The organism is Asaia platycodi JCM 25414 (assembly GCF_000614545.1).
GTDB lineage: Bacteria > Pseudomonadota > Alphaproteobacteria > Acetobacterales > Acetobacteraceae > Asaia > Asaia platycodi.
Window position 1 is genome coordinate 1 of the sequence record NZ_BAKW01000009.1, and the last position, 112648, is coordinate 112648.

108 protein-coding genes, 1 tRNA gene, 11 pseudogenes and 1 riboswitch are annotated in these 112648 nt (G+C 58.2%); of the genes and pseudogenes, 52 read left to right on the forward strand and 68 right to left on the reverse strand.

What is annotated here, in order from left to right; translation table 11 throughout:
• Nucleotides 1-625: 625 nt before the first annotated feature.
• Nucleotides 626-1841: pseudogene (locus JCM25414_RS18520) on the reverse strand (cation:proton antiporter).
• A gap of 324 nt (nt 1842-2165) precedes the next feature.
• Between JCM25414_RS18520 and JCM25414_RS08310 the strand changes: the two are divergent.
• Nucleotides 2166-2888, forward strand: a complete 723-nt coding sequence (locus JCM25414_RS08310) for a M48 family metallopeptidase (protein ID WP_159101729.1) — start codon at nt 2166-2168, stop codon at nt 2886-2888.
• A 107-nt stretch (nt 2889-2995) separates the two neighbouring features.
• On the opposite strand, the gene JCM25414_RS08315 is transcribed toward JCM25414_RS08310, so the two are convergent.
• From JCM25414_RS08315 to JCM25414_RS08345, 7 genes are all read right to left on the reverse strand, one after another.
• On the reverse strand, nt 2996-5215 hold the full coding sequence (locus tag JCM25414_RS08315) for a TonB-dependent receptor (RefSeq protein WP_081775847.1): 2220 nt from the start codon (nt 5213-5215) through the stop codon (nt 2996-2998).
• A 79-nt stretch (nt 5216-5294) separates the two neighbouring features.
• Nucleotides 5295-5496, reverse strand: a riboswitch (cobalamin riboswitch).
• A gap of 83 nt (nt 5497-5579) precedes the next feature.
• Entirely contained in the window at nt 5580-6146 is a 567-nt protein-coding gene (locus JCM25414_RS26580) for a phospholipase domain-containing protein (RefSeq protein ID WP_369346033.1), read from the reverse strand.
• Nucleotides 6056-7597, reverse strand: a complete 1542-nt coding sequence (locus JCM25414_RS18525; RefSeq protein WP_369346035.1) for a phosphocholine-specific phospholipase C — start codon at nt 7595-7597, stop codon at nt 6056-6058. The genes JCM25414_RS26580 and JCM25414_RS18525 overlap by 91 nt, the downstream gene beginning before the upstream one ends.
• Before the next feature lie 17 nt (nt 7598-7614).
• Nucleotides 7615-10011 carry a TonB-dependent receptor gene (locus tag JCM25414_RS08330; protein WP_025841326.1) on the reverse strand — a complete coding sequence of 799 codons (2397 nt, stop codon included), beginning with the start codon at nt 10009-10011 and terminating at the stop codon, nt 7615-7617.
• A gap of 190 nt (nt 10012-10201) precedes the next feature.
• Nucleotides 10202-10612 (reverse strand): ribosomal maturation YjgA family protein, encoded by a 411-nt coding sequence (locus JCM25414_RS18530; protein WP_025841327.1) that lies wholly within the window; start codon nt 10610-10612, stop codon nt 10202-10204.
• Complete coding sequence (locus JCM25414_RS08340) at nt 10609-11460, reverse strand: DUF817 domain-containing protein (protein WP_025841328.1); 852 nt, start codon at nt 11458-11460, stop codon at nt 10609-10611. The genes JCM25414_RS18530 and JCM25414_RS08340 overlap by 4 nt, the downstream gene beginning before the upstream one ends.
• Nucleotides 11461-11540: 80 nt before the next feature.
• Entirely contained in the window at nt 11541-13760 is a 2220-nt protein-coding gene (locus tag JCM25414_RS08345) for a TonB-dependent receptor domain-containing protein (protein WP_025841329.1), read from the reverse strand.
• A gap of 280 nt (nt 13761-14040) precedes the next feature.
• Here JCM25414_RS08345 and JCM25414_RS25935 point away from each other — a divergent pair, with 280 nt between their 5' ends.
• From JCM25414_RS25935 to JCM25414_RS08365, 5 genes are read left to right on the forward strand one after another with little or no spacing between them, the layout of a single operon-like run.
• A complete protein-coding gene (locus JCM25414_RS25935) occupies nt 14041-14376 on the forward strand; it encodes an ABC transporter substrate-binding protein (RefSeq protein ID WP_051535782.1) in 336 nt (111 codons plus the stop codon).
• Nucleotides 14370-14852, forward strand: a complete 483-nt coding sequence (locus JCM25414_RS25940; protein WP_051535783.1) for an ABC transporter substrate-binding protein — start codon at nt 14370-14372, stop codon at nt 14850-14852. The genes JCM25414_RS25935 and JCM25414_RS25940 overlap by 7 nt, the downstream gene beginning before the upstream one ends.
• Nucleotides 14849-15865, forward strand: coding sequence for a FecCD family ABC transporter permease (locus tag JCM25414_RS08355; protein ID WP_025841330.1), 1017 nt, complete (start codon nt 14849-14851; stop codon nt 15863-15865). Before JCM25414_RS25940 ends, JCM25414_RS08355 begins: the two co-directional genes overlap by 4 nt.
• Nucleotides 15862-16665: an ATP-binding cassette domain-containing protein gene (locus JCM25414_RS08360; RefSeq protein WP_025841331.1), complete on the forward strand. Its 804-nt coding sequence runs from the start codon at nt 15862-15864 to the stop codon at nt 16663-16665. The genes JCM25414_RS08355 and JCM25414_RS08360 overlap by 4 nt, the downstream gene beginning before the upstream one ends.
• A 19-nt stretch (nt 16666-16684) precedes the next feature.
• Nucleotides 16685-16999, forward strand: coding sequence for an antibiotic biosynthesis monooxygenase family protein (locus JCM25414_RS08365; RefSeq protein WP_025841332.1), 315 nt, complete (start codon nt 16685-16687; stop codon nt 16997-16999).
• A 54-nt stretch (nt 17000-17053) separates the two neighbouring features.
• Here JCM25414_RS08365 and JCM25414_RS08370 read toward each other — a convergent pair whose 3' ends face one another.
• The 4 genes from JCM25414_RS08370 to JCM25414_RS08380 all read right to left on the reverse strand — a co-directional run bounded on the left by JCM25414_RS08370 (nt 17054) and on the right by JCM25414_RS08380 (nt 20086).
• Nucleotides 17054-17560, reverse strand: coding sequence for a CinA family protein (locus JCM25414_RS08370; protein ID WP_025841333.1), 507 nt, complete (start codon nt 17558-17560; stop codon nt 17054-17056).
• A gap of 114 nt (nt 17561-17674) precedes the next feature.
• Entirely contained in the window at nt 17675-18031 is a 357-nt protein-coding gene (locus JCM25414_RS23340; RefSeq protein ID WP_369346036.1) for a lytic transglycosylase domain-containing protein, read from the reverse strand.
• Entirely contained in the window at nt 17917-19503 is a 1587-nt protein-coding gene (locus JCM25414_RS23345; RefSeq protein ID WP_051535785.1) for a hypothetical protein, read from the reverse strand. Before JCM25414_RS23345 ends, JCM25414_RS23340 begins: the two co-directional genes overlap by 115 nt.
• Nucleotides 19490-20086 carry a TerC family protein gene (locus tag JCM25414_RS08380; RefSeq protein ID WP_025841334.1) on the reverse strand — a complete coding sequence of 199 codons (597 nt, stop codon included), beginning with the start codon at nt 20084-20086 and terminating at the stop codon, nt 19490-19492. Before JCM25414_RS08380 ends, JCM25414_RS23345 begins: the two co-directional genes overlap by 14 nt.
• Before the next feature lie 184 nt (nt 20087-20270).
• Between JCM25414_RS08380 and purB the strand changes: the two genes are divergently transcribed.
• The 10 genes and pseudogenes from purB to JCM25414_RS21680 all read left to right on the forward strand — a co-directional run bounded on the left by purB (nt 20271) and on the right by JCM25414_RS21680 (nt 28608).
• A complete protein-coding gene (gene purB, locus JCM25414_RS08385; RefSeq protein ID WP_025841335.1) occupies nt 20271-21602 on the forward strand; it encodes an adenylosuccinate lyase in 1332 nt (443 codons plus the stop codon).
• A gap of 99 nt (nt 21603-21701) precedes the next feature.
• Nucleotides 21702-23090 carry a sugar porter family MFS transporter gene (locus tag JCM25414_RS08390; protein WP_025841336.1) on the forward strand — a complete coding sequence of 463 codons (1389 nt, stop codon included), beginning with the start codon at nt 21702-21704 and terminating at the stop codon, nt 23088-23090.
• 110 nt (nt 23091-23200) lie between these two features.
• Nucleotides 23201-23965 (forward strand): phosphoribosylaminoimidazolesuccinocarboxamide synthase, encoded by a 765-nt coding sequence (gene purC / locus JCM25414_RS08395; protein WP_025841337.1) that lies wholly within the window; start codon nt 23201-23203, stop codon nt 23963-23965.
• Entirely contained in the window at nt 23962-24204 is a 243-nt protein-coding gene (purS, locus tag JCM25414_RS08400; protein WP_025841338.1) for a phosphoribosylformylglycinamidine synthase subunit PurS, read from the forward strand. The genes purC and purS overlap by 4 nt, the downstream gene beginning before the upstream one ends.
• Nucleotides 24201-24602 carry a Rap1a/Tai family immunity protein gene (locus JCM25414_RS08405; protein WP_025841339.1) on the forward strand — a complete coding sequence of 134 codons (402 nt, stop codon included), beginning with the start codon at nt 24201-24203 and terminating at the stop codon, nt 24600-24602. Before purS ends, JCM25414_RS08405 begins: the two co-directional genes overlap by 4 nt.
• The gene (gene purQ / locus JCM25414_RS08410; protein WP_025841340.1) at nt 24599-25300 is read left to right on the forward strand and encodes a phosphoribosylformylglycinamidine synthase subunit PurQ; all 702 of its coding nucleotides are present in this window, start codon (nt 24599-24601) and stop codon (nt 25298-25300) included. Before JCM25414_RS08405 ends, purQ begins: the two co-directional genes overlap by 4 nt.
• Nucleotides 25297-27494 (forward strand): annotated as a pseudogene (gene purL, locus JCM25414_RS18545) (phosphoribosylformylglycinamidine synthase subunit PurL). Before purQ ends, purL begins: the two are co-directional and overlap by 4 nt.
• A gap of 3 nt (nt 27495-27497) precedes the next feature.
• Nucleotides 27498-27728: a BolA family protein gene (locus tag JCM25414_RS08420; RefSeq protein ID WP_025841341.1), complete on the forward strand. Its 231-nt coding sequence runs from the start codon at nt 27498-27500 to the stop codon at nt 27726-27728.
• A gap of 69 nt (nt 27729-27797) precedes the next feature.
• A complete protein-coding gene (gene grxD, locus JCM25414_RS08425; protein WP_025841342.1) occupies nt 27798-28133 on the forward strand; it encodes a Grx4 family monothiol glutaredoxin in 336 nt (111 codons plus the stop codon).
• A 166-nt stretch (nt 28134-28299) separates the two neighbouring features.
• On the forward strand, nt 28300-28608 hold the full coding sequence (locus tag JCM25414_RS21680) for a hypothetical protein (protein WP_025841343.1): 309 nt from the start codon (nt 28300-28302) through the stop codon (nt 28606-28608).
• A gap of 138 nt (nt 28609-28746) precedes the next feature.
• Here the strand turns inward: JCM25414_RS21680 and JCM25414_RS26585 are convergent, their stop codons facing one another.
• From JCM25414_RS26585 to JCM25414_RS18555, 3 genes and pseudogenes are all read right to left on the reverse strand, one after another.
• Nucleotides 28747-29160 (reverse strand): YraN family protein, encoded by a 414-nt coding sequence (locus JCM25414_RS26585; protein ID WP_081775858.1) that lies wholly within the window; start codon nt 29158-29160, stop codon nt 28747-28749.
• A complete protein-coding gene (gene hemB / locus JCM25414_RS08440; RefSeq protein WP_025841345.1) occupies nt 29117-30115 on the reverse strand; it encodes a porphobilinogen synthase in 999 nt (332 codons plus the stop codon). The genes JCM25414_RS26585 and hemB overlap by 44 nt, the downstream gene beginning before the upstream one ends.
• Nucleotides 30112-31573: pseudogene (locus JCM25414_RS18555) on the reverse strand (APC family permease). The gene hemB and the pseudogene JCM25414_RS18555 overlap by 4 nt, the downstream one beginning before the upstream one ends.
• A gap of 141 nt (nt 31574-31714) precedes the next feature.
• Here JCM25414_RS18555 and glyA point away from each other — a divergent pair.
• Nucleotides 31715-33003: pseudogene (glyA, locus tag JCM25414_RS18560) on the forward strand (serine hydroxymethyltransferase).
• A 39-nt stretch (nt 33004-33042) separates the two neighbouring features.
• Here the strand turns inward: glyA and JCM25414_RS18565 are convergent.
• The 3 genes from JCM25414_RS18565 to JCM25414_RS08465 all read right to left on the reverse strand — a co-directional run bounded on the left by JCM25414_RS18565 (nt 33043) and on the right by JCM25414_RS08465 (nt 36414).
• Nucleotides 33043-33939, reverse strand: a complete 897-nt coding sequence (locus JCM25414_RS18565) for a M14 family metallopeptidase (protein ID WP_148301003.1) — start codon at nt 33937-33939, stop codon at nt 33043-33045.
• 127 nt (nt 33940-34066) lie between these two features.
• Nucleotides 34067-35218, reverse strand: a complete 1152-nt coding sequence (gene argE / locus JCM25414_RS08460; protein WP_035442970.1) for an acetylornithine deacetylase — start codon at nt 35216-35218, stop codon at nt 34067-34069.
• Nucleotides 35219-35289: 71 nt separating this feature from the next.
• Nucleotides 35290-36414 (reverse strand): DEAD/DEAH box helicase, encoded by a 1125-nt coding sequence (locus JCM25414_RS08465; protein ID WP_025841347.1) that lies wholly within the window; start codon nt 36412-36414, stop codon nt 35290-35292.
• 81 nt (nt 36415-36495) lie between these two features.
• Between JCM25414_RS08465 and JCM25414_RS18570 the strand changes: the two are divergent.
• From JCM25414_RS18570 to JCM25414_RS08485, 3 genes and pseudogenes are all read left to right on the forward strand, one after another.
• Nucleotides 36496-37388, forward strand: a pseudogene (locus JCM25414_RS18570) (mitochondrial fission ELM1 family protein).
• Between the two features lie 44 nt (nt 37389-37432).
• Nucleotides 37433-39317 (forward strand): annotated as a pseudogene (locus tag JCM25414_RS18575) (hypothetical protein).
• Nucleotides 39318-39384: 67 nt separating this feature from the next.
• Nucleotides 39385-39459, forward strand: a tRNA-Val gene (locus tag JCM25414_RS08485).
• 1845 nt (nt 39460-41304) lie between these two features.
• Here the strand turns inward: JCM25414_RS08485 and JCM25414_RS08500 are convergent.
• From JCM25414_RS08500 to JCM25414_RS08530, 7 genes are read right to left on the reverse strand one after another with little or no spacing between them, the layout of a single operon-like run.
• Nucleotides 41305-41493 carry a hypothetical protein gene (locus tag JCM25414_RS08500; RefSeq protein ID WP_025841352.1) on the reverse strand — a complete coding sequence of 63 codons (189 nt, stop codon included), beginning with the start codon at nt 41491-41493 and terminating at the stop codon, nt 41305-41307.
• On the reverse strand, nt 41490-41822 hold the full coding sequence (locus JCM25414_RS08505) for a hypothetical protein (RefSeq protein ID WP_025841353.1): 333 nt from the start codon (nt 41820-41822) through the stop codon (nt 41490-41492). The genes JCM25414_RS08500 and JCM25414_RS08505 overlap by 4 nt, the downstream gene beginning before the upstream one ends.
• On the reverse strand, nt 41815-42078 hold the full coding sequence (locus JCM25414_RS08510) for a hypothetical protein (protein ID WP_025841354.1): 264 nt from the start codon (nt 42076-42078) through the stop codon (nt 41815-41817). Before JCM25414_RS08510 ends, JCM25414_RS08505 begins: the two co-directional genes overlap by 8 nt.
• A 57-nt stretch (nt 42079-42135) precedes the next feature.
• Nucleotides 42136-42366, reverse strand: coding sequence for a hypothetical protein (locus tag JCM25414_RS18580; protein ID WP_051535788.1), 231 nt, complete (start codon nt 42364-42366; stop codon nt 42136-42138).
• Nucleotides 42363-42854 (reverse strand): lysozyme, encoded by a 492-nt coding sequence (locus JCM25414_RS08520; RefSeq protein WP_025841356.1) that lies wholly within the window; start codon nt 42852-42854, stop codon nt 42363-42365. The genes JCM25414_RS18580 and JCM25414_RS08520 overlap by 4 nt, the downstream gene beginning before the upstream one ends.
• Nucleotides 42851-43084, reverse strand: coding sequence for a hypothetical protein (locus JCM25414_RS08525; RefSeq protein ID WP_025841357.1), 234 nt, complete (start codon nt 43082-43084; stop codon nt 42851-42853). The genes JCM25414_RS08520 and JCM25414_RS08525 overlap by 4 nt, the downstream gene beginning before the upstream one ends.
• Entirely contained in the window at nt 43084-43509 is a 426-nt protein-coding gene (locus JCM25414_RS08530) for a hypothetical protein (protein ID WP_148301004.1), read from the reverse strand. The genes JCM25414_RS08525 and JCM25414_RS08530 overlap by 1 nt, the downstream gene beginning before the upstream one ends.
• Before the next feature lie 337 nt (nt 43510-43846).
• On the opposite strand from JCM25414_RS08530, the gene JCM25414_RS08535 reads away from it, so the two are divergent.
• Both JCM25414_RS08535 and JCM25414_RS22975 read left to right on the forward strand, forming a co-directional pair.
• On the forward strand, nt 43847-44431 hold the full coding sequence (locus tag JCM25414_RS08535; RefSeq protein WP_025841359.1) for a hypothetical protein: 585 nt from the start codon (nt 43847-43849) through the stop codon (nt 44429-44431).
• The gene (locus tag JCM25414_RS22975; RefSeq protein ID WP_148301006.1) at nt 44428-44703 is read left to right on the forward strand and encodes a hypothetical protein; all 276 of its coding nucleotides are present in this window, start codon (nt 44428-44430) and stop codon (nt 44701-44703) included. Before JCM25414_RS08535 ends, JCM25414_RS22975 begins: the two co-directional genes overlap by 4 nt.
• Here the strand turns inward: JCM25414_RS22975 and JCM25414_RS21685 are convergent.
• Together JCM25414_RS21685 and JCM25414_RS08545 are read right to left on the reverse strand one after the other, a co-directional pair.
• Nucleotides 44678-47032: a lytic transglycosylase domain-containing protein gene (locus JCM25414_RS21685; protein WP_025841360.1), complete on the reverse strand. Its 2355-nt coding sequence runs from the start codon at nt 47030-47032 to the stop codon at nt 44678-44680. The two genes, JCM25414_RS22975 and JCM25414_RS21685, sit on opposite strands and share 26 nt — an antisense overlap.
• Nucleotides 47022-48077: a hypothetical protein gene (locus JCM25414_RS08545; protein ID WP_025841361.1), complete on the reverse strand. Its 1056-nt coding sequence runs from the start codon at nt 48075-48077 to the stop codon at nt 47022-47024. The genes JCM25414_RS21685 and JCM25414_RS08545 overlap by 11 nt, the downstream gene beginning before the upstream one ends.
• An 80-nt stretch (nt 48078-48157) precedes the next feature.
• On the opposite strand from JCM25414_RS08545, the gene JCM25414_RS08550 reads away from it, so the two are divergent.
• Nucleotides 48158-48367, forward strand: coding sequence for a hypothetical protein (locus tag JCM25414_RS08550; protein ID WP_025841362.1), 210 nt, complete (start codon nt 48158-48160; stop codon nt 48365-48367).
• Nucleotides 48368-48466: 99 nt separating this feature from the next.
• On the opposite strand, the gene JCM25414_RS08555 is transcribed toward JCM25414_RS08550, so the two are convergent.
• The 6 genes from JCM25414_RS08555 to JCM25414_RS08580 all read right to left on the reverse strand — a co-directional run bounded on the left by JCM25414_RS08555 (nt 48467) and on the right by JCM25414_RS08580 (nt 53420).
• Nucleotides 48467-49255, reverse strand: coding sequence for a hypothetical protein (locus JCM25414_RS08555; protein ID WP_025841363.1), 789 nt, complete (start codon nt 49253-49255; stop codon nt 48467-48469).
• Nucleotides 49256-49601: 346 nt separating this feature from the next.
• Nucleotides 49602-49913, reverse strand: coding sequence for a hypothetical protein (locus JCM25414_RS08560; protein ID WP_025841364.1), 312 nt, complete (start codon nt 49911-49913; stop codon nt 49602-49604).
• Between the two features lie 48 nt (nt 49914-49961).
• The gene (locus JCM25414_RS08565; protein WP_148301007.1) at nt 49962-50426 is read right to left on the reverse strand and encodes a hypothetical protein; all 465 of its coding nucleotides are present in this window, start codon (nt 50424-50426) and stop codon (nt 49962-49964) included.
• Nucleotides 50423-51661, reverse strand: a complete 1239-nt coding sequence (locus JCM25414_RS08570) for a hypothetical protein (protein WP_025841366.1) — start codon at nt 51659-51661, stop codon at nt 50423-50425. The genes JCM25414_RS08565 and JCM25414_RS08570 overlap by 4 nt, the downstream gene beginning before the upstream one ends.
• Nucleotides 51662-51879: 218 nt before the next feature.
• Nucleotides 51880-52713: a hypothetical protein gene (locus tag JCM25414_RS08575; protein WP_206777954.1), complete on the reverse strand. Its 834-nt coding sequence runs from the start codon at nt 52711-52713 to the stop codon at nt 51880-51882.
• Nucleotides 52714-52856: 143 nt separating this feature from the next.
• On the reverse strand, nt 52857-53420 hold the full coding sequence (locus JCM25414_RS08580; RefSeq protein WP_025841368.1) for a hypothetical protein: 564 nt from the start codon (nt 53418-53420) through the stop codon (nt 52857-52859).
• A 725-nt stretch (nt 53421-54145) separates the two neighbouring features.
• Between JCM25414_RS08580 and JCM25414_RS23350 the strand changes: the two genes are divergently transcribed.
• Complete coding sequence (locus JCM25414_RS23350; RefSeq protein WP_159101732.1) at nt 54146-54301, forward strand: hypothetical protein; 156 nt, start codon at nt 54146-54148, stop codon at nt 54299-54301.
• A 2-nt stretch (nt 54302-54303) separates the two neighbouring features.
• On the opposite strand, the gene JCM25414_RS08595 is transcribed toward JCM25414_RS23350, so the two are convergent.
• The 12 genes from JCM25414_RS08595 to JCM25414_RS22980 form a co-directional block, all read right to left on the reverse strand.
• Entirely contained in the window at nt 54304-54618 is a 315-nt protein-coding gene (locus tag JCM25414_RS08595; protein ID WP_025841371.1) for a hypothetical protein, read from the reverse strand.
• Nucleotides 54618-54809, reverse strand: a complete 192-nt coding sequence (locus tag JCM25414_RS08600; protein ID WP_025841372.1) for a hypothetical protein — start codon at nt 54807-54809, stop codon at nt 54618-54620. Before JCM25414_RS08600 ends, JCM25414_RS08595 begins: the two co-directional genes overlap by 1 nt.
• Before the next feature lie 12 nt (nt 54810-54821).
• A complete protein-coding gene (locus tag JCM25414_RS08605; protein ID WP_025841373.1) occupies nt 54822-56093 on the reverse strand; it encodes a P22 phage major capsid protein family protein in 1272 nt (423 codons plus the stop codon).
• A gap of 174 nt (nt 56094-56267) precedes the next feature.
• Nucleotides 56268-57080: a hypothetical protein gene (locus tag JCM25414_RS08610; RefSeq protein ID WP_025841374.1), complete on the reverse strand. Its 813-nt coding sequence runs from the start codon at nt 57078-57080 to the stop codon at nt 56268-56270.
• Nucleotides 57077-58186 (reverse strand): portal protein, encoded by a 1110-nt coding sequence (locus JCM25414_RS08615; protein WP_025841375.1) that lies wholly within the window; start codon nt 58184-58186, stop codon nt 57077-57079. Before JCM25414_RS08615 ends, JCM25414_RS08610 begins: the two co-directional genes overlap by 4 nt.
• Nucleotides 58150-59289, reverse strand: coding sequence for a portal protein (locus JCM25414_RS08620; RefSeq protein ID WP_025841376.1), 1140 nt, complete (start codon nt 59287-59289; stop codon nt 58150-58152). The genes JCM25414_RS08615 and JCM25414_RS08620 overlap by 37 nt, the downstream gene beginning before the upstream one ends.
• A gap of 50 nt (nt 59290-59339) precedes the next feature.
• On the reverse strand, nt 59340-59978 hold the full coding sequence (locus JCM25414_RS08625; protein WP_025841377.1) for a hypothetical protein: 639 nt from the start codon (nt 59976-59978) through the stop codon (nt 59340-59342).
• Nucleotides 59971-60759: a terminase family protein gene (locus JCM25414_RS08630; protein ID WP_025841378.1), complete on the reverse strand. Its 789-nt coding sequence runs from the start codon at nt 60757-60759 to the stop codon at nt 59971-59973. Before JCM25414_RS08630 ends, JCM25414_RS08625 begins: the two co-directional genes overlap by 8 nt.
• On the reverse strand, nt 60756-61085 hold the full coding sequence (locus JCM25414_RS18590; protein ID WP_148301009.1) for a DUF5681 domain-containing protein: 330 nt from the start codon (nt 61083-61085) through the stop codon (nt 60756-60758). The genes JCM25414_RS08630 and JCM25414_RS18590 overlap by 4 nt, the downstream gene beginning before the upstream one ends.
• An 831-nt stretch (nt 61086-61916) precedes the next feature.
• Nucleotides 61917-62375, reverse strand: a complete 459-nt coding sequence (locus tag JCM25414_RS25945; RefSeq protein WP_025841382.1) for a DnaB-like helicase C-terminal domain-containing protein — start codon at nt 62373-62375, stop codon at nt 61917-61919.
• A complete protein-coding gene (locus tag JCM25414_RS25950; protein ID WP_025841383.1) occupies nt 62372-62818 on the reverse strand; it encodes a DnaB-like helicase C-terminal domain-containing protein in 447 nt (148 codons plus the stop codon). The genes JCM25414_RS25945 and JCM25414_RS25950 overlap by 4 nt, the downstream gene beginning before the upstream one ends.
• Nucleotides 62815-63051 (reverse strand): hypothetical protein, encoded by a 237-nt coding sequence (locus tag JCM25414_RS22980; RefSeq protein WP_148301010.1) that lies wholly within the window; start codon nt 63049-63051, stop codon nt 62815-62817. Before JCM25414_RS22980 ends, JCM25414_RS25950 begins: the two co-directional genes overlap by 4 nt.
• A gap of 435 nt (nt 63052-63486) precedes the next feature.
• Here JCM25414_RS22980 and JCM25414_RS08665 point away from each other — a divergent pair, with 435 nt between their 5' ends.
• Entirely contained in the window at nt 63487-64365 is an 879-nt protein-coding gene (locus tag JCM25414_RS08665) for an SDR family oxidoreductase (protein WP_025841385.1), read from the forward strand.
• 1639 nt (nt 64366-66004) lie between these two features.
• Here JCM25414_RS08665 and JCM25414_RS08670 read toward each other — a convergent pair.
• The 9 genes and pseudogenes from JCM25414_RS08670 to JCM25414_RS18605 form a co-directional block, all read right to left on the reverse strand.
• Entirely contained in the window at nt 66005-66184 is a 180-nt protein-coding gene (locus tag JCM25414_RS08670; RefSeq protein ID WP_025841386.1) for a hypothetical protein, read from the reverse strand.
• A 424-nt stretch (nt 66185-66608) separates the two neighbouring features.
• On the reverse strand, nt 66609-69110 hold the full coding sequence (locus JCM25414_RS08675; RefSeq protein WP_025841387.1) for a TonB-dependent receptor: 2502 nt from the start codon (nt 69108-69110) through the stop codon (nt 66609-66611).
• Nucleotides 69111-69408: 298 nt separating this feature from the next.
• Nucleotides 69409-69675 carry an NAD-binding protein gene (locus JCM25414_RS25955; RefSeq protein ID WP_277911164.1) on the reverse strand — a complete coding sequence of 89 codons (267 nt, stop codon included), beginning with the start codon at nt 69673-69675 and terminating at the stop codon, nt 69409-69411.
• Complete coding sequence (locus tag JCM25414_RS25960; RefSeq protein ID WP_277911165.1) at nt 69575-70255, reverse strand: cation:proton antiporter domain-containing protein; 681 nt, start codon at nt 70253-70255, stop codon at nt 69575-69577. The genes JCM25414_RS25955 and JCM25414_RS25960 overlap by 101 nt, the downstream gene beginning before the upstream one ends.
• The gene (locus JCM25414_RS25965; RefSeq protein WP_277911166.1) at nt 70249-71151 is read right to left on the reverse strand and encodes a cation:proton antiporter domain-containing protein; all 903 of its coding nucleotides are present in this window, start codon (nt 71149-71151) and stop codon (nt 70249-70251) included. Before JCM25414_RS25965 ends, JCM25414_RS25960 begins: the two co-directional genes overlap by 7 nt.
• Before the next feature lie 753 nt (nt 71152-71904).
• A complete protein-coding gene (locus JCM25414_RS26590) occupies nt 71905-72228 on the reverse strand; it encodes an FkbM family methyltransferase (protein WP_081775853.1) in 324 nt (107 codons plus the stop codon).
• Nucleotides 72229-72233: 5 nt separating this feature from the next.
• Nucleotides 72234-72683, reverse strand: coding sequence for an FkbM family methyltransferase (locus tag JCM25414_RS25970; RefSeq protein ID WP_051535790.1), 450 nt, complete (start codon nt 72681-72683; stop codon nt 72234-72236).
• 578 nt (nt 72684-73261) lie between these two features.
• Nucleotides 73262-73759 carry a nucleoside deaminase gene (locus JCM25414_RS08695; RefSeq protein ID WP_242403454.1) on the reverse strand — a complete coding sequence of 166 codons (498 nt, stop codon included), beginning with the start codon at nt 73757-73759 and terminating at the stop codon, nt 73262-73264.
• Nucleotides 73756-74666 (reverse strand): annotated as a pseudogene (locus JCM25414_RS18605) (aromatic ring-hydroxylating dioxygenase subunit alpha). Before JCM25414_RS18605 ends, JCM25414_RS08695 begins: the two are co-directional and overlap by 4 nt.
• 116 nt (nt 74667-74782) lie before the next feature.
• Between JCM25414_RS18605 and JCM25414_RS08705 the strand changes: the two are divergent.
• From JCM25414_RS08705 to JCM25414_RS08735, 9 genes are all read left to right on the forward strand, one after another.
• A complete protein-coding gene (locus JCM25414_RS08705; protein ID WP_025841390.1) occupies nt 74783-75019 on the forward strand; it encodes a hypothetical protein in 237 nt (78 codons plus the stop codon).
• The gene (locus JCM25414_RS08710; protein WP_025841391.1) at nt 75016-75612 is read left to right on the forward strand and encodes a Rieske (2Fe-2S) protein; all 597 of its coding nucleotides are present in this window, start codon (nt 75016-75018) and stop codon (nt 75610-75612) included. The genes JCM25414_RS08705 and JCM25414_RS08710 overlap by 4 nt, the downstream gene beginning before the upstream one ends.
• Complete coding sequence (locus JCM25414_RS08715) at nt 75606-76169, forward strand: glutathione S-transferase family protein (RefSeq protein WP_051535791.1); 564 nt, start codon at nt 75606-75608, stop codon at nt 76167-76169. The genes JCM25414_RS08710 and JCM25414_RS08715 overlap by 7 nt, the downstream gene beginning before the upstream one ends.
• Nucleotides 76160-77257, forward strand: a complete 1098-nt coding sequence (locus JCM25414_RS08720; RefSeq protein ID WP_025841393.1) for a BMP family ABC transporter substrate-binding protein — start codon at nt 76160-76162, stop codon at nt 77255-77257. The genes JCM25414_RS08715 and JCM25414_RS08720 overlap by 10 nt, the downstream gene beginning before the upstream one ends.
• Nucleotides 77250-77492 (forward strand): ATP-binding cassette domain-containing protein, encoded by a 243-nt coding sequence (locus tag JCM25414_RS27015; protein WP_242403455.1) that lies wholly within the window; start codon nt 77250-77252, stop codon nt 77490-77492. The genes JCM25414_RS08720 and JCM25414_RS27015 overlap by 8 nt, the downstream gene beginning before the upstream one ends.
• Nucleotides 77493-77645: 153 nt before the next feature.
• Nucleotides 77646-78623, forward strand: a complete 978-nt coding sequence (locus JCM25414_RS27020; protein ID WP_242403456.1) for an ATP-binding cassette domain-containing protein — start codon at nt 77646-77648, stop codon at nt 78621-78623.
• Nucleotides 78623-78826 carry a hypothetical protein gene (locus JCM25414_RS24900; RefSeq protein WP_242403457.1) on the forward strand — a complete coding sequence of 68 codons (204 nt, stop codon included), beginning with the start codon at nt 78623-78625 and terminating at the stop codon, nt 78824-78826. The genes JCM25414_RS27020 and JCM25414_RS24900 overlap by 1 nt, the downstream gene beginning before the upstream one ends.
• Complete coding sequence (locus JCM25414_RS08730) at nt 78823-79863, forward strand: ABC transporter permease (RefSeq protein ID WP_025841394.1); 1041 nt, start codon at nt 78823-78825, stop codon at nt 79861-79863. Before JCM25414_RS24900 ends, JCM25414_RS08730 begins: the two co-directional genes overlap by 4 nt.
• Nucleotides 79860-80792 carry an ABC transporter permease gene (locus JCM25414_RS08735; protein ID WP_025841395.1) on the forward strand — a complete coding sequence of 311 codons (933 nt, stop codon included), beginning with the start codon at nt 79860-79862 and terminating at the stop codon, nt 80790-80792. The genes JCM25414_RS08730 and JCM25414_RS08735 overlap by 4 nt, the downstream gene beginning before the upstream one ends.
• 159 nt (nt 80793-80951) lie before the next feature.
• Here the strand turns inward: JCM25414_RS08735 and eat are convergent, their stop codons facing one another.
• Genes eat through JCM25414_RS08750 form a run of 3 tightly spaced genes read right to left on the reverse strand, consistent with a single transcriptional unit; the run spans nt 80952 to nt 84498 of the window.
• Entirely contained in the window at nt 80952-82295 is a 1344-nt protein-coding gene (gene eat / locus JCM25414_RS08740; RefSeq protein WP_025841396.1) for an ethanolamine permease, read from the reverse strand.
• A complete protein-coding gene (gene eutC / locus JCM25414_RS08745; RefSeq protein WP_025841397.1) occupies nt 82292-83110 on the reverse strand; it encodes an ethanolamine ammonia-lyase subunit EutC in 819 nt (272 codons plus the stop codon). Before eutC ends, eat begins: the two co-directional genes overlap by 4 nt.
• Entirely contained in the window at nt 83107-84498 is a 1392-nt protein-coding gene (locus JCM25414_RS08750; protein WP_025841398.1) for an ethanolamine ammonia-lyase subunit EutB, read from the reverse strand. The genes eutC and JCM25414_RS08750 overlap by 4 nt, the downstream gene beginning before the upstream one ends.
• Before the next feature lie 522 nt (nt 84499-85020).
• Between JCM25414_RS08750 and JCM25414_RS08755 the strand changes: the two genes are divergently transcribed.
• A complete protein-coding gene (locus JCM25414_RS08755) occupies nt 85021-85800 on the forward strand; it encodes an SDR family oxidoreductase (protein WP_277911167.1) in 780 nt (259 codons plus the stop codon).
• A gap of 47 nt (nt 85801-85847) precedes the next feature.
• Here the strand turns inward: JCM25414_RS08755 and JCM25414_RS08760 are convergent, their stop codons facing one another.
• The gene (locus JCM25414_RS08760) at nt 85848-86978 is read right to left on the reverse strand and encodes a serine hydrolase domain-containing protein (protein ID WP_025841400.1); all 1131 of its coding nucleotides are present in this window, start codon (nt 86976-86978) and stop codon (nt 85848-85850) included.
• 323 nt (nt 86979-87301) lie between these two features.
• Between JCM25414_RS08760 and JCM25414_RS22985 the strand changes: the two genes are divergently transcribed.
• Together JCM25414_RS22985 and JCM25414_RS22990 are read left to right on the forward strand one after the other, a co-directional pair.
• Nucleotides 87302-88057: a hypothetical protein gene (locus JCM25414_RS22985; protein ID WP_148301012.1), complete on the forward strand. Its 756-nt coding sequence runs from the start codon at nt 87302-87304 to the stop codon at nt 88055-88057.
• Entirely contained in the window at nt 88024-89073 is a 1050-nt protein-coding gene (locus JCM25414_RS22990) for a hypothetical protein (RefSeq protein ID WP_148301013.1), read from the forward strand. The genes JCM25414_RS22985 and JCM25414_RS22990 overlap by 34 nt, the downstream gene beginning before the upstream one ends.
• A gap of 60 nt (nt 89074-89133) precedes the next feature.
• Here JCM25414_RS22990 and JCM25414_RS18620 read toward each other — a convergent pair.
• The 4 genes and pseudogenes from JCM25414_RS18620 to JCM25414_RS24905 all read right to left on the reverse strand — a co-directional run.
• A pseudogene (locus JCM25414_RS18620) lies at nt 89134-91681 on the reverse strand (TonB-dependent receptor plug domain-containing protein).
• A gap of 341 nt (nt 91682-92022) precedes the next feature.
• Complete coding sequence (locus tag JCM25414_RS21700; RefSeq protein ID WP_051535792.1) at nt 92023-93207, reverse strand: TonB-dependent receptor; 1185 nt, start codon at nt 93205-93207, stop codon at nt 92023-92025.
• On the reverse strand, nt 93204-93626 hold the full coding sequence (locus JCM25414_RS23360) for a hypothetical protein (RefSeq protein WP_242403464.1): 423 nt from the start codon (nt 93624-93626) through the stop codon (nt 93204-93206). Before JCM25414_RS23360 ends, JCM25414_RS21700 begins: the two co-directional genes overlap by 4 nt.
• Nucleotides 93627-93873: 247 nt before the next feature.
• A pseudogene (locus tag JCM25414_RS24905) lies at nt 93874-94173 on the reverse strand (TonB-dependent receptor plug domain-containing protein); the annotation flags it as partial.
• Between the two features lie 916 nt (nt 94174-95089).
• Between JCM25414_RS24905 and JCM25414_RS27025 the strand changes: the two are divergent.
• From JCM25414_RS27025 to JCM25414_RS24910, 4 genes are read left to right on the forward strand one after another with little or no spacing between them, the layout of a single operon-like run.
• A complete protein-coding gene (locus JCM25414_RS27025; protein WP_408734883.1) occupies nt 95090-95785 on the forward strand; it encodes a carbohydrate porin in 696 nt (231 codons plus the stop codon).
• Entirely contained in the window at nt 95785-96219 is a 435-nt protein-coding gene (locus JCM25414_RS27030; RefSeq protein ID WP_277911169.1) for a carbohydrate porin, read from the forward strand. The genes JCM25414_RS27025 and JCM25414_RS27030 overlap by 1 nt, the downstream gene beginning before the upstream one ends.
• Nucleotides 96220-96227: 8 nt before the next feature.
• A complete protein-coding gene (locus JCM25414_RS18635; RefSeq protein ID WP_242403458.1) occupies nt 96228-97154 on the forward strand; it encodes a hypothetical protein in 927 nt (308 codons plus the stop codon).
• The gene (locus JCM25414_RS24910) at nt 97151-97381 is read left to right on the forward strand and encodes a hypothetical protein (protein WP_242403459.1); all 231 of its coding nucleotides are present in this window, start codon (nt 97151-97153) and stop codon (nt 97379-97381) included. Before JCM25414_RS18635 ends, JCM25414_RS24910 begins: the two co-directional genes overlap by 4 nt.
• Here the strand turns inward: JCM25414_RS24910 and JCM25414_RS25985 are convergent.
• The gene (locus tag JCM25414_RS25985; RefSeq protein ID WP_277911170.1) at nt 97372-97500 is read right to left on the reverse strand and encodes a hypothetical protein; all 129 of its coding nucleotides are present in this window, start codon (nt 97498-97500) and stop codon (nt 97372-97374) included. The genes JCM25414_RS24910 and JCM25414_RS25985 overlap by 10 nt on opposite strands.
• 53 nt (nt 97501-97553) lie before the next feature.
• Here JCM25414_RS25985 and JCM25414_RS26610 point away from each other — a divergent pair.
• From JCM25414_RS26610 to JCM25414_RS08815, 7 genes and pseudogenes are all read left to right on the forward strand, one after another.
• A pseudogene (locus tag JCM25414_RS26610) lies at nt 97554-97888 on the forward strand (Dyp-type peroxidase); the annotation flags it as partial.
• A gap of 99 nt (nt 97889-97987) precedes the next feature.
• Nucleotides 97988-98188: a hypothetical protein gene (locus JCM25414_RS26615; protein ID WP_369346039.1), complete on the forward strand. Its 201-nt coding sequence runs from the start codon at nt 97988-97990 to the stop codon at nt 98186-98188.
• Nucleotides 98101-98358 carry a hypothetical protein gene (locus JCM25414_RS25995; protein WP_369346037.1) on the forward strand — a complete coding sequence of 86 codons (258 nt, stop codon included), beginning with the start codon at nt 98101-98103 and terminating at the stop codon, nt 98356-98358. The genes JCM25414_RS26615 and JCM25414_RS25995 overlap by 88 nt, the downstream gene beginning before the upstream one ends.
• Nucleotides 98268-98588: a Dyp-type peroxidase gene (locus tag JCM25414_RS26000; RefSeq protein WP_277911172.1), complete on the forward strand. Its 321-nt coding sequence runs from the start codon at nt 98268-98270 to the stop codon at nt 98586-98588. Before JCM25414_RS25995 ends, JCM25414_RS26000 begins: the two co-directional genes overlap by 91 nt.
• 297 nt (nt 98589-98885) lie before the next feature.
• Nucleotides 98886-99320: a DUF2946 domain-containing protein gene (locus JCM25414_RS08805; RefSeq protein ID WP_025841404.1), complete on the forward strand. Its 435-nt coding sequence runs from the start codon at nt 98886-98888 to the stop codon at nt 99318-99320.
• A gap of 92 nt (nt 99321-99412) precedes the next feature.
• Complete coding sequence (locus tag JCM25414_RS08810) at nt 99413-101551, forward strand: TonB-dependent receptor (protein ID WP_025841405.1); 2139 nt, start codon at nt 99413-99415, stop codon at nt 101549-101551.
• Nucleotides 101552-101872: 321 nt separating this feature from the next.
• A complete protein-coding gene (locus tag JCM25414_RS08815) occupies nt 101873-103060 on the forward strand; it encodes an MFS transporter (RefSeq protein ID WP_025841406.1) in 1188 nt (395 codons plus the stop codon).
• Nucleotides 103061-103078: 18 nt separating this feature from the next.
• On the opposite strand, the gene JCM25414_RS26005 is transcribed toward JCM25414_RS08815, so the two are convergent.
• Nucleotides 103079-103204 (reverse strand): hypothetical protein, encoded by a 126-nt coding sequence (locus tag JCM25414_RS26005; protein ID WP_277911173.1) that lies wholly within the window; start codon nt 103202-103204, stop codon nt 103079-103081.
• A gap of 547 nt (nt 103205-103751) precedes the next feature.
• Here JCM25414_RS26005 and JCM25414_RS08825 point away from each other — a divergent pair.
• The 4 genes from JCM25414_RS08825 (at nt 103752) to JCM25414_RS18645 (ending at nt 107842) form a co-directional block, all read left to right on the forward strand.
• Nucleotides 103752-106094 (forward strand): TonB-dependent receptor, encoded by a 2343-nt coding sequence (locus tag JCM25414_RS08825; RefSeq protein ID WP_035443005.1) that lies wholly within the window; start codon nt 103752-103754, stop codon nt 106092-106094.
• Between the two features lie 10 nt (nt 106095-106104).
• Nucleotides 106105-107187: a sensor histidine kinase gene (locus tag JCM25414_RS08830; RefSeq protein ID WP_025841408.1), complete on the forward strand. Its 1083-nt coding sequence runs from the start codon at nt 106105-106107 to the stop codon at nt 107185-107187.
• 89 nt (nt 107188-107276) lie between these two features.
• Nucleotides 107277-107489 carry a response regulator transcription factor gene (locus JCM25414_RS24915; RefSeq protein WP_242403463.1) on the forward strand — a complete coding sequence of 71 codons (213 nt, stop codon included), beginning with the start codon at nt 107277-107279 and terminating at the stop codon, nt 107487-107489.
• Nucleotides 107471-107842 (forward strand): response regulator transcription factor, encoded by a 372-nt coding sequence (locus tag JCM25414_RS18645; protein WP_242403460.1) that lies wholly within the window; start codon nt 107471-107473, stop codon nt 107840-107842. The genes JCM25414_RS24915 and JCM25414_RS18645 overlap by 19 nt, the downstream gene beginning before the upstream one ends.
• 90 nt (nt 107843-107932) lie before the next feature.
• Here the strand turns inward: JCM25414_RS18645 and pstS are convergent, their stop codons facing one another.
• The 4 genes and pseudogenes from pstS to JCM25414_RS08855 form a co-directional block, all read right to left on the reverse strand.
• Complete coding sequence (gene pstS, locus JCM25414_RS08840; protein ID WP_025841409.1) at nt 107933-108940, reverse strand: phosphate ABC transporter substrate-binding protein PstS; 1008 nt, start codon at nt 108938-108940, stop codon at nt 107933-107935.
• Between the two features lie 218 nt (nt 108941-109158).
• Nucleotides 109159-110736, reverse strand: a complete 1578-nt coding sequence (locus JCM25414_RS08845; protein ID WP_408734882.1) for a carbohydrate porin — start codon at nt 110734-110736, stop codon at nt 109159-109161.
• Nucleotides 110737-111269: 533 nt separating this feature from the next.
• A pseudogene (locus JCM25414_RS18650) lies at nt 111270-111985 on the reverse strand (copper resistance protein B).
• A 47-nt stretch (nt 111986-112032) separates the two neighbouring features.
• Nucleotides 112033-112648: multicopper oxidase domain-containing protein (locus JCM25414_RS08855; RefSeq protein WP_025841411.1), on the reverse strand; the 616-nt coding region annotated here is incomplete at its 5' end.

Below are 112648 nucleotides of genomic sequence, written 5' to 3' on the forward strand. Positions count from 1 at the left end.
TCTTTGGATCAGCCATAATCTGCTAATCGTCAGCCCGAAATCAGGCCGTGTAACCCACGCTCAGTAGTAGAGTTGCGATTTCGGCCTCCAGCAAAGGCACTGATACCTGTGTGTCTTTGAGGAAAAAAACCAGCTCGCTATTTTAGCGTTTCGAGCTTGGCCATGTCCTCATTTCATCGAGGCATTGAACATGTCGTCAGCAATGGCATCCATTGTTGAGTTGATCCCGTGCTGTCGGACGAGTGGACTTCTGGCAGACCTAAGGATCCCCCCACTTCTTGGCCCAACACGCCTGGAACACAATCCATGAGGCGGTCGCCGCGTGTTTGAAGCAAAAATACGCTTCACGACTGGATGGTAATGAGCAATCGCGTTGCCTTAAAGGCAACGTAGTTGGACGTATGAGGATCGTCGGAATTCCTGAACTCGATTCCACACATGCAGGTAAACTGCGCTCGCGGCTGATCGAGATGCCGGATATCGTCAAGCTTGCAGTCTATTTGACGAGCGGAAAGCGCTACATGCCTGCGGTCCTTGTGGGGTACCATTCCAGAGCGTTTGTGTCGGCATAGAGATGTATGACGTACCGACGGGGCAGAGGAGCCATCGTTCTCCTCGGGGCCGGTCAGGCCGCGAGAGACCTTCTTGGCTTGAAGAGATGAAAGAGCGGGCCTGTCAGCAGGGTCGAGATCACGGCAAGAACCATGAGCGACGCAAACGCGAACTCGGACAGCATACCCTGTTCATGGAGGATGGTCGCAGCGACAATTTCCATAAGCCCTTTGCATTGCAGCAAGGCGCCAAGGCCCAGTGTCTGGCGCCGTGACAGGCCCGTTGTCGGTGGGAAGACATAGATCGAGCCGATCTTGACCACGATCGAGATGGCGACGAGCGAGAGAGAGGCAAGAACAGACGGCCAGGTCAGCGCATCGCCGTTGATACGCATTCCGCTATGACCGAAGAAGAGAGGGGCGACCCAGACCAGCGCAAAGGTCGAGATTGTCTCAAAGGGGAGGCGCCTGACCCATGAGGCGGCATAAACGCACCGGCGAAATAGGCGCCGATCAATTCATGCAGACCAAGTGTCATGCTCGCCCAGGAGCCAAGGCTCAGATAGAGCGGTACTACGGCCCAGATCAGCAAACGCGGTGGATTGCGGAAATGGCGCGAGGCCAATGATCCTCCTACCCCCAGGACGATGAGCAAGAGTGCGGCGCCTCCCTCCCTCAAGCCCCAGCTATGCATCGCAGTTTGCCGCTCAGCGGCAAATTGCAACAGAGCAAGGCCGATCCAGAGTGTCGCGTCATCGATCACGGCCAGTTTGAGCGCGAGTTGACCGATTGGCCTGTCTGCGATCGGCAGCTCTCGTACAATACCGATCAGGACCGGCAGGGCGCTGACCGCTATACAGAGCCCAATGGAGGCCGCAGCAATGACCGGCGTGACCGATGGAGCATGCCAACCCGGCAGAGGCAGAAAGAAGAAATAGACGAGAACCGAGCCGATCAGAAAAGGCCCGCCGAGCGCGATGCCGGCTCCGCCGAGCAGGCGGGGAAGCGTAGGCTTTGGTAGCGCATTTTCGGCTGCGTGTCCTTCTGGATGCTGCCACATCTCCATACCCGCCGTGAAGGCGAGCACGAGCACGGCAATCCAGCCGATGGTGTCACCATAGAAGGATGGTATGCCAAGCTCTTGAGCGGCAGATGCCAGACTGCCGCCATGATGCCGATAAGAATTGGAATGACGGCAATGGGTATGACGCGGCCAAGCAGGCGCCAGAGCACCCAGGGGACGCAGACAAAAATACCAATGTCTGCCAGGACCGCAGTCAGATCGTTCATACCCACCCTTTCAACGTTTCACCTGAGGATAGCGTGGATGGGAGAGAAAGCGCAAACCTGACGTGAAAATGCATGAAATGGTGGGAGATCAAGGGCACAGCGAGGCGATTGTTATTTCTGTTTTCCAGCAATGTTTCTTTTGAATTCTTATGATGTATATTTGATATTTATTGGATATGTTGCGGAAAACCTGTTTTTTCTTTTCGAGGATCAATCATGCCGCCCCATATTTCGATCTATAGGCACCCCCGTGAGAACGGATATGGGGCCGCCCTGACCGTCATCGGGTGCGTAATATGGCTATTCATCATTCTGAGTGTCCTGGTGCAGAAAAACGCGATTGCTGCACTGATTATCGCGGCTATTTATGGCTTGCTGATCTGGGGCATGTTGAAGTTCATCGCGGCGTTGTTTCGTGCGTGGATGGTGGGCAATATGGTGGCGCTGTCCGAGCAGCAATTCCCTGAGCTTTACGCGATCTTTCTTGATGTCAGTCGGAAGCTCGGGTTGGAAATGGCGCCGGAAGCCTTTATTTATAATGCTCATGGCATGATGAATGCACTCGCCTTGCGGCTATCGCGCGGGCGCTACGTGCTTTTGACCTCGGCGCTTGTCGAAGCAGAGGACGATACTCAGCTTCGCTTCGTCATCGGGCATGAGATCGCCCATCATGTGCTTGGCCATCTCAATCCGATGAAGGCATTCATTCGCTACCCGGCTTTTTTCGTGCCTTTTCTCTATCCCGCCTACTCGCGTGCGCGCGAATATAGCTGCGACGCTGTAGGCGCGTCCCTTTTGAAAGACAGAAATCAGGCGTTCACTGCGTTGCAGATGCTTGCCTGTGGTGCCAGACGTTTGAACCACATGATGAATCCGTCGGCTTTCGCTGCTCAGGAGCAACATATGCCCGCCTTTGCCGGGTTCTGTCGCGAGATCTTCCTCAGCCATCCGCGCATGACCCGGCGAGTGAAGCGTCTGATGTCACTGTTCCCGATCATTGTAACGAAGCCGGATCCGGACGCTGCTGAGGCTCATGACGCGATCTGAAAGGAGCCCGGTCGCAAGCGTGGCTGGAATAATGGCGGCACCTGCTCTCCGGCCCTCTGCATTGCCTGACCGGAGAACAGGAAAGCTCAGGCAATCAGGAAGGGCTGTCAGAACCCCGCCTGCATGCTGATCGAAAAAGAACGGGGTGCGCCGATCAGAACCTCGGATGGATAGCTCGTGTCGGCCCATTGTACGAAATGCTTGTTTGCAAGATTGTCGATGCGACCGTAGAGCGTGATGCCCTTGTGAACATGCCAGCCTGCGAAAACGTTGACGAGGGCGTAGTCCTTGAGAGAGAGCGTATTGGCAAAGTCCCCCTTGCGCGCCGAGACATAGCGCATGCCTGCCCCCAGATCGACTGGCAGATCGAAGGCGGCAGACCAGACTGCCCAGAGATTGGCTGTAACCGCAGGCACGTCAGGCACCTGATTGCCCGAGGCGTCTGTGGCAGCGTCAGGATAGAATGTGCCGTAATGGGCGTCCGTATAGGCGACATTGCCTGAGAGGCTCCAATGGCGGTCGAGGCGCCAATCGCCCTGCGCTTCCACGCCGCGTGAATGTTGGCTTCCCGCTGTCGAGACAGCATCCTGACCCGTCTGGACCAGAACCCGTGTACGCCGGATATCGAAGAGGGAAAGTGTCGTGACGAGCCGACCGGAAAGCGCGCTCGCCTTGACGCCGATCTCCCCCTGTTGGGAATGGCTCAGGCGGCTGAACTGTCCCTTATTGGCGATAAACAGGTTCGAACCCGGCGGATCTTCCGCCGTTGTATAAACACCGTACAGGCTCACATTGGGCAGGATGTCGTAAACCGGGCCGATACGAAAATTGGCCGGATTGTAATGACCCTTGAAGCTTGTCGCCGCGTTGATTCGACCATTCTGGTTGTAATTCTGGCGGTCGAGCGAAAGCCAGTCGTAGCGGAACCCACCGACAAGACGCAGATTTTGCGTGAGTGAGAGCGTGTCTTCCAGAAAAACGCCGGCATCAACCATCGTAGTGGGCGATTTGCGGTATGGATATTCACCGCCAAAATTTCCCAACAAGCCGCTGTCGGGACCGATCAGCGAAACGCTATCAGCATAGCTGGCATCTGGAAAACCGCGGTTGCGGATAAAACGCAGATAATAGGCGTCTCCTCCAATCACCAGACGATTCTTCAGTCCGAAAACCGTGGTGTTAAATCGGGCGTCGATCGTATCGCCCACCTGATGCTGGTTCTGATAGACATAAAACCGGTCCCGCCCAATTCGCCCCGGCGTGATGGGGGCACCGCTCGCATCGGCTGTGCCTTCGCTGCCGATATAGCTGTACGTCTCAGCGTTGTCCCAACGCCGTTTGGCGTAGGAGAAGTAGGCCTTATCATGCAGCGTGAGCCGGTCGTTCACAATCCAGTTCAGATGCAGCGTCGGTGTTGCATTGACCGAAGTGGCGCGCGGGTCGGCAACATTGTAATTCCGCCATAGAGACGCCTTGCTGACCACCAGACCGCTCGATGAATGGAGCAGCCCACCCGCCGGATCCTTTATGGCAGAGCCGGGTACCAGCGGGGCACCATAGTAGGTCGACAGTTCGTCAGTCAGATAATCCATGCCCAGCTGCGCCGAAAAACTCTGCGACGGATGCCAGAGCAGCGTCGTCGTCCAGTCATTGCTGTGTGGGTCGGCGCCTTTGACATAGCCGTCAGAGGACGTGCGGCTGAAATCACTGCGTATCGCCAGCGTCGATGACAGGGGCACCGAGCCGCCGATACCGGCATTCCAGCTGTTGAAGCTGCCATAGGAGACCAGAGCATCGAGACGCGCATGATCAGGGTCGGGGCTGCGTGTTCGCATATCGACCGTGCCGCCGACGGCACCCTGTCCGTAGAGAACTGAAGAGGGGCCTTTGAGCACCTCAACTGCCTCAAGATTGAAGGCGTTCAGAGGCCGGTTCACCATGGTGGTGGGGCCAAAATAGAACCCGTCGCGCAGGATCAGGATCTGATTGCCGCTGAACCCGCGCATCATGAGCTGTGCCGGGTTTCCCGGCGACCCGCCGGAGGTCACGCCGGGTGCGGCATCCGCAGCCTGTTCGGCCTGCGCATAGCCACGAAGAGAGATGATTTTCTGATCAATGACCGCAATCGATGCCGGATTATGTTGCAGGCTGAGGCCCAGCCTGCCGCCAATGGCCGGGCGGGCATTCAGCCCGGTGCTCTGACCATGGGCAGTGATATATTCATCACCCGTGCTTGATCCTGCGCGACAGCCTGAGGAAGGGACAGCAGGGGAAGCCCTGCGAGAAGAAGAGACCTGAAGGGGCGCAGAGGGCGCATGGTGGCGGATCTATCCCGTCTATTCACGTCACTACGATGGGCCGGTTTGCACCTGCCACCTTCGGGACACCCCGCCCGTCAGTTTCCGTCCGTGACCATGGATGATGGCAGGTCTCCTGACTTGTGCGTCACTGAACCATGACTGGCCTTCCCGGGGGGATGAACCCAGTGGCCGGGCCGTCAAGACCCGCGTCATTGCTCTCGTCACCTACAGTTGCGGGGGCAGTCATGGCATCAGACCATGTTCCCTTTTCATCCCGGCAAGCGGGAACCATCGGGCGCGACCCTAGCGCGCGCGCCCGACCTGTCAATCGGGCGCGCGGCTATGGCGTGTTTCACCCAGCGGCGCGTCTCCCAAACGACACAAGAAATTATCAGGCAGGGCTTGCCGGGCTCCGGGCCATATGGGGATCGGAATGACTCGGTGCGCCATTTTCGATATGGCCCGCCAGGGCGAGCAGGATAGTGCCGTCGGTGTCTTTCAATTCCAGGTGATACCAATTCTGGCTGGGAGCCAGATCGACGAGATCGACAAGACGTGTACCAGGATCGAGCGCGTGCGATGCACTCTTGCGGTTATAAAGATTGGTAAAGAGCGCCTTGCTGACCGACGGCTTCCCTACCGAGAAGACAAGCCGCAATTTGTCCCCCTGTTCTTCCTGCAAAAGGGCCACGCCACTTTCGGGGCGATGCAGGCGATAGAACCCGTTCGGACCATAAATCTCAACCACACCGTCAGGCGCGCAGGCAAACAGACTTGTCATGCCTGCCGGTACGGTAAGATGCTGGCTCGGGAGCCCAGCCTGACGAATGCGGAAAACGACACCCTGCCTGCCGGTATTGCTGAATGTCAGCTTTGTCGGGTCCTCAGCATGGGTCGTGACGGCGAAGCGATAGGGAAGCGCGCGGCTCGGCCTCTGTCCCGTTTCCTGAACTGGCAATCGACCAGCGCAGGGACGAGCGGGGGTGGATGGGCGCAGGAAAGCCTGGTCTGGGGCAGATAATCGTCGGTGTTCGGAAGCGCCGCCGACCATTTTGCGTCAGGCTTCGAAAAATCGAACGCGGAGGTCAGATCGCCACAGACGGCGCGTCTCCATGGTGTGATGGTGGGGCATTTCACGCCGAAACGCTTTTCAAGGAATTGCAGAATCGAGGTGTGGTCGAAAACCTGCGAATTGACCCACCCGCCTTTCGTCCAGGGCGAAATAATCAGCGCGGGCACGCGCGGTCCGAGACCGACGGCTTCCCCATGATAGCTCTCGCCTGCTGTGGATACGACGCTGCTTCCCTGACCTGAGAGCGTGGGTACGGGCGGTGGGACATGGTCGAAGAAACCGTCATTTTCATCATAATTGAGAATGAAAACGGTTTTTGCCCAGGTTTCGGGATGCCGGACAAAAATATCGATGAGTTTCGAGATAAGATGCTCGCCAAAACCCGGAGGTGCCTCCGGATGTTCCGACAGGGCTGCTGGCGGAACGATCCACGAGACCTGAGGCAGGGTGCCTGCGGCCACATCATGCTCGAACGCGTCGAGCAGATAGCGCCCTTCGAGCTCGTGCATATTGTCCTTGTTGGAGCCGGGAGCGATGGCACGGGCGTTCTGATAGCGCCAGCCTGTGCGGTCGAGATTGCGGAACTGGCGAAACGAGGCGAGGGGGTTGTCGCCGAAATTGTCGTACTCCTGATAGAATTTCCAGCTTACCCCCGCTTCCTGCAACCGTTCCGGATAGGTCGTCCAGTCGAACGGCGTGAATTTCGGGTTGTCATGCGCCATGTCGGCGGACCAGTTGCCGTCATCGACGTTCTCGACAGCCTGTTTGCCATCTGCCCCCACAGCGAGGCCGTTGGTCCCTGTGAAAAAGTATAGCCGGTTCGGATTGGTGGGGCCGAAAATCGAGGCGTGATAAGCATCGCAAATCGTGAAGGCATCGGCGAGAGCGTAGTAATAGGGAATTTCCTGACGGGTGAAATACCCCATGGTCATGGGTGTCTTGTGCGGCACCCAACCATCCCACTCATTCCAGGCAGCCTGGGTTCCTTTCCAGCTATGGTCCAGGCTTTTCAGGCAGGCTGCAGATGTGTGTATCGTGTCGAACAGGAACGGCCAGATGGCGCGCCCCTTCTCATCCTTCTGGGCGAAGACGGAACTGCCATCCACCTGGCGCTCGGCGCGTGGGTCGCCATAGCCGCGTACGCCACGTAGCGTCCCGAAATAATGATCGAAAGCCCGGTTTTCCTGCATCAGGATCACCACATGCTTGACGTCATCAATGGTGCCCGTTTCGCGATTGGCCGGGATGGCAAGAGCCCGTCTCAGATTGTCAGGCAAGATGGCCCCAGCCAGAGCGGCAGCACCGAGATTGAGAAAATGCCGACGGCTGGGTTTCATGACGGATCTCCCGTTTCTTAGTTGAAATGCTTGCGAATGGTGAAGAACACCATGCGTGGTGCCGCGGCCTGAAGGGTCTGAAATGAGCCCGACGGATCGGAATTGATGAAGCCGTTACTGCCAACTGTCGCGACATAGCGCTTGTCGAAGAGATTGGAGACGTTGATCTGCGTGTCCAGTCCGCGCAACCAGAAATTATGGCTCTTGAAGCGATAACCCACATTCAGGTTGAAGACGTCATTCGCAGGCACATAGGCGTCGTTGGTATAGGTGTAGTAGCGGCGATCCTGGATTTGCATCAGCACGTTGCCCCAGATCTGCCCGTCATCATAGCCGATCTGCAGATTGGCCAGATTGCGCGGCATGCCGACCACGTTCTTGCCTTTGATCGCCGCCGAGACCTTGCCGTTGGCCATCACATCGTCCTGGTAGAAGGAGTTGTTGAAGGCATAGGAAGCAAAGATCGACCAGTTGGGCGCGAACTGCCAGTTCACGGCGGTGTCGATGCCGCGAGAAATCACGCCGCCAACATTGGACAGCACCGAAGCGTTGCCCTGGATACCCACGCCCTGCGTGACCGAAAGCAGGCGGTTTTCGAATTCGACGTAATAGCCCGTAACCGTCGCCTGAAACGTCTTGGTGTGGTAACGATAGCCAAGCTCTTCGGTGTTGGATAGTTCAGGTTTGAGCTTGCCCTGAAGCGCCTGGAAGCCAGCGACTGTCGTTGAAAACGGCCCTGAGGTCTGGGCACTGTCATACGCTGCCATGTTGCGCGCGTAGTCGACGAAGATTTCGTGATTATGGTTGAAACGGTAATTGGCGCCGATTTGAGGCAGGAACCCGTTTGTCGCGTTCAGCGAGCCTGACGGGTAGGCTGTCGCGACAGGTGCGCCGAGATAATTCCCGTTCATTGCACGGGCCGTATTATCGACGATCAGCGATTTTAAGCCGTAATTGACCTTCAGCTTGGGCGTAATCTTCCATGTATCGCCCAGGTGGACCTGATAGGTTTTGGTGTTGAACGCGCTCTGCCACTGTGTCGCGAAGGCATTGTTTTTGTACCAGTGAGTCGACGATGGCGATCCGTCCAGTGCCAGCGGATAGAAGCGGCGCGCCTGGTTGAAATTGTTGTTTTCGAACCAGAAACCACCCTCAATGCTGTGATTGGCAATCTTGTAGGTCAGGCTGCCGATAAACCCGGCGCGGTGGATGTCATATTCAGTGGTGCGTGTCGAAAGAGGGGAGCCGCCGAGCTGTGCCGGGGTGGCGGAGTAGGGGGTCACCCAGACGCCTTCACCCGAATTGGTATGCCCATATCCCGTGACAAAGCCTGAAAGCCGGTTGTTGATCTTGAAGTCCAGCTTGCCATAGCCGAGGGCATCTTCTCTCAAGCCGCCTGCATTATAGTAAACGGTATCCTGATTCTCGATCCCTTTGGGGAATGCCGTGCCGTTCTGGTAAGCATAGCCAATCTGCTTGGCCAGCGCGTAATTGCCGGTGATATTGTCCAGATTATAGCCATAGGTCTTGATCTGGGAGAGTGACAGATCCTGATAATCGTTTTCCGCGCGCTTGGACCAGTCGCCGAACACGGTGAGTTTCAGATGCTCGCCTAAAGGCTGGACGAATTTGGCATTGGCCTGATCCTGCCTCTGAACGCCGTCGCCCTTCCATTTATTCGCGTCCTGATGGTCGTAGGACACGTAGAACTTGCCGCCAGTCCTGAGCAGCCCGCTATTGATACGGGCAAAGGTTCGCCAGGTTGAGGCCGAGCCGATCGTGCCGCTGACATCTGCGCCAAATTTGTCGGACGGGTCGATCGACGTGAACTGGAGCGCACCGCCGAGATCGTTCGAGGCGGCGACGCCCACGGCACCGGCACCCTGTGTGAGCGTTGCCGGACCGTTATTTTCGGTCTGCAAGGCGCGCCCGATGGAAAGACCGTTATCATTGCCATAGGCGAGATTGCCCAAAGGCAGCCCGTCGAAAGTAAAGCCAAGACGGCTCTGGTCGAAACCACGGATAATGATCTGTTGCGACCACTCATAGGAACCCAGAGGATCTGACGAGGTGAACATCACACCAGGCAGTTTCGAGAGCGCCTTGAAGGGGCTGGTGCCGGGTGTGTATTCCTGAATGGCTGTGCGCGAAATGGTCTGTGTCTCTCGCGCCTGACCGGCGCCCAGCACGATGATGGATTCAGGGGTCTTGGCGTCGACAGCGCTCGCGGGCGGCTTGACCTTGCTGCTCGACTTTGCTGCCTGCCTGGGTGTGGCAGCATGAGGCGCCTTGTCCGTTGAAATAGCCTTGCGGTCATGCGCAGCATCCTGAGCGAGAGCCCTGTCCGACGCATGAGCGGCAATGACCAGAGCCGGCAGGCTGGCGGAAAGAACAAGACTGATTCTGAATTTCATCGATTAGGCCGTTTCGCTTCGTGATCGAAATACGGGCCGTAAATATCGGTATAATGCGTTATGAAGTATTATGGTTTTATTAAATCGATTTCGAAATAAAAAAGTCATCTTCCTGTCATATTTATGTCTTTTGTCCTTGGATTTGCAGATCGTTTTGCATATTCGTGCGAGAAGTGTTTCTTTACTTTCGCTACCTCGGCCGGGTGGCCACGGCGATGCTCGTCAACTCCATCAGCGCCAGACCGGTGATATAGGCTACCATATCGTACCAGCTGAAAATGCTACCTAGCAGAAAACCACCGGCGCCTGTTTTTCGCAGAGCATTGAGTGGCGCCAGATGCACGAGTTTGAGCATTTCGCTCCCGAACGTGCCGAGCGCGCCGAGCAGAAGACGCGTGCGACGCTGGTCATCACGGGTGACGAGGGCCGCGAGGCACCAGAAAAGAGCGCCCCAGAGAACCGAGCCGCTCCATTTTCTGCTCCACGGTGAGAGCCCGAGCGGCGCAAGACGGCAGATCAGTCCAGCGGCGATGACGCAGACCGTCAATGTGGCGATATGGCGGATTCTGACCCCGGTGATCGCTCGCCCGACAGGGTTCATCGTTGGGTGGCCTCTATCCTGTCCGGGCGTAGAAGCAACGTTACCGTGATGAACGCGACATAGAGGAGAAGATACCACGAAACGAGCTTCTGCGGATGCACCACCCAGGTGAACTGCTGATGGGCATAAAGCCAGGTGCCTGTAAATGTGCCGATATTTTCTGCGACCCAAAGCGCCACGCTGGAGAAAAATGCTGCCAGGGGCAGCCGCATGTGCCAGTCGACATCGACGACGCGGTAGCTGATCCAGCATTTGCCATATATCAGCACGGTTGCCAGAACGAGCACCCAGCGCAGATCAGGAAGAAAGTGATGGGTGAAGAAATTGGCGTAAATGGCCAGGGCCAGGACCAGTGAAGCGTCGAAACGCGGATAGGGCTGGAACCGCATATCGAACAGTCTGATGACCCGCGCCATGTAGCTGCCCACCGAGGCATACATAAAACCCGAAAACAGCGGCACATGCATGATCTTGAAGAAGCCTGGCTCAGGATACGCCCATGACCCTGCTGAGACCTTGAACCATTCCATGGCGGTACCGGTCAGGTGAAAGATCAGGATGATCAGAGCTTCCTGCCTCGTCTCCAGGCCAAAAAGCAGAAACAGGATTTGTGTGCTCACGGCAAAGACGAACAATGCGTCGTAGCGATGGATGGGCCAGGAGGGCGACCAGATGAGATGCGTGGCGAGAATGGCGCCCAGCATGAGACCGCCGAACAGGCAGGCCCAGCCCTGCTTGAGCACGAACAGCAGAAACATGCCCGAGAATCCGCGCAGATCGCGCCTTACCCAGTGTCCAAGCCGATATTCGAGCGCGTTTTCTGTTTGCGGCGTATCGTTGGCGGGCATGGTGCGATTCCTCAGCTTTGGAGCCGCACCTGCCGCAGCACGCTCCCCGAGACAAGGGCGCGTGACGCAACTGTTACCGGTTAGCGTGAAAGGGCGAAGCTTAGCCCGCCCATTACCGTCAGGCCCTGGTTAGGAATGCTCGAAATCGCGCTGGTGTAATAGCGGCGATTGGTCACGTTATCCGCGTTGACGAACATCTGGATCTGCTTAGTGAGCTGGTAGGATCCGAAGAGATCAAACACCACATAGCCACCCTGCTTTGGATAGAGAGCTGATTTGCTTGCAGGCTGTCCGAGAGTCTGGGTTGCCGCGCGGATGCGACCACCGATTGACAGCTTGTTATCAAGCAGATGCACGCCCACCGTTCCCGCTAGAACAGAGCGCGGTGGCGTGGTAAGCAGCGCGCCAAACCCGGTATAGTCGGCATAAGGCAATTTCGTGGTGGTATTGGTGTAAGACAGCGTCGCGAAGACGAAGCGGTTGTCGTATTTCGCCTGGCCCTCAAAGCCGTGGGTGAAAGTATTGCCCGCCATGTTCTGATAGAAATAACCATATGTCGGAATATAGGAGCCTGCGGCCGGGCGACCGATCACGCGTGTCTGGGCGATGTAGTTCTTAATGCGCGTATCGAAGTAATCGCCGTCGAACTCGATCTTGTCATCATTCATCAGCACGTCACGATAATGAAGCTTCGCGCCAAGCTCCCAGCCGTAAGTCTGTTCTGGCGCGAGATCAGGGTTGGGAATGAAGTTGAGAAAGCTGAGCCCCGGGTGCGAGCTGGCCATGAACATCTCGGTCATGGCGGGCGGGCGGAAACCAAGGCCGTAGCTGCCGTATAGCTGGAGCCCACGCACCGGCGTGACCGCGAGGGTTACTTTAGGATTGACCGCGTCCGAGCCGCTCGATCTGTGGAAGGCGCCGGCTGCGACCGAGGTGAAACCGGAGGCCAGATTCACACCGCTGCCAGACGCATGATAGCTGTCGTAACGTAGCGCGCCAGTCAGCTGGACGATCTTCCAGTTCAGCGCGAGCTGCGTGAAGGCGCTGCCAACGCCGCGCCCGCCCGAAGGGGTGGAGCCTGCATAACCCGTCTGATCCTTGGTATCGACCGAGTCATGATAATATTCGCCGCCGTAATTCAGATTGGCGAGAAGAGGACCGAGGGGGAATTGTGACGTGTTATCTGCCTCGAAACCCAGCGTCGTCAGGTTGTATTTCGTCATATTCGCCGCCGCGACGGTCAGGGCGCGATAGGAAGGCATGGCATTATCCTGCCCCGTCGAGACCACATAACCCTTCACATGCAGCGCGACGAGCTTGTTGTCATGCGGCGTAAAGCGATACTCGATATTCCCCTGATTGTTCTGGATCTGGTTGGTACCGATAATCCCTTCAGTGCCCTGACCGAACTGGTTGTGATAGATAACTGTGCCGAGTGTCAGGCTTTGATCCATACCCGGCTTGATATCGATCTTGAACAGGCCAGACTGCATGCGCTGATAGGTGTCGGCAATGCGATTGCTTGACCCGTCCTCATAATCGCCCGAGCTGCGCATGCTGAAGGCCGCAGCGATGCCAAGCCAGGGACGGATGCGCATGCCGGCACCGACCATGCCCGAACCGTCATAATTATTCGATCCGCCCAGCGCGCGGGCCATGACACCGTAGCGCTTGCCGGATTCCACGATGTCATCGACACCGAGCGTGTGCATGTTGACCACACCCGCGATGGCGCCAGCGCCATCTGCCGTGGCGACGGTCCCGCGAGAGACGTCGAGACCGGCCAGCAGGGCCGGATCGACATAGACGCTGCCATTCGCGCCATGACTGCTCGTCTGGAAATCCTGTCTTGCACCGTCGACCATGACGTTCACACGGCCGAAATCCTGCATGCCGCGAATAGAGATGGCGAGAGAGGGCGAGCCGTCATTCTGGAAATAAACGCCCGGCAACCCGGTCAGGACCATATAGGGCTCGGTCGGATTGACGCGAAGCATGTCCTTGCGCGTCAACGTGGCGCTTGCCTGAGGTACGACGAGATCGGTGTCGCCGTGAACCTTGACGCTCGGCAAGGCAATCTCACCCGTGCTCGATCTGCCGGCATCTGTCACCTGTTTCCTGACCGAACCTGTCGGTTTGGCCCCACCCGGAGCGCCGCTGCGCGCAGACTCGTTGCGCTGTCCGGCTTTGGAGGGGTTCTTGTCGCTCGTGTCACGATCCTGAGCCTGGGCCGGCCCGGAAAAAAGAGTGATCAGGGCAAGAGCAGAGGACAGGGAAAGCACCTGGCGGGTTGAGATCATCGGTTCGGCCCTACGAAACGTTAATGGAACGCTGTGAGTGCTTATTGAGAATGACTCTCACTTGCAAGGAGTAAAAACTTCCTTTAAAGCTTCGCCGCGTCAGGTGAGGGAAAGAAGCAACAGCTTCGGACCCGGGTCAGCAGGGGATAGGGGGAGGGCTCATGAGCATCAGATTGTTCAGTCGGCGTCAGTTCGGGCTTTCCGCCCTTGCCACCGGCGTGACGGGCGCGGCGGCGCGCACGGCGCGTGCCGGAGAAAAGCGCAGCATCCAGATCGAGGATTGTCGGGGCAGGCGCGTGACACTGGGGTCGATGCAGCGCATCGTTTCCATTGGAGCACGATCACCGAGACGCTCTATGCCCTTGGCGCGTCCGATCGTATCGTCGGAATCGACATCACCTCGACCTATCCCGTCTCGGCCCTGCGTGAGAAGAAATCTGTCGGCTATATGCGCCAGCTTTCTTCCGAAGGTATTTTATCGCTCAAGCCTGATCTCATTCTGGCAATGAACGATTCCGGTCCTGCGAATGCTATCGATCAGGTCATGGAGTCCTCGACGCCCATCGTGATGTTGATGCAACACCGTCGCTCGAGGGTGTGCGCAACCGGATGCTGACCCTCTCGCGCATTATCGGCGAGGAAGAGAAGGGAGCCGCCATGGTGGTGCGCTTCGACAACCAGCTGCGCACGCTCAAGGCATGGAAAGAACTCCATCCGGAAAAGGCGCGTGTTCTCTTCGTCATGCGAGTGGTCAATGGGCGCCCGATGGCCGCGGGTACCGGCACGGCGGCCGATGCGATTATCGCTCTTGCCGGAGCGACGAATGCAGGTGCCGACATGAACGGCTATAAGGCTCTCGAACGCGAGGCGCTGATTGCGCTCAAGCCCGATGTCATTCTCATGATGAATCAGGGGGGGCAAGCGATGCGCGACGCCCTTCTGGCTGATGACGCGATCATGCTGACGCCTGCCGGGCAGAAGAAGGCGATCATCGATATGGAGGGTGAGAAGCTACTCGGTTTCGGGCCGCGCACGGCTGAAGCTGCGCTTGAGCTGGCCCAGCAGATCGTGAGCTATACCCATCCCGCATGAGTGTGTCGCGTCTCCCCATACTGCCGGCTTTCACCTTCCTGTTCCTCGCGCTGGTTGCCAGCGTGCTGCTGTCTTTGGCCTCGGGCGCCACGGGTTTTGGCATTCATCCCGGCGGCGTCGATGACCCGGCGCTGACAAGGCTGATCGTGCTTGGTATCCGGCTGCCCCGCATTGTCCTGGCCGTTCTGGTCGGGGCAGGTCTGGGCGCCGCCGGGGCCGTGATGCAGGGGCTGTTTCGAAACCCGCTGGCCGATCCGGGACTGATCGGTGTGTCGTCCGGTGCAGCTCTTGGCGCGACGCTGATGATCGTCGAGGGCGTTATCTGGTTCGGTCCTGGCGTGATGGCGCGTTGGGGTATTCCGGCGGGAGGGATGCTGGGCGCCTGTGTCATGACCGGGATCTTGCACCGTTTCTCGACCCGTCAGGGCAGGGTTTCGACCTCACGCCTTGTGCTTGCGGGTGTCGCTCTCGGCGCGCTTGCCTCTGCGGCGACTGGTATCCTGCTCTATCGCGCCAATGATGCTGCCCTGCGCGACCTGACATTCTGGACGATGGGCAGTCTGGCCGGGGTGCGCTGGCGCGAAATCGAGATATTGGCGCCTTTCATACTCGCCTCGCTTGCGCTGCTGATGGCGCTTGCCCGCCCACTCAATCTGCTGCTTCTGGGGGAGGAAAATGCCGCGCTGATGGGGTGTCGCGTCGGGCAAGTGAAATTTCTCTGCCTTTTGGCGGTCACGCTTTCTGTCGGCCCTGCTGTCGCGTTTTCCGGGGTGATCGGCTTCGTCGGTGTTATCGTGCCGCATCTGGTCAGGCTTGCGAGCGGGCCCGATCACCGCTTTCTCATTCCGGGCAGCGCCCTGATGGGCGCTCTGCTCCTCGTGTCGTCAGACACGCTGGCACGTCTGATCGCGATACCCTCCGACGTGCCGGTGGGCATCGTGACAGCTGGTTTGGGAGCGCCTGTCTTTATCTGGCTTCTGATGCGCCGAAGCGATCAGGAAATCCCGTCATGACCCTTGCGCTCAAGGAAATTACCGTCAGGCGACAGGGGAGGATTCTGCTCGAAAACGTGTCGCTTAGCGTGGAGCCCGGAACCTTCGTGGCTGTGATTGGCCCGAATGGCGCGGGAAAAAGCACGATGATGCGTGTCGCCGCCGGTCTGCTTTCCCCTTGTGAGGGGAGTGTCGAGATTGCGAAGCGCACTCTCGGGAGCCTCACTCCTCGCGCGCTCGCCGCAAGAAGGGCCATGCTGACGCAGGACCAGAATCTGGAGGCCCGGTTTTCGGTTGCAGAACTGGCCCGCTTCGGCGTGGCTGACGAACCGGGCAGTGAGGCACGAGAGCGGCTCGCGCAGCTTGTCAACCGGACGCTGGAAGAGGTGGGGCTAGGGTCCTTTGCGAAACGGGACGTCACCACGCTTTCAGGCGGTGAACGCCAGCGCGCGCATCTGGCGCGTATTCTGGTGCAATTGCGCTGGCACGGAGATAACGGATACCTGCTTCTGGACGAGCCCGTCTCGGCGCAGGATATCGCCCGTCAGGGACTGATATTGTCTCTGGCTCGGGCGCATACAGGCAAGGGCGGGGCGTGTCTGGCCATTCTGCACGACCTGAACTGGGCGGCCGCCTTTGCCGATACTATTGTGGTGATGGAAGGGGGGCGGATCTACGATTCCGGTCCTGCCGACAGGGTCATCACATCCAGAATGCTCTCGGACGTCTTCGGCCTTTCCGATACGGTTCTGGGGCATCATGCCGAGACGGGGCGGCCGTTCCTGCTGCCCCATGATCTCATTCTGCCCGGTTCACCATAAAGTCAAAAAGGTATCGTCGATGTATATCGCAATGAACAGGTTTCAGGTCCTTCCCGAGAGCGAAGACGCGTTCCGTCAGCGTTGGCTCGATCGTGAAGTGCTTCTGACCACCGTGCCGGGGTTCAAATCCTTCGCACTGCTGCGTGGCCCGGTGAAGGATGATTATATTCTGTGGTCTTCCCATACGGTCTGGGAGTCACACGAGGCTTTCAAGGCCTGGACGCAGTCGGAACAGTTTCGAAAGGCTCATGCCGGCGCTGGCGGCAACAAGCCGCTGACACTCGGCCCGCCAGTATTCGAAGGGTTCGACGTGGTTCAGCAGATCGACAACTGATCATCACGTCTCAAGATGCGCCACGTCCGGTCGACATGACCGGGCGTGTGAGGCTCAACCCAGCGTGTTGAGGATCATATCGAAAGCCCGGTTCACGGTCGCCAGGCGAACGGCTTCGCGATTGCCGGAGAAATAGGCGGTTTCGCGCATCGGATTTTTTGTGCCGTGCATGACGCAGAGACAGACCGTGCCGACAGGTTTTGCGTCCGTTCCGCCACCCGGCCCGGCAATGCCGGTAACGGCAACCGCAATCGTAGCATCTTCGGCGCAATCCAGCGCCCCCATGGCCATTTCGACTGCAACCGCTTCACTGACAGCGCCATGGGTGTCCAGCGTTCGCTCTGCGACACCGAGAACGGTTATCTTCATCGCGTTGGAATAGGTGACGAGCCCGCCTTCGACGGCATCGGATGATCCGGCTATCGCCGTCAAACTCGCCGCGATGAGACCGCCCGTGCAACTCTCGGCGGTGACGAGACGTGCGCCGCGATCACGCAGTGTCTGCAGGACAAGGGCTGCCTTGTCGCTCAGTGCGGGAACGGTTGATGCCGACTCAGCCATGAGCGCCGTTCTCCAGCACGCGATAGAGCGCCATGTTTTCTTCCACGCGCTGGATATAGGAGCGCGTTTCCTCGTAGGGGACACTCTCGATCCAGTCGATCATGCCTGCCTGCGTCAGGGGCTGCGGCAGGGGGAGCTGGCCAGCCAGAGGTCGGTGCGATGCGGCCCGGCATTATAGGCAGAGAGAACCAGCGGTACGACATTATTGAAGCGGGTCATGAGCTGAGACAGATAGGTGCGGCCGAGAATGAGGTTGGTCGCAGGATCACGCAGACCGCTGGCGCTGGTGTCGATACTGCTCAATCCGGCACGCCGGGCAACATCCTGCGCGGTGCCGGTCTGAAGCTGCATAAGACCTATGGCGCGGGCGGGGCTGCTGACATGGGCGTCGAAACTGCTTTCCTGACGCGCCACCCCCAGCGCAAGACCATAGGGAAGGGAATCCCCTTCGGCCTGAGCTGCGTCGAGCACCGGCCAGCCTTCGGGATAGAGCGCCGAGCCCAGCCTGCCCGTGCGGCGAGCCGCGAAAACGGCGGGTTCAAATGAGCCGATCGACAGCGCAAACCGGGCAAGCGCCGCCTGACCGGGCGCGTCTTGCACGCGCTGTAGCCGAGCATCAGGAACTCGCGGGCGTGATCGTCATCGCCGCGGTCGTGCAGCAGCCTGGCCGCCTCGATCAGATCGGCGCGGGAGATGGCGCCACTTGAGAGCGCAGGAAGGCCGCTGAGGGCGGCGGCGAGGCCTGGCACGTCGCTGCCACCCGGCAGCAGGGTGTCGTCACGCCCGCCCATCGAAGCGAGCGCAAGCTGGCCGTAATAGGTTGTCGGCATAGCTGCTGCCTGACGATAGGCAGCATCGGCCTGTGCCGTATTGCCTTCTGCGGAAAAGCTTCGGCCGAGCCAGTAAAAGCCACGGCTTCTCGTGATCAGGCTGGTCTGTCGCGACAATTCGCTGAATGCCGACCGGGCCCGTGACGGATTTTTCTGAAAGCGCAGATCGATCCATCCACGCAGGAAAGAAGCTTCCATACGGGATGTTGCGCTGGTTGGCAGGGTCGTATCATCGGCCAGCGCGCGGGCCTGCGGCACAGAACCCTGGATCAGGAACGCCCGTGCGAGACCCAGACGCTCACTGGTCCAGTCTGAAGAAGGGGCGCGTTTCTGGGCGGTGAACCCTTCTTCCTGCCAAAGGGCGTAGGCTGCCTCAAGATCGGGCGCGCGGCGCAGCTGCCTGAGCCGTGCGATCATGATCTGCGGCTCTGCCCGTTGCGCCGCTGGGAGGGCGGCGAAGAGTGAGGCAGCGTCTGGCGCATTGGATTGTAGCGCGATCAGCACACGGCGCGCTGGCTGACGCTGCGGTGCGAGCAGGGAGATCTGTCGGCCTGCTGCCGTAAACTGGCGGGTGCGGATCTGACGCTGGAAGCGCGCCCAGTGATCGTCAGGGGTAAGCGACTGGCTGTACTCCGCCAGAATCAGACTGGAATCTGTCTCGCGATCGGCGCCATTGCGCCAGATGCGTCTGGCCTGGCTGGCGGCATCCGGCAAAAGCGTGGCGCAGCGCATGAAGGCCTGAACCCCGGTGAGAGGCTCGCGCGGGCAGAGCTGAGGCAACTCGGCATCGCTCGTGCGCGTGGCCAGAGCCTGCTGATAGCGTGCCATCATGACAGCACGTTCGGGCCAGCTCGGTGTCTGGTCCAGAAAATCCGCATAGGCACGTGCGCTGGGTGGGGTAGTGGCCTGAACGAGGGCGAGCCACTGATCGAGACGGGATGCGACGTCGCCGCTTGCCGTGACAGAGGGCGACGTGAAAGTTTCGGCAGCGTTGTCGCTCTGGTTCAGAGCGTCCGGCGCAGCTGAGGGGCTCTCCTGTTCCTGTGCTTGAGAGCTGCATCCGGCGAGCAGAAGCAGCGATCCGGTCAGGAGAAACGACTTAACCCGCGACATGATGCACAACCTCCATACTGCCTTTATAGATCAGCTCGCACGCAACGAAGGCAACGATGGCGAGGCCGAGCCACGCGATCCAGCGGTAGCGGTTCAACAGATTGGCTACCAGCGTGGCCGCTGCCCCCATCAGCACGACGGAGAAGGCGAGGCCAGTCACAAGCACGTAGGGGTGACCCATGGCCGCGCCTGCCACGGCAAGCACGTTATCGAGGCTCATCGACAGATCGGCCACGATGATTCTGAAGATCGCTTTTGATAGTGAGTTGCTTTTCGCTTCGCCGGTCATTTCCTCGGGGTGGCGCAGTTCCTGATACATTTTCCAGCAGACCCAGAGCAGCAGCAGACCCCCTGCGAGGGTGAGGCCCAGCACCGAGAGCAGACGCGAGGCGACCAGCGCGAGGGCGATCCGCATGAGGGCGGCCGCTGCAACACCGACCAGAATGGCCTTGCGCCGCTGTTCTGCGGGCAGGCCGCGCACGACCATGCCGATAACAACGGCGTTATCCCCGGCAAGGGTGATGTCGATCAGAACAACCTGCGCAAGCGCAATCAGGGCATGCCAGGTAAGATCAGGCGCCACATCAACCTCCAGAATTTATCGTGCGTCGCAATGCTAGAGAAAGCGCTGATTGAGCGCAATTCGCGCTGCGCTGGCCCTTCGCCTGATCAAAGAGTGTTACCCGACGGCATCTTGAGGTAAGAGGGGCCTCTTTTCGACCAGTCCTTGCGTGTTGCGTCGATCCTAACAAGGAGTTTGCCCGACCATGGTGCCTCGTTACAGCCGCCCCGAAATGACCGCCATCTGGTCGCCCATCAATCGCTACCGCATCTGGTTCGAGATCGAGGCGCTGGCCTGTGAAGCGATGGCTGAGCTGGGCGACATGCCCAAGGAAGCCGCGAGAGTCATCCGCGAGCGTGGCGACGCCGCCATGGCCGCTTTCTCTGACGCCGACGTGGCGCGTATCGACGAAATCGAGGCTGTTACCCGTCATGACGTGATCGCCTTCCTGACCTGGCTTGCTGAGAAGATCGGGCCGGAGAGCCGTTTCGTTCATCTGGGTATGACGTCTTCCGACGTGCTCGATACCTGCTTTTCGGTGCAGCTCGTTCAGGCGACCGATCTTCTTTTGCAGGATCTCGACGCGGTGCTTGGGGCGCTGAAGAAGCAGGCATTCGCCCACAAGAATACGGTCACGATCGGTCGTTCGCATGCCATTCATGCCGAGCCCACGAGCTTCGGCCTGAAAATTGCCGGGCATTACGCTGAATTCGCCCGCAACCGTGAGCGTCTGCTGGCGGCCCGCAAGGAAATAGCGATCTGCGCGATTTCCGGCGCTGTCGGCACCTATGCCCATATCGACCCGCGCGTTGAGGATTTTGTGGCCGAACGTCTTGGCCTGGCTGCCGAAGATGTCTCGACGCAGGTCATTCCTCGCGATCGTCACGCCGCGTTTTTCTGTGCGCTCGGTGTGATTGCCAGCGGGATCGAGCGTCTGGCGGTTGAAGTGCGTCATCTGCAGCGTTCCGAAGTGCGCGAGGCGGAGGAGTTCTTCCATCCGGGCCAGAAGGGCAGCTCGGCCATGCCCCATAAGCGCAACCCGGTTCTGTCTGAAAACCTGACGGGTCTCGCCCGCCTGATCCGTTCGCACGTCGTGCCCGCGCTTGAAAACGTCGCTCTGTGGCATGAGCGCGATATCAGCCACTCTGCCGTTGAGCGTAACATCGGCCCCGATGCGACAATCGGGCTGGACTTTGCCCTGATGCGTGTTGCCGGGATGATGGACAAGCTGGTGGTCTATCCCGAGCGTATGATGGCCAATCTCGAATCCCTTGGCGGTGTGGTGCATTCGGGTGAAGTGCTGCTCGCACTTGCCCGCTCGGGAATCTCGCGAGAGGATGCCTATCGTATCGTCCAGCACAATGCGATGGAGACCTGGACCAAGCTCGGCCAGCCCGACGGACGCAGCTTCCGTGAAAATCTCGATAGTGATCCGGAAGTTGCGGGCCGCGTCGATGCGAAGATTCTCGATGATGCCATGGACAGCACACGACATCTTGTTGCCATAGACCGCATTTTCAACAAGGTTTTTGGTTAAAATCACATATTGGGTGTTGACCTTGATGCGTGGTCGCGAGGATAAATTTGCTGTAATCTCGATTGAAAACTCGGGAACCTTTCGAACCAAGGCTCTGCAATGGCTTCCAAACCACGCCCGCGAGGGCACGCCCTAACGAACTTCATTGCCGTGATCGCCGCCACTGGCGGCCTTCTCTTCGGTTATGATACCGGCATCATCTCCGCGGCTTTGCTGCAACTCACGCCGCAGTTTCAGCTGACCACGGAGAGCGCCGAGATCGTCACTTCGGCGGTTATCCTGGGCGCGCTCATTGGATGTATCTCCGCAGCGCCTCTTTCCGACAGGCTCGGTCGCCGCCGGACCATCATTGCAGCAGCGACGCTGTTCCTTATCGGCACCGTGATTGTCACCTTCGCCCATTCGGTCTTCGTTCTGACCTTTGCGCGTCTCATTCTCGGCCTTGCTATCGGCGCCTCCTCGCAGATCGTGCCGATCTATATCGCCGAGATTGCACCGCCGGAGCGTCGTGGGTCGCTTGTGGTTGCCTTCCAGTTCGCCATTGCGTTCGGACAGCTGATTTCGTTTATTACCGGCTATGTGCTTCAGGATTACTCCTGGCGCCTGATGTTCGGTCTGGGTGTCATTCCGGCTGTCATTCTCTTTGTTGGCATGCTCTTTCTTCCCAACAGCCCGCGCTGGCTGGCCATGCAGGGCGAGTTCGAGCGTGCGCGCGAGGTGCTGCGCAGCGTGCGCAAGACCGACGCCGAAGCCGATCGCGAATTGCAGGACATCCAGGATCAGCATGACGAGAAAGCCCCGCTTTCCGAAGTGTTCAAGCCCTGGGTTCGCCCGGCAACGATTGCGGCGGTCGGTATTGCGCTGCTCTGCCAGCTTACCGGCATCAATGCCGTTATGTATTACGCCCCGACCATCTTTGCCGATGCAGGCTTTGGTCAGTCCTCTGCGCTTCTGACCTCGGTGGCTGTTGGCTTCTCGATGGTTGGCACGGTGGCTTTTGGCGGCTGGGCAGTCGATGCCTGGGGTCGTCGCACGCTGATGCTGCGTATGATTCCCGGTGCAGTCGTTTCGCTCGTCCTTCTTGGTTTCATGTTCTTCACGGGGCAGACCCATGGTTGGGGCGCGTTTGTCACGGCTGCAGCAGTTGTCGGTTACGTTGTGTTTAACGTGGGCAGCCTTTCGGTTGCGATCTGGCTGGTGGGCGCCGAAGTGTTCCCGCTTTCCTGCCGCGGTACGGGTATGAGCCTTGTCGCTGCCAGTCACTGGGGCGCCGATCTGATCATTTCGCTCACCACGCTCAGCATGGTGAAGGCGCTGGGTGCAGGCGGCACGTTCTGGCTGTTCGCCGCCGTGAATGCGCTCTCCTTCTTCTTCGTGCTGCGCTATGTGCCCGAAACCCGTGGCCGGTCTCTGGAGCAGCTCGAAGCCTCGCTGCGTGACGGAACATTCGCTCCGATTGCGCGTGAAAAGGCTGCTGCGGCCGAGTAATGATCCTGCCCCCGCCCAAGGGGGCAGAACGGCGCGATCATGGGTATGAACGGCGGGGCTGCGCTGCTATATGCGTGGCAACGCCGTTTTACCTTTTTTGAAAGATCGTCATGGCACGCCGTCGTCAGCTTTATGAAGGAAAAGCCAAGATCCTTTTCGAGGGTCCCGAACCGGGAACACTCGTTCAGTATTTCAAGGACGATGCCTCAGCCGGAAACGGCGTGAAGAAAGGCATCATCACCGGCAAGGGCGTGCTGAACAACCGTATCAGCGAACATCTCATGCTGCGTCTGCATGAAATCGGCATCCCGACCCATTTCGTTCGTCGTCTGAACATGCGCGAGCAGCTCATCCGCGAAGTCGAGATCATTCCGCTCGAAGTGGTTGTGCGCAATGTCGCCGCCGGATCGATCGCCAAGCGTCTCGGTCTTGCCGAGGGTACGCGCCTGCCACGCTCGATTCTTGAATATTACTACAAGAACGATGCGCTCAACGACCCGATGGTGTCGGAAGAGCACGTTACGGCCTTCGGCTGGGCCAACGCCCAGGATCTCGATGAGATCAACGCCTACGCGCTGCGGACCAATGATTTTCTCACCGGCATGTTCCAGGGGATCGGCATCCAGCTTGTCGATTTCAAGCTCGAATTCGGACGCCTGTGGGAAAACGAGGAGATGCGTATCGTTCTCGCCGATGAAATTTCACCCGATAACTGCCGCCTGTGGGACACCAAGACGAGCGAGAAGCTCGACAAGGATCGTTTCCGCCGGGATATGGGCCGTGTCGAGGAAGCTTATCAGGAAGTCGCGCGCCGCCTGGGTATTCTGCCCGAGGCTGGCAACAGCGATCTCAAAGGACCGGAGGTCATGCAATGAAAATTCGCGTCAATGTCATGCTGAAGGAAGGCGTACTTGACCCTCAGGGCAAGGCCATCGGTCACGCGCTCGAGGTGCTGGGCTTCGCCAATGTAGGTGAAGTGCGCGTAGGCAAGACCATGGAACTGGAACTCGCTACCGAAGACCGCGCCGCCGCGCTTGCTCAGGGTGAAGCCATGGCGCGCGAATTGCTCGCCAATCTGGTGATCGAGGATTTTGCAGTCGAGGTTGTTGGATGACCCCGAAAAAGGCTCTCCTGACGGCAATCGCGCTTGCATTGCCCATGGGCGCCCTTGCCGGTGTGGCGCAGGCCGACGAGCATCGTCTCTCTCCCATGCAGGCTGGCCGTTTCGGTCAGATCTGCTCCAAACCGCAAGGCAAGGCCGTGTGCGATGCCTATATTGCGGGCATGGCCGATTCAGGCGCTCTGTCTGCGCTCAATGCGAAGAGCAGCGGCGATGCAGGATCCGTCGCCGGTTTCTGCGTGCCTGACGCCGAAACGACCGATGCCATGCGTGGCAAGGTCATCTCCTGGCTCAAGGCGCATCAGGACGTACTGAAATATCCGGTTGGCAAGTCCGTTTTTGCCGCGCTGCATGATTCCTATCCGTGTTCGGCTCAGGGGGGCAAACCATGAAAGCGGGTATTGTTGTCTTTCCGGGCACGAACCGCGAGCGCGATATGGAGCAGGCTCTGCGTCTCGTCAGTGGCAAGGCCCCGGCCATGCTCTGGCATCGTGACACGAGCCTGCCCGATCTCGATCTGATCGTGCTGCCGGGCGGGTTCAGCTTCGGCGATTATCTGCGATCTGGTGCCATGGGCGCGCACTCGCCGATCCTGCGCGAAGTGCGGGCTTTCGCCGAGCGTGGTGGTTACGTGCTCGGCGTCTGCAACGGCTTTCAGATCCTGACCGAGGCGCAGCTTCTGCCCGGCGCGCTTCTGCGCAATGCGGGTATGCGATTCCTGTCGCAGGACGGTTTTCTGCGCGTTGAAGCCAACGATACGGCGTTCACCCGTGACTGGGCGAAGGGCGATGTGTTTCGCGCGCCGCTTGCCCATGGTGATGGCAACTACACCGCTTCCGAAGCCGAGCTTGACCGGCTCGAAGGAGAAGACCGTGTGGCTTTCCGCTATGTCTGCGCCAAGGGTGGTCTCGACGCGAAGAGCCGCGTGAGCAACCCCAATGGTAGCCAGCGTTCCATCGCGGGTGTTCTGAGCGCCAACAAGCGTGTTTGCGGGCTGATGCCGCACCCTGAAAACCTGGTTGATCCCGATCTCGGCGCGACAGACGGCGTGCCGCTGTTTTCGGGTCTGGTGAAGAGTCTCGTCGCATGAGCATGATCGTCAACGCTGAACTCGCCGCGCGCTTCGGTCTTTCCGCAGAGGAATACCAGAAGGTTCTCGATATCATGGGCCGTGTGCCGAGCCTGACCGAGCTTGGTATCTTCTCGGTCATGTGGTCCGAGCATTGCTCCTATAAATCGTCACGTGTGCATCTCAAGACGCTGCCAACGAAGGCGCCATGGGTCATTCATGGCCCCGGCGAGAATGCCGGTGTGGTCGATATCGGCGACGGGCTTGCGGCTGTCTTCAAGATGGAGAGCCATAACCATCCTTCTTTCATCGAGCCCTATCAGGGCGCGGCGACGGGCGTTGGTGGTATCCTGCGTGACGTGTTCACCATGGGTGCCCGCCCGGTTGCCAATCTGAACGCCTTCGCTTCGGCGACCCGTCGTTACCCGTTACGCAACGCGTGATCGATGGTGTTGTGCGTGGTATTGGCGGCTACGGTAACTGCGTGGGCGTGCCGACAGTCGGTGGTGAGATCAATTTCCACCCGGCTTATAACGGCAATCCGCTGGTCAATGCCATGACGGTCGGTATTGCCTCCCAGGACAAGATCTTCCTGTCGGCTGCTGCCGGTATCGGCAATCCGGTTGTTTATGTCGGATCGAAGACCGGTCGTGATGGCATTCATGGTGCCACCATGTCGTCGGCAGAGTTTGACGAGCATGCGGCTTCCAAGCGCCCGACGGTGCAGGTGGGTGACCCGTTCACCGAGAAGCTGCTGATCGAGGCCTGCCTCGAACTCATGGCGACCGATGCCATTGTGGCTATCCAGGATATGGGCGCTGCGGGTCTAACGTCTTCCGCCGTTGAAATGGCAGGCAAGGGCGGGGTGGGCATCGAGCTCGATCTCGACCATGTGCCTCAGCGTGAGACGGGCATGACCGCCTACGAAATGATGCTTTCGGAAAGCCAGGAGCGCATGCTCATGGTTCTCAAGCCGGAACGCACCGAAGTGGCGCGCGCCATTTTCGAGAAATGGGACCTGGATTTCGCGATCGTTGGCGTGCTTACCGACACCGCGCATATCACGGTCAAGCATCTCGGAACCGTGGAAGCGGATATTCCGCTGGCACCGCTTGCCGATGAAGCGCCGCTGTATCATCGCCCGATGACCCACGCCAAGCCGCCAGCACGTCTTGGCACCGTTGCCGATCCGGTCGGTGTCGAGCATGCACTGCTGACCCTGCTGGGCTGCCCCGACCTCGCTTCGCGAGCTTGGGTGTGGAACCAGTATGACAGCGGTGTCGGTGGCCAGACGGCGCGTCGCCCCGGCGCTGCCGATGCGGCGATCGTTCGTGTCGAGGGAACGAAGCGTGGTCTGGCCATGACCACGGATTGTACGCCCCGCTATTGCCAGGCCGATCCGCGTGCCGGTGGCGCTCAGGCCGTGGCGGAAGCCTGGCGCAATATCACAGCGACGGGTGCTCTGCCTCTGGCCGTGACGGACAACCTGAATTTTGGCAATCCGGAAAAGCCCGAAATCATGGGGCAGTTCGCCGATGCCATCAAGGGCATGGGCGAGGCCTGTCGTGCGCTCGATTTCCCGGTCGTCAGTGGCAATGTCTCGCTCTATAACCAGACGAGCCACCCGAGCGGGCTGAGCCAGCCGATCCTTCCGACCCCGGCCATCGGTGCAATCGGCGTGATTGAGGACGTGACCAAGGCCATCGGTCTTGGCATGCCAGACCATGCCGAGCTTGTTCTGATAGGCGAAATTCGCGGCGAACTCGGTCAGTCGCTCTGGCTGCGCGAGATCTGCCACCGTGAAGAGGGGGCACCCCCGATTGTCGATCTGCACGCCGAACGCCGCAACGGCGATTTCGTGCGCAGCATGATTGCCAAGGGCCGTGTCGAGGCATGCCACGACATCGCTGATGGCGGTCTGCTGGTGGCCGTTGCCGAGATGGTGATGGCGAGCGGCATTGGCTGCCATCTTGACAAGCCGCATTACGGAACCAGCCTGCACGCCTATTATTTCGGTGAAGACCAGGCCTGCTACGTGATTGCCACGAAGCATGCTGCCGCTCTAATCGATGAAGCGGAAAAGGCTCATGTGCCTGTGCGCCATCTCGGTCGTACCGGGGGCACCAACCTGGTGCTGAAGGACGGGATGTCGCTCTCAGCCGAGCGTATGCGTGAGGTGAATGCCGCGTTCTTCCCCAAACTGATGGAGCGCTAATCCATGCCCATGAGTGCAGAAGAAATCGAACGCACGATCAAGGCTGCTCTGCCTGATGCTGTGATCGAGATACAAGACCTTGCAGGGGACGGCGATCATTACGCTGCGACCGTGACCAGCTCCGCTTTTGCGGGGCTGCCACGGGTGCGCCAGCACAAGCTGGTCTATGATGCGTTCGGTGGCCGTATGGGGACGGAGCTTCATGCTCTGGCCCTTAAAACACAAACCCCCTGACAATCGAGACTTGTTGTCTATAATTAATCATTATTGACCCAGCGCGGCTCTCGCGAACAGGAGTGAACCATGGCTGAAGCCATTTTCCAGCACATCCAGCAGCTTATCGACGCTAATCCCGTCATGCTCTTCATGAAGGGCGACAAGCTGTTCCCGCAATGCGGCTTTTCGGCTCGCGTTGTGCAGATTCTCGGTCATATGGGTGTCGATTTCGAAACCGCCAATGTCTTGGCGAATGCTGAAATCCGTCAGGGCATCAAGGATTTCTCGCAGTGGCCGACCGTACCTCAGCTTTACGTCAAGGGCGAGTTCATCGGCGGCTGCGACATCGTGACCGACATGTTCCAGAGTGGCGAACTGGAGTCACTGTTCGAAGAGAAGAATATCGCCAAGAAGGTGGCGTGATCCTGCCTTAATCGCGCCATAAATAATGCGTTCTGCCACTGTTTTGACCCAAACTGTGGCAGTATTGCAACGTTGAACTTTCCCTTGAAAAAATTGTTTCTCCGCCTCTTGTTGCCTCCGGCGTCTCCCGCATACCCTGCCTCAGGTCATCCAGAGGGAAGAAGAAATGCGGCGTCTAACGGTTCTCAAGCTTGTCACTTCAGTTGTCGCTGCTGGAGCTGCTTTTGCTTCGCATGGTGCAAGTGCGAGAGAGATCACCGACTGGGAAGCCTCAAAGCTTACCCTTGACGCACTGACCGCTACCCCGGTTTACCACCGCACCGTTGCCAGCCATTCGCATCATAGCGTCGCCATTCATCAGGCTGCTGCGCATCACGCTGCCATGCCCTCGCGCCGCTCGCTGGTGCATACCGTCGTCTATCACTCCAAGGCTCCGGCCAGCGGCAAGGCTCATCGCGCCCGCCGTCACGGCTGATCTGATACAGCCTGAGGGGATCTCCGCTCAGGGGATCGCCTTAGACGCAGTTAGCGGATTTCCCCTTTTCGGATCGATCGTCGCAGTGTCTTCCGGCAGGACACCGTATTTCGCGTTTTGCTTACGCGGTCCTGCAGCTCAACAGAATCGCAGGATATCAGAAACCCAACGCATTCCGCCTGCCAAATCATGAAGGGCGAGGTCAAAGCGTGTTTCTTCCCTGCGCCATGTGTCATTTATTATGATGAGATAATCAGCCGCGCGTAGAAGCCGCTTCTGTTGCGCGAGGCTGAGCGAAAACGCGGCCTCATCGAGCGTCCTGCGTCGCTTGACCTCAACGAAAATCAGGCGTTCGGAAGAGGCTGCGATAAGGTCGATTTCGCCATAGGGCGTTCTGCAACGGGTCGCGAGAATGCAACACCCTTTTGCAGCAGAAAGTCGCGGCTGCGTCTTTCGGCGTCTATCCCGGCAGAATGGGCCGCATGGCCTCTTATCTGCCGGGTGAGAGTCATGCGCCGCGCGCGATGAGCCGTGCCGCCTCGACGGCGAAATAGGTCAGCACCCCGTTACATCCTGCACGACGAAACGCCAGCAGGCTTTCGAGGATGGCGCGGTCACGATCGAGCCAGCCATTCTGTATGGCGGCCATGAGCATCGCGTATTCGCCAGATACCTGATAGGCGAAGGTCGGCACGGCGAAGCTGTCTCGCACGCGCCGGATGATGTCCAGATAGGGCATGCCGGGCTTGACCATGACCATATCGGCGCCTTCCTGCAGGTCCTGCGCCACTTCGCGCAGGGCCTCGTCAGTATTGGCGGGGTCCATCTGGTAGGTCTTCTTGTCGCCCTTGAGCAGACCGCCCGAACCGAGCGCATCGCGGAACGGACCGTAAAAGGCCGAGGCATATTTCGCGGCATAGGACATGATGCGGGTATTTTCATATCCCGCCTTGTCGAGCGCCGCCCTTATGGCACCGATGCGACCATCCATCATGTCGGATGGCGCGATGATGTCGATGCCGGCTGCGGCCTGATTCATGGCTTGCAGGGCAAGTATCTCGACCGAGGCGTCATTGACGACATAGCCGTTCTCTATAAGCCCGTCATGGCCGTGATCGGTATAAGGGTCGAGCGCCACGTCGCCTATCAGACCCAGATCGGGATAAAGGCGCTTGATCTCACGTGCCGCACGACACATCAGATTATCCGGGTTTGTAGCCTCACGCCCCTTTGAGTCGCGTATGTCGGGCGGCGTGATCGGGAAGAGGGCAACGGCCGGAATGCCGAGCGCCACGGCTTCCTGAAGATGGGATTCAAGCAGATCGATACTGACGCGTTCCACGCCGGGCATGGAGCTGACCTGCGTGCGCGTATTCTGACCATCGCAGACGAAGATCGGCCAGATGAGATTATCGGTGGTGAGTGTCGTTTCCGCGACCAGCCTGCGCGTAAACCCGTCGAAACGGTTGCGGCGCGCGCGGCTGAGTGGATAGGCGCCAGTAATCATCGGGACAGCTCCCCAGTGGTGAGTTTGCTCTTCTTGTAGCCATAGGCGGCATAGACAACCAGCCCGGCGATCAGCCACAGAACGAGCCGTAGCCATGTCAGGCTATCAAGCGAAAACATGACGACGGAACAGCTGATAATGCCGCAGATCGGCATGAGCAATCCGCCGGCGCCTTGAACAGACGGGGGCGGTTGGGCTCGCGGATACGCAGGATGAGCACACCGACACAGACAAGCACAAAGGCCAGCAATGTGCCGATGGAGGTCATATTGCCAAGTACGGAGATCGGCACCAGCCCGGCCAGCAGGCAGGTAATGACCAGAAAGATGAGATGCGAAAAAGCGGGCGCTCGGGTGCGTGGACTCAGACGACCGAAAATGGCAGGCAGCAAGCCATCACGCGACATGGCATAGAAGACGCGCACCTGGCCCATCATGAGCCCCATCAGCACCGAGGTGTAGCCGAAGAGAATGCTGAATTTCAGCGCGCCCTGAAGCCAGAAGAGATGGGTGACGTCGATGGCAGTAGCGACGGGGCTGCCGTCATTTTCCATCTGGCGATAATCGACCACGCCAGTCAGCACGAAAGCGAAGGCGATATAGATGATTGTGCAGATGGCGAGGCTACCCAGAATGCCGATCGGCATGGTGCGTTCAGGCGTTTCGCTTCCTGCGCCGTCGTCGCGATGATGTCGAAGCCGAGATAGGCAAAGAAGATCATGCCTGCTGCACGCATGATCCCTGAAAGCCCGAAATGGCCGAACTCCCCGGTATTGGGGGGAATGAAGGGGGTGTAATGCGCGCTTTGGATGTAAGGCGTGCAGAAGATCATGAATGCCACGATGACAGAGAGCTTCAGCACCACCACCACAGCATTGATTCGCGTCGACTCAGTGATGCCGCGCAGTAGCAGCAGAACGATGAAGACGAGCGCAGCCATGGCGGGAAGGTTGATCCAGCCATGGGCTGTGCTGCCATCGGCCAGCGTTACCATCGTCATAGGCGACGCCATCCATCTTGGATCGGGATGGAGGTTCCATTGTCCGAGAATGGAAGAGAGATAGCTCGACCAGCTTGACGCAACCGCTGCGGCACCGACCGTATATTCGAGAACCAGGTCCCAGCCGATAATCCAGGCAACCAGCTCGCCGAGCGTGGCATAGGTGTAGGAATAGGCCGATCCTGCTGTCGGGATCATACTGGCAAGCTCGGCATAGCAGAAAGCAGCAAACCCGCAGGCGATTGCTGCAACCACGAAGGCGAGGATAACGGCCGGCCCGGCATTATGGGCTGCGGCGATGCCAGTAAGAGAGAAAAGCCCGGCCCCGACAGTTGTTCCGACACCCAGTGCGATAAGGGCGAAGGGACCGATGACGCGCTTCATGCCGTGTTCGGCGGGGTCGTCGGTGGTGCTGTCGATCGGTTTGCGTCGCCAAAGAGCGGCGAGGGGCTGGGCCATTCAGTCTTCCTCTAAAACGGGTATCCCGCGCTAAACGGCTTGGCGGCGGGGGGAAATCTGGGATATTGGCGTTCGTGATACGCCATTTTGTGCGTCTGCGCGCCCCCTCTGGGAGAGAAAAGAATGTCAACTCGCGAGAACATGTCCGCTCAGCACGATTTCTTTCATCGCGGCCTGAATGAGGCCGATCCAGAGGTCGCCGCGATTGTGAATGCCGAGCTGGTACGTCAGCAGGACGGGATCGAACTGATCGCCTCCGAGAACATCACCTCGTTTGCCGTGCTCGAAGCGCAGGGCTCGGTTCTGACCAACAAATACGCCGAAGGCCTTCCGGGCAAGCGCTATTACGGCGGCTGTGTCGATGTCGATCGCGTCGAAAACCTTGCCATTGAGCGAATCAAGCGCTGTTCGGTGTCGAATTCGCCAATGTCCAGCCCCATTCGGGTGCCAACGCCAACCAGGCGGCATTCATGGCGCTCGGCAAGCCCGGCGATACCGTGCTCGGGATGAGCCTGGCCGCTGGCGGTCACCTGACCCATGGCGCGGCGCCGAATTATTCCGGCAAGTGGTTCAACGCTGTGCAGTATGGTGTGCGCGCAGAAGACGGCACGCTCGACTATGAAGAAATGGAGCGTCTGGCGCGCGAGCATAAGCCGACCATCATCGTCGCTGGCGGCTCGGCCTATCCGCGTCATATCGATTTTGCCCGTTTCCGCCGCATCGCCGATGAGGTCGGGGCCTATCTGATGGTGGATATGGCCCATTTCGCGGGTCTGGTTGCTGCAGGTCTCTTTCCGAGCCCTGTCCCTCACGCCCATATCGTGACGAGCACCACGCATAAGACCCTTCGTGGCCCGCGTGGCGGCATCGTGCTGACCAATGACGCCGATATCGCCAAGAAGGTGAATTCGGCCGTGTTCCCCGGTCTGCAGGGCGGCCCGCTCATGCACGTCATCGCAGGCAAGGCCGTGGCCTTTGGCGAGGCGCTGGGTGAAAAGTTCAAGGCCTATCAGACCGCCGTTGCCGATAACGCACGCGTTCTGGCTGAAGAGCTGGTGGCCCGTGGTTTCGATATCGTGACTGGCGGCACTGATTGTCATCTGGTGCTGGTCGATCTGCGGCCCAAGAAAGTGACTGGCAAGATTGCAGAAGCCGCTCTCGAACGCGCGGGTATCACGGCCAACAAGAACGCCATCCCGTTCGATCCGGAAAAGCCCTTCGTGACATCCGGCATCCGTCTGGGCAGCCCGGCTGCCACCTCTCGTGGCTTTGGCAAGGAAGAATTCCGCACCATCGCGCGCATGATCGATGAAGTGCTGAGCGCTTTCGGCACGGACGCACAGGACGCTGTCGAGCAGCGCGTGCATGAAGAAGTCAAGACACTCTGCCGTCGCTTCCCGATCTACGACGTCGCCTACCCTGGCGCCTGAGACTGAGCCATCGTAGTCGCCCCGTGATCGGGGCGACTGTCAGAAAAGCCGTGCGAGACGCACCGCAAGCTGCCCACGCCTGACACAGAGATTGGGCATGATCAGCACGCAGTGATCGTAAGGTGTGCAGATTTCGTCCTCGCCATCCGTGGCGATGACCGTTCCCGCCGATGGAATCACATGCCCGCCCTGATAGGGCTCGGCGAAGGCGAAGCTCGCGCTTCGTGCGACGACATTATCGGTTACCATGGCCTGATGAGCAGCGCTGTTTTCAGTGTGCCGCGTGCCGAAATGCAAGAATGCAGCGTTCTCGACAAATTGTCTGATCACACGGGCACTGATTTCCACCGTCTCAGGGCGCCAGTGCTGCCCCGCTTCCAGGAGGACGCTTGCAGGCGCGCCCGAAGCAGCCAGAAAGCGCTCATGCTCGATCAAGCGGGCGCCCCCCACATGGCCGAGATCGGTCAGGGTGAGAAACTGCGTGTCCGACCGCGAGGAGAGCATACCGGCCAGCGCAATTGAGCGGTCGGTCTGTGGTGAAATGAAAAGCGGTGCCGATTCCCACAGCATGGAGTGCAGGTCGAGAAGCAGGTCGCTCCGTTGGATGACTGGCAGCAATTCCATTGCGCGTTCCATCTCGACCGATCCGGGCGCATGGGTCAACCGCTCATGCGACCATACCCGGTTGAGATCCTCGGCGACGAAACGCGACGCTGTAGGGTTTTCCGGATTGAAGCGATGGAATGCTGTTATGTTGGCAAAGACGAAGCGCAATACGCCGCAAATCGGACGGATGTCTTCGTGCAACAGACGGTCTGCCGCCGCCGCTCCGGCAAATTCATTGCCGTGAATGAGAGAGACGACCGCGATTTCAGGGCCAGGCCGCCCACTATCGCGTTCTATGACGCCCTCGATGCCGTTATTGCCTTTCTCCACGGTGTGAGATCAGGCTTGTCAATCAGGATGGGAAAGTCGGGCAGGCGGCGGGGCAGAGCGAGAGTGGGAAGCAGGCGCTGACGTCGCTTGCGCACCGGATGATGGTCCCGCGGTGAAGCCCCGCAACTCATGAATCGAGGCAGACCTGCCGCACAAGGCGCTCGATCATGGTCTCACACCGGGCCAGCTGGTCGCGTTCAATCCACTCATCGGGCTTGTGCGCCTGAGCGATATCACCGGGCCCGCAGACGATGGTCGGTAATCCGGCCTGCTGATAAATGCCCGCCTCGGTGCCGTATGAAACGTAGCCTGCGCTGTTTCTGCCTGTAATCTGCTGAATCAGGGAAACGAGCGGCGACGTCTCGGGCAGGGCAAGCGGGGGCAGATCGACGAGCGCCGTATAATGCAGGCCGCATTCGGGCCATGAAGCGCGCAGTAACGCGTCGATTGGGGCGAGGCGATGACGGATACGAGCGAAAATTGCATCATTGCTGTCGCCCGGTACAGCGCGCCATTCCATGTCGAAACTCGCCTGCTCGGGTACGATATTGAGAATGCTGCCGCCCTGCGCGAGCCCGACCTGCATGGTTGTGTGGTCGGGCTGAAAGCCGCTGACATGCGGGCCATCGCGTTCGAATTCATCAGCCATGGCGGCGATTTCAGCGATGGCGCGACCCATCGCGTGCAAGGCGTTGGCACCCAGAGCCGGTTGGGAGGAATGTGCCGGTCGGCCCTTGATATCAACGCGTATCGTGAAGCGGCCCTTATGCGCGATGACAGGTGAAAGCAGCGTCGGTTCACCGATTACGCATAAATCCGGCATCAGATCGCGCGACTTCACGTCCTCGATGAGATAACGCGCGCCGTTACAGGTGATCTCTTCATCGAAGGTAAAAAACAGATGTACCGGCTTCGCGAGAGCCCGGGCTTTGATAGACGGGATGGCCGCCAGCATGGCGGCGACAAAGCCCTTCATATCGGCGGCGCCACGAGCGTAGAGCTTGCCGTTCTTCTCGGTCAGGGTGAACGGATCGCGCGACCAGTCCTGTCCCTCGACGGGAACGCAATCGACATGGCCCGAGAGGGCGAGCCCGCCTTTCTGCTGCGGCCCCAGGATGGCGTGCAGGTTCCATTTGCCGTCTTCTGGCCCACGATGGCGGGTATAGGGCACATCATGCTCGTCGAGCCAGAATTCGATCCACTCGATCAGCGGCGCATTGGGGTTTCTGCTCGTCGTATCAAATGAGACGAGCTTTTCCAGAATCGCGACGGTATCCATCAGCCGGGCCTTGGGAGGGTCATGACGAGGAGTTTAGACCCCTGTCACGGCAAACCTCAAGGGCGGCCCCATCAGGAAACGATGCTGATGCGATAGCCGATCTCTTTTTCGATCGCCCGCAGCATCACACGTTCGTCACGTGTGCAGAAGGCGAGCGCCGCCCCTCTCTTGCCCGCACGGGCGGTTCGACCGATGCGATGCACATAGGTCTCGGCCTTCTCGGGCAGGTCGTAATTTACAACCAGCGCCACGTCATTGATATCGAGCCCACGCGCGGCGACATCTGTGGTGAGCAGGATCTGTGCACGCCCTGCGCGCAGGGCCTCGACTGCTTTCTGCCGTGCTCCCTGCGCTAGATCGCCATGCAGCACGGCAATCGACAGCCCGGCCTTGCGTAGATGCTTGCCGATCTGATCGACCGAGGCTTTTGTACGCAGAAAGACGATCTGGCGTCCCTGCGTCTCGGCGCAGATGCGGGTCAGGGTGGACAGTTTTTCTTCTGTCTCGACGAACATCGCGCGCTGCTTGATGCGGCGCGGCGTGATGGTCTGGCTGGCAAATTCGAGTGTGACCGGTTTGTAGAGCAGACGATTGGCCAATTCACGTCCGACAGGAGGGAGCGTTGCCGAGCAGAGCATGGCCTGACGCCGGTCGGGCAAATGAGGAATGATCTCGTCCATCGCTGTCAGAAAATCCTCATCCAGCATCTGATCGACCTCGTCGATGATGAGGAGTGTCGTGGCGTCGAGTCTACAGGCGCCGCTCATGAGCAGATCGATCAATCGACCCGGCGTGGCCACCGCAATATCGACGCCTTCGGCCAAGGCCTCGATCTGGGCGTCTTTTGGCAGGCCGCCGCAGAGCAGCCGCGTGCGAAAGGCGAGGCGTCGACCGATCTGGCGGCACACCCCTGCGATCTGGGTGACGAGCTCGCGCGTCGGCGCGAGGATCAGCACGCGCGGCGCGCCGGGCTGGCGCGTTTCTTTCGACGCAAGCAGGTGCTGGAAGGCCGGTGCTGCATAGGCTGCGGTCTTTCCCGATCCGGTCTGGGCAATCAGCAGCACGTCTTTGCCGCTCAGCACCTCAGGCCAGACACGGTTTTGCACATCGTTGGGTTTGTCGATACCGACCTGTTTCAGTCCGGCGATGATCAGAGGGTCGAAATTCGGCGTGTTGGGCGAGGGTGCTTCGGTCATGTGTGCTTCTTGCCAAAGTTCTGCCGGTGAAGGAATTGTTCAGTTATGAGTGTAGCCATCATTGCTGAAGATTTTGCCGGAATGCGCGCCCAGGCGAGCGGTCTTGTCGAACGTGCCGGGCTGGCGTGGCATTTCCACCCCGTAAGGATAGAAGGAATCTGGCGGCGTTTCCCCACCAGATTTTGTCCCGCGCCATTGCGTATGACTGCCCCCATAGATCTGCCATCGGGCACCGATCTGCTGGTGAGCGTTGGCGGAACGGGCGGAGCCGTTGCTGCGGCGGTCAGGAAGCAGACCGGGCTGAAGCTCGTTCAGATCCAGAACCCTCGCATGGCCGCGCGCCATTTCGACCTCATCATAGCCAATGTTCATGATGCCATAGCCGGGCCGAACATCGTGTCGGTTCGCACGGCGCTGCACGGGATGACAAGAGAAAAGCTCGATGTCGCCCGTGCTCATTGGCACAAACGCCTCACGGTGCCCGGCAAGGCGTTGCTGAGCGTATTGATAGGCGGTGCCAATGGGCGTTTCAGTTTCGGGGTCGAGGACGCGCAAAATCTGGCTGACAGGTTGATCGACATCATGAGCCACTCTGAGGTGGCGGTCGCTCTGACCCCGTCCCGACGTACCGACGGCGAAGCTCTCGCCGTATTGAAAGCACACCTTGCACCGTATCCAGCCTGGATATGGAACGGGCAGGGGGAGAACCTTATCACGGGTTGCTGGCTTGTGCAGATGCGATTGCTGTCACGACCGATAGTGTCTCGATGATTTCTGAGGCTGCTGCGACTGAAGCGCCGGTGATGATCATCAATCTGCCGGGGCGGTCACGCCGTATTTCGGCCTTTGTGCAAACTTTGGCAGAAGCCGACAGGGTCAGACCGTTCACCGGCGAATGGGCACCCTGGGCTGTAACGGCGCTTGACGATACCGACAGAGGGGCAGATGAAATGATTCGGCGTCTCGCTCTCTGACACGGGTGCGGGGTCCGCAACGAAGAAACGGGTACAGGACGACCATGCTCGATATCATCACCTTCGACGCTCAGGGCGGCGGAAACATCCTCTATAAGGCTCTTGCCCACCCGGTGGCTAGCGAGGCTCTCAGGAGGTTGGAAACGACACTGGCAGAAGGGGGCGTTTTCGCGGTTTATGACCCGGCTAACTGGTTGCGTACGCTGGTCGCACTCTACCCTGGTCTGAAACCGAATGCCGGTGTTTACACGCATGATAGCGAGCAGGTCGGTCAACCGGACGGGCTTGGTGGCACGAAGCAGGCCCTGACCGACCTTGCCACGGGTGACGCGACAATCGTGCTCGCGCTTTCATTCGAGCATGAGAAAATGCTGTCACGCCTCGCGCGCGTGACGCATTCCAGCCAGCAGGTGCTCTCACTCGAACCCGCCAAACTGCCTGACTGGATGCTGAGCAACCCGCGCAATTATCTCGACAAGCTCAATTTTGCGACGAATTTTGCTTTTTTCCGTGAGGATTCCCGCTTCAGCACGCGTCTGGTAACGGCCAATTACTGGTGCAATTACGACGCAGTCGATGTGCGCTACTGGATGCGGCTTTATGACAACAAGGGCGTCATCCTTGCCGAATGGCAGGAAGAAGTGCCCGACGCACCTGCCGGTATTGTGGTGGACAGCGCCGTCGTGCGCGAACGGTTCAATCTGCCCGCGTTCTGCGGTCAGCTTTTTATCCATGTTCTCGGCGCCGCGGGCATGACGTTGTGAAATACGCGCTCGACACCTATGGCAAGAATGGCGAGCCGAGCCTGTCTGTCACGCATGATGCCAATGCCTGGCCATCACCCCGTTTTGCGACGCTTCCCGCCCCGCGTGAGGGTGAGACTCTGGTGCTGTGGGTTCAGAACAGCCATGCGACGCCAATCCCGGCCGGGGCGATCACCATCAACCAGATGGGCGAGGAAAAGCATTTCCCAATGCCCCTCGAAGTGGGGCCGTTCTCGACTTATGCACTTGATGTCGGCGCGCTCGTTACCGGCATCGCTTGGCCCGCACAGCTCGAACTGCGCTCGGGGAATCATCTCGTCAGGCCGCGTTACGAGATTACGCAAGGTGCTCTGACGCGTATTGCGCATCTCAATGTCGAGCGCCGTGATCTCGTGCCCGAGCCGTCCCTGCGCAAGCTGCCAAAATCGATGGGCCGCGGCTTTGTGCTGCCATTCCCCATTCTCGACCCCAAGCATTTCACAAGTGTCGTGCAGCCAAATCCGATGTCGGAGAAGATCACCAGCCTGCCGTTGCGGCTGGATGTTTTCGATGAATCAGGCACGCTGATCGGGCAGAAATTTCTCGGCAATCTGCCGCGCAATCATGAGACTGCCATCGCCTTGCACGAACTGACCGATCGTGCCGGCCATGCCGATCTCGTCTATGATTTCCGTGATGGCGGCGACGGCGACGGCTGGATGCACGCCCTCATGCGTTATGAGAACCGCGAAAATGGACACTCAGCCGAGACGAGCTTCGGCGGTCACATCTTCAACACGCTCATGACGTGGCGCTCCGAGCCGCAATCCTATTCCGGCCCGCCGCCCGGACTGACAACGCGTCTCTTTCTGAAGTTGGGTCAGGAAGGGCATGAGAGCTTCTCCTGCCTGATACATCCGGCATCGGTCGAAGGAACCGATGCTTCGGAGACCATCCTTCATCTTTATTCCAATGCCGGTGTAGAGCTTGAGCGCCGCAAGATCAGCATCAACCCCTCGGGGTCATACATGGTCTGGCCGCATGAAATTTTTGGCGCCGAAAATTCGCCGAGGCAGGTATCGGGGGCTATGTGCTGATCCGCGACATGTCGTGCCGCCTGTTTGGTTATCACGGCCAGCGAAACGGAGCAGGGGGCTTCTCGCTCGACCACATGTTCGGCTTCTGATCAGGTTTTTTCGTTTTGCATCTTGCCGCGTCTCTCGCCCTTTGCTAGAGACGCGTCACCGCAGGATGGGTGCGTAGCTCAGCGGTAGAGCACTGCCTTCACACGGCAGGGGTCACAGGTTCAATCCCTGTCGCACCCACCATCCTCACCCGCAGAAATCAGCCGTTTTTTGAAGATTGACCACTCTGGACCTGCGTCCGTTTGGGGTCATTCCGGTACGTTCTAAGCCGAGTCATATCGTGTCAAGCTGTGCCAGATCCGTGCCACTTTTCGCGAGTCGTTTCCCCTTGTACTGACCTGCCAGATCGTGCGATTCTGCGTGGCTGATACGGCGCGCCATCTTGCGTCGGGACCGCCATCTTGGTCGCTATCGGCGCCCTTGTTCGAGAGGGGTTGCGCGTCGCGCATCTTCAAAGACTGAACCGGGGACATTATCTCATCGTGGTGGTGATAGGCAGGGGCGGCTTTCGGGTCGCCCTTCGCTTATGTGGTCGGTTTTGATTGACTCCACACACATGTTCGCGTTCTGTTCTAACTCATGACAGACCTGACCCGAGCCACCGAAGAAGACGTGCATTTCGTGATCCTCATGGCGCTAAAGCTTGACGATAGCGGCAGGCATCGGCGGATTAACGCCAAGATGAGCAGCTCAGAGATTGATGGACTGGCCCAGAGGATTACCGCCCATCTGCGGCGGTCGAACATGTGGCCGCACCAAGGTCCGCCGTTGCCTCCGCACGAAACCCCGGATTATTCGGTAGCTTGGAGGGACAGAGATGGCCTACGCGAAGTCCCGATGAGCAGCCCAACGAACGATTAAAACGATTCCGTGAATCATCCAGATCAGCCATACGGCCTGCGCCGCGCACTCGAGAAGATCGGATGCGCTCCCTAATCCTTGGACGTTGTTTATCAATGTCGAGATGAGGCATACAAACCCAGCAACTGCCGCGAGAATCAGGTTTTTCGTCATGCGGGCGCTGTTAATCGTTATCTAAATATTTTGGAAGCAAAATGTAACGAATTGCTTCCTGTTAATTTTTTGACAATGATTTATTGCGAGTTTGTGGCTACTCAAGCCTCGCGGTTTACCACTTTGGCATCATGAACCAGGTGGCCAGTGAAAGCGGGAGCATTTTCACGCTGATGCCGACGAAAGCGTCAATTACAGAGTTTCGGTGGCTATATTACGTATATGGCGCCCCCGAACAGGCAATGTGATGTACACTTTATAAATAGGAAATATGTCGAGGTATAAGGCGCAAGCTTCTATTTCCCTGCAGAAAAATAGAAGCCTCTTAATTTGCGATGATAATAATTATTGTCGAAATATAATAAATGAAATGGTGTTTATTTTATCTTGTTATTTGACGTGACACGGTTGGCCCACGGTTGGTACCCAGTCAGTCTGTACGATCATGAGTTTGACTGCCTCTCGCCCTACGTTACCAGCTGCATGCCCGGTCTTTCCAGCATCCTCGCCGCTTGGTGCAGGCATGGCCATCTGATCTTCACCCAGAGCAACATCACCCGGTCCCATCGTCTGTACGTGACCGTCGCTCATTCGGACATACCATGTCCCACTGAGAGGAACGACCCACTGAACTGCGGGGTTCTTATGCCAGTCACTCGTCCATCCTGAGGGTTGGATTGTGAATATAGTCTTGTCATTCGAAGTCCCGATTGTGTCAGAGTACTGCGGGCTATCTCCACTCGAGAGCTGTTGTAGCTCGAAGTTTTTGAATGAGCAGGTAGCAATATGCGTGGTGCCGGTCTTATCGGCCCACATGTGATAGTATCTAATGTGTTGCTGACTATCTGCTGCAGATGCTGCCGCTGTCGTCGCGGCAACCATTGCGCTCAAAAGCATTAATCTGAATTTCATGGATGCTCTCCCAGATGTGCACGCTTTCGTACACATTCTCAAAATAGAACAAAAAGAGAACAAATCCTATTAAATTTTGAGTTTTGAGGCACCTTCTATCCCTCACGACGCCTCGATAGCTGCATCCGTAGCCTGCGCCTGCTTGAGCGCTGCGGCGATTTGGTCAGTGGTCGGGCCATCCCCCGACTTGGCAGCAGCAATAGCGTCCCCAATCACCTGGATGATGTTCGGCACTTCCTCGGCGGCGGCTACGACGCCCTGCACGATTGCGGCAATGAGTGCTGCGTTCATTTCGATGCCTCCTTGGCGATCTGGGCCTGAAGTGCGGCAACGGCGGCAGTCGCAGCTGATACCTCAAGCGCGGTGAGGGGGGTGGAGGACTGGAGATCGGTCCCGAGTGGCGTGATGACTTTTATCGCGTCGGCACTGGCCGTCTTGATCTCGTCCTTGATGGTCGGATCGGCGCTCGGCTGCTGGGCATAGGCGAGGGCGAGCGGGGCCGTGGCATTGTACGCCTGGATGGTGGCGTAACCGGCCTTGCGCAAATTGGTCTGGCTGGCATCACAGGCCGTGAGCCCGGCGAGGCAGAAGACGCTGAGAATGGCGAAGAGCTTACGCATTGCCGAGGGCCTCCGTTGCGATCGGCGCCTGCACTGCGGTGATTGCAGCGGTGAAGCCGTCGAAACCCTGAGCCAGACCGGCATCGAGTCCGGCGAGATCCAGCGTCGGATCAACACGGGGCAGGAGGGTCTGCACGAGCAGCGAAGCGGCGCTTCCGGCAATGGCGAGATCGGCCTTGATCGCAGGGCTCTCATGCTTGCCTGCGACGGCTGCGATCATATTCTGGATCGAGGCGAGTGATTTAAGATCGGACACAATGTGTCTCCTTGGGATGATGAAGACTGATCCCGGCCCGACTGCCGGTGTCGTCAGTCAATGCTTGGTGTCGTCAGCATTCGCGGCGTGCTTGCCGTTCATGCCAACGCTGTTGATGAGATTGTAGAGGGGAAGCCATTTCGACCCGTCAGATGGACGTGGCCAGAAGCGAGCAATCACTGCGGCCAGTGCGATGAGGAATGTTCCGATCGTCGTGAGGTCGCCCACATAGGAAGCAGGAACGAACGGAAGGATCTGGGCAAAGAGCGTCTGCCAATCGATGTTCATGCGGATACTCCAGTTGTAGGGACGCCGCGCCCGAGGAACACGTCGCTTTCGATCATGCGGCGGCGCTGGAGGCCGCGCAGGACGATGAGCTCGCCATTGACCGTGGCCTTGTCCCAGACGAGAAATTGTTGTGCAGCGGCAGCGTAGAGATGCTGATTGAGGCTGCGGATTAACGTTGATCCTTGTGCTGCCGTGCTACCCACATTGAATTGCCAGGAGAGAAGGGCGCCCTCCTGATAGTCGGCAAGCGGGACGGTCACGAATGATCGCAGTTTGGCTTGTAGCGTCATGATCGTCTGGCGCAGGAGAGCGAGCGCCTGAGTCTCAGTGATCGGCGTAGTGATGGCTGTGACAGGAGAACCGTCAGCCAGAAAGCGGTTGCCGTATCCGATCGTCCAGTAATTGGCGGGGCACAGGTAAGGCTTAAGGCTCAACCCCTCGAAGTCATCCCGTGAGATGAGGGAGATCGCGATATCGATGCCGCTCATGAGTGCGCCATAGGTATGTGCGTTAGAATGGTCACGACCGCCGCTGAAGTCGCCGTAACAATTGCCCAGCCGATCGTTGCCCTCAACGTTAGCTTGCTGAGAATCATGTCGAGCTTTTTGTTTGTCTGAGCGTTCTCGACGCGGATCGAATGCACGTCGAGAGCGAGCCCGCGCACCTCTGACTTTAGTTCTGAGAACTCGCCGCGCGTGATAAATTCAGCATCGCCCATTACTGGCACGCCGAAGAGCTGCGGTAGAGGGTGCCCGATGCGTTAACGCACGCATAGGTGTTCCCGGTACCGGCGAGAGGTTTGATTGTCGGGCCCGCGGAGGACGAGATCGAATAGATGAGCCCCAGCGTTGAGGAATAGAAGTCGAACTGACCTGTTCCATAAGTCACGAGCGATACATTGTTAGACTTCGTTATCGCCTGCGTCGAGGTGGAGAAATCGCCTGCAAGCGCGAGGATATGCGCGATATCATGGGACAGGATGGAGGTGCTGCCAGGAAGCGTGATGTTGCCCGAGACGGACAAATTCCCAGTTATCGCGCCACCCGTGAGCGGCAGATAGGTCGCCGCAGCTTGGGTCTGGGTCATATAAGGGGCGAGAGCATTGCCGAGATTGACATAAATCGGGTTCGTCTGAGTGCCCACACGCTGTCCATAGCTAAAAAGCTCGATAGGCGTCGCGGCTTGCGTGGCCGCATTTGCGGCAGGCATCAGTGACGAGAGCGCCGCATATATGGGGTTTGCCTGCGTCCCGAAACGCTGGCCAAACGAAAACGGCTCTACTGCGCCAGCCGCTTGCGTCTGGGCAATGCCGCGAAAATGGGGAGCAACAGAAGAAATCGGCGCATGGCAACATTCGGGATCGAATTGTGCCGCCAGAACTGCCTTCTGTCGTATTGCTAATATAGAGTTTTCCTAGCGCGTCCGCAATCGAAAAGGCACTGTTGTTGACCCGACTCCGGGCGTGCTGCTCCGATAACGCATGGCCCCATTCCTTGAGCGCGCAACGTTTTTCCTACTGAAGCTCGGCGCTCCCGTGCTATATCGTGAGGCGATGAAGATATTCTCTGATCGCCGATTGCCGAAGTGCTACGCCCGCGCGGGGTGGGAGGATTTCCGCAAGTCCGATGCGCCTCCGGTGTTGAAGCTCTCAGTCGATATCATCAACCAGTCCGACGATCCCGTGGAGATCATCCGCATCGACGTTGCTCATCCGGGCGGCCTCCGCATTGTGGGGGATCACGTTCAACTTGGGCGACATATCTACGCTGGTTTGGAGCGTCCACCGCTGACCGAGCATTTCGATATAAGCGAGGAGCTGGACGGTAAGACCGCGAAGGCTGCCAACCCTTCCGAACGATCTTTCGAACCAGGTCGGCGCGAATACACATTCTACGTTCTTCCGGCAGACGAGAATGACCCATTATATTCTGGGACCAAGACACGCCTTTTCTCGGCAAACGTTGCGTCTTTCGCCCTGAGCTACCGTCACGCCGACGAAATGGGACGTATTCGGAAAATGACCGTGGCGGCGGTCGCTCCTGCAATGCAGAAGGTGGCCGCATGACCTTCCTCCTCGCTGCTGCTGTATTATGTGTCTGGGCCTATTTCTGGGTAGGGGGAGTGCTTTGGGCGGCGCTGATCGTGCCGGTTGCATGGGCAGTATTGCTGTGGCTCTCGTATACTGACGGCGGTCCCAAGGCCAACACCCCCATCGTCTATTTAATGGCTGTAATTATGAGCCGTCTAGCGGTTGTGCCTTATTCCATTTGTCGTCATCGTCAACGCAGGATCGAGCGCACCCTTCACGGCGTCAGTTTTTTCTCCCGACTGGATTAAGAAGCCTGTTATCCAGAGTCTCGTAGGTCGCCGCCTGCGTGTTCGCCAAGCGTCCAACCAGTCGCCTATCAACGGCCCCGGCACAAGCGTTGCCTATAAAACCACCAACTGGGGCTGCCAGTGGCCCACCAGCCAAGGCGCCGCCGATACTGCCGCCCGTCATTGCTGCCAGTTTTGGCGCGACGCCTTGAGCCATTCCGGCCACGCGTCCGGTTGTCATCAGATTGACGTTCGTATCTGACCCACGGGCGCGTCCGAGATCGATGCGTGAGGCAAGGCGCATGTCATCTCGCAGATCCTCAAGCGCCTGCAACTGTTCGTCCGTCACGCTGTCTGCTTCACGATACCCTGGCTTGCCGCGCTCTTTCGCTGCCGCCTTGATAAACGTGTCGAGCCTACCGAGCTGCACATCGCCATTCGCATTGGTTAGGTTCCGGCTTTGGAGAAAGCGCATGGCGTCGATAGGCCGAGAGAGTTGTTCGTACTGCTCCAAGTACCCCTTGAACCCCGGCGCGCCTTGCTCAATCTGCTCGGTGAGTGTCGGCTTGAGATCGAGCAACTGAGCTGCCGCTGCCTGTCCGTCATTTGCGGTCCCGCGTGCGCGAGGCGACACCATATCTCCCAGATACTTGCGGACGTTCCAGAGGTGCTCAGGCATGGCCGTGCCGTCTTCCTCGGCTGAGGCCACAAGCTGCGCCATGACATTCCGAAGAGGCTGCTGGACTGTTTCGCGCCCTCGGCTCTGAGCAATCAGATCCGCAAGATGTTCGCGCACCGGCTCGATAGAGACCGGCTGCTGCGCCCCAAAAATCTTTGGCCGGAGTTGAGCCTCTGCTGCGTCGCGGGCAGCTTCCGCAACCTGCAACTGCTCCGGTGTGCCAATGATTTGTTGCGCATAGGTATTGCGAGCCGCGTTGTTGCTTTGATCGAGGGCCGTAAACGGAGAAGGGTTGGCAGCCCTACGGTTTCGCTCCAGTAGCGCAAGTCCTGGGTTCCCTGTTGCTTGTGCCGCGGTCAAATGAACGTCCGGAATCTTGCTTGGCGTAATTTGCACCGGACCACCTGCCCGATATTCATCCCAAACCCGTTGAGCTAGCTTATCGGCGTGTTTTGGCGAGGCGAAAAGGCCAAGTTTGACCGCTTCCGGCGCGGTATCGCTTGGCGGCATGACAGCCGGGGCAGTCTCTGGTAGAGCCGCCTCAGCTTGAGCGGCGGCTGTTGCTTTGGCTGGGGCTGACGCCTCTGCTGGTGCGAGGGTATCGAGGAGGGCGTTTCCGTACCTGCGGCCCGATCCAAGCAAGGCAGAACCGACACGCGATGCTACTGCGCCGATTGGGACGCTTGCTGTGCCACCGAGAGCCCCGAGCAATGGATTTTGATCTGCCAGATCAGCCGTCGCAGCACCTGCAATTGACCTTCCTGCCGCCCGCGTCAGCTCATTCCCTGCAGTGCCGGAAAGAAGATTTGTCCCTGCCTGTGCAATCCGCTCAGCATTGCCCGGCAAAGACTGTGCCAGACGCCCACCAAGCGCACGCGTCCCGCCCGCAAGGCCGCCTCCGATGACCACATCGCCCAGCAGGGCTCCCCCGAAATGAGCAGCACCTGACCCCCAGTCATCTCGCTGCGTGTCCAGTTCCATTTGAGCCGCTTTTTTGAACAGGCGCGGGTCAAATTCAGTGCCGTGCAGCTTGTGCAAGGTCACGCCATCAACAACGTTTGCAACCCCCTTCCCAACTTCTGCGACCATTCCGTCAACCCCATCGCTCCAGAGTTGATAGAGGTTGCCAAGCATTGAACCTTGGTGCGCACGTGCCTGCGGGGGGAGTTGGTTTTTCTCAGCATCAACCGGGCCGAAATCGCGATCAAAGGCGTCAGGATCGTCACCTTTCTCGGGCGCATCGGCTGCGTGCGATGGACGAGCATTTCCAAAATCACGCTCGAAAGCGTCGGGCAGATCCGTTTGCTTGCTGCTCTGATAATTCGCTGCCACTTTGCCGGGGTATGCCATTGTCTCGGGATTCTCCCAGTGACGCCGATCGGTGCCCCCGTTATAGGCGCTCAGCGCGTCTTTCAGATTGCCGTAGCGGCGGAGGTTTTCGTCTAGTAATCGCGCTGCACCATAGATGCTTTGCACAGGGTCATGCGGATCGATACTCAGCCGTCGCGCTGTGTTGGGCATAAATTGCATATGCCCGATTGCGCCCGCCTTCGATCGCGCATCCGGGTCGCCGGTTGGATCTTCTGTTTTATGCACGGCCCGCAGAATGTTGGGGTCGACATTCCAGTATCGCCCGGCCTGCTCATAAACGGGATCATAATCAGTCGCCATTGCCCAGCAATCCCTGTGCCGCCATGGCATTATAGGCCTTTTTGAACGCGCCTAGCTCGCCAGCCTTTTTCATTGAGGCAATGACGCTGTGCTGTTCCTCGGGCGACATGCGACGAAGTTGGTAAGCGCGTGGGTCGAAGCTCTGATTAAAGTTCAGGTTCCACTGCTGATATTGAGACGGCTGCATGCCGGACGTCTGCCATGCTGCCGCCTTCGCTTTGATGGCGTCTTCGTTGCCCTGGAACACATGGAGCATCTGTCGGTTGGTGTTGGTTTGCAGGCTGCTGTTCGGGTTTGCGTGCATGGCCGAGGCGAGCTTGGCGTCCGAACCTACATCAAGGGTCTGCGCCTGAGCCTGTGCGATCTGATTGGCAAACTTGTTGAATGACTGAGCACCTGCCACCCCTTCCGAGTTCCAGTCCGCGCCCGGTACTACATTGTTCACAAATGCCTGTAGGTGCCGCAACCGTTCATACCCCGGCCCGCTCTGAAACTTGGTCAGATCACCCAGCATGTTGCCGAGGATACCCAGACGGTCCTGAGTGCCGCTGGCCCCTTGCATCAACGAATTGGCGCCCTGTGCGCCTGCTTGCGCTGTTGATGCGATCGCCTCAGTCTGTCCCGCTGCGGGGGCGGCTTGGTATCCGGGATAACGCCCCGACCCCATAGCCTCAGGCGGCACGGTCGGCCTTCCGCCACCGCCGCCGACAACCTGATCGCGCCGGACATAGCTGTGCGATCCGTCCGGATTGATAACGTCCATGGGAGTAGAATTGGTATCGGGCGAGGTCTGCCTCTGCACGCCTGCTGCTGGAGTGAACGCGCCTCCATCCATCCCAGCCGCCTGAATGCCGGTCTGGATCGTCTGGCCATCATCCACACTCGTCGGCGTGCCGAATGCCTGTGCAATGCGTTCGTGTCCGGGGAGAGAGGTGGTCGCAAGCTGTTTGATCGCCTCGGCGCGCTGTTCTGCTGAGGGGAGGGCCATGATGTTGTTGGCGGTCCAGTGGATCTGCTTCGCCGCGTTTGGCGTGAGCGCGGCCATGAAAGACGCAGTACCTTGATGTTGGCGTCGGTTGGGTTGTTCGCAAGGCGAACGAACGCCCCAACCGCTGCATCTCGGGTGTGTTCCTGATAGGCGAGCTGCGCTTCCTGATTGTGAAGGTCTTCACCGCGCGACTGGTTCTGCGCAGAGAAGCCCTGAGCAAGATTGAACTGCGCATCCGGATTGGCAGCCATGGCGGCGCGGGCCTTGGCGTAGTCGGTATTCCCGTTCGCATCTGTAGCGGCGGCGAGGGCCTGACTTTGCGCCTGCTCGGCACGAAGGCCGCGTAAGGCACCTTCGAACTGTACAGCCTGAGACGCAGCAGCCAATGGGTTGTTTGGCTCGATTATACGCGGATTGGCGAGGGCGTTGGTATCGAACGGCATCGATCATCCCTTTCCATTAATTTTCGTGAGATAATCGCCATATTTCGATATCGCACCGTAATTCGACGCCGCATTGCCCATGTTCTGCAATCCACCCTGCAAGGCGTTGCCGATGCCAGTGGTCGCGGCAACGCTGCCGGTCGCACCCTCCAGAAGCGCCTGGTTCGCCGCAGTCGATGTATTGAGGTTGTTCGCCGCGCTCGCGCCTGCCGCCTGCACGCCGTAGCCGAGCAGCGCATTCTGCCGGTCAGAGGTGTTCGTCAGGTTGCCCTGTGCTGACGTGTTGGCCGCAAGCTGGTCATTGAACTGGTTCTGATAGGTGCTGTCGGCGAGCCCGCTCGCGTAGGTCGAGATGCCCTTGAGGGCTGCGCCGCTATTCGCCAGCCCGCGAGCTGCTGCGCTGTTCGTCGCCGCTTGCGTGCCCTGGGAAAGGTTCCACTGATAGCCAGGCGTCTGCTTGAGCGTGTCCTCATTCAGGGCATTCGTAGCATTGTTTATATAACTGTTATCGGTCGTGTTGTACGCAGTATTCCCGGTCATAGACCCGAGATAATTGGTGCCTGCCTGCACATATGGATCGTAGTAGTTCTGTGCGTCCTGCCCAGCCTGCGAGATGTTGCCAAACGCGGTCTGTCCGGCCTTTGTCGCAGCAGCTCGGGCTTTTTCGAGTTCGTTGACCTGCAGAGTGGTCCCGGCAAGGCTGGACGCAGCAGAAACACCCTGCCCAACTCCGAAAACGTCAGATACGGCGCGGCCAAGATGATCTTGGGGCGATGCTGGATGCCTTATCATGGGCGCGTCATCCTGTAATGAGCGGTCTCTCGCATTTCGTCGTTCGGCCAAGGAACGGGGCGAACCTCAATGAGTGAAAAGCCGAGACGGGACGCTAAATGGCGTGCTGGCCGGTTGTGTGCGTCTATTGCTCCAATCAGCTCTTTAACCGTCGGATTTGCTGCCCAGAAATCGCGAAGGAAGCCTTTGAAGTCCGCACATGCCTTAAGGCCTCGGTGACCGGGCAGCGCAGCGTAATGAGCTTCCCACAGATCATCTGAAATAGGGATAAAGCACGATGCGGCTGCGCCAGTCGAAAGGACGATTGCCCCTTTGGGGATCGGCGCTCCAAATATTGCCTCTGGCGTCATGATAACGCGAACCCGTCAGCCACGAGCACAAGCCCAGCACCCGACGCGATGATCTGGTCGCCTGCATTGAGTGTGCGCATCAGCTCGGGAACGAGATCCGTCGCATTGGCAGCCAGAGCCCGCGAAGGGACAATTGATACCGTCGAGCTGCCCGATCGAGAGATGGAAATGGAGAGGGAGACCGATCCGCTCGTCGGGTTCGCGACCGTGGCGCCTGTGACCATAACGGTCTGACCGGCTGTATAAACTGATGAAGACGATGCGGTGAGGGTGGCGCCCTTGACCAAGTTCTGTGAGACAACGGCCATTTCAAATAATCAACCTTCGGTTGATCCCAATCGAAATTTGAGCCGCCGCTACTTTCGCCGCGTCGTGAGCGAGAGAATAGCGGAATCACGAGCCATTTCCAAGGCTTTTGACGCCACGCTATTCTTAGATATTGCCTGGGTCAGAGCTACCAAAGCAGTATTGAGCGCCGCTCTCGCATCCTGCTCCTGTGCCCGCGTCCTCGCGAGTGCGATCATCGCGACATCGAGTGCAGCCTGCTGCCGCGCTATAAGGTCTGACTGCTGGCAGATGAGCGCAGCCATTCGCGCCTGATCAGCCTCTTGATGGGCAGTTATCGCAGCTGATTGCGCCTGTGCACCGCTCAAGACTGCTTCATCAATCAATCTGGCTAGCCATGCGACATCCTGCCCCGGCGCAAAGCCTGTGCGCTGCCAGATTCTCTGAATAAAATTTTGGAATTGCAGCGTAGGAACGCCGGCCGCATCGACAATTCGCCCTGCTGGCATAGGGCTATTCAGATCGCGTGCGCTCATGTCCGCACCGGATCGGCGTCGATGAATGCCCCCATGAGAGCGGTCTGCGCGGCTTCCGACCAGGTGACGCGATACACCCTGTCGCGTGCAATACCGAGGCGATACAGGGTTGGCCAGACGTTTCCGGTCGCCCCGAGGCTCAGCGTCTGTGCTGGCCCGAACGTTTCACCCCGGTCGTCGCTCCAGTCCACATCGATAGATGCCCCGCTCCCGTTCTGCATATCGAGCATGAATTGACGATGGATTGACCGAGTGCCGTTCGACAAAAGGTGCGGAAATGAGCGTTGCCGCTTGATGGGGGTGCCAGCATCATCCGTCGCTGCGAGTGAGACCTCGTAAATGGTGCCATTATCACGATCGCATGCCCATGTACTCCCGTAGGCGCTACACCAGAAAATCGGGCGTATCTGCGCCTCGTTACCTTGCGCATCCAAGGCGCAACGCTCGTGCCACAACGCAGTCGATAGATCGTAGACCCACGCTGAGGTCTGCCCTGGTATCGTCAGTACATAGAAGACGTGTCCGCCCTGCTGATAGACCGATGCGACCGCGCCATACAGATCACCCATGCTCTGAAGCGCATTCTCAACCGGATAGGACGAGACAGGAACAGCAGCAGTCAGTTGCCCGAGATAGACACGGCCTTGCCCCGCCCTATCCTGGCTCAGCCACATCACTCCACCGTTTGGTGTCGACGCCGAAGACGGGAGTTTGGCTACGGAGAATGCGGCTACACAGCCAGCCTCTACCGTCACACCCTGAACACGCTGGAACGGGAAATCAGCCGCTCCGCTATCATACCAGAGCTCGACCTGATTGCGACTGAACAGCCAGATGTACTGACCCACGACTTCGATTGCCTCGATTGTTGCGAGGCTTGTAGAGTCGCTGGCCACGTACAAGCTGTCGAATGGCGTCGTTGCCTCGTCCTCGAATTGCGCCGGGGATGTGTACCAATTCGTGGTGTTCGGATTTACGAACAGGAAGAACGTATCCAGGATCGCTATCGTTCTCGATCCATAAAAAGCCGGGTCGACAATCTTGGCTAAAGTCCCATATCCCCCAGCTCCGGCCTTCGTAGGCATCGAGCAGTACCAACCATCCCCCACACCGCCATCTACGATGAATAACGCCGTTCCATTGTCCGACATGCGGACAGGTCCGCTATTGCTGGTGATAGTTCCTATGGTGGCGACTGACATGTCTCGTCCGAAGAGGATGACACTTTTGCCCATGACGAAAATGACATCTCCTTGCGTCGTCTGATATGCGCACCGCCCAGTGCCGCCTGGCGAAGCAACCGATACCAGACCAGGTGTTGGATAATGCCCGTACGGAACCGGCTCTTGTCCGCTCTGCGGCAGTGGCTCAGGATACAGATTGAGGCACCTCTGCGCGGCCACCGATACGAAGCGCGCACTGTAAGACCCTCCGGTCAAATTAATGCGTGTCATTAGTGAGCCGTCACTGCTGCCCACATGAGGGAAGCTCCGCCGTTGCTGGTCTGCCCCGTAACAGTGCCAGTCGAGTTTTGCCCGAAAGGCGGGGTGCTGAAGAGGAATGTATTGTATGCCGACGTGCCCGCGCACTGTACTGCATCAACGTAATACGGGTTCGAGGCGGAATACTTCCAGTCAACGAACAGCGACCCGATCTTGATATAGGAGCACCCTGTTGTCGAGGTCGATCCCAAGGACGATTGCTGGATGAATTGCGCCTGAATGTCTCCAATCTGGAGAACAGCTTGCCCCGAGGCGATATGCAAAGCTTGTGAAGCCGTCAGGGACGCAAGTGATTGTCCACCGACGGATGCGGCGAAATCTTGCCCCTGTTCATTTATGGAATCGATGTGCGCGGTAACGCCCGTCCCGGCAACAGCGACACAGTATCTTGTCCCGTCGCACGAAACCGTATGGGCGCGAAACTTGGTCGTTGGGCCAATCGAACCGCTATAAGATGATGTTGCGGTGTCTTCTGCCAACTCCAGACCCACATTCGCCGAGTAGGTAAACATGTCAGTCAGAAAGGCTGTGTCGACTCTGCCTGTTAGGAATGTAACCAGGTTAGTCGCTGTATAGGCGAGAACGTTGGGGTTCGATGACCAGTATGGCCAGAAATGAATATGCCCGTAATGATCGCTATCGAGTGAATGCTGAACCACGATACCTTTATTGAAGACCTGCCCATAAATATTATCCAGCGTAAGCCGCCCGCTACCATCGGCAAAAATACCGGCATAGACACCGTCCAAAAAAATGTTTCGCAGTGAGACACCTGTCGCGCCCAACACCTGAATGACAGGCTGATACGTCGTTGGCTGCCATGCTGTGGGATATGTCGCGCTGGGGGCAGGGTGCGACTGAGCGAATGCGATCGAGTCAATGACTACCGCCCCGAACCGCACCTGTAACGGGTTTATCGCCGGGTCGCTTATCGAAAACCAGGTTCCATGTGTACCAAGCTTTCCGTCCACTTCTGACCGATCCACATTTGTCCTACGCACTGGGGTGATGCCGTGGATGCGAGCGCGTAGGTGTGGCTCTGAAATCTAACGGGAACACCTAACGAGCACGCGGCGACCGACGCGCGGTTTATCGCTAATGCCCAGTCCCCGTTGTCTCCCGTTTGCACATACGCATCAGGGACAATACCGAGGTTGTTCAGCAACCCCTGAAGCGTCATTTTCGAAACGTTAGATGGCTGTGTCAGTGTGGCGGCGCTGAAATCACCTGATACCGATCCTCCAGATGGAATTGTTAATGCCTTGAAAGTCCCGACGCCCGGCGTGTTTGCGCCAAGAGTAAAGCCGTCATAGGTGCCGCCTGTCTCGGTCGGATTTTTCAGAGATCCGTTCTGCACGTCGACTTTCGTACCCATCGCCCAGTTCAGGCCAGTGGGCCCAGACAATGTGACACGCCTGTCCATCTGCGGCGTCGACTGAGCCAGCGCGACTGTGGGCACCAACGCCAGAAGCGCAAGTAAGGTAAAGCGCATGGGTCAAAACCCTCCTGTATAGATCCACCACGGGTTGCCGACGCTGTTCCCACGCGGCCCGATCGCTATGGGCATTTGAACTCTTGGAATCTGCTGATTAGCATTTCGGACAACCTGTAGGGCCGAACGCGCCATCATAGCGACGGTAGGACTGGCCTCTTGGCCGTAAGATGGGGCCAGCCGAACCGCAAGCGTCCACATGATCAAATCCCAGTATTCCTGAGGCAGGTTTATCGGGTCGGATGCTTGCAGCGAATGCGCAAGCTGATCCTTGATAACGATGTGCAACTCCCACATCGAACCCTGCGGAATTGGGAAGAAGCGCAACTCCCCCTGAGGGAATGATGGGGAATAATAGACTGCACTCGGCCATGTTCGCAGCCCTTTGAGACCGATTGCGGCATACTCTTCATACGAGGAAATGAGCGCCAGAGGGAAATCAAGCGGCTCTGGTTCCCACTGGCACCCAGGCCATCATTCGGTGTGTCGAAATCCGAACCCGAAAAGTCTGTTGGCGCGAATTCACCCAGGTCTGATTGCTGAAACCCAGGAGAGGTCGCCAGACGAACATAGGCCGCCTCAATGCGCGCTGGGCGATTTGCCACGTCGAAGTCACCGCCGGGCCCGACATAATAGACGCTTGTCCCCGTGCTCATGAGCGGGATATCTACGAGATTTGGGACGAGGAACTTCTCCTGCTGCCATTTGGCGAGGAGCATGTTCAGGTGCATCACTCCATCCGAGATGTCGGCTGCGCTGGGCGCCGTACCCAAAGTGCCGACACCGATCTGACGAAGCGCAAGCCCCACCAGATCGGAAACCAGATACCCAGACGTGCCGGGCGTGCCATTCTGCGCCCCGGCGCTAGTCTGGGAGCCTGACATCAGCCTTGCGTGACCACGCCAGGCTCTGGGTACCCAGAGCGCGCAGATTCATCTGCCTGCACGCTGTTGGAGACGACGTTTCCCTCCGCCTTGAGGGCTTCGAGCGCACGGTCCTCGTTCATGCGGATGACGAGGAGCGCCTCGGTATGAGTGCGGGCCTGATCGGCGCCACCTGCACTGGTGAAGCGCCAGTCTCCATCGTCTCCACCTGCCAAAGCGTAATCATTGGGAGATGCAAACTCGCGCCGCCCATGAACCGGGTGAAAGCGGCTGATCGGATATCCAGCGAAGGCCGTAGCTTCTGCGTCAGGCATTATACGCCCTCCCTATTACGCGAGGGCGCGATTTTCTTCCCATCGACAGCCGCCGCATGCGCTGCGGCGTTCTCGGCGCGTGCTGCGGCGAACGCGATATTTACCTCGCGCTCTTCCTCGGGAGAGTAGACGGTAACGGTTCGAAAGCCGTTGGGGTGCGAGAGATCGCGGGGGTAACGTGGATTGGCCATCTTTCACTCTCCTCAGATCGCGTCGGCCATACGAACCACCCACTCGGGACGGATCAGAGCCATGCCGCACAGAACGTCGAGACGGGTGATGAACTGATCCGTCATGATGTTGTACTGCTGGGCCATACGCATCGACACGCCGTCCCACGCCTCGCGGTGCATTTCGACGCCCTGCTGGCTGTCCATCGGCAGGTCAGCCGTAGCCATGGTGAACGCTTCGGGAACGTAAAGCAGGTTGCTTCGGTAGGTCTCGCCTGCGACATTGGCGAGCGTGAGCGCGGCGCCTGCTGCGGGAGAGGTCGTGACAGTGCCATAAGCAACCTGCGACCCCGCACCAGCGCCCGTCGGCACGATGCCGGGATAAATCGGCACTGAACCGGAGGCGCCGGCAGCGATCGTGAGAGGCGTGGTGCCGTTATAGGTGAACTGTCGCGCGGTGCCGGTGCTATCGCCAGTCGTGAAGTTGACGCCGAAGACACCTGCGATCGTGAACACATCGCCGGGGTTCAGGGTCAGAGCGCCACCAGAGCCAACGGACACCGCCAACACGGTTCCTGTCTGGCCCGCCCCGTTGACGGTGACACCCGCAAGGTTGCCGGTAGCATGCTTGATAATCGTCTGATCGCGATACCAGTCGAATCCAAGGGTGTTCTTGCTGAGCAAGCCCGTTTCATACTGATCGCCGATCTTCGCCTGCGGGTTGAACAGCCCAGTGAAGCCGTTGACGAGGCGCGCTTCGGTCATGGGGTCCACCATGGCCACGCGACGGATACCTTCCGGCACGCCGTTATTGGTTAGGATCGCACCAGCCTGGAGAACAGTCGCGGCGGTCGGTGAGATCGTGTTGTTGCTTGCATCCGTGTTGTGGACGAAGTGCTGGGCCGGGCCCTGACCGCCCATGGTTGCAGCATCGACCGTGCTCATCAGGGTGCGCGCTACCTGACCGGCAAGTCGGTTTACGGCAGGCGTGATGATGCGCTTGCTGAAATCGTCCAGCGAAAGGGCACGGTCCGCAGACGAGAACGACATCGCCACGTTGAACTGATTGGTGATCGAGAGGCTGGTCTGACGCTCGTTCGTGCTCTGCGGCGTGATCGTGGGGCCGGAGCCGACCACGTAGTCATTCGGCAGACGAATGTTGAGGGTCTGACCGATCTTGGCACTTGAACGTGCGTAATACGAGTCATACTGCGTATCCACGTTCTTGGGGAAGGAGTTGGTATTGCGGAAAACGCGCAGTGCCTCGCGCGTGATCATCTTGATCGTTAAAAGACTGTTTGCCACCTGGGTTGCTCACGGATTGCCCGTATCGGGCCATTCATGCCGCGCCTCGCGCGTATGTCGGGTTGAGAACCCGCAACAGCCGGGTGGCTACGCTCCCGTGAGCGGGCGGCTCTGTGCCGCCTAGTCATGCCAGCTTAACGTCACCGTGACGGAAAGATGATTTGCGGTATGATGCTACCGCCTTTTTTCTCTGGCTGCAACGAAATCCTCCATAGATGACTCGTCCTCGTACCCAGTCCGCGAGCTTGCACGCGCAGAGGCCGGAGGGCGCGCCACAGGACGAGGAGCCTGGGACACAGGCGCAGGCATAGCGCGTTGTGCAGGTGCCGGGGGAGGCGCCGCCTTGTCGAGTGACCGTGCGAATTCCTGAAGCATGGCATACTGGCGCCGGGGCGCTGCATTGAATATCTCGTCTGCCTTATCGAGATCGTCAGCAAGTCCGCGATAGACTGCGGCCGCGTTGGGAAGCTCCGCAATATCGGTCACGAGTTGGCGGTGCTCGGCATTACTGAAATCAAGCCCGACCTCTCGTTCAAGCGTATGCGTCGATGCGGTGATCGCATCGTTGCCGTATGCGGCTCCGACAGCTTCAGCCAGCGTGCGCGCCGTCTGATTGAACGTCTCAATCTCGCGCGCCTCATGGCTTTCACGTTCGACCCGCCCCCGCGTTTCCTGCTCGATCTGCCGCTCGGTGCGCGGCGCCGGTTCTGGTTCGGCCTCTTCCCGCGCCGCAGCCGCCTGACGTTCCGCCTCACGCAGCTCGAACGTCATGCGGTCGAATTTCTTCTGCAAGCGCGCCGGGGTGCCGGTATTCTTCTGCCCCGAAGACTGTTCGTCCTGCTTTTCTTCTTCGGATTGCCCAGCGTCATCTTGCGGCAGAGCACTTTCACGCTCCTGCCTGTCTGTCTCGAATTCCATCCCTGCGAAACGGTCATCCGTCTCGGCATCACCTGCTGTGTCGGCGGGGGCTGTGAGTGTTTCGCTCATACGTCAACGGCTCCGTTTACGGGATCGGGGGCATGGATGAGCCCGCCTGGTGGGTTCGTGGATGGCATGCGGGGCAGTTCAGCCCCCATGGGCTCGGGATCTTCGGGGGGGATTGGCGCGTCCGGTACGCCTTGCTCCGAAAGGATGCGGCGAACGAGGCCTCTGAGTACGGGAAGAAGCTCCATCGGGGCGATCGAACCGATTGCTGCCATCTCGTCAGTTTGCTGCTCACGGGTCTTCGCATCAGCATTCATCAGGTCGATGACCTGATCGTGTTTCTGCTTGTCCGAACGCAGAGCGAAATCCCGATCCTTGTCGGCGATCTTCTTCTTGAGCTGCTCGATAACCTGTCCGGCCTGCTGCAACTGCTGCTGGAGCGCCTGAGCCTGGGGGTTATCGGCCGCAGGCTTGAGCCTGTCTGCAATCTCGGACGCGAGCGGGAAGGGCGCAGATCGGAACAGGAGGTCGCCACATTGCGCGATCAGTCCGGGGCTTGCCTGCACAACCTGCATCAGAGCATTGAACGTTTCCTGCGTCTGGCTCGCCCATGACGGGCCGACATCGGCGACGACTGCATATTTCCCGATTTTGGGATTAACGGCGAGGATGGCGCCTTTCACAGCACGCTCAGCCTCGGCTTGTGCAGACGGGTCGGATTGAACTGGACCGTCGGGCGTCATTTGCTGGTGCGCTTGCGCTAGTCCTGGATCGATAACGGCTTGTGTCATGGTGCCGTCGACACCGAGCACCTGAACGGCCCGCGTTACGTCATAAACGCGCGGAATGGCAAAGATCAGCATGGCGCCGATGCGTCTCAGGGCCATACCTTGGTTGTCAGTGAAATGATAGGTTGCCGTGTCACTCTGGCGCTGACGCTCGCCTATCGCGCGACCTGAGGCCTCGTTGCTCTGCTGGCCAAACTCGGCCTGATATTGGCCGGACGCCATGCCCATCTGCTGTTCAGATGTCTGCATCGCCTGCAGGTAGCCGGGCGAAAGCTGCGGAGGAGGGACCGGCGTAGGTGCCCCGGCGATATCGGATCCGGTGTCAGGGTCTTTGCTGTTGGAGATCAGCACGCCAGGCGGCGAGACGTTAGCCAGGCCCATTCGTTTTCGCGGCCCGCTACCATCGCGTCAGTCGCCTGCCACGATCCCAGCGTCTGCGCGGCCAAGCCCTCGATGAACTTCGAAGCGGAGTAATTGAACATGGCCTGCGGGTCGAGCAGAAAGCGGGTAAGCCCCTTGCGATCGAGATTGCCATCGATCGTCACCTCGATACCGACGAACGGCACGATAGGGATCTGATTGAATACCGTATCGCCTTTGTCGACCACTCGAGAGCCGCCGATCAGGAACCACTCAACGGAGTGATCCGTCACGGTGCGGGACTGTGCGCCAATCTCCCGACAAAGATCGAGAAGTTCTTCCGGCATCACGCTCTCGCGCATCGGCCCGCCCGCAACTTGCAGATCGGGGATCGGCGGCACGTTCCAGAGCGTATCTTCGACCTCGCTGCGCCGGTAATACCGGGCGACGCGCACCGTGTCCTTGCCTTCCCAATCTTCGCCGAACTCTCCCACACCGTCGAAGGGCGCTGTATTGTCGAGGTCTTTCTCACGGGGATATGCGAGGTCCCATTCAGAGCGCGGGATCGCCTCAATAATCATCCCCCAATTTGCGTCCGACTTGTCGAGCTGCGTGGCGTCGGGGTCGAGCACGACACAAAGCGGGTCAATGACCGGCTCAATGAAAATATCCTGATCGAAGGTGTCGGCATCGCGCACGTAGTCGGTGGTCAGATGCACATATCCGATACCGCCGCCAACCTGGCCCATGATGGCGTTGGCATAGGCGATCTGCTGGGCATTGGATTGTGCCTCGATATGCCGAATGACACCTTCAAGCAGTTCAGCCGCCATCTGCGAGGCGCCGTATCCGGTGGCCCGTACCTTGACGCCCATGGTCTGTTGTCGCGAGGCATTCGTTACCTGAAGCACATGCTGGAGCGTCTTGTTGACGGTAAGGCAGGGGCGCCCGGTGCTTGTCCGGCCCATGACCGTAGCGGCGTCCCACTGCGACTGATTGCGCGCATCGCCGTAGAGAAAGCGCAGGTCGCTCTGATAATTCGAGCGAGCAGACGCCTCGACATCAACGCTGCGTCGGTGCCGTTCTACAACCTTGGTGAGGATGTCTGAATCTTTCTGTGTCATGTGGTAATATAATACTCACGTGAGCGCAGCATGTACAGCAAAACCCGCTGTCAGCGCGCCATCCAGTTGCTAACTGGTGCGCGGGCTGGCTGCTGAGGCGCAATCTTCGTCCGCTCACGCAGCCCGACCGCGAGATATCGAAAGGCATCCGAGCCATGAGACGCCCAGTCATGAACCGGACTGGCTTTGAACTGCGCCAGCTTATCGTTCCATTCGCGCCGGTAGTTCGTCAGGCACTCGACGCCGCGCTTGCATCGATCTTCGTCAAACCAGCACCGGGCTAGGAACAGGCGAACAGCATTGATTCCGTCATCCACACCGATATGGGGTACGATCCGCACCTTGCGCCCGTTGGCTCGTGCGATTTCCTCACGCGTCTTACCGGTCCCAAGCTCACGCGCTCGGGCATCATGCGGGAACAGATCCTCTGCATACCGATAGCCGCGCCCGTCGAGCCATTCGCAGTAATACGAGATCGCCTCACCACTAGCCTCGTAATAGTCGATCAGGTGGATTTCACGCCCGACGATCTGGGCGCACCAGAACGCCATGCTGTCAGCAATACCCAAATCCCAGGAAACGTAAACCGGCACCGATGGGTCATAAGGCACGCGGCATAGACGAGTCTGCTCACCGCCCTTGATGGCGTCCATTTCCGCCTTGTAAATCGCCCCCGGAACGTCAAGCACATCCCATCTCCCATCTCCCATCTCCCATCTCCCATCTCCCATCTCCCATCTCCCATCTCCCATCTCCCATCTCCCATCTCCCATCGAGTAGAGCCCGGCGCTGCATTTCCGGCATGGTTGCGAGATTAGCCCGGTATTTAACGTCGATATACGGATTGTCCGTCACACGAGCGCCGATAAAGCGCCGCCGTGCGGTGATCGTCTGCCCCTCGATCTCGACCGATGAAGCCAAGCATGTGTCGCGCCCATCATCTGGAATAGACCAGTATTGCTGCACCCATTTCGAGCCGATACCGCCCGGATTGCAGTTCGCCCGCATGAGCCGCTTCAGGTTCGTCCCACGCAGACGTGAGCGGAGGTACGTCCAGACAAAGTCAGACGGATACTGCGTCAGTTCCTCGACGCCGATCCACTGGAATTCCTCGCCCTGGAACTGGAACACATCAGCATCCCGCTCGGCATAGCCCATGATCACCTTGGCGCCTGACGGAAACCGGAACTCGTGCTTCTGCTCATTCCACGTCACGCCTTCTAATCCCTGAATGGTCGGATACAACGCTCGCGCACGGTCAATCACCTCGCGCAACTGCTGGTAGGACCGGCGAAGGATCAGAGCCTTGTAGCGAGGCACCAGAGGCGCGCTCTGCCATAGTCCGAGAGCGTCCACGATGAACGCGTCTGTCTTTCCGCCGCCAGCCGCACCCCCGTATAGAACCTCCTCTTCCTCGGCTGCCAGAAAGACCTGTTGTCGATCGGTTGGCGACCAGACAACGTTCGTCACTTCGAGCCTTTGACGGGGAGGGCGATCACGCCAAGTGTCTGCACCTTGCCGTCTTCATCGACCTGCTGGAACTGCGCCGGGATCAGGCTTGCGACAACCTTCACATAGTCGCCCGGCCTCTCGACCCGCATGTCTTGGATTGCCTGAATGCCGTTCTCCTCGAAGTCAGCGTAAAGCGCCGCGATGAAGTTTTCGGAAAGTTTGTTTCGCGTGCCTTTGGGTCGGCCTGCCGGGTTGCCAGACTGACCTCGCTGGAACGGCCTGCCAAGCGCAGCCTTTCGCTGTTTTGGCGCTGTAGCATCAGCAGGATTTGTTGGCTTCGGCATGCCCCGATTATCGCAAAAACCGCGCCCGATGTACAGGAAAACCATTCAAGTTATGGCTCGATCCCACGCTACGCAGCCAACCTCATATTTGCCATTTATTTTACAAACATCCGCCTTTATTACAGGGGAAATATAGCCGATGGAGGAAGACGGTAATGTTTACGCGCCTTATAGTAAGTGGTCTGATAATTATTTCCTTATCCGCTTGCGAGAGCTTCGAAGAGAAAATGGCTAAATGCCGCGCCATGGGGGTAAGTGTAGACACCTGCTACCAACAAGCGAAGGAAGACGAGCGGACGTCGGATATGCTGGGGACATATCAGTATAATCAGGATCGCCGGTGGGACTCTTCGTCATCTAAAAGGAAATAAATTTCGGTCAAGCGCTGGTCGGGGTCTCGGCTGGCGAGCGTGTCGGCCAGGTCGCGCCAGGTGGGGAAGGGAAGGCGGGCTATCGTCACTCGATGAGTGGCATGTTAGCTTTGTCTAGGTAACTCGAATTCTGCTTCTACATTGCCATCAGGCGTAGCTCTGGTATAATATTCAATTATTATTAACCCACTTCTCGAGTCACTCACTTCATCGCCGCTTTTCAATTGTAGAGCAACTTCGTCATTCAAATCGCTATTTACGCATGTAGCTTCTTGCCCCTGGTGCAGAAAGAAGCCCACAGAATGACGATCAATAAAAGCTTTATCCCCAAGCATCAGTCTAGCCTCGGTGTCAATGCGCGCTGCGTTCCGCAAGGTTTTCGTCTGCATTTGTAATTCTCTAGATTTGAACGCCTAGACTATCCCAACGATCTCGTGCGCTTTTCAACAAAAAACGACACTCACCAGGCAGCGCTATTCTGGCGCTCATCATCGCCCCGGAACCAGGTCGAGGGTCCGTCGAATTGCATTCCGACGATGCCGGTCCTGCCGCCTCGGTTCTTAAGCACGATCACCTCGGCTGTGCCGGCCGACTTGGCCAGGCGTTCGGTCATTTCGGCCGCGCGCTTCTCGTAGGCCGCATCGCTCTCGCCGCTGTTCCGGCTGACTTGCCCATCTGCTCCAACGAGAAGCCGAAGCGCCATTTCCTCGCGGTAGAGCGCCATCACACCTCGGGCGTCCTGTTCGATCGCGCCACTGTCGCGGATATCGGCAAGAAAAGGGCGGCGGTCTTCGCGGTTCTCCGACTGCCGGTTTAGCTGGGACAGGGCGATCACCGGAACGTTCAGTTCGCGGGCCATGCTGGCTACGTCGCGGCTAATCTCGGTCACTTCGGCCGTGCGGTTGCCTGATCGCTTCACGGCCGCACTGGCTCCATGAGCTGAAGGTAGTCGAGGGCGATAAACGCAAGGCCCTGCTTCTGCCGCTTCATGCGCGGGGCCCGAGTGAGGATCTGCTGCACGGTCGCGCCCTCGCGGTCATCGACCATCATCGGGATATCGTGGGCTGCCATTCCGGCCGAGACGATCCGATCCATGTCCTCGCGTGACACCGGCCGCCTTTCGCCGTTCGGAAATTTCCAATGCCCCGTCATGACGACATCGACCGGAAGGCCGGTCTTCCCCGCCACTGCCTTGCTCATCAGCTCCTCGGTCGACATTTCGCCGGACCAGATCAGGCCCCGGCCGGAGGTCTGGGCTGCACGCATGGCCAGCCCGAGCATCAGCGACGACTTGCCGACGCGCGGCCGAGCCGCGACGACATACACGCCACCCGGTCTCAGACCGCTCAGGAGGTCGCTCAAACCCTGGTAGCCGGTAATCGGATACCCGAGAGGGCGTTCCCTGCCTTCCACGCGGCTTCTGTGGCCTCTAGCATGGCATCGATAGCCGGCGCCGAGGTCTTCATCTGCCGTTCGGTGTCTCCGGTGAGTGCGAGACGCTCAAGGCACTCCTGCAATTCCTCGACCAGCACGGCACCCGTTTTGTCTCCGGCATGGGTCACAGGCTCAATCCCTGTCGCACCCACCATCCTCACCAGCAGAAATCAGCCATTTTTTGAGAATTAGCCTCGACTGGGATAGCCCGTTCGGACTCGTCCATTGCTGCTTATATTGCGTCTAACGGTACCACAACCGTGCTATTGTTTACGAAACTAAACCTTTCAAGCTTTGACCTTTTTCGTCTATTTCTGCTCTGCTGACGCTGGCGGCAAGGGGCACCGCAGCCGGTCAGGACAACCCGGCTATCCGCCATAGACGTGACCCAAGATGCCTGCTTGTTACTCTAGTTCGTCTGCCGAGCGCGCGTACAGAAGTGTCTCTTTCGAAAAGAGACACGCGCAATAACGTGTATGCGCTGCCGATCCACAAAAGTTGCCCATATGCCCCTCTGAGGCTGCTAAATATTTAAGTCAAACCGCGAGAGATCTAACCCGTTGGCTTGCCTTCCTCTCACAGAGTTGGTGTCCAGCATGTCTCTCATCGATCCGCGAACCCGTCATCCCAAGCCACCTTTTGCGACGCAGCCCCAGGAATTTCCGGGCCTTTCTGCGGAAATGACACCTCAGCCCGATTATGGCGTCGACTCCTATCGGGCAAACGGTCGCCTGAAAGGGCTCGTAGCGCTCATTACCGGGGGAGATTCTGGCATCGGTCGCGCTGTGGCAATTGCCTATGCCAAAGAGGGAGCCCAGATAGCGCTTTCTTTCCTCGAGGAAGAAAGCGCTGACGCCGACGACGTCGCGGTCACGATCGACAAGCTGGGCGGTGAATGTGTTCTCCTGCCCGGAGATATCCGAGACGCAGGTACCTGTGTCTCGCTTGTGGCTTCAACCATTGCCGCGTTTGGTAAGCTCGACATTCTGGTCAATAATGCGGCCTTCCAGTGTCCCCGTGAAAGCCTTCTCGACATATCTGACGAGGAGTGGCGCCGTCATTTCGATACAAACGTGCATGGCATGTTTTATCTAACTAAAGCAGCGATTCCACATCTCCAGCCAGGTGCTTCGATCATCAACACCTCCTCGGTCAATACCAGGACACCAATGCCGATCTTGATTCCATACTCCATGACAAAAGCGGCTATAGCCAATTTCACTGTGGGGTTGGCAGGCAGTCTCGTCGAGAAGGGGATAAGAGTTAACGCGGTCCTGCCGGGCCCAATCTGGACGCCGTTCATTGCTACAGGCATGCCTTCCGGGGAACACAAAGAGTTCGGATCGCAGGCACCGATGGGTCGCCCTGGTCAGCCGGCGGAGCTTGCTGGCGCCTATGTATATCTTGCAGACCCCGATAACACCTACACCACCGGCACTCTTCTGCCTGTCCATGGAGGCATGCCGCAGCTTTGATATGCACTAAGCCTCGCTCGGTAGTCGTGCTTTTATACGCTTCCGCGTCGGGCAGTCACGACCTTTGGTTAAAGCATAGACAACCGATTCGTGGAGCAGGGCGACGACAACGTCGTCGCCTGAATGCTTTTCGCAGTATTCAGGAGCGATGGCGTCTTCGTGCGATAGGACAAGATACGGTCGTACCTTTGAGCTATCCTGAAGTGTGATCGCGACGAGAGCAGGTGCCACCCCTTATGGCCGGGAGATTTTACGATTAGGTTGCGCTCAAGGGTGACGGGACGCCCCCTGTCGAAGCCGCCGCCGCGTCCTATAACGTGCCTATCCATCAGCGATCTCCTCAGCCTCAAGATTCCGGTCAGAGCGATCAGATACGTTGCGGTCGATGTTCAGACAGTCGCCTACAGGGCATCGTGAGAGATGTCGTTGCTGGTATCGTGGATTGTCAGTGTGATGAATGGGGCGCGAAAGCAGTGCTTGAAGAACGCCCGTGCAGCGGCGTCTTACGTCGCAACTATCGCCTGCGCCGGGGTGGCTGCTGCTGCTGCTATTCAGGCGCAAGGCCTTGATCCAGACCGGCATCGAGCGCGATCATACAAGGCGTTTAAACGACGTTTCCTGTTGCCCGGCATCTCAGGCGTCATCATCTGCACTGGCGTGAATTGCATTCGACTCAGGGTGCGAGAAGCACTGATGGACCCGGAACTTGTCCAGTCACGTCGACCGCGGACGACCCGTCATGGGAATCTTGCGTGATTCGCTTTCGTAGGTGCTTGGGAGCGTTGACCGCAATAGACAATCCGTGAACACGAAATAAGCGACGCGCCGAAACGTCGCATGAGCAGGGACCGGTGCGAAGAATCATATGCGAAGACAGTCGTAGCATGCCCCTCTGATCCAGTCTCGCAGGGTCTGCACTGACGGCAAGTCAGCGCAGGCCCCTAGGCTAGAAAGCCGCTTAACGAGGTCGCAGCTTGGAGGCCCGCGCGATCAGGAGGCAACTCCTACGCATCAATCGACTTGAGTCGTCTCACCTCGGGGAAAAAACGATGACAGACAAGCCAAATCCGGCCAAGCCGGGAAGCGACGAACCGTTTGAGCCGTATCCTGATACGAGCCCGCAGCAGGACGACGCGCCTGAGCATCCTGATCACCCAGAAGACGGAGGGAAGCCTGCATGACTGCGAAGCCGACACCGACATACGACCCGAGCGATCCGGCACCTAAGCCGAAGCCGAATGAAAATGCTCCGCTTCCAAATGCGCCGGAAAACCCGACAAACTGATGAGAAAGAGCCTGCTCCTCCTCTTTGGAGGCGCAGGTGCTTCGGGCAGATGCAGACTGCGTAAGAAGGATGTGTTGAGTGTCTTGCCGCCCACCACTCGCGCACTATCACCAGGGAGATGAGTAAAGCTCCGTTTCTCTCTGCCATTTGACTGAACATCGCATCCAGGTTGCATTTGATACGGCCAACTTGATGCCCTGAACTCTTGTTTCTCCTTGCCAGCCACACGTCGGCTGACAGATTCTTGCACGGGGCTGGTCGTTCAAATTCCGCATACTCAATGTTTACGCAGGACAAATCCTTCTGCAAAGATAAGCGTGAAAAGCGTCGGGGTTCAGTCGCTTCTCCGTCTTGTCAGCGCATTAGAGACGAAATGCCGCTGATTTTGTCTGCGAGTGCGGCGATCATATGCTTGATGTCGTCGGGCGTTGCCGAGCTGTCTGCAGCAATATTGAGGCGCTCTACATCGATACGCAGCTCACTCATCAGCTCGTTGATTTCGGCCTGAATGCCGCTTTCGTCGTCATGGCGCATGTTGAACTCCTTTGGCAAGGATCTTGCGCGTCTAGGCGCGGCTTGTCCATGAGCGCTAAACGCGATGCCTTCATGTTTTCGTCAGTTCATAAGTTGAGGTAATCGAACGACTTTGACGCTGAGATTGGATTCGAACCACATCGACCTGAAGTGTCGCCCCGCGTTTGTTCGAGGCATACTGCTCCTGTTTTTGTTGATTAGGTGACGGTTCAGAATTCTGAGGATTTGGCAGCGTCGGTCGAGACTGTTCCGCCATTACTGGAAGCCTCCAAGCAGTTTGGAACTTCCTCGACCTTGCTCTGCGTACCGGATGATCCTGCATAGGGGGGCAGATCACACGGTATCTGCCTTGGAATAGACGGATGAAATCGAGCGCCGAACTGCCGTTGGGACGACATTTGGCACTCGATAAGTCCTCTCCTCATTAAAAATCACTGCTCAACGTTGCCAGTGCGGCGAAGGGTGAGGCAATTTTGTAGCTTGGGGCAGCACCTGCGATCGTCTTGCCGAATACGCCGGTTGTCGCATTGGCATTGGCCTGCGGCGACTGGATCCAGTTCAGATAGCGGTTATCGCTAATATTCTGCAGGTTCAGGCGCAGCACGGGGCTTTTGAAGATGCTGACCTTCGGAAAGCGGTAGCCGAGCCCGATATTCATGCGCACATAGCCGGGGATGCTCTGGTCGTTCATGAATGTGGCATATTGGCGAGCGACATATTTCAGATTGAAGTTCGCAAAACGCTTGCCGTCATCATAGTCTAGCCCGAAACCGACCTGCCAGTCAGGAGCCTGAGGCGCTTTTTTGCCTGCGCTACGCACGTAATCGGCGCCTGTGCCCGACCCGGCAGGAATATTGCTGTCTGTCACAGCATGGAGATATTCGACCGAAACATAGGGACGAATATTATGGAAAGGCCTCGTGCCGAACTCTGCGTCAACACCGTCGGAGTGCATGCCACCAGCATTGATATTGGTGGTGTAGAAAGCGCCCGAGGCAGGATCCTGGATGGATTGCGTGTAAAGGCGGTTGGTGAAGTTGTAGTGGAAATAGGTGAGGGCGGTTGAAATCAGATCGTCCTGATATCGCCAGCCCGCCTCTTCAGAAATCGAGATTTCGGCTTTCTGGTCAGGATTTGCGAGGGTGGAATAAAGGCCTGTCTTCTGATTGAAGCTGCCTGAATCATAGAGCGCATAATTCTGCGGCATGCGGAAATTAGTCGAGACAGAGACGAAGACCTGATTATGCTGATCGATCTTGTAGCGTATCGCGGCTGTGGGCAGAGCCTGATTATAATCGGTGGTGACATACTTGCTGCGTACGTCAGGCAGATAATTAGTGCCCGAGCGTTTGACGATCGAATATTTCAGCCCGGCGTCAATGGTGAGTTTGCCATGCAGGAGCGTGAGGCTGTCGCCGATAAAGGGCGTATGCACCTGTGTCTGGGTGAGGGTGTTGCGATACTGTGCCTTGGCGCCATTGCTCAGCACCACGTTGTTTTCGTCGCCCCACTGGCTCAGCGGCGTACCATCCGCGCCGACAAAGCTGTAAGGCGCCGTCTGACGCTGTTTGGCGTATTCGAACCAGTAGCCGACCATCAGGCGGTTGACGCCTGTCGTCAGGGTCAGCTTGGTCGTGGCACCCGGGCGATAGGTTTCGGTGAGCGACGGATTATAGAGCACCTGCATGCCCTTGCCAGCGCCATCGACCGTTCCGGCAAGGGTCTGCTTGCCATAAACGAATTTGGACATGTCTGTATACTGCGCGCCGCCACCATTGCCGTAACCGTACCAGAAATACGGCGTCTCAGTCAGGACGAGATGATCGTTCAGTTTGAACGTCGAGGGCATCGAGGCATAGATATTGGTAAAGGGGTTGGGGCGCGTCTTGTAGTAATTGACCGATCCGGCCTTTGCAGGAACGTAGTAATTCGATTCATAGACCGTGTTCGGCGGGTCTGTAGGCGAGAGACCGCTGGAGCCGACCGGATTAGTTATGCCGGTGCCCCATTTATCCCAGCTTGCCTTGGTGACATTTGGATAGGCGTTGTTCTGGATATTATTGCCGACAACAGCCAGAGAGACGCGGTTACCGTCGCCCCAGTCATTCACGATCTTCATCTCGCCATGCTTCTTGTTATCCCAGCCGGGGCCGCGCCAATGGTCCTGACGTCCCTGCGAATAGGAAAAATAGGCACGTAGATTGGTGGCGCCGATGCGGCCGGTATCGAAACGCAGGAAGCCACGTGTCGCATTGAAAGACCCGTAGGTAATGTCGACCATGCCGCCCATCTTGTTCTTGGGGTCGATCATATACATGTCGACAACACCCCCCGATGAGCTGATATGGGGGCTGTCAAGATCGGCCGAGCCCTGCGCCAGACGCACGGTCTTGAGGTTTTCGGCGTCGACGATTTCCTGCGGATAGACCGCGAAATTGCCGATATCGTTGATTGGAAAGCCCTCGAGCGTAAAGCCCATCTGGGATTCTGTCAGGCCGCGCACCGACATATTACCGCCCGTCATGCCAAGCGGATCGGTATCCGACACATTGGCGCCCGGCAAAAGCGCGATCAGCTGCATCGGGTTGAGCGCCGGGTTCTGCTTGGCAATGAAGTCGCGCGTAATGGCAGAAACGGATTTCGGGCTGTCTGAAGGAGTCATCAGACCGCCACCAAAAGCGCGACGCGTGACGCCATCGCCGTAATTATGCCCCGTTACCTCAATGCGCTCATCGGTCGGTGACGTTGCACCAAGCATCGACGGCGCTGTTGTGGCGGCCTCGGCAGGACGCGGCGCGGCGTTCTCTGCGGTTTGATGGGTTTTTGTCGGCTTTGTAGCGTGCGCGGGTTCCTGAGCCCTTGCGTCGGGCAGCAATGAAGCCATCAGAGCTGTGGTGCCGCAGAGAAGCGCCATGCGTGAGAACATTGTGTCGATCTTCCAAACCCAGAATCAGAATTTAGCAACGTTTGGTTACAGTTCCACACGTTCATGATCCGGAAAGAGTAGAATTCTCGATCAGGTCAGTGCGAAACCGTGACATTTGTCACCGTTGGGCACTGTTTAAGGCTTAAGATATGACAGCAATGTGAAAAGCTTTACTCACCCATTCCGATCCTGACGACTATGTCAGAAAAGCCACAATTGACATATTTCGTCACGTTCCGGGCTGGTAGCAGCGCCTCGCGCGTCCTTTGCGCGGGGGGATGACGTCTTCTGTTTCCTTTCAGGCAGGAACAGGTTCCATACCCGAATCAGACGATGGATCGGTCAGGGGAGGGCGTGCGTCGAAGGGCAAGTCGTCCGCTGTCATGGCAAGCATAGCGAGGGCCATTTCTCGTTCGCCCATGATAACGTGATCGGCGCCAAGCTCCTTGAGATGCTCTACGGCACTATCGAAATGGGCACGGGCTATGACTGTAAGATCGGGATTCATCGCTTTTGCTTGAGCGATAATCTGACCGGCTTCGAAAGGCTCGGGAATGGCCACCATCAGTAGCCGTGCTTTGTCGAGCGCCATGGCTTTCAGTACGTGCCTCGGCGGCATTGCCGACCAGAAGTTCGATCGCCTCGCTGGCTGTGAAGCTGTCGGCCAGTTTTCCGGTCTCGACCACCAGAACGGGCCAGCCATTCTGGATCAGCCCTTCTACGACCAGCCGTCCCACGCGGCCACAGCCAACCACCACGGCGTGGTTTTCAAGATGGGTGGGGGTCGGAGGCGGCAGAAGAATACCGGCCTCATCTTGCGAGGGGAGCTCTGGCGCAACGGTATGACGGGTAATCCAGGCTTCGATCCGCTGTGTCGCCATCAGGATGAACGGATTGATCAGGATGGACAGGATCGAGGCCCCGAGAATCAGATCCTGGGCACGAGCGTCGAGCACGCCCATTTTCATGCCCAGCGCCGCGAGGATAAAGGAGAATTCACCGATCTGCGCTAGCCCGCTGGCGATGAAAAGCGTCGTGTTCCAGGGCTGACGCAGCAGTCTCAGAATGACGATCACCATAAGCGGTGTGCCGACGAGAATGACCAGAAAGGTCAGAAGCAGGGGTAATGGCTGTCTGATCAGCACCAGAGGTTGAACAACATGCCGACCGATATGAAAAACAGCACTGCGAAGGCGTCGCGCAAGGGCAGCGTTTCGGCGGCAGCACGATGGGAGAGTTCGGACTCACTTAGCACCATGCCCGCGACGAAAGCACCGAGCGCGAAGCTGACATCGAACCACTCGGTGGCGATAAAGGCGACGCCGAGAGCGAGCGCCAGCAAAGCGAGGCGAAAAAGTTCGCGCGAGCCTGTATGGGCTACGTAATGGAGGATAGCCGGTATGACCCGGCGCCCGACCACTAGCATCAGCGCCATGAATGCGGCAACTTTACCGAGCGTCAGGGCGATGGTGAGCGCAAGGCTCGGGATATTGATGGCCTCATGCGCGCCGCTTTTCATGATCGGCGCAAAAATGGGGAGCAGTACGAGCGCGAGCACTGTCACCAGATCCTGGATGATCAGCCAGCCTACCGATAATCTGCCGCGTTCGGTTTCGATCAGGCGTTGTTCCTGTAGCGTGCGTAGAAGAACGACCGTGCTCGCAACACTCAGCGCGATGCCGAAAATCAGGCAGGCACCGATAGACATACCTAAAAGCCAAGCACTGCCTGCGCCGATCGCGACTGAGGCCATTACCTGCAGCAATGCGCCAGGCACGGCGATGGCCCTGACCGAGATCAGATCCTTGAGCGAGAAATGCAGCCCGACACCGAACATGAGAAGGATGATGCCGATTTCGGAGAGTTCGGAGGCCAAAGGCTGGTCAGCAACGAAACCAGGGGTGAACGGGCCGACCGCAATCCCGGCAAGCAGATAGCCGACGAGAGGCGAGATACGGATCCGCTGGGCAATGGTGCCGAGAATGAAGGCGAGCCCGAGACCGATAACCAGAATACCGATCAGGGGCGTGTCATGACTCATGGGAAATCAGCATCCAGAAACTACGATGAAAATTGGACTATTCCGTGAACATCATCGATCGGAAGTGGATTTGCAATTGTTTACGCCGGAAAACCTGCTCATTCAGACGGGAAAGGCATCGGGAATACGGTCTAACCAGATCGATCACATACGCGTTTTTTCGTGCAAATGTAGGATGGCGCCTTGTTTGCTCGTCTTTTCCAGTCAACTCCCTCAATGGAGGGAGCTAAAGGCTGGCTTCGTGTTTGCTGAGTAGATCACGCAAGATTTAACTGGTTCGTTGGAGTGCGGTTGTGCGCGAGGGCGTGCTCATGATCATACACCCATACTATTAGCCCTCTGCGGAAGGATTGACCTTTCGAAAACAGAATACGGCCATTGACGTTGATGTGCCTGACCTGGGCCGGCGCTCAGCGATGCCGAGTTTCTGTAGGCTGAAATGGCTGTCTGAAACGGGGTGAGGCTATTGGCAGGCCGAGGGCAATCGCTGGTTCTTCGTAGGAGAGGTATAGATAGCCCATACGTAAGCCTCGTGATGCGCCTCTCGCTAACTTAAAGCAAAAAAACATGTTATCCTCCTCATTGGAGGTTCGCTTGAGTTGTGCGCCCTGAAGCTTATGCTTCATATCTCAGGGAAGCTGATCGCTCGACATCGATAGGCTAACATGATCGATAGCACAGTGGGTCGTGCCGAATACTGTATCGTGGGGATGGAAAAGCTTTTTTCTCTGACCCCACGGGCTATATGGAAATTCAGCGCAGCAAATCTATTACAGTATCGTCCTTATGGAACGCTATAGTGTTTATTCCGAAGACCGCGAAAAAGTAACCGATATTTGCGAAAATTTTATATAAAGTATCCTGAGATATCTTGATATGCTCAACGAAAATCACAGGTCTGTGTTTTTGAATAGTATTCAATGCTCCCATAAGAGCCTCGATCTCCATACCCTCAACGTCTATCTTTAGAAGATCCAGGCGATCAAGATTGAATGAATCTATGGTTCGGACTGGTACGTGCTGCCCGTTCTGATAATCGAGATCCTGGCCAATATATTCTGTGTCTTCTTTCTTTATAAGCTCTAGCTTCCGAAGCTTCCTGGCCTTGTGTAGTCGATAGCAGGAATTTTTATAGTCCCGTTATAATTCGATATTGCGACATTATGTGTTGTGACGTTGAAGTTGTTATTGATGATCACATTACCGGACAGCGCGTAAAAGATCTCCTTCTGAGGTTCGATCGATATAACCTGCCCCCAATTTTTCATGTGACGCGCCCACTCCAGTGTATGAACGCCAATATTCGCTCCGACGTCCAAGGCGAGAACACCGTCCCCGCGTAGTTGTCGCTGCGCAGAAAGTGTCCTTTTCAGGAGGTCGACATCCTCAATGGAAAACGATCCATTCTCTAAAACTTCATGCCCTACACCATAGGAAGGAAGACCAGAGGAATCGACGTTGTAATCGTTCCTGTTTACGATCATCGTTCCATGGTCTGTCTGTGCGACTACGAACGATATTTTCCTGGACATTGTAATCTCTTCGCTGGGGGAGGGTGAATTATGTTCCGAAATGTCTTTGGCTAAAGAGAATAGTCGGTCTTTGCATGGGACAAAAATCAATTATTCGAAAAGACGTTCAATATTCCGAAGTTAAAAAACCGTTGCCATTTGAGAGTATGCATTAATCAAGAAGATAAAAACTTCAATCAAGTTATTTTCTAGAGGTATCAACAATTTTTTGAGGCTTAGCGTCACACGGTCTATAGCAATTTCAAGTCTTCAGAAACCCGCGATGCATCCGCGCCTTCCTTAACATCTCAAACGTTAGCTACGCATCAAGCGTGTTGTAAAAGCGCTGAAGAGCGTTGAGCATGTGTTGCGTGACAGGTGCTTGTGGAGCCCGCACAGGAAGTGACCATCTCGTTGATCCAGCCATGCGGTATTTCTTGGTCGTGATCGAGATTGAAGATACGCATTGGTGATGAACAGCGGAGTGGAAATGGAAGACGCATCCCGAGAGCGGGAGAGAGCTTTAAACAAGGCGGCTGTCTTGGGCCTGCGATTACCCCGCTTGCGTCATTGTGCAAGGGAACGTGTTGAAGAACCGGTCAGGGCTGTTCCTGCCAGAAGCTGCGTTGAAGCGCGGCGGCTTCTTCTTCAAGAAGAGGGCCGATCACCTCGGTTGCTGTCTGGCCCGCAGCAAAGACATGGCGACAGGGAAGATCGAGCGTTGGGTTTTCGGGGTGTGCGCCCGTCATGGCCTTGAGATGGGCCTCGGACTGCCCGTAAACAACGCGGCCTATGCCCGCCCAGTAGATGGCGCCGGCACACATGGCGCAGGGCTCGGCGGAGCTATAAAGAGTAAAGCCGCGCAGGCGGTCGGGCCGGAAGGATTTGCTGGCACGGCTGGCCAGAAGCCTTTCGGCATGGGCTGTCATGTCGTGACCCTCGGCGCTGTAACCATTGCCCTGGCTCATGACCAGCGCGCCCTGATCGTCCACCAGAACCGCACCGAAAGGATGATCGCCGGCCAGGCGGGACTGATTGGCGACCTCGAAGGCCTCACGCAGAAAGGCGAGATCGGCTTGCGTCACTGTTGCGGTCACGATGTTGCCTCCAGTGGCGAGAGCGAGGCCTTGCGCGGTTTGACAGCGTCGCTCGGCGCCGCGCCGAAAGTGACGCCCTGCGCCTTGAGCCAGCGACGATAGGCGACAGAGGAGCGGTCAGCCAGTGTCGGAATCTCGCTTGCGGCGTCGAGCGGCATGGCAACGGGACGCTGGTTTTCAAGAATAACCCGATCCTGCAGGAAGATCATCTGCTGGAATTCGACCAGCGCATCATGACTGGACTCGTTGTCGAGAAGGAACATGACGGGATGGGCGCGGCAGGTACCGGGCGTCATGGGCTGGACAAAGAGTGCGATGACATCCTTGCGTTCAGGGTCGTTCGGACTGGTCTTGTAGAGCAGCGTCGAAAAGGGCGCCGCGATGCGATAGATGTAATCCGTCATCAGTCCGCCCTCGGCAGAGAGGGCAGCCTGAGGCTGGAAGAAGCGGCATTCGGTCGCCCAGATTTCACGACCTTCCTCTCGTGTCTCGACGGCATAGCGCTCGACTTCTGTGTGTGGCTCTGCGCTAGAATGTCAGTGTGGACGAAGGGGAAATGCGCCATGTCCAGAAAATTCTCGACCACACGCAGGCCTGATGCCTTGACCGCAATCGAGCCGCAACAGACGAGGTTCCGGTCAGGCTCATCCGCTTCGGGAATTCGGGGGATGAGATCCTCGCAACTGACGTCTGTGTCGAGCGTGGTCCAGAGAAAACCGTAGCAGGCCCGGCTCGGCAACTTGCGGTCGCGGCAAAAGGCTTCAGTATGCCCCCGTTCGTCCAGACGGTAGCGCACGGACTCGCCGAGCAAACAGGTTTCCAGAACACTGTTTGTCATGCTCTCGACCATGCCTAGAGGATACCATTGCCGTGTCGAGACCGGATCGGCGCTCTCTGAACCCTGCATAATGCCGATCCTTTGTTCGTTGCGTGCCCGGTCACATTAGTAGCGGTATTTCTCTTGTCAAAAAAATTATTACTGGCAGGATCGTCTTCAATGTCCGCATCCGACCCGGAGAATGAATGACCAGTTCGATCACGTTGCATCTTTTCGGTCGTTTCGATGTCGCTGCGTTTCGGGCGTTTGCCGAAAGCCGCGCTCGTCTTTTGCGCATCGACATGACAACGGAACGAATGGAAGGTCACGAAATCGTTTTTCTGCTGCGCGGGGCTCATGCCCTTGTTAGCATGTTCGTCATGGCCTGCGTGATCGGACCCGCAAGTTGCGTTGTCTCGCGCTGGCAAGAGTCAGTGGTATGATTCCCGTTGCGCTCTCGATGGATGTTGTTTTCGGCGATGTCGTTCCTGTGCGTCATGAGGGTCAGGAGCTGGTGCTCTGGCGCGACGAAGAGGGCATCGTTCATGGGTGGGAGGATCGCTGCCCCCATCGAGGCGTGCGTCTGAGCCTTGGCTTTATCCGCAATAACCGGCTCGCCTGTCTTTATCATGGGTGGCAGTTCGATCATGAGGGTCGCTGCCGGGCCATTCCGTCGCATCCGTCGCTCAATCCGCCCTCCACCATCCGCACAGAGAATTTCCGCGTCGAGGAAAAGGCCGGCCTGATCTGGATCGCTCTGAGAAATGACGCAAAGCGCCCGCTTGTGCCTCCTGCGGAAGGCGCCTGGCACGGCGTGCGCAGTCTTGCCATACGCGCAACAATGGCGGCGCTGCGTGAGGCGCTCGTTCTCGAAACGGGGCAGTGGCGCGTGTCTTCTGACAGGCTTCTGGCGGTGCACAGCCCCGAAGAGGAGATTACCATGGTGCATATGGCCGTGAGCGATGCGTCGGCGCGCGTCAAAGCAGCCGAGTGGCTGCTCGACCTGCGTGATTCGATGGAAGAAATCCGATGCTGAGCCTCAATGGCTGGGTGATGGACGAGCGCAGCTATGCGGCGCGTCTTGCTGCGTCTCTCCTCGCTATTCCGCTCACGATCCAGACCGATCGTCGCGCCGAGATTTTCGGCCCGACACTTGGCGATGAAGAAGGCGTTTATTGCGTCGGGCTTTACGAAATCCTGCGTCATTTTTCCCGATTGCCCAATGTTGACCGTGCCTGGCCCGAAGGCGATTCAAGGCTCGTCCTCGAATGGGCACTCGAGGCGCTCGAAAGTTTTGCTCAGGCGCGGCGTCAGGCCTTGGGCGCGACCATGCCTGAAAAGGCAGAGACAGATGCCATAACACTCATCTTTCGCATGCTTGAAGACCGTTTGAGCAAGGCGTTCCTTGACGGGCATGAATGGCTCTCAGGCACATCTGTCGGCTTTATCGATATCACTGTGTTTCCGATCGCTGGTCTGGCGCGAGATCTCGGTCTCGGCATGGATCTATACCCCGCTGTCAGGCGCTTCGTCAGAAAGGTGAGACAATTGCCCGGTTTCGTCACTATGCCCGGGATTGCCGCGTGTCATTGAGGCCTCGGTCGCTTCTGACACGCCGCTCCCTCCTTGCAACGGCCCCGCTTGCGGCTTTGCCCCTCACGGCGCTAGCGAAGCCACGCTTTGCGCCGATTGCAGAAGAAGATCTGCTGGTGGCGTTCGGTCACACCAGCCCCATCAACGATGGCGGCTGGTCGCAGATGCACGACAAGGCCATACGGGCGCTGAAAACGCATTTTCCGAAAATGCGCTCGCTCTATGTCGAAAGTGTGCCTTACTCCGCCGATGCGACGCGTCTGTTTCGGCAGTTCGTGGCCGAGGGCGCGCAGATGGTGATTTCGACATCGAATTATGGCGATTTCATCAAGGACGTTGCCGATCAGGCTCCGGATGTCGGGTTTCTTGAATGCGATGGTAACGCAGTCACGAGCAATCTGGCCTGGTATTATATCACCCATTGGTATGCCAGCTATGTGATTGGTATCGCTGCGGCTCGTCTGAGCCAGAACGGACGCCTTGGGTATGTGGCGTCTTTCCCGACCTCTTCGGTCATCGCCAGTGCCAACGCGACGCTGCTTGGCGCGCGTTCGATCAATCCCGAAGCGACAATGCGCGTTATTTCGATCAATTCCTGGTTCGACCCGCAGGCTGCGGCTTCGGCAGGCGCGGCATTGATCGATAGTGGCTGTGATTTCCTTTGCGGCATTATGGACGACCCCGGCTACCTGCGCGTGGCAGAAGAACGTAATGTCTGGGCCGCCATGTGGAATACCGATATGCGACAATTCGGGCCAAAAGCCTATGTCAGCTCGGTTGTGCTCAATTTCGAAGCCTATTATCGAGAGATTATTGCGGCTCGTATTGCCGGGACATGGCGCCCGCAAGGGACATTCCTGACGCTCGGCCACGGAGTGGATCGCGATGGCTGGGGCGCACGCGTACCGCTGGCCGTGCAGAGAGAAGCCGATGCTGCGCGCGACAGGATGCTCGCCGGATGGTCGCCCTTCGTCGGGCCGATCCGGGATTCCAATGGCCAGATACGCGTGCCAGCAGGCCGGACCATGAACGATATGGAAATCTTTCACTGGAGCTGGCAGGTCGAGGGGGTGTCGGGGCTTGTCTGACTTCCTTCATCACCCGGAGACCCGCCCGGCAGATCTGCCTGCAGGCGCACCGCCGCTCCTGACGCTGTCGGGCATCGCTAAATATTTTCCCGGTGTCGTGGCCAACAAGGATGTGTCGATCGACTTCTATCCCGGTGAGATTCACGCGCTGCTTGGCGAGAACGGAGCCGGAAAATCGACTGATGAATATCGTGACGGGTCTTTACCAACCGGACGAGGGCGAGTTGATCCTTGACGGATATGGCGCGCGCTTCGAGAGCCCTGAGGCGGCAATTGCTGCCGGAATCGGCATGGTGCACCAGCATTTCAAGCTGGTCTCGCGCTTCACGGTTGCGGAGAATCTGGCGCTTGGCTGGCGAGAAACGGGTTTCCGGCTTTCCGCTTCGGCATGGCACGTCGTGCAGAGGCGGAGGCCACGCGCTACGGTCTTGATATCAGGCCGGCGGCAAGCATCGACAGCCTGACATCGGGCGAGCAGCAACGTGTGGAGATCTTGCGGGTATTGTCACGAGGTGCCCGGCTGCTGATCCTTGATGAACCGACGGCCGTGTTGAGCCCGCTCGAGGTCGGCGAGCTTTATGCCGCGCTGCGTCGCTTTCGTGACGGGGGCGGCGCCGTCATTCTCATTAGTCACAAGCTCGACGAAATCATGGCTCTCGCCGATCGTGTGACCGTGCTCCGGCATGGACGGGTCTCGGGCACGCATCTTGTGGCACAGACCGAGCCTGAAACGCTCGTGACCGAAATGATCGGGCGCCCTGTCGAGCAGAAAAGCGATTATCCGCGTAAGAAAGAGCGCCTCGTCGACCGAGCGGTGATCGTGCTCGATAACGTGTCCTGCCGTGACAGGGCGGGACAGATCCGTCTGCACCCGCTTTCACTCGAAATCCGGTCAGGCGAGATTCTCGGCATTGCCGGGGTGACAGGGAACGGCCAGTCGGAACTCTCCGATCTTCTGGCGGGTCTGCGTTCATCCGAGACCGGTCAAGTCCGTGTGGATGGCAAGGATATGCGTGGGCGTGGCCCGAATGCGTTTCGTGAGTCAGGGATTGGCTATGTGCCTGAAGACCGCCTGCACAAGGCGCTCGCGCCTGCGCTCGGTGTAACCGAAAACGCCGTCATGCGTCTGTTTCGTGCCGGTCCCATAGGCGGGCGTCTGGCCTATCATGCTGCCGAGGCGCTGCGCTTCACCTGTTCGTTGCTCGATCAGGCGCAGGTCAGTCTCGCCGATCCTTCGACCCCTGTCCGGGCCTTGTCTGGCGGTAACCAGCAGCGTCTTGTACTGGCGAGAGAGCGCATGATCAGTCACCGGGCGCTCGTGGCTTCCTATCCGAGCCGGGGTCTCGATATCGGCGCTATTGCCTGATGCGCGACACACTGGCCGAAATTCGTGATGAAGGCAGGGCCGTGGTGCTTGTGTCGGAAGACCTTGATGAGTTGATGGCGTTGAGCGATCGCATTGCGGTCTTATGCGGTGGCAAGCTGATGACGGTCGTGCCCAGAGGCGCCTATGACCGTGCCCGTATAGGCGCGTTGATGAGCGGTCGGAACGCGGAGGCGCAGTCATGAGCCGTCGTATTCGCCTTCCGGTGGTTCCGCCCCGGCGTATCTTCATCGGCCGGGCTCTGGCCCTTTGCTTTGTCTTTCTTGTGCTTGCCTTCGTGCTGATGCTGCTTGGGTTGCCTCTCGATATGGTGGCGACGCTTGTTCTGACCTCGACTTTCGGCACTGAATTCGGGCTCGAAAACCTTGCGCTCTACATGACGCCGCTGCTTATGACGGGGGCTGCCGTGTGGCTGGCCCTGCGTGCCGGATTGTGGAATATCGGCGCCGAAGGGCAGTTTCTGGCCGGGGCGACGGCAGCGACGGCTGTCGGGCTGTTTCTGCCGTTGCCCGTAATTGTCACTCTGCCGCTTGCTGCCGTTGCCGGCGTGATTGCCGGGGCATGCTGGAGCGCCGTTCCCGCCGCCGGGCGCGCCTGGCTCGGCGTGAGCGAGATCATCACGACGCTGCTTCTCAATTTCATCGCGTCCTATCTCGTCTATTATCTTGTGACCGGCCCCTGGGCCGATCGCGTGACGGGCGCGCAAGTTTCGAGCGAGCGCATTCACGCGGCGATACCTGTCCTTTACGGCGTCGTTCACTGGGGCGGGCCGCTTGCCCTGGCCGTCGTCACTGCGCTCGGGCTGCTGCTTGGTCGCAGCCGCTTCGGCTATGAACTGACATTGAGCGGGTCGAACCCCCAGGCCGCGCATTATGCCGGGGTCTCGGTGGCGCCGCGCCTCTTTCTGGCGCTTGTTTTCTCCGGCGCGCTTGCCGGGCTCGGAGGCATGATGGAGGCGCTCGGCACCGTGCATCGCCTGCAGGGCGGTCTGGCCCATGGCTATGGCTATCTCGGCATCGTGGTCGCCCTGCTTGCCCGGCAATCGGCGCTGGCGCTGATCCCGGCAGCGTTTCTCATGGCAGTCATTCTCAATACGGGCATTGTGTTGCAGACGCTTCAGGTCAGTGCGTCCTCTGTTCTGGCTATTACGGGGCTGCTGGTCTTTGCAATTGCTGTCAGCGACGAACTTGCAGCCTATGCGCGGCTGGAGACGCGGAAATGACCCTCTGGATTTCTCTCGTTCTTCACGCGCTTGCCTATGGTAGCATTCTCGCCCTCGCCGCTCAGGGCGAAGTTCTCGCCGAGCGGGCAGGGGTGATCAATCTCGGCGTCGAGGGGTTGATGGCTCTAGGCGCCGTGACGGCTGTTCTAGTTGCCGATGCCTCTCTATCGCCCTGGCTGGGTTGTCTGGCCGCCCTCGCTGTCGGGGCCGGCGGGGCGCTCGTCCTCGGGCTTGCGACAGTCAACGGATCTGCCAATCAGACACTGTGCGGGGTGGCGCTGACCTTTCTTGGTCTCGGATTGAGCGCGGTGATCGGGCATGATGTAGCCGGGTTGCCGGTTGCGGCGAGTTTTGCCACATGGCCCATTCCCGTCCTGTCGCGTTTGCCGCTCGTAGGACCGCTTTTCGATCAGAGCCCGTTCGTCTATCTCGCATTCGGACTTTTGCCGTTGCTGTGTCATGGGGTGTTATTCCGCACGCGTCTGGGTCTCAGCCTGAGGGCTGTGGGCGAAAACCCGGGTGCCGCCGACGCTGTGGGCATCCCGGTAAGGCGGTTTCGCCTGGGAGCCGTGGTGATCGGAGGGGCTCTTGCCGGTCTCGCGGGCGCAGACATGACGCTTTCGGTCATGCCGGTATGGTCCGAGGGTATGATTGCCGGGCGCGGTTGGATCGCGGTCGCACTCGTTATTTTCTGCGGTTATCGGCCTGTCTTTGCGGCCGCCTCTTCGCTTCTGTTCGGCCTTGTGATGTCGCTCAGTTTCTTCGGGCAGGCGCAGGGATGGCCCGTGCCACCCGCCATTCTCAACATGACGCCCTATCTCGGCACGATCGTCTTCATGATCATACCCGCCATGCTTCTGCCCGGCATGCGTCGCCTGATGGCAGCACCCGCGGCTCTGGGAACACCCTATTTCAGGGAGGAGCGCTAAACACGGTGCGTACCCGTGTCGGTGCCGAACGACCAAACCGCATCGCAGGAAAGGCGGAGCATCTCGTCAAGACCAGGGCTTACGAGCGGGGCCGGGATCGACGCGGCTGGAAAGCCGTGCGCGTCAGAATGACGCCGACGAAATGGAGTGGTTAACACTTTATTCTGTGACGCTTTGTCTTATCATCAGAAAAGCTGTCACCGATAAGAGCGCGATTGCGTACACTACAAACAGTATAAAATTATAATACGTTACAGCAACGAAGCTGATCGCTGCGCCGATGAGTGCTATGACGGGCAGAACCGGATAGAGCGGCGCCTTGTAACTGCGTTCCAGGTCAGGCTCGCGTCTGCGCAGGACGAACAGGCTGATCATGCTCGCGCCATACATGGTCAAGGCTCCAAAAACCGAGAGGGTCACCAGTACCGCCGTCAAGGACTGCCCATGGATGGAAACGATGCTATCGGCGTAGATGGCGATAATGCCGATGGCACTGCCTGCGATCGTGGCCCTGTGGGGCGTGTGAAACCGGCTATGAAGCTTGCCCAGGGAGCGGGGCAGGATATCGGCTCGGGCCAAGGCGAAGATCTGCCGCGCAAACCCCATGATGATGCCATGCAGCGAGGCGATCAGCCCGAAAAGACCGAGCCAGACCAGCATCGACAGCCAGGGGCTGTGCTGTCCTACAACGCGCTTCATGGCTTCTGGCAGCGGGTCGTTGAGGTTGGCCAGACTCGTCCAGTCGCCAGACCCCCCTGCGAAAATCATGACCCCGAAAGCGAGTGCCACCAGTGTGATCACACCCGCACAATAGGCGATCGGTATCGAGCGCCTGGGGTTGCGGGCTTCTTCGGCTGCCATGGCCACGCCTTCGATGGCGAGAAAGAACCAGATGGCGAAGGGTATGGCGGCAAACAGGCCTCCCATAGCCTCCCAGCTAAAATGCGGTGCAGCCCCCCATCCCTGATGAGTGAAATGCGCCCATGAGAAGGAGGGCGCGACAACGGCCATGAATACGAGCAACTCGACAATGGCAGCCATGGTGATGAAAAGTTCGAATGTCGCCGCCACATGCACGCCGACGATATTGAGTGTCATGAACGCGAGATAGGCCCCCGTCGCGGCGAGCTTTGGCGGCAGACCCGGAAATTGCACATTGAGATACGCGCCGATGGCCAGTGCGATGGCGGGTGGGGCAAAAATGAACTCCACCAGCGTGGCAAGGCCGGTCACAATACCCCCAACACGTCCGAGAGCGCGTTGGGCATAGGCAAAGGGACCGCCAGCGTGGGGGATGGCGCAGGTGAGTTCGGTAAAGCTGAAAATGAAGGCCGTATACATCAGGGCGACGAGGCAGGTCGCCCCTAGAAAACCGAGTGTGCCGGCAGTAGCCCAGCCATAGCTCCAGCCAAAATATTCCCCGGAGATGACCAGACCAACAGCGATACCCCAGAGGTGAAAGGCGCCGAGCTTCTTTTCAAGTTGCGGGGGAGGCTGGCTCATCTTGTGTCTTCTTCCTTCAGCGGCGCAGCAACGGTCGCGGGCGGTGTGTCGGGATTGCCCAGAGCGGCGAGGCCGGGGGCCCGCTCCTTGAGGCCTACTCCGGTCAGTTTCAGCTTCTGTGCTTCGCGCATGAGCCAGACAAGCTTGGCGCAGGCCTCGTCGATACCCAGGCCGTGCGCGTGGATATTCGAGAGGCAGTTGCGCCGTGAATCGGGGCAACCCGGTGCGGGATGATAGGTCAGATAGACCCCCATGCTGTCCGGCACGCTCAGACCAGGTCTCTCGCCGATCAGGACCGCAACCATGCGCGCGCCGAGCGCCCCGGCGATATCATCACCAATCGCAACGCGTCCCTGCTGGGCGACAACTGGCGGGGCGATGCGCCATGTCGGCAGCGCCTGACGACAGGCATGAAAAAGCGGTGGCCCCTGTTGCGTTACGGCCTGTGCAGAAAGCCCATCCGCAAGCACAAAAGCGAGATCCCAATCGCCCCGAGGCAATCGCGCCCGGGATTCCGGCGCAAGGCTTCGCCCGAGATCGGGGCGGCTGAGATAGATTGTGCGATCGGTGGCGGCACTCGAAACGATGAAAGGCGTGGCAGGTGCAAGGGCGCGCGACAGACGATCGAGATCGAGCGGCTTGTGCACGGCGTCGCGCGCCATGGCATGAGCGGCCTGGAATCCAAGAACATCGCGGGTGGTCTGTGCATCGCCGGTGCGACCGAGCCCGATCCGGGCGCGAGTGAGATCGCGCAATTTTTGCCATGGATCCTGTACAGCGGCAGTGTTTCCCGGGTTTTCCGGCAGCTCGCTCATGCGTCGAAACCGATCATACGCGACAAGGTCGTCTCGCGCAGAGGCGGCGTGAGTGCGCGGGTAGTGGCGCTGTCATAGAGCCCCATTTTTTCGAGCCATACTGCAAATTCAGGGGTGGGGCGGAGGCCGAGAAGGCCGCGCGTGGTCAGGATGTCGCTGAAAGCGAGGCTCTGATAATTCAGCATGACATCATCGGCGCCGGGCACGCCAATCAGGAATGTCACGCCTGCCGTGCCGAGCAACAGCATCAGAGCGTCCATGTCGTCCTGATCCGCTTCGGCATGGTTGGTGTAGCATACGTCACAGCCCATAGGCACGCCCATCAGCTTGGCGCAGAAATGATCTTCCAGCCCGGCTCTCGTTATCTGCTTGCCGTCATAGAGATATTCGGGCCCGATAAACCCGACGACTGTATTGACAAGAAGCGGATTGAAAGCCCGTGCGACGGCATAGGCCCGCGCTTCGACGGTCTGCTGGTCGATCCCGTGATGGGCCCCTGCGGAGAGGGCTGCGCCCTGTCCGGTCTCGAAATACATGAGGTTGTCGCCCAGTGTACCACGGTTGAGCCCTCTGGCGGCCTCATGTGCCTCATGCAGGAGGTCGAGCGTCACGCCGAACCCCTCATTCGCTTTCTGGGTACCTGCAATCGACTGGAAGACGAGATCGACCGCACCGCCTCGGTTGATGATTTCCAGCGTGTTCGTCACATGGGTGAGAACGCAGCTCTGCGTCGGGATGTCATAGGTCTGACAGATCGTGTCGAGCATGTCGAGCAGAGCGAGGCCGTTCTCCACATTGTCGCTGGCCGGGTTCACGCCGATTACTGCGTCGCCGCAGCCATAGAGCAGCCCGTCGAGCGTGGAGAGGGCGATCCCTTTCAGATCGTCGGTGGGGTGATTGGGTTGCAGGCGTGATGCGAGCACGCCTTTTTGACCTATCGTGTTACGAAAGCGTGTGATGATCTCGATCTTGCGTGCCACGGCGATCAGGTCCTGATTGCGCATGATCTTGCTGACGGCTGCGGCCATTTCCGGTGTGACGCCCGGCGCGATGGCCGCAAGTCGCGCCGTGTCGGCTTCGTGAGACAATAGCCAGTCACGAAACGCGCCCACCGTCATCGAGGCAACCGGGGCAAAAGCCTCCCGATCATGCGTGTCGATAATCAGCCTAGTGACGTCATCAAGCTCATAAGGTACGAGCGTCTCCGACAGGAAATGCGTGAGTGGCAGATCGGCCAGGGCGAGGCGGGCCGCCACTCTTTCGGTGGCTGACCGGGCTGCCAGCCCGGCCAGCGCATCGCCTGACCGTAAAGGCGATGCGCTGGCCATCAGGTGACGAAGGTCGCGAAAGACAAAACGCTGACCGGAGAGAGTGGCAGAGTAACTCAAATCGACTCTTCCTCCGAATGACAGAATGATAACCGGTAAATGATCTGAAACCGAAAATAATAACGGGTTCCACAGGGGGCTTTGTCAAGCATATCGCGGCAATATGTTCCCTGGTGCCACGCCCTCTCCAGCAGCATGTGCCCGATGGGCGCAAATCGTCGCTTGCAGGGTGCGGCGACACGCTGCAACGGTGAGATCGGCGTTATGCCAAGATCGTGTCGGAATGCAGAGTGCAAGGTACAGGACGGCAATAGTGGTTCATTCCTCCTTTTCGCCGCAGCCGTCATGTTCCGCTTATGTGTCCTGAGCCTGGTGAGTAAACCGTCTCGCGGAAAACGGCGCTCGCTTGGCCCAATACCGATTTCATAGTCTGGGGTCTGACCTTTCGGCTTTTCGACCGGGCGGTGGGTCGATCACTAACGCCTGAGGTGGCTGAACTCCGCGTGAGGCGGGGAGAAGGACGCTTACACGACTGCCACAAATGTCATACGAAAGCTGTGATTTATCACAGGGAGTGTGATCATGGAGATGAGTTTTTCGGCTGCCGATATCGATCTCGATTTCAGCCTCAAGGGCAAGATCGCGCTCGTGACAGGCGGGGCTTCCGGCATCGGTGCAGCGATTGCAGCCGCCTATGTGCGCAAAGGGGCCAAAGTCGCTGTTGTCGATGTCAATCAGGACAATGCTGCCGCCAAGGCTTCTGAGCTGGGCGAGGCTGCGAAGCCTTTTTCCTGCGACGTTTCCAGCTCTGAGTCGGTGCGTAAAATGGTCGCGGATGTAGTCGCGGCGTTCGGCAGGATCGGCATTCTCGTCAATTGCGCCGGCGTCGTGTTTCTCGCCCCTGCAGAGACGCTTCCCCTCGATTACTGGGACAAGACGATTGCGATCAATCTCAAAGGCAGTTTCCTTGTGACGCAGAGCGTGGGTCAGGCCATGATCAAGGCGGGTAAGGGGGGACGCATCATCAATCTCGCTTCCCAGGCCGGGACGGTCGCGATCGAGGAGCATGTTGCGTATTGCGCCTCGAAATTCGGCGTGATCGGCATGTCCAAGACATTTGCTGCCGAGTGGGGGAAATACGGCATTACCGTCAATACCCTCTCACCGACCATCGTGCTCACAGAGCTGGGCAAGAAGGCCTGGGCCGGCGAGAAAGGCGAGGCGGCTGTGCGGCGTATCCCGACAGGTCGCTTTGCCCTTCCTGAAGAGATCGCGACTGCGGCAGTCTTTCTGGCCTCGTCCGGGGCTGCGATGATCAACGGCGCCGATCTTCTGATTGATGGTGGCTATACGATCCTTTGAATGCGTAACGGATCGGGCGGCGCCATGGTGTTGCCCGATCCGATCCTTCACCTCGTAAGTAGAATGCGCGCCACTTCAGTCGAGACAGCCCGTCTTAACGACACGAGGCTAACCCCGCCATTGGGATGAACGCGGTTCGTGAGAATTAGCACGAAGCTTCCGCTTTCGGGTGCGATCCAGAGCGATGGCCCGGTAAAGCCCGTATGGCCGAACGACCCCAAAGGAAAGCCTGCGCCACGCAGCGATGAATAATGTGTGTCGATATCCCAACCCAGCCCGCGCAGATCATGCATCCCAGCGGGCTGCTGCGGTGTTGTCATCATCATAACGCCCGCTCTGGACAGGGGAAACGGGCTAGCCTGCCCCGATCTACGCGCAATGAGGGCCGTAACATAGCGTACGAGATCGTCTTCACGGGCGAAAAGACCAGCATGACCAGCGACCCCGCCCATCCGTCTCGCCGTCGGGTCGTGGACGACCCCGCGCAGCATCGTCCCATCCGGCTGATACTGCGTCGGCGCGATCATCATTTGTTGCGCCGGGTCAGGCAGGAAGTCGCTATGGGTCATGGAAAGCGGCGCGAGAACGTAGCGCCCCGCCTGATTGTCCAGATTGTTGCCACTGGCGATCTCGACGATCATGCCGAGCACGATGAAATTGATGTCGCTGTAGATAAACTTTGAGCCCGGTCGCGCAATAAGCGGGGAAGCGCAGGCAAGCCGAAGGGCCTCCTCCCGACCGTGCCATGGCTCTGAAAGGGGAAGGTCGGGCGGTAATCCTGTATAGTGGGTCAGCAGGAGACGAAGGGTGATGTCACCTTTACCGTTCGCAGCGAAATCGGGAAGCAGCGCGCTGACAGGCGTATCGAGAGCGAGTTGGCCCGCCTCTATCAATTGCATAAGGCAGAGCGCGGTGATGAGTGGCTTGGTGAGCGACGCCATGTCGAACACGGTGTCGAGCGACAGTTTTTCCTTTTCTGGTGCGAGGGCGCGGTGACCGGTGACCGAGCGATGCACCACGATGTTGCGATGCCCGATGACGAGAATAGCCCCCGGTATCTGACCGTCCTCCACCGCCTGCGCCACCATCCGATCAACGCTGGCGAAGGGCGACGCGGCACAGCCGCTCATGGGCAGGACACTGGCGCCCACACCCAACGCAAAATGTCGTCGCTTCATGGTTGGGCCCCCTCTTGAACGCCTCTTCTTTCGGCGTCTGACTCATTGCCGATCGGTGAACGATATCAGATCGGTTTATTCACAATATGGGTACGAAACGACATCGGCCGATCTGTGTCGCCGAAACCACAACCAGCCACACTTTGTAGGATAGAAGCCATAAACTGAAAAATAGCATTAGAGAAAAAACGTTCGAAAACAGTCTGTTGTTTATGTTGTCATATATCTGTCACATGAGAGTCATCAAAGCTTCGCAGGCAGTGACGAGAGGCAATCAGTAAGGGAAGCTCATACCCACCGCAGCATCGGAAGATGATACTGACATGACCTCATTCCCCCGTGCCTGTCGCTTGCTGCTGGCATCGGTCTCGCTGGCGTCGCTCGCCATGGCGACCCCGGTGCACGCCGCTAGCCTCGATCAGATGAGTCTGATGGAGAAGCAGATCAAGGCCATGCAGTCGCAGCTTGCTGACATGAAGCGCGAGCATCAGCGCGAGATGAAGCGCATTCATGATCAGTTGGCCCAGCAACGCCAGTCTGAAGAGAATGACCCCTACGGCACCCGCAACGGCTATCGTGGCGCCCCGGCTCATGGTTCGGGCAACGCGGCCGCAGGTGCTGGCTTCGCCACAGCCTCCGCACCGGGGCCGAACAGCAATGTGCTTCTGCCGCCCGTCAATGCGGCCACGCCTTATGGCCAGCTGACCGGCACCCCGACCGGTCGCGTGACCGATCTCTACGGCCCGCTCCATCGTGGTCAGATCCAGATCGGTGGCGTGCGCATCACCCTGGGTGGCTATGTCGAAGCCGCCACGATGTTCAGGTCGCGCAACAACGTTTCTGACATCTCCTCGAATTTCGGTTCCATTCCGTTCGCGAACAGCCCGAACTATCATATCAACGAGTTCCATGAATCAGCGCGACAGAGCCGACTGGCTGCGCTCGTCGAAGGCGATATCACCAAGAACCTCCGTGCCCAGGCCTATATCGAGACCGATTTTCAGGCTCGGGTTCATCATCTAATTCCCGCCAGTCGAATTCCTATGTGCTTCGTGAACGCGTTTTCTATGGTCAGCTGATCGACGATGCTGACGAGCTGACCCTTCTGGGTGGGCAGAACTGGTCGCTTCTGACCATGTTCAACCACGGCATGCGTGCCCGTGACGAACAGGTGCCGCTCTCGATCGATGCCCAGTACATCCCGGGTTTCAACTGGACGCGTAACACCCAGATCCGCCTGGTAAAGGGCTTCGATCACGGGCGTTACAATGTTGGCGTCTCCGTCGAAAACCCGCAGCAGGTCATCGCGGTCGGCTCAGGCGGTCAGTACCTGCCTGCCGGTGCGACTTCGGGCACGTACCAGAATGCTGGTGTGAACGTGAACAACCCGTCCACCAATTATTCGACCGATATTGCTCCGGACATCATTGGCAAGCTTGCAGCCGATCCGGGTTGGGGTCACTACGAGCTGACCGGACTGCTGCGCTTTGCGCATAGCCGCGTATCCTACACAGGCACAGGCCAGAGCAGCACCAAGGTTGCTGGTGGCGGTGGTGGCGGACTTATTCTGCCAGTCGAGAAGTCGCACAAGATCTTCTTCCAGGCATCGGGGCTCGTCGGTACGGGTATCGGCCGTTACGGCACTTCGAATATTCCTGATGTCACGATCGATCAGAAGGGGCAGGTCAAGCCCATGCCTGCGGCGAACGTGCTCGTCGGGCTTTATGGTAACGCCACCAAGCGCTTCAGCTCTACGCCTATGGCGGTGTGGAAATGCTGCGTTCGCGTTCCTATTTCGACGTTGGCGGCAAGCATTACGGTTATGGCAACCCGCTTTACAGCGTTGGTGGCTGCGATATCGAAGGCGGTGCTTCCAGCGCGTGTCAGACCAGCATCAATCGTGTGGTTCAGGGCACGGCTGGTTTCTGGTGGACCTATCTGCACGGCGACTACGGCACGCTGCGCGTCGGCGCCCAATACTCCTACACCTATGTTTCCTCGTTCAGCGGCGTGGGGGGAACCCCGCACACCAACGACAATATGGTGTTCCTGTCGCTGCGTTACCTGCCGTTCCAGTAAGATCGGCTTCGTCTGAAAGAGAAAAGGGCCAGAGGTTTACGCCTCTGGCCTTTTTTTATGCATGGGAGCGTAAGCGTCAGAAATTGGCGTTCACACGTCCGAAATAATAACCGCCATTCATCGGCACCTGAGCCGAAGCGCTGTCATAGATCCCGACACCATAGTTTGCGAGATTGGCAGGTACCTTGCGAGGCCGGATATTGAAGATGTTGTTCGCGCCCACAGCGACATGCCAGTGCTCGCCGAAGCGATAACCGACTTCAAGATCGGTCAGCCAGCGCGGCGTGTTCTTGAATTGGGCAAAGCAGGTATTCGAACCGCGCAGCGCTCGACCGTTCAGAGGGCAAATTGCGCTCGCCGGGGTCCAGTCCTGATAGGTCAACATGCCCACCGTCTCGCCATAGCGGGTCTGGCGCAGATTAACGTCCCAATTGCCGATCGTATAATAGGCGTTCAGCACGATCTTGCTGCGCGGTGACTCGCTGGTGAGATAGGAAATGGTCTGCGCGTTCAGAAGCGGGTTACCGGTCGCCGAAAGCCCGTTATGCGTCAGACGCGTCCGGTTGATGTTCAGCCCCATCGAAAGCAGAAGATTGCCGAAGCGATGCAAGCGCAGACGGTAATCTGCCTTGATATCTATGCCCTGAGTGCGCGTACTGGCACCATTGGAGAAGTAATAAGCCGAAAATCCCGTGGGGTTGGATAACGTCGCCCCACCGGGGAGCGTATAGCCCATTTGCTCGATGGCCGTGATGGCCTGAGCGCCGACTACCGAGCCGCCCTGCACGATACGGTCTCTCAGATTGATCTGATAGACATCGGCTTCGACATGAAAATTCGGCAGCGGCTCAAGCACGACGCCGCCACTGGCGCTTGTCGACCGCTCGGGTTTGAGCGCGCTTGCACCGAGCGTTTTAGCGGCTTCCGACGCGACGGGTAACAGTCCGGACGCGAGGTCGGGCCAACGCTGAGTGCGCTGTAGTGCTGCTCGGCCAGGGTCGGGGCGCGAAAACCGTTGCTGATGGTGGCGCGCACGGCGATGCGCCTGGTGAAGTCGTAACGTGCCGAGACTTTGCCGTTTTCGGTATTGCCTGAGTCGGTGTAATGTTCGAACCGCCCTGCGAGATCGACATCGAGCTTCGGCAGGGGGTGGAAATCGTCATCGATATAAGCCGCCCAGATATTACGGCTCCAGCTTCCTGCATTTTGCGGGGCAGCACCCGCATAGCCCTGTGTGCCGCCAGCCTCATAGGCAGGGGCTTCGCCAGCGACGATATCGTACATCTCGAGCCGATGCTGACCGCCGAAGGCAAGTGTCATGGGGACAGCATCAGCAATCCTGAAGTTGCGGCGAATATCGAGATTATTGGTCCACATCGCGTTGCGATAGGTCTGCGCGCGCGCGCTGGTCGGCGAATAGCCGCAGCCCTGCGACGAGAAATAGGCCTTGCTCCGATCTGTGGTCTGGCACGACGCGCCCAGCATGCCGGTATTGGCCGTATTCTTGGTGATGATGTCTTCCTCATCGGCACCATAAAGCGTGCTAAGGTCCCAGTCGAAACCGAAAAGATGGCTGCCTTTGACGCCAAGATTGGCCTGATAATCGTTTTCTTCGATCGTCTCGATAGGAGAGAAGCCCAACGGATAGAGAGAAGGGGCGATACTCGGCACGCGATAGTTCTGGATGGCTTCGGCGTGACGATGGCCGTAGGTGATCAGACCATAAAAATCGATGGTCTCGGTTACTTTCTTGCCAAAATCGATCCCCAGATTCTCGCGGGTTTCTTCTGGCGTGCTTGTGATTTTGTTCGAGTTGTACGGCACCTTGATGGCGCCAGGGAGGATGCCGTAATAACCGCTCAGATTGGCGCCGGGCGGCGCGTAGGGTAGCAGGCGGTGGTCTTCGGTATTCGTGAAGAATGATCCGTGTGATAGATCTGACCGCTCAGGTGCAAATAGCCGTCGCGACCGAGCTTCATGCCGCCATCGGCGTTGAGCTGATAGTTCCAGCCGCTACCCGCATAGGCATTGGCGCCCGTCTGGGCGCTCATATTCAGACCATGATCCTGCTTTTTGGTGATAACATTCACGACGCCAGCGATAGCGTCGGAGCCATACATCGCCGCAGCACCGTCTTCCAGTACCTCGATATGGTCGATGGCGTTGGCCGGTATCATGTTGAGATCGACCGGAGTTGAGCCGAATTGCGGCCCCGGGTTTTGTACTACGTTGCCGGTCACATGGCGTCTTTTACCGTCTACGAGAACCAGCACCTGGTTGGGGTTCAGGCCGCGCATGCGGATTGACGCCGTAAGCGCCCCTGTATCGCTGCCACGAGTCTGGATATTGATGGCCGGATAGACGCGGGTGAGGGCGTCGGTCAGATTAAGCTGGCCAGACCGTGCGAGTTCGGCGGCTGAAATGACCGTCACGGGGCTCGTGCTGTCTCGCGCTTTGCGATTGACGGCATGGGTGCCAGTCACGATGACCGACTCTTCGCCAGAGATTACCTTGGCGCGATGGGCCGCTTTTCGCGGCGCTTTCTGCACAGGTGTGACGCGTGATTTGCTTGCGCTGCCGTGCGTGGAGAGAGTTTCGGCGCGCGCATCGGGCATGCAGGCCATGGCGCTCAGAACGCCAAGCGAGGCGGTAAGCAGGGAGGCACGTCGTCTCATTGAAACCCCTTGAAAATCTTTTCCGGAACGATCTGATATCGAAACGATATAGTAACGGATATGCTTCTTGGGCCGGGGTCTGACCCGCGGCGACAGAAAGCGGAGTTGTGGCTGGATATGGATGCTGCACAAATGCACCCTGTGGGCCGAGCGGGGACCGCCTTTGTCACCTCCGCTTTCGACCGTTGCACTACGGAAACGATAAAATAAGATTTACGCGATTAGAAGCACTGATTTGATTTGGCAATATTCTGTCATATTTGCCCGGCCAGGCTTCGCGCGGCTGTCGTTCAGAAACCGGAAGAAAGCGACACCACGCCGGCAAAACCGCCGCCAACAAAATAGGTTGGCGCCTTGCCCGCAATTGTGGTACCGAAGACACCCTGCGTCGCGTTGCGATTGAGCGAGACGCCGTTAACCCCTGAGAGATAGCCGGAACGACCGAGATTGATCAGGTTGAGCTGGATCTGCGGCGTTTTGAGTCTGGTGGTTTTCTGAAGGCGATAGCCGAGCGAAAGATTGGCCGTTGCGAAACCGGGTATGCGCTCATCATTCATGAAGGTCGCGTAGGTGGGACCGACATAGTGACCATCGAACAGGCCGAAAAACCGACCGTTATCATAAGAGAGGCCGAGCGAGCCCGAGAGCGTCGGCGTGCGCACAGGCCGCTTGCCCTTCGTTGGCAGATAATCGGCGCCTGACTGGATGTTATTATCGATCGTCGCGTGGATATATTGTCCCGAAAGATAGGGGCTGAACCCGTGCCAGGGGCGCAGGCCAAGCTCGAATTGCGCGCCGCGTGCCGTTTGCCCGCCACCATTGATCGACTCACTGGTCATGACACCGTTCAGGACAGTCGTGGTGGCGACCTGACGATTGGTGAAATTGTAGTTGAAGAGCGTCAGAGAGAGCGTAACCATTCCCTGATGCCGGAAACCGAGCTCCTCGCCGATGGAGTATTCTGGTTTGGTGTCCGATGAGGCAATGCGCGTTTGTCGGCCGGTGGAGATGCTGAAGCGGTCCTGATAGCTGGAAATGCCGGAAGGCGCGCGAAATCCCGTGGTGCCGTTGATATAGATCTGATCATGAGGCGTCAGTTTATAGGACGCGGAAAACTGGGGCAGGGGAGAGGCATAGCTGGCCCCGTTGCGGAACCGCGCCCCAGGCAGAAGATTGGTCACCGAGCGAGAGACCAGCACCATACGCAGCCCCGCGGAGAGGGTGAGTTTCCGGTCCAGAAGATGGAGCCGGTCGGTCACGGAGATCGCATTGATCTGTTGTAGAAGTCGTGCGTCATACGAGGACAGCGGTGTTCCGGCTGCGGTAAGTATGGGGAAGGCGCCCCACTGGTTAGAAACGCCACCTTGCGTATCAGGAAGCACATAACGCGACAGGCTGGAGAAATCGTAATAGGAATACCAGTAGCCGAGAGAGAGGCGGTTCGCCCCGGTCTCAAAATGCAGCGCGCTGTTCAAGCCGGGATGAGACTGGTGATAAGTGTCGTCGCGACCGAGGCAAAGCTGTTGCCGAGGCCTGCGGGAACCTGCAACGCGCCCGCCGGTCTGTTGCCGTTATAGCTACCGGTGCGGCTCAAAATCGTACCGTAGCTGTCATAGCCCCAGACATAAATAAAGTAGGGTGTGAGATCGAGGGTCAGATGACGATCGAGATGGAGTGAGACCGGGGCTGAGAGAAAACTCTGCGCGCGGGCGTTCTCCTGATATTTATAATAGCTGCTGTCGCCCGGCACATACTCACTGGCATAATTGGCGTTTGTGCCGAGGCGCTGCCATTGAGCGAGCGTCGGGGGAAGCAGGTAGTAGCCCCGGTCGCGATTGAACGAGAAAATCAGCGAGGCCGAGCTCTTCTGACCCCATTCTTTGAACAGACGCATATCCGTGTGAAAGCGTCGCGAAGTGCCCGCTCCGCGCCACTGATCGGCACCGCGATAAGAAAACGAGGCGAAGCCCTTCATCCCTGTATTGCCAACGCCCGCTCTCCAGGCGCAGAAACTCGCGATTGAGATTGTACGACCCCCAGGATCCGCCTATGAAGCCGCCTCGTTCATCCGATGGTTTGCGCATCCTGACCGACATCTCGCCTCCCACCGCATTATAGAGCGGTGACGCTGTCTCCGCAGCGCCCTGCGCCAGCGTGATCGAGGCGATGTTTTCGTTATCTGCGGTTGCCGAGGCGTAGGGCACCAGAAAAAGCGGTGGGGCTGCGGGGACGTTTTCAAACAGATAGCCGATTTCGGTCTGGTCGAGGCCACGTACTGATAGTCCCTGCTGCTCGTCATTCGTACCGAGCGGATCGTTTCCCGAATAGATTACGCCGGGCAGATCCGCGATCATGGCGACCGGCGAAAGGGTCGGCGATTGTCTGGCAATGAAATCGCGATTTACGCCACTTTGCGATCGTGGTGCTGACTGGCTCGGCATAAGTCCCCCGCCGATGGATCTGCCGGTCGTGCCGTCGGCATTGGCACGATGGCGATGCACTGTCACGACCTCGCGCCTTGTTGGCGCAGCGCGAGTTGTGACCGGCGTTTTCTCCTTGTTCTCGATGCGACTGGTTTCGGCACGGCTGTCGGCGCGAGCGCAGTCGGGCTCGGTGCATAGGACACAGAGGAGCGGAGAAGCGAAGAGGAGAGCGTATTTCGACAAACCAAAAAGTCCGGATCAGCAGGGCAGACTGAGCAGGGATAGGGAGTCTGTCATTACGTGTAAATTGATACATTATAACAAATCTTGTAGCGGTCGCCGTCGCTCGTCCTACCCAATCTGCATTGGGAAATCTTAATTTCTATTGACGTATTTCGAGTCGAATTTATGTAACCCTATCGGAAAGTTGGATACCAACAAACAAATCTCATAAAATAGTGGTATAAATACAGTATAGAACACATTTTCGTTTATTAATCGTTATTAACATTTCGTGTCAAAAATTTGCTGGTAATAGTGAGAACGATTCTTACTATCATCAAATCAGAGCAAAAAATGAGTAATTTCCGACCACGGGGACGCCTGAAGGCCCAGGCCCAAAGGACGAGGATGTTAGCCACCTGTCTCGGTTTGACTGCTTGTCTGTGCCGCTCTCGGCGCAAGCCGTTCCGCCTCCAGTCAATCTCGGCAATGCCGCGGGAGCGAGCGATGATGAATCCGCCGGCGTTTTCGGCTTTCTCTCCAATTGGCGCCGAACGTCTAATCTTCTGGGCAATATGTGGGGCCTTCGTTCCGAGCTCGGAAAATACGGCGCCGTCCTTGCCATTCAGGAAACTTCTGAAGTTTCGGTAACCCGACAGGCGGTAGTCATCGCGGGGCGGGTTATAATGGTCTGACCGTTGCCGTACTCCAGATCGATACGCAGCGTGCCGTCGGTTTGTATGGCGGCACGTTCAACGTCAGTATGGAGCAGATTCACGGACGCAATTTCAGCGCCGATAATCTGATGGCCCTGCAGACAGTGAGCGGCATCGAAGCCGACCGCTCAACACGCTTGTGGGAGTTGTGGTACGATCAGAAATTCCTCGATCAGCAGAAGCTCGATATCAAGATCGGTCAGCAGAGTCTCGATCAGGAATATATGGTCAGCAGCAATGCTCTTGTCTTTGCCAATACGATGTTCGGCTGGCCGATGGTGCCTTCTGCCGACATGCCCGGCGGCGGCCCGGCCTATCCGCTTTCTGCCCTCGGTGTGCGCGGCAAATACTGGCTGGCGACGCCGCTCTACCTGCTCGGGGGCGTCTATAGCGGCAGCCCTACGAAGAATCGCGACGGCGACCCGCAGATAACCAATCCTTCCGGCACAACCTTCCCGCTCAATCGGGGTGTTCTGGCTATAGCCGAGTTGCAATATGTCTACCCGGCGCTGGGCGCAATGGTCTCACCCGACGAGGTTCAGCCGCTTTCCCATGTCTATCGCATCGGTGGCTGGTACGATTCCGAGCCCTTTGCCGACCAGTTCTGGGATAATACGGGCGTGCCTCTGGCCTCGCCCGACAGCAATGGCACGGCCCGCACCCATCGTGCGCCTTCAGCTTCTATGCGGTGATGGATCAGATGATCTGGCGCAGTCATACCGACCCGAACCGGACGATCAGCATTTTCGGTCGCGCCATGGGGGCTCCGCAATCCGATCGCGTGCCGATCGATTTCAGCCTCAATTTTGGCCTGACGTTCAATGACCCGTTGCCTTATCGCACCGACGACGTGTTCGGTATTGGCATGGGCTATACCCACGTCAGTGGTGCGCTGGCAAATTACGATCGTGCTGTCAGACGCTATTCGGACGCTTATTCGCCTGCACAGGGTGGCGAGACCTATGTCGAGTTGACCTATCAGTACCAGTTCACAGGCTGGATGCAGTGGCAGCCCGACTTCCAATACATCTTCAACCCCGGTGGCGGCATTCCCAACCCCTCCCATCCTGACCGACGCCTGCGCGATGAGCTCGTTTTCGGTTTCAGAACCAATATCGCTCTGTGAGAGTATTCATGTTTTCTAGATTTTCGATTGCCGCCTGCACCGCGCTCACGCTCGTGGCTGCGGCCCTCCCCGCAAAGGCCGATCCAAAGGGATTTCTCGAAACGCTGCATCGGCACACGACCCTGGCATCGACCAGCCCCGGCAATGGCGATCTTAACCCTTACGCCGTGGTTATCGTGCCGCATGATATGGGTGTGCTGAAAAAGGATGAGGTTCTGGTCACGAACTTCAACAATATCAGCAATCTCCAAGGCACGGGCACGACGATCGTTGCCTACTCGCCTGTTTCAGGCAATGCGCGTCTCTTTGCCAATCTGCCGAGTAATCTTGCGGCCTGTCCGGGTGGGGTGGGGCTGACAACGGCCCTGACCATTCTGAAAAAGGGCTGGATCATCGTCGGCAGCGCCCCCAGTAAGGATGGTACCACCACGACCAAGGGCGATGGGTGCCTCATCGTGCTCGACGCAAACGGCAAATATATCACCACCTGGAAAGGGCCATTCATCAACGCACCATGGGGCGATATTGCGAGTGTCGATCAGGGCGATAAGGCAACTCTGTTCATTTCCATGACAGGTTTCGATCTGCCGGGACCCAACGTGGTCGACCCGCAAACGCATTATCCGCCGATCCTGCACAAGGCGACGGTGCTGCGTCTCGAACTCAGCATCCCGGATGGCAGCCCCCCCGTGCTCGACAAACAGACCGTCATTGCCAGCGGGTTTTCGGCGCGTGCCGACCGTGACAACTTCTTGTTCGGCCCTACGGGACTGGCTCTCGATGACGATGGCACGCTTTTCGTGACCGATGGCTACGACGACGAGGTGACGGCCATCGATCACGCGCTGACACGTACGGAGCCGGTCACACGGCAGAATGATGCGGTTGGCAGGGTCATCACCAAGGGGGGGCTTCTGAACTGGCCTCTCGCATGATCTGGGTGCCGGGTCACCACCTGCTCGTCGCCAATGGTCGAAACGGTCAGGTGGTCGAGATCGATCCGGCTGCCGGGAAGCAGATCTATGCCCAATGGATCGATGCGGATCAGGCACAGCAACCACCGGGAAACGGCGATCTGTTCGGTCTCGCCATGACCCCCGAAGGCAAGAGCTTCTATTATGTCGAAGACGACATGAACACGTTGAATGTGAGTCAGCCATGACCGATACGGAAAAATCTTTTCGCCTCGGCAGGCGCGGCTTTCTTGCCAGCTCCGTCGCAATGAGCACCGTTGCGCCTCTCGCCGAACAGGCTTTTGGTGCTGGGGCGGCTGTCATCCATCAGCCGGCATTCTGACCCCGCAGCAGCCTTTCGCCTATTTCATCACCTTCGACGTGGCAACCACGACGAGGCGTGAAGAACTGGCGTCATTGCTCAGGAAATGGACCGAGGCGGCAGACGCCTGATGGCCGGGAAATCTGTCGAGGGTCTGGTCGATTCAGGCGAGATTGCTGGGCTGAAAGATCGTGATCTCACCATCACGATCGGCTTTGGTCCAAGCCTTTTCATCAAGGACGGCAAGGACCGTTTCGGACTGAACGCCCATCGGACCGCCGCAATGGCCGATCTGCCGCGCTTTACCGGCGATCAGCTTGTCGATGCGCGTTCGGGTGGCGATCTGTGCGTGCAATGCTGTGCCAATGACCCTCAGACCACGCTTCATGCCTCGCGGGCCTTCACAAGACTGGCCTATAATATTGCCAATCCGCGTTGGGCCCAGGCCGGGTTCCTGCCGAGCTTCGGCAAGGGCAAGACCCCGAGAAACCTGATGGGTTTCAAGGATGGGACGATCAACCCGGATACGAAAAATCCGGCAGCAGCCGATCGCTACATCTGGGCGGCGCAATCCGATCTGCCTGGATGCAGGGCGGTAGCTACCTCGTGTCACGCATCATCCGCATCGCGCTCGAACATTGGGACCGCACGCCTGTCGGCTTCCAGGAGGAGACGATGGGACGCGAAAAACTGAGTGGCGCGCCTATTGGCGGCATGATGAATTCGAGCCGCTCACTCTCACGCAGAAGGATCGTGATGGTAATCCGATCACGGTGCAGAATTCTCATGCGCGCCTTGCGGCCCCTGAGGAAAATGGCGGCGCACAGATTTTGCGGCGGGCCTATTCCTACGATAATGGACTGAGTTTTACAGCAGAGCGCTGGCCGCCCTGGCGTCAGGGGATGGAGATGGATGCCGGACTCTTGTTCATGAGCTGGCAGCAGGATCCAAGGACGGGGTTTGTGAAGATTTTCGAGAAGATGTCGAAATTCGATATGATGAACCAGTACACCACTCATATTGGAGGCGGGCTTTTCGCCTGTCCGGGGCGAAAACAGGGCGGCTATATCGGTCAGACCCTGATGGAAGCCTGAGGTCCAGCTTCCAGGGCTCGATGAGAGCGAAGCGCTGCGCCTTGCGAGGGGGCTGCGCTCGCCGCCTGTCCTTGCCGGAAGTATGGAGCCTAGGCTCGGCGGTAATATGTTTCCATTATCGAATGAATATAGGTAAGCCCCGAAGATGTCGGTTTTGTCATCGGAACGAAGCGGGAGTATTTGGGTCCTGTTTTATCTCTCTGGACGTCTCCTGTTTCAGGTTGTAACCCACTGCCAACAGAACCGGACATGTGAAGGGACGGGGCGATTTACGCGGCGACGCCATACAGACGGAATATGAGCCAAGGCAGGACATTCTCTCGTCTTGCCGTGGCTGTTCCTGTTCTTCTGGCTTTCCTCGCTTCGCTTATGCTTCAGAGCCTTGCACGACCTGAAGAAACACCGCGTTCTGAAATCGAGCGCCTGATTGGCGTCGATATCGCCTCGCCGGGTATGGCGTCGATGAGCATGGCCGAAAACATGGCCGATTGCGACGGGGCGGGCATGATCATGCCTGCCCAGCCCCGGAGCCACAAGCCCGGCCATCACCACGATGCAGCCTGTGCTCTTTGTCCGCTTTTGCAGCTCGGGTTTTTCATTCTTGCCGTGGCGCTGCTGGTAGCTTTCGCCCGTAGTCTCAAGCTTAGCCAATGCGTCTTCTTGCCGCCGAGCCGTGCGCCGCCGGAACTGAGATGGGTTATGCCTCCCGCCCAGGCGCCCCCACTGACCTGATCGCACGCAAGTGCCGCTGACCTCACGATTTCGCATCAAGCGGGCGAAGGGCGTCAGCGGCTGGTCTCGTTTTCGATCAGGAAATAGTTGTCATGACTTTGCCCCGTTCAGGCAGGTCGCTCCGTCACGCGCGTCTCGCGCTCGGATGCACCTCAGTTTTTGCCCTCAGCATCGCCTTCGACGCCCGAGCGGCGACCGACACGAAACCGGCTCCCTCATCCGAGGAAGACAGCAAGGTGGAATATCTTCAGGTCGAAGGTATACGCCGCACGGCCATCCATTCTGCCGATACGGCGGCCCTGCTTAAAGGATCTTTGGGCTACAGCATGTATTCGGCGGGCGGCGTGTCGGCGCTTCCCGTCTTGAATGGCATGGCCGATGATCGTGTGGCGACCATTGTGGATGGCATGCGTATCGCTTCGGCGTGCCCCAATCACATGAATCCTGCGATGTCGTATATCGATCCCGACAGCGTTTCGACAGCCGAAGCCATTGCGGGCGTCACACCCGTCAGTATCGGTGGCGACAGCACGGGCGGCACGGTCAAGGTCGAGCGTCGCGATCCGCTTTTTGCGAAGAGCGGGAAAATTCTCGTGACCGGACATGTCAGAGGCGATTATCGCAGCAATGGCGGCGGCTCGGGCGCTTCGGGCACAGTCACAATTGCCAATGACATGTTCAGCATTCGCTACACCGGCTCTTATGCCCATGCCAGCAATTACCATACGGGAGGGGATGGGCGTCAGGTGCGCTCCACCAGTTATCTTTCTTTCAACCACGCGGTGACGGCGGGGTTGAAGAAAGACAATCATCTTCTGGCGCTGACCTTCGGTCAGCAGGACATTCCTTATGAGGGATTTCCCAACCAGTATATGGATATGACGAATAACCGCTCGACGTTCGTCAATGGCAAGTATCGTGGCGAATTCAACTGGGCGACACTCGATGTGCGCGGTTTCTGGCAGCGCACCGATCATGTGATGAACATGATGAACGACAAAGGTGGCCATAGTGCCACCACCGGCATGCCGATGAATACCGATGCCCGGACGGCGGGGTATGCGATCGACCTGACCATACCGCTCTCGACGCGTCACAACATCAAGATTGGCAGCGGCTTTGACCATAACGGGCTGAATGACTGGTGGCCGCCACTTGCCGGTAGCATGATGATGGGACCGAACACGTTCCATAACATCAATAACGGTCATCGCGACCGGCTGGGTCATTATATCGAGTGGAACGCGCAATGGACGCGCCGCTTCTCGACGCAGCTTGGTCTGCGCAACGATCTGATCATGATGAACACAGGCAAGGTCGCTCCCTATTCCTGGATGGGGATGATGCAGATGGCCGATATCATGGCGGCCAGACGCTTCAACGCGTCATCTCGTGGACGCACGGATACCAATTTCGACGTCACGGCGACCGGGCGATGGCATGCGTTCGACAGCCTGATGATCGAAGGCGGCTATGCCCGTAAGACAAGGTCTCCCAACCTGTACGAACGCTATGCATGGGGGCGGGGCGCTATGGCCATGCGCATGATCGGCTGGTTCGGCGATGGCAACGGCTATGTCGGCAATCTGAATCTGCGCCCGGAAATTGCGAATACGGCCAGCGTGACTATTACCTGGCACGATCCGAAGGGGGAGGGATGGAACGTCAAGCTCCAGCCTTTTTATACCTACACCGAAGGTTACATCAACGTCATGCGCATCGGCTCGCTAAGCAATGGTCTGTCGATGTTACAATTCGTCAATCACAATGCACAGAGCTACGGATTGAATGGCTCAGGCCAGTATCGCTTGTGGGATACGGCGCGTTTCGGTCAGGGCAAGATCGTCAGCACGTTTAGCTGGGTACGCGGGCAGGATTTTGTGACGCATTCCGGTCTCTATCATCAGATGCCGGTCAACGGTACGGTCGGTCTACGTGAGACCTGGCAGAACCTTACCGGTCGGGTCGATGTGACGCTCGTAAAAAAGAAATCGACCGTAGACTGGCTGCGCAATGAGCCCCGAACCCCCGGCTACGCTTTGCTCGGCCTCGGGGCAAGCTATCGCTGGCGCAAGTTCACGCTTGATGGCAGCATCGAGAATGTGACGAACCAGAAATACTACCTGCCTCTCGGCGGGCTCTCACTCGGCGACTACAAGCAGACAGGCGCCCTGGGGCCGTTGGCCGGGTTGGGTCGCTCGTTCAATCTCAGCCTGACGGCCGCTTTCTGACGTGGACTGGCGACCGATGGGCCTCCGATCGGGTCGCATCGGTCTTGCGTCTCGGGCGGGACGAGGGATAAGCGTCTGACCCGGTAGGCTGGACGGATTTCTGGCCTTTCGGTCAACATTTTTGGTTATCCGGGTTGGCTATCGACGCGTGATCGGTTATCGCCCCAATCTGAACCGATCCTGTCTTTATTTGGAGAAAGGATCGGCTTTTAGGATTGAAACAGGTCGTTCTTCTCCCGGTGCAGCCTCTGTCATTTACCCGTGACAGAGAGGTTTCTACCGCGTGCAGGCATGAAGGGCTGCCCAACGCGAGGGAAGACGATGTCAGCGATGCCGGTCGAACAGGAGCACGTGGTGACAACCGAGCAGCGCATGCCTCTTCACGCCATGATCCTTCTGGCCATGGCGGCATTTGTCACCTTGTTGACCGAAATCATGCCTGCCGGATTGTTGTCGGCCATTTCGAGCGGATTGCAGGTGCCCCAGGCTGTTGGTGGGCAGTTCATTACCGCCTTTGCGTTGGGAGCGTTGTCTGCGGCGCTGCCCTCGACAGCCTTAACCCATCGCATGGCCCGCAAGAAACTGCTGCTTGCAGGGCTGGCAGGTTTTGCTCTGGTGAATTTTGCCAACGCGTTTGCAAGCAACTTCCCCCTCTCGCTGTGCATCCGCTTTATTGCCGGATGCTGCGGCGGGCTGATCTGGGCCATGTTTGCTGGCTATGCAACGCGCCTTGCACCTGAGGGGCAAAGGGGGCGAGCCATTGCTCTTGCAGGCTCTGGCGTAACGCTGGCGCTCGTGCTGGGAGCACCATTAAGCGCTTTTCTGGGACAGATGATCGGCTGGCGTGGGGCGTTTGCCGCTCTGGGCGGGTTTTCAGCGATATTGCTCGTCTGGTCGGCTTTCGTGCTGCCCGATGCTGCAGGCAGCCAAAGCGAGGTCAGCTTCAGTATTCTGAAAACCATCCACCTGCCTGGCGTGATGGCCAATCTGACGGTCATTTTCAGCTTTGTCTCCGCCCACAGCCTGCTCTACGTCTATATCGAGCCGCTTCTCGCCCCGTCGGGCCTGAGCGGGCGAATTGACGCGCTTCTGCTGCTATTCGGTGCCGCTTCAGTGGTAGGGCTGTTCGCTAATGGCCTGTTGATTGACCGTCGTATGGCGTCACTGATTTCGGCGAGTATCGTCCTTTTCGCGGGTGCGAGCCTCATTCTTGGCTTGGCACTTACTCATGCCGTCCCGGTCTGTGTCGCGATCATTTTCTGGGGGCTGACGACAGGGGGATTCGCTGCGTTGACGCAGAGCGCCATGGCGCATGTCAGCGGCTCTTCGGTCGACACGGCGCAGGCCATGGCAACAACGGCGTGGAATCTGGCCGTTTCTTTCGGTGGTCTTTTGGGGGGATTGGCTCTGACCCATGTCTCCATAGCGAGCCTGCCCCTCATGGCTGTCGCTCTCTTGCTTATCGGCCTCGCGGCTTTCGTCAGGGGGCTGCGCCCCCTGATCGGCTGATCGGACCAGAGAGCGTTTTCAGAGTTGCTTCAGATGCGTAACGTGAAGGCGCCGTTTCTTCATTGCCCTGATGCTCAGGCTCGCAAAAGAGACAATGACCACAGTCGCAGCGATACTGAGCGCGAGGGACTGCATGTCTGTCATGGCATAATGTTCGTGTATCTGACCCCACCATCTCATTGTGCGATCTCCTTTTCCTTAGGATCTGTCGGCGAACCGGCTTTGCTCTGGCTCTTCAAGGCCCTCGAGAAAGAGCCGGTTCACGCGACACCGTGACGATGCACCTGGCTGTACCGATCGTCAATACTTATAAAGTTAATAAATTGCACAGAAAAACAAAATTGATATAGATCAAAAATAGATAACTATATAACTTGTATAAGTAACCAAAGTTTGTTTATTTAGAACATCAGTTTGTGATTTTCCCGAAAGGGAGCGCCTTTCCGAACTTGCGCATGATTCTCCGCTGATAAGAGTGCTTATGACGACAGTAATGAGAGGTCGGAAAACATGATATATACGAAAGTATACTCATAAGTACCAAAGAGAATATGGCAGGGTTTTGCTGTGTCTATTACGACCCTCCGCACAGGAGGGCCTCGGCATGCAATTTCACTCAAATCATTCGACGCGGTACCATATCACCGTCCCTTTTTCTTATTCGAATGGGTTCTCCGCATGGCCTTCGGGATTGATCCTGATTTTGTGCGCGGCTTTATCGAGTACAGCGTCGGCCGCCTCGGCAGGCGCCGTACACGGTAAGGTCAAGTCGACGCAGCCTTCATCGCAGACCCAGCGTGAAGTGACAGGGCGCGCCAAGGTAACGCAAAAAGCACTACCTGCCGCTGTTGAGACGATTCAGGTCGACAGAGAGGCGCATCGCACGATGCGGGCGAACGGATCGCTCCTGACTCCTTCAGACTGGCGTGGCGTCCTGAGCGGGTCCAACCCGCTCGCGTTTCTTTCTCAGGTGCCTGGTGTGTCCTATACCGCCTCGGATTCCTATGGCCTCGATGAATCAGACGCCAGCCTCTTTCTGCGCGGTTTTCACATGAACGAGCTCGGAATATCGTTCGAGAATATCCCGCTCAATGAGACCAGTTTCGGCACGCTGAATGGCACGAATGTTCTCAATATCAGCGTTCCTGACACGATCGGCTCGATTTACGTGTCACCAGGCACGGCGCGAGAGAGCCTGTTCTCAAACAGCAATAATGGCGGCGAAATCAGATATACGCTGCTGGCGCCAAGCCGGAAACACTCCCTGTCCGTCAATCAGGGGGTAGGCAGCAACAACACGCTTGTTACCACCCTGGTGGGACAATCCGGTCAGATCGGCACCAATGGCCCCAAGGTGATGGCCGGCTTCCAGCGTATCAGTAAAGACAAGTATCAGGGTGCGGGCAGCCAGTACATGGTACGAGGCAATATCAAGGCGACACAGGATCTGAGCTGGGGCTCGCTCAATGCATTTTTCTCTGCATCCAGTGCCCGGATCTGGGGCTACAACGATGTGTCGCATGAGATGCTTGATCGGCTGGGCTGGCGTGGCTCGGATTACAGTTATCCCAATTATGGGGCGGCTTATCACGCGGCGCTTCCCCAAAACGCCAACGAGATGTGTGGTGCCTATACCTGTGCGGAGCGCGCGGCGCTGACACCTTATGATAGCGGTCAGGTCTCACGCGATCTTATCGGGTCGCTTGCCCATGAATTCCGTATTACACCCAGGCTTAGCGGCAAGGCGGTCTTCTATGGCGCGACGACCTATACCGATGCGAGCGTGTCCGACCCCACAACCCCTTCAGAGACGGGCGCGCCATTTTCCGAGCAGGTCTGGCATTCGGGTGTGAGGCGGTTCGGCGGGTCTTTCGAACTGAATTATCGGATCGCGCGCCACACATTATCGGCTGGTATCTGGCAGGAGGCCGCCTATTCTGACGCCCACCAGGCTTGGTATAACGAGCCCTTGTTAGGAACAGGTGCGCCTCTGAAAGCCATCGGCCCTTTCACGGTTTACGGGCCAGCCTTTCAGATGGCCAATCTCTCGACCTGGCGGACGAGATCGCAACAGATCTTTCTGCATGACGACTGGAAACTCACGGACGCGTTGACATTGGGCGCAGGGTTCAAGGCGGTCAATTTTGTCTCCGACGGAGGGGGTACGGGAGCAGATGATGCCCCACGGGGTCGTCTACGGTCACAGGCGGGGTTTTTGCCCCATCTCTCCGCTCTCTGGCGCTATAATGCTCATGACGACCTGTTCATCGATGCAGCACAGACGCAGAGCGCCTATCGTCTCTCGCCAAGAGGCAATATCGGTTATTCGGCCTCCATCTGGTCCGCTTCCGATCAGGCAAGTTTCGACGAGGCACTTGGTCGCATCGCACCCGAACGCGACACAACTGTCACATTGGGCGGTCATATCCGCCGCCACTGGCTGTCTCTCTCATGGGATGCCTATTTCAGTCAGATAGAAAACCGCCTCGTATCGGCCTCTGTCGGCACGCTGCACAGCCCGGTCAATACCGTAGGCATTGTGAGGGCATCGCATATATGGGGGGGCGATCTTGCGGCGAGCTTGCCCGTGGGGGAGCATTTCACGCTACGCCAGTCTCTGTCGGTCAGTCGTTTCCGCTATGGCGGCGATCTCACCATCGATGGTGAGACATTCGGCCTGAGAGGCAAGGCGCAGCCGGGCTATCCTGAACTGAGCCTGCAGACAAGCGCGCTACTGCATGTGTCGCGTCTGGAAATCGGGGCGACGAATATCGTCTACCTCAACCGGCCTTTTTCCTACACCAATGATATCATGGGGCCGAATTACTGGAACATGACTGCTTATGCGTCATGGAAATTCGAGCGTCATGGGGCCGTGCCTCCTATCACTGCCCGGTTCGATGTCTATAATCTGATGAACAGCAAGATGATCGGCAATCTGAATGTCGATGGGGCGCCCTTCTCAGGAGATTATCAGACCATGCAGCGTTCGGCCCCCCGTCAGATGGTCATCAGTCTCGGAACCAACTTCTGAGGAGGGACGCATGAAGAACCAGCGCGTTACCCGTTATCTTCACCCGTTTTGCCTGCTGATCATCATCGTCGCAATTTTCGTGGCCGACACGTTGACCCATTACGAAGTCGCGATGCCGGTGCTTTATACGGTCGTGATACTTTATGCAGCCCTTGTCATCAGGCGCGGTGCGATCGGGTTTCTTACGCTGATCTGCCTGTCTCTTACGGGTGTCAGCTTTGCCTTTACGGTGCGGGGTAATGTGCCCAGCGGGTTGATCAATCTCGGCCTCAGCACGGCGGCGATCGTCATTACTGCCTGGCTCGCGCTGAAAATGCTCCAGGCGAAGGATATCGCCTTGCGCACACAGGAGCGTCTGACACGCATCACCACCGCCCAGACTCTCAGTGGGCTCACGACTTCCATCGTGCATGAGTTGAACCAGCCTTTGGCTGCAGTCACGATGAGCAGTCAGGCCTGTAAGCGCTGGCTCTCGCTTTCACCACCCGATTTTGATCGAGCGCGCAATGCGCTGGCTCGGATCGACGCTGATGCGACACGCGCTGCCGCAATCCTGACACGCATGCGCGCGCTGACCAAAGGGGGCACCCCGGAGGCGCAGCGTTTTTCGCTCGGACAAGCTGTTGGCGAAGTCGTTCAGATGATGCGCTATAGGCTCGACCAGCATAATATCGTCTATCGCTTCGTCGAAATGCACGAGCCTGTTCTGGCTTTTGCCGATCCGGTTCAGATCCAGCAGGTCACGGGCAATCTTCTGGCGAACGCCATCGAGGCGATCATCGACACGAAGCAGGCAGGGGGCCTCATTGAGGCGCGCATCTGGTACGAGGAAGGTCATGCCTGCTGCCGGATAGAGGATAACGGGGTAGGCATCCCCCCTGGTCTGGTCACGCATCTGTTCGAGGCATTCTGGACAAGCAAGGAGGAGGGTACCGGGATAGGTCTCGCCATCAGTCGCAATCTGATCGAGGCTAATAAAGGACAGATCTGGGTCATGCAGGACCAGAAAAAGGGAACTGCTTTCTGCTACCGCATTCCGGCCGCGATACCTTTGGGGCGCGGCAAGGGCAGGGAGGTCAGAATCAGCCTGTGAGCGCGCAATCCGATACCTCTCACAACCGCGCACGCGTTCATGTCGTGGACGATGATGCGTCGATCCGTCATGCCCTCGAAGATCTGCTTATGTCTGTGGGATACGATGTCCGCTGTTTTCCCGACGCTGACTCCTTTCTCCGCGCGGCGCCTTGGCCCGGCCCGAGCTGTCTGGTGCTGGATGTGCGGATGCCCGGGCTTTCGGGAATGGATTTCCATCGCCGTCTTAAGGAGAAGGGAAGTGTGACACCCGTGATATTCATAACGGGACATGGCGATATCGCATGGGTGTCGAGGCGATGAAAAACGGTGCTATTGAATTTCTGACCAAACCGTTTCGCGATCTGGAGCTGCTGGACGCCATCCATCGCGGACTGATGATGGATGAGGCGAGGCTGAACCGTCAGCATGAGGACGAGGCGCTTATCGGGCGGTGGGCGCTCCTGACCGAAGGTGAGCGCGCCGTCGCCCTGCGCGTGGTTGCCGGACTACTCAATAAACAGACTGCTGCCGAGCTTGAGCTGAGTGAAATCACGGTCAAGGTTCGACGGGCCAATCTGATGCGCAAAATGGAAGCGGGCAGCCTTCCCGAGCTTGTAAGACAGCTGGACCGTCTCAAGGATCATCCCGATCTCGTTCGTGCAGCAGCCCGCTAGGATGTGCTGAGATCCTGAATCGAAAAGGGCGCCCGGGAGCGCCCTTTTCAGCATCACAGAGGGGACAGGCTATCCGTCCGCAAGCTGTTGTCAGTTCTTCGGCCAGCCGCTGATGACGGCGTCCTTGACCGATTGCGGCAGTGGCACATAGTCGAGCTTGACCGCGTCGGGGTTGCCGTTCTTGAGCGCGTAGCCGAAGAAATCCTTCACGGCCTTGCCCTGAGCCGCATCCTTTGGATCGGTCGGCACCAGAACGAAGGTGGCGCTCATGATCGGCCAGGCATTGGCGCCTGCGATGTCGAGCAGATCGACGGCATAGCGATCGGCATGTGCCCAGTCGGCATGGGCAGCAGACGCGGCGAACGACGCGGCGTTCGGCGCGATATAGGCGCCGTCATGGTCGCGCAGCTGGGCCATGTTCAGATGATTGCGGCTCGCATAGGCGTATTCGACATAGCCGATACCACCCTCTGATTCCTTGACCCCTGCGGCGACGCCGTCATTGCCGCGTGCGCCAGCACCGCCAGCCCAGGCGATCGACGTGCCCGCGCCGAACTTGCCTTTCCAGCCAGCCGACACCTTCGAGAGGTAGGAGGTGAACACGAAGCTCGTGCCCGAGGCATCGGCGCGGTGGATCGGCGCGACATCGGAGTCAGGCAGATTCAGGCCGGGGTTCAGCGCGGCAATGCGCGGGTCGTTCCAGGTTGAGATCGTGCCGTCATACAGACCGGCGATCGTCGGGCCGTCGAGCTTCAGCTTGCCCGGCTCGATGCCCGGCACGTTCACGATCACGACGATGCCACCCATGGCGGTCGGGAACTGATAGAGCTTGTTGCTGTCAAGCTTGGCCGCATCCATCGGCTTGTCGGACGCTCCGAAATCGACCGTGCGCGCGATCGCCTGGTTCTGACCGGCGCCCGACCCGACGCTCTGGTAATTGACCGAGGTGTCAATGGTCTTCTGCGCCGTCTCGCCCCAGGCGCCATATATCGGCGCGGCGAAGCTCGACCCGGCCCCGGTGATGGTGGCCGCGTGAGACACGCCGCAGCTCAGAGCCAGGGAGAGGGAAAGAGCGCCGAAAATACGGGAAAGCTGCATTGTGTGACCTCAGTAGATCTAGATGACGGCTCGTTCTATCGGCGCCAGCAACAAGAAGATACACATATAAGATGATAGTTTTATGAAATGCCCTATGGGTGAAAACAGGGTGTGGTCGGCATGATTTCTTGTGATTGTTGCACGCGCTAGTCGCGTGGCAGAAAAAACAAACGCCCCTTCGGAAAGGGGCGTTTGTTGATCCTCAGGACGAGGAGGCGTCAGAACGTTACGCCAGTCTCGAAATCGAGCAGCAGCGCGTTTTTGTAGCGGTTCGTGCCACCGGGATGCCAGATATATTGCAGACCGGGGCGGACCGTCAGCCATGGGGTCGGGCGCCAGCCATAGTTGAGTTCGCCTGCATGTTCGCCGCTCGGTTTCAGCAGCCCGTTATTGGCACCCTGCTGGGCCTGGAGAGCCCCCACATAGGCGCCCAGCTTCGGATTGACGAAGTTGAACTTGCCACCAAGGCTGATCGTGTCATTTGGCCGGTTCCAGAATGTGCCCTTGCGCACGATACCCCAGGTGATGAAGTAAGGCGCTATCGCGGTTCGCGGGTCACCCCAGGTGAAGGATAGAAACGCTACCGTTGAGCGTGATGAATCGCTCTTGTCGCGCTGGAGCATCTGATCGGCCATGAACCAGCCGCCGTAACGGCCACGCACCTTTTCGATTGGCAGATTGCCGAGCACAGCATTGGGCAACTCGAAGCCGGCAAGCTGCGAATAGACATTCTTGACCTCGGACGTATCCCAGTAACCGCCAAACTTCACGTTGGTAGGCAAGCGTCCTTTACTGTCGGTCCCGCCGAAATGGTAGCCGATCTGGAAAGGCAGATAGGCGCCAGTCGAATTATGCAGACCGAGCTTCCATGCATAGCCTGTATTCGCAATGGTCGGGTCGACGTTATAGATGCCAGCTGAGACGAGCATCCGTTCGTCGCCGAGCGGATAGAGCTTCAGAAAAGCACCGGGATGCGCCGTGGGGTAATAACCGTAGCCTGAATTGCTGGCGAGCGCCTGAGGCATACCGCAGATCGCGTTCGATTCAAACTGGCAATACAGGCTCATGCCCCAATGCATGGTCGACTGGCCGAAATCGTTTTCTGTGTTGATCCAGCCGATTTCGGTATCGGCATAACGGTTCCACTGCATTTCCCAGGAGAGGCGTGTGAAGCGGATGGTTTCACCAGAGCCGAAAATCTGCTGTGGGCTGTTCAGTGTCGACAGCTTCTGACCAATCCCCAGACCGGCGCGCTCGGTGAGGAGGATGTGAAACATGCCGTAATTATGGCCGGTCAACTGGGCGAAATTGACATCCGCGCCCAGACCGACTTCGTGAGCATACCGTACGACCTGGGTTTTGCCGCCGACCGGATTTCCTGCTGAGTCCTGCAGATAATGGCCCTGCGGGGTGATGCCCATGTTCTGCAGGCGCGTGCGCAGACCGCCCCAGTCACCTGTCATGGTCGGCTGTTTCAACCAGTCGGAAAAACTCTTGGGGAAAAGGGCCTCGTCACCGGGGACGGGAATATAAGGATGGCGCACCGTGCCCAGAGTGGGCTGCGAACGATCGTATGGGCTGCCGAACTGGCTTGCGGGACTATCCTTGTCCGGCCCTTTGGAATTGGTAGTCGCTGAAATCTTTTCAGTCGGATCGAGCGTTGCCGCGGTCTCATTGCTCGAGCTTGTCTGCTGGTTCCGTGTCTGGGCGAAAGCCTGGACGCCAAGGAAGCAGCTTCCCAATACGGTTCCCGCAGCACAGAGAGAACGGAGCCTCCCGGTTCTTGAAACAGGCATGTTCGCGCACACTCTTTAGGTCTGATTGTTGGCCCCCTGAGTGGCCGAATGGCCCCGTCCTATCAATATTTCATTGTATGACAAGCAGATTGACATTTCTGCGCCGAAACCCATGATTTGGGTAAATCACCGTGATTTTTGAGCCACAGTTATGATCTGGCTCGATAATTCATAAAGTTTACCGGCTCTTATTTGTAATTCTGACCGTATTCACGATAATGATCTGTATAGAAAATGAAATTCTTATAATTTTACGCTGGGGCCATCGTAAAAGATTGACCGATTTTGACTATATACGACCACTCAAGGGGTATCTTTAACGCTTTTTATCATCTCTTCCGATCACGTTATGTGCCCGGTAAGAAGCGGCTGCATCCAGGCGAAAGAGAATCGCACCCTGACATGCAGCAGCGTCGTGAAAGGTACCGCTTCCATGGTACGTTACTGTCCGGTTGTCAGCACCGATGGAAGGCGCATGCCCCCCACCGAAGGGCGAGGCAGGTGGGGGAAGCGTGCCGCAGGGCTCATGCACATCAGAACCAGCTTCTGATCCCGAATGTGAGGCGCAGATTGCCTGCGCTATCGTCGCGCTCACGGGCAAAGCGGCGTGCCTGTTGAAGGGCGCCGTCATAGGTTATCGCAATATAGGGAGCGAATTTACGCCAGATTTCGTAGCGTAGTCTCAGACCTGTATCGATTTCCGAGAGCCCGGCACCGTTGCCTCGTATCTTGTCCTGTTTCGAATAGAGGTTTAGCTCTACCTGCGGCTGAAGGATTAGGCGATTGGTGATGGTATATCGTACGATCCCTCGAACCGCCCGGCAAAGCGCCCCCGATCGCTCACATAGGCCGTTGCCTGCACTTCAAACTGATAAAGCGCCAGACCCTGTATGCCGAATGCACCCCAGGTGCGGGTCGGGCCGCTGTCCAGATCGACGCGTACGCCGCCCTGTAGATCGAAATAGGTCGAGATCGAGCGGCTATAAAGAAGCTCCTGATCGCCGTCACTCATGCGTCCCTTGGTCAGTGTGCCCTCAGAGCGCAGCCAGAGCCGGTTGTAATCGCCGCCTACCCAGGCTTCGCCATCCCAGCGAAAGCTCGAATTCCCACCGGCGACGCGCCCCTCTAACTGGTTGAGCAGCCCATGAACCCAGATGCCCTGATCCATCACGGGCATGATACCATCTATGTAGCTGGGCATGGGCTGCATGGCGGTTGTCGAAGCGGTTTCGGCCCTGGCATGGCTCATGCCTGCAAGAGTCAGAGCCACCAGAAGCGATTTTCGCGTGATACCGCTCATGACACCACCACCGTTCTGAACATGCCGAGATGCATGTGGTAGATCAGATGACAGTGAAACGCCCACATGCCGGGCGTGTCTGCCGTGACGAGATAACTCAGTTTCGAGCCGGGTTGCGAAATGATCGTGTGCTTGTTTGGGCGTAGATCCCCCTGGCCGTTTTCAAGCTCGCTCCAGAACCCGTGCAGATGGATAGGATGCTCCATCATCGTGTCATTGATGAGCGTCATTCTTACCCGCTCATTGAGTGCAAGATGAATCGGTCCTGCCTCTGAAAACTTCTTTGCATCGAAGCCCCAGATATACCGCATCATGTTGCCGGTAAGATGCAGCACGATTTCGCGGCTGGGCGGCCGCAGGTCAGGGGCGGGTTTGAGTGCGCGCAACATGGCGTAGCTCAGAACCTTGCGTCCGTTATGTTCCAGCCCGTCTCCGGGTTCGGCCAGACGGTCGACAGGATTCACGGCGACATTCTGGTTTTCGACGTTTTTGGATGGTGGGCCAGGATCATCCACGACGAGTGGAGGCGCGGCGGGCGCTGGTTTTTCGGGGGTTGACGACGCAGCGTCCGACGATTTCATGCCGCTCATGCCGCTCATGCCGCTCATGCCG

Coding starts and splice junctions, on each gene's coding strand:
- JCM25414_RS22975 (WP_148301006.1), top strand. CDS start 44,428: ATGACCTTCCTCCTCGCTGCTGCTGTATTATGTGTCTGGGCCTATTTC.
- JCM25414_RS08735 (WP_025841395.1), top strand. CDS start 79,860: ATGACCCTCTGGATTTCTCTCGTTCTTCACGCGCTTGCCTATGGTAGC.
- JCM25414_RS24900 (WP_242403457.1), top strand. CDS start 78,623: ATGCGCGACACACTGGCCGAAATTCGTGATGAAGGCAGGGCCGTGGTG.
- JCM25414_RS08705 (WP_025841390.1), top strand. CDS start 74,783: ATGACCAGTTCGATCACGTTGCATCTTTTCGGTCGTTTCGATGTCGCT.
- JCM25414_RS08815 (WP_025841406.1), top strand. CDS start 101,873: ATGTCAGCGATGCCGGTCGAACAGGAGCACGTGGTGACAACCGAGCAG.
- JCM25414_RS08580 (WP_025841368.1), bottom strand. CDS start 53,420: ATGCGCTTTACCTTACTTGCGCTTCTGGCGTTGGTGCCCACAGTCGCG.
- purQ (WP_025841340.1), top strand. CDS start 24,599: ATGAAAGCGGGTATTGTTGTCTTTCCGGGCACGAACCGCGAGCGCGAT.
- JCM25414_RS18525 (WP_369346035.1), bottom strand. CDS start 7,597: ATGAAACCCAGCCGTCGGCATTTTCTCAATCTCGGTGCTGCCGCTCTG.
- eutC (WP_025841397.1), bottom strand. CDS start 83,110: ATGAGCGAGCTGCCGGAAAACCCGGGAAACACTGCCGCTGTACAGGAT.
- JCM25414_RS25985 (WP_277911170.1), bottom strand. CDS start 97,500: ATGGATGACAGCCGCCCCAGCACCAAAAGCCTGTTCGGCGAGAGGCGC.
- JCM25414_RS21680 (WP_025841343.1), top strand. CDS start 28,300: ATGCGGCGTCTAACGGTTCTCAAGCTTGTCACTTCAGTTGTCGCTGCT.
- JCM25414_RS23360 (WP_242403464.1), bottom strand. CDS start 93,626: ATGCGTCTGTTCAAAGAATGGGGTCAGAAGAGCTCGGCCTCGCTGATT.
- JCM25414_RS08390 (WP_025841336.1), top strand. CDS start 21,702: ATGGCTTCCAAACCACGCCCGCGAGGGCACGCCCTAACGAACTTCATT.
- JCM25414_RS18590 (WP_148301009.1), bottom strand. CDS start 61,085: ATGCCGAAGCCAACAAATCCTGCTGATGCTACAGCGCCAAAACAGCGA.
- purC (WP_025841337.1), top strand. CDS start 23,201: ATGGCACGCCGTCGTCAGCTTTATGAAGGAAAAGCCAAGATCCTTTTC.
- JCM25414_RS08675 (WP_025841387.1), bottom strand. CDS start 69,110: ATGTTCTCACGCATGGCGCTTCTCTGCGGCACCACAGCTCTGATGGCT.
- JCM25414_RS08505 (WP_025841353.1), bottom strand. CDS start 41,822: ATGCGTAAGCTCTTCGCCATTCTCAGCGTCTTCTGCCTCGCCGGGCTC.
- JCM25414_RS08760 (WP_025841400.1), bottom strand. CDS start 86,978: ATGAAGCGACGACATTTTGCGTTGGGTGTGGGCGCCAGTGTCCTGCCC.
- JCM25414_RS08730 (WP_025841394.1), top strand. CDS start 78,823: ATGAGCCGTCGTATTCGCCTTCCGGTGGTTCCGCCCCGGCGTATCTTC.
- JCM25414_RS08830 (WP_025841408.1), top strand. CDS start 106,105: ATGAAGAACCAGCGCGTTACCCGTTATCTTCACCCGTTTTGCCTGCTG.
- JCM25414_RS18580 (WP_051535788.1), bottom strand. CDS start 42,366: ATGAACATCGATTGGCAGACGCTCTTTGCCCAGATCCTTCCGTTCGTT.
- JCM25414_RS08545 (WP_025841361.1), bottom strand. CDS start 48,077: ATGGCCGCGCTCACGCCAAACGCGGCGAAGCAGATCCACTGGACCGCC.
- JCM25414_RS08525 (WP_025841357.1), bottom strand. CDS start 43,084: ATGGGCGATGCTGAATTTATCACGCGCGGCGAGTTCTCAGAACTAAAG.
- grxD (WP_025841342.1), top strand. CDS start 27,798: ATGGCTGAAGCCATTTTCCAGCACATCCAGCAGCTTATCGACGCTAAT.
- JCM25414_RS08710 (WP_025841391.1), top strand. CDS start 75,016: ATGATTCCCGTTGCGCTCTCGATGGATGTTGTTTTCGGCGATGTCGTT.
- JCM25414_RS27030 (WP_277911169.1), top strand. CDS start 95,785: ATGGATCAGATGATCTGGCGCAGTCATACCGACCCGAACCGGACGATC.
- JCM25414_RS08405 (WP_025841339.1), top strand. CDS start 24,201: ATGACCCCGAAAAAGGCTCTCCTGACGGCAATCGCGCTTGCATTGCCC.
- JCM25414_RS08340 (WP_025841328.1), bottom strand. CDS start 11,460: ATGCCCGCCAACGATACGCCGCAAACAGAAAACGCGCTCGAATATCGG.
- argE (WP_035442970.1), bottom strand. CDS start 35,218: ATGGATACCGTCGCGATTCTGGAAAAGCTCGTCTCATTTGATACGACG.
- JCM25414_RS08330 (WP_025841326.1), bottom strand. CDS start 10,011: ATGAAATTCAGAATCAGTCTTGTTCTTTCCGCCAGCCTGCCGGCTCTG.
- JCM25414_RS18635 (WP_242403458.1), top strand. CDS start 96,228: ATGTTTTCTAGATTTTCGATTGCCGCCTGCACCGCGCTCACGCTCGTG.
- JCM25414_RS08600 (WP_025841372.1), bottom strand. CDS start 54,809: ATGGCCAATCCACGTTACCCCCGCGATCTCTCGCACCCCAACGGCTTT.
- JCM25414_RS08595 (WP_025841371.1), bottom strand. CDS start 54,618: ATGCCTGACGCAGAAGCTACGGCCTTCGCTGGATATCCGATCAGCCGC.
- JCM25414_RS08420 (WP_025841341.1), top strand. CDS start 27,498: ATGCCCATGAGTGCAGAAGAAATCGAACGCACGATCAAGGCTGCTCTG.
- JCM25414_RS18645 (WP_242403460.1), top strand. CDS start 107,471: ATGGGTGTCGAGGCGATGAAAAACGGTGCTATTGAATTTCTGACCAAA.
- JCM25414_RS23345 (WP_051535785.1), bottom strand. CDS start 19,503: ATGTCGCGGGTTAAGTCGTTTCTCCTGACCGGATCGCTGCTTCTGCTC.
- JCM25414_RS24915 (WP_242403463.1), top strand. CDS start 107,277: ATGTCTGTGGGATACGATGTCCGCTGTTTTCCCGACGCTGACTCCTTT.
- JCM25414_RS08845 (WP_408734882.1), bottom strand. CDS start 110,736: ATGCCTGTTTCAAGAACCGGGAGGCTCCGTTCTCTCTGTGCTGCGGGA.
- JCM25414_RS24910 (WP_242403459.1), top strand. CDS start 97,151: ATGATCTGGGTGCCGGGTCACCACCTGCTCGTCGCCAATGGTCGAAAC.
- JCM25414_RS08355 (WP_025841330.1), top strand. CDS start 14,849: ATGAGTGTGTCGCGTCTCCCCATACTGCCGGCTTTCACCTTCCTGTTC.
- eat (WP_025841396.1), bottom strand. CDS start 82,295: ATGAGCCAGCCTCCCCCGCAACTTGAAAAGAAGCTCGGCGCCTTTCAC.
- JCM25414_RS08755 (WP_277911167.1), top strand. CDS start 85,021: ATGGAGATGAGTTTTTCGGCTGCCGATATCGATCTCGATTTCAGCCTC.
- JCM25414_RS21685 (WP_025841360.1), bottom strand. CDS start 47,032: ATGGCGACTGATTATGATCCCGTTTATGAGCAGGCCGGGCGATACTGG.
- JCM25414_RS08560 (WP_025841364.1), bottom strand. CDS start 49,913: ATGGCCGTTGTCTCACAGAACTTGGTCAAGGGCGCCACCCTCACCGCA.
- JCM25414_RS27020 (WP_242403456.1), top strand. CDS start 77,646: ATGGCACGTCGTGCAGAGGCGGAGGCCACGCGCTACGGTCTTGATATC.
- JCM25414_RS08610 (WP_025841374.1), bottom strand. CDS start 57,080: ATGAGCGAAACACTCACAGCCCCCGCCGACACAGCAGGTGATGCCGAG.
- JCM25414_RS08670 (WP_025841386.1), bottom strand. CDS start 66,184: ATGCGCCATGACGACGAAAGCGGCATTCAGGCCGAAATCAACGAGCTG.
- JCM25414_RS08570 (WP_025841366.1), bottom strand. CDS start 51,661: ATGGGCAAAAGTGTCATCCTCTTCGGACGAGACATGTCAGTCGCCACC.
- purB (WP_025841335.1), top strand. CDS start 20,271: ATGGTGCCTCGTTACAGCCGCCCCGAAATGACCGCCATCTGGTCGCCC.
- JCM25414_RS08565 (WP_148301007.1), bottom strand. CDS start 50,426: ATGAGCGCACGCGATCTGAATAGCCCTATGCCAGCAGGGCGAATTGTC.
- JCM25414_RS26615 (WP_369346039.1), top strand. CDS start 97,988: ATGGGTTTCAAGGATGGGACGATCAACCCGGATACGAAAAATCCGGCA.
- JCM25414_RS08805 (WP_025841404.1), top strand. CDS start 98,886: ATGAGCCAAGGCAGGACATTCTCTCGTCTTGCCGTGGCTGTTCCTGTT.
- JCM25414_RS08615 (WP_025841375.1), bottom strand. CDS start 58,186: ATGGGCCTGGCTAACGTCTCGCCGCCTGGCGTGCTGATCTCCAACAGC.
- JCM25414_RS08500 (WP_025841352.1), bottom strand. CDS start 41,493: ATGAACGCAGCACTCATTGCCGCAATCGTGCAGGGCGTCGTAGCCGCC.
- JCM25414_RS08465 (WP_025841347.1), bottom strand. CDS start 36,414: ATGACCGAAGCACCCTCGCCCAACACGCCGAATTTCGACCCTCTGATC.
- JCM25414_RS08555 (WP_025841363.1), bottom strand. CDS start 49,255: ATGATAAGGCATCCAGCATCGCCCCAAGATCATCTTGGCCGCGCCGTA.
- JCM25414_RS08370 (WP_025841333.1), bottom strand. CDS start 17,560: ATGGCTGAGTCGGCATCAACCGTTCCCGCACTGAGCGACAAGGCAGCC.
- JCM25414_RS08810 (WP_025841405.1), top strand. CDS start 99,413: ATGACTTTGCCCCGTTCAGGCAGGTCGCTCCGTCACGCGCGTCTCGCG.
- pstS (WP_025841409.1), bottom strand. CDS start 108,940: ATGCAGCTTTCCCGTATTTTCGGCGCTCTTTCCCTCTCCCTGGCTCTG.
- JCM25414_RS08360 (WP_025841331.1), top strand. CDS start 15,862: ATGACCCTTGCGCTCAAGGAAATTACCGTCAGGCGACAGGGGAGGATT.
- JCM25414_RS25965 (WP_277911166.1), bottom strand. CDS start 71,151: ATGAGTCATGACACGCCCCTGATCGGTATTCTGGTTATCGGTCTCGGG.
- purS (WP_025841338.1), top strand. CDS start 23,962: ATGAAAATTCGCGTCAATGTCATGCTGAAGGAAGGCGTACTTGACCCT.
- JCM25414_RS18530 (WP_025841327.1), bottom strand. CDS start 10,612: ATGAACCCTGTCGGGCGAGCGATCACCGGGGTCAGAATCCGCCATATC.
- JCM25414_RS08715 (WP_051535791.1), top strand. CDS start 75,606: ATGCTGAGCCTCAATGGCTGGGTGATGGACGAGCGCAGCTATGCGGCG.
- hemB (WP_025841345.1), bottom strand. CDS start 30,115: ATGATTACTGGCGCCTATCCACTCAGCCGCGCGCGCCGCAACCGTTTC.
- JCM25414_RS08665 (WP_025841385.1), top strand. CDS start 63,487: ATGTCTCTCATCGATCCGCGAACCCGTCATCCCAAGCCACCTTTTGCG.
- JCM25414_RS25940 (WP_051535783.1), top strand. CDS start 14,370: ATGCTGACCCTCTCGCGCATTATCGGCGAGGAAGAGAAGGGAGCCGCC.
- JCM25414_RS08345 (WP_025841329.1), bottom strand. CDS start 13,760: ATGATCTCAACCCGCCAGGTGCTTTCCCTGTCCTCTGCTCTTGCCCTG.
- JCM25414_RS26005 (WP_277911173.1), bottom strand. CDS start 103,204: ATGACAGACATGCAGTCCCTCGCGCTCAGTATCGCTGCGACTGTGGTC.
- JCM25414_RS22985 (WP_148301012.1), top strand. CDS start 87,302: ATGACCTCATTCCCCCGTGCCTGTCGCTTGCTGCTGGCATCGGTCTCG.
- JCM25414_RS25955 (WP_277911164.1), bottom strand. CDS start 69,675: ATGGTGGCCATTCCCGAGCCTTTCGAAGCCGGTCAGATTATCGCTCAA.
- JCM25414_RS08520 (WP_025841356.1), bottom strand. CDS start 42,854: ATGAGCGGCATCGATATCGCGATCTCCCTCATCTCACGGGATGACTTC.
- JCM25414_RS08365 (WP_025841332.1), top strand. CDS start 16,685: ATGTATATCGCAATGAACAGGTTTCAGGTCCTTCCCGAGAGCGAAGAC.
- JCM25414_RS08620 (WP_025841376.1), bottom strand. CDS start 59,289: ATGACACAGAAAGATTCAGACATCCTCACCAAGGTTGTAGAACGGCAC.
- JCM25414_RS08535 (WP_025841359.1), top strand. CDS start 43,847: ATGGCCCCATTCCTTGAGCGCGCAACGTTTTTCCTACTGAAGCTCGGC.
- JCM25414_RS25970 (WP_051535790.1), bottom strand. CDS start 72,683: ATGTCCAGGAAAATATCGTTCGTAGTCGCACAGACAGACCATGGAACG.